The 115,343-nt window shown below is 61.8% G+C and carries 100 protein-coding genes, 3 tRNA genes, 1 pseudogene and 1 riboswitch (2 of these 105 running past the window's edge); of the genes and pseudogenes, 64 read left to right on the forward strand and 40 right to left on the reverse strand.

The features are described from left to right. On the reverse strand, positions 1 to 469 hold the 5' portion of the coding sequence (locus D3250_RS09825) for an alpha/beta fold hydrolase (protein WP_158583122.1). The gene continues 434 nt to the left of window position 1, outside the view; 469 of the gene's 903 nt are visible here — the first part of the coding sequence; it begins with the start codon at positions 467 to 469; the stop codon falls past the left edge of the window. A 142-nt stretch (positions 470 to 611) separates the two neighbouring features. Here D3250_RS09825 and leuS point away from each other — a divergent pair, with 142 nt between their 5' ends. The 4 genes from leuS (at position 612) to D3250_RS09845 (ending at position 7,349) form a co-directional block, all read left to right on the forward strand. Next, entirely contained in the window at positions 612 to 3,104 is a 2,493-nt protein-coding gene (gene leuS, locus D3250_RS09830; protein ID WP_438830151.1) for a leucine--tRNA ligase, read from the forward strand. A 26-nt stretch (positions 3,105 to 3,130) separates the two neighbouring features. Then, positions 3,131 to 4,105, forward strand: a complete 975-nt coding sequence (locus tag D3250_RS09835; RefSeq protein ID WP_119903219.1) for a DegV family protein — start codon at positions 3,131 to 3,133, stop codon at positions 4,103 to 4,105. Positions 4,106 to 4,239: 134 nt separating this feature from the next. Continuing rightward, positions 4,240 to 4,977, forward strand: coding sequence for a helix-hairpin-helix domain-containing protein (locus D3250_RS09840; RefSeq protein WP_119903220.1), 738 nt, complete (start codon positions 4,240 to 4,242; stop codon positions 4,975 to 4,977). Between the two features lie 8 nt (positions 4,978 to 4,985). Continuing rightward, on the forward strand, positions 4,986 to 7,349 hold the full coding sequence (locus tag D3250_RS09845) for a ComEC/Rec2 family competence protein (protein WP_119903221.1): 2,364 nt from the start codon (positions 4,986 to 4,988) through the stop codon (positions 7,347 to 7,349). Positions 7,350 to 7,358: 9 nt separating this feature from the next. Here the strand turns inward: D3250_RS09845 and D3250_RS12150 are convergent, their stop codons facing one another. Beyond that, a complete protein-coding gene (locus D3250_RS12150) occupies positions 7,359 to 8,141 on the reverse strand; it encodes a transglycosylase family protein (protein WP_119903222.1) in 783 nt (260 codons plus the stop codon). A 246-nt stretch (positions 8,142 to 8,387) separates the two neighbouring features. Next, positions 8,388 to 9,641 (reverse strand): arginine deiminase, encoded by a 1,254-nt coding sequence (locus D3250_RS09855; protein WP_225973265.1) that lies wholly within the window; start codon positions 9,639 to 9,641, stop codon positions 8,388 to 8,390. A gap of 106 nt (positions 9,642 to 9,747) precedes the next feature. Here D3250_RS09855 and D3250_RS09860 point away from each other — a divergent pair, with 106 nt between their 5' ends. The 4 genes from D3250_RS09860 (at position 9,748) to D3250_RS09875 (ending at position 14,142) form a co-directional block, all read left to right on the forward strand. Next, positions 9,748 to 11,286 carry a deoxyguanosinetriphosphate triphosphohydrolase family protein gene (locus tag D3250_RS09860; protein WP_119903223.1) on the forward strand — a complete coding sequence of 513 codons (1,539 nt, stop codon included), beginning with the start codon at positions 9,748 to 9,750 and terminating at the stop codon, positions 11,284 to 11,286. 63 nt (positions 11,287 to 11,349) lie between these two features. Beyond that, complete coding sequence (locus tag D3250_RS09865; RefSeq protein WP_119903224.1) at positions 11,350 to 11,805, forward strand: NUDIX hydrolase; 456 nt, start codon at positions 11,350 to 11,352, stop codon at positions 11,803 to 11,805. A gap of 78 nt (positions 11,806 to 11,883) precedes the next feature. Continuing rightward, positions 11,884 to 12,966: an NADH:flavin oxidoreductase/NADH oxidase gene (locus D3250_RS09870; RefSeq protein WP_438830148.1), complete on the forward strand. Its 1,083-nt coding sequence runs from the start codon at positions 11,884 to 11,886 to the stop codon at positions 12,964 to 12,966. A gap of 243 nt (positions 12,967 to 13,209) precedes the next feature. After that, complete coding sequence (locus tag D3250_RS09875) at positions 13,210 to 14,142, forward strand: cation diffusion facilitator family transporter (protein WP_119903225.1); 933 nt, start codon at positions 13,210 to 13,212, stop codon at positions 14,140 to 14,142. 67 nt (positions 14,143 to 14,209) lie between these two features. On the opposite strand, the gene D3250_RS09880 is transcribed toward D3250_RS09875, so the two are convergent. Continuing rightward, positions 14,210 to 15,100 (reverse strand): DUF4190 domain-containing protein, encoded by an 891-nt coding sequence (locus tag D3250_RS09880; RefSeq protein WP_119903226.1) that lies wholly within the window; start codon positions 15,098 to 15,100, stop codon positions 14,210 to 14,212. A gap of 169 nt (positions 15,101 to 15,269) precedes the next feature. Then, positions 15,270 to 16,775 carry a succinyl-CoA:acetate CoA-transferase ScpC gene (gene scpC / locus D3250_RS09885; RefSeq protein ID WP_119903227.1) on the reverse strand — a complete coding sequence of 502 codons (1,506 nt, stop codon included), beginning with the start codon at positions 16,773 to 16,775 and terminating at the stop codon, positions 15,270 to 15,272. A gap of 187 nt (positions 16,776 to 16,962) precedes the next feature. Between scpC and D3250_RS09890 the strand changes: the two genes are divergently transcribed. Then, positions 16,963 to 19,683 (forward strand): HAD-IC family P-type ATPase, encoded by a 2,721-nt coding sequence (locus D3250_RS09890; protein WP_119903228.1) that lies wholly within the window; start codon positions 16,963 to 16,965, stop codon positions 19,681 to 19,683. A gap of 10 nt (positions 19,684 to 19,693) precedes the next feature. Here the strand turns inward: D3250_RS09890 and D3250_RS09895 are convergent, their stop codons facing one another. From D3250_RS09895 to orn, 8 genes are all read right to left on the reverse strand, one after another. Further along, positions 19,694 to 20,701 (reverse strand): universal stress protein, encoded by a 1,008-nt coding sequence (locus D3250_RS09895; protein WP_119903229.1) that lies wholly within the window; start codon positions 20,699 to 20,701, stop codon positions 19,694 to 19,696. 198 nt (positions 20,702 to 20,899) lie between these two features. Further along, positions 20,900 to 21,931, reverse strand: a complete 1,032-nt coding sequence (locus D3250_RS09900) for a 6-phosphofructokinase (protein WP_119903230.1) — start codon at positions 21,929 to 21,931, stop codon at positions 20,900 to 20,902. A gap of 89 nt (positions 21,932 to 22,020) precedes the next feature. Continuing rightward, entirely contained in the window at positions 22,021 to 23,025 is a 1,005-nt protein-coding gene (gene gap / locus D3250_RS09905) for a type I glyceraldehyde-3-phosphate dehydrogenase (protein WP_119903231.1), read from the reverse strand. A gap of 285 nt (positions 23,026 to 23,310) precedes the next feature. Next, positions 23,311 to 24,060, reverse strand: coding sequence for an Ltp family lipoprotein (locus tag D3250_RS09910; protein WP_225973266.1), 750 nt, complete (start codon positions 24,058 to 24,060; stop codon positions 23,311 to 23,313). A gap of 409 nt (positions 24,061 to 24,469) precedes the next feature. Continuing rightward, positions 24,470 to 24,604, reverse strand: a complete 135-nt coding sequence (locus D3250_RS12115) for a hypothetical protein (RefSeq protein WP_264080532.1) — start codon at positions 24,602 to 24,604, stop codon at positions 24,470 to 24,472. 724 nt (positions 24,605 to 25,328) lie between these two features. Then, positions 25,329 to 25,502, reverse strand: coding sequence for a hypothetical protein (locus D3250_RS11810; protein ID WP_158583123.1), 174 nt, complete (start codon positions 25,500 to 25,502; stop codon positions 25,329 to 25,331). Positions 25,503 to 25,591: 89 nt separating this feature from the next. After that, positions 25,592 to 25,667: transfer RNA gene (locus D3250_RS09920), tRNA-His, on the reverse strand. Positions 25,668 to 25,743: 76 nt separating this feature from the next. Further along, entirely contained in the window at positions 25,744 to 26,325 is a 582-nt protein-coding gene (orn, locus tag D3250_RS09925) for an oligoribonuclease (protein WP_318778949.1), read from the reverse strand. A 55-nt stretch (positions 26,326 to 26,380) separates the two neighbouring features. On the opposite strand from orn, the gene mptB (D3250_RS09930) reads away from it, so the two are divergent. The 10 genes from mptB (D3250_RS09930) (at position 26,381) to thiD (ending at position 39,434) form a co-directional block, all read left to right on the forward strand. Next, positions 26,381 to 27,880 carry a polyprenol phosphomannose-dependent alpha 1,6 mannosyltransferase MptB gene (gene mptB, locus D3250_RS09930; protein WP_147383524.1) on the forward strand — a complete coding sequence of 500 codons (1,500 nt, stop codon included), beginning with the start codon at positions 26,381 to 26,383 and terminating at the stop codon, positions 27,878 to 27,880. Continuing rightward, positions 27,861 to 29,513 (forward strand): polyprenol phosphomannose-dependent alpha 1,6 mannosyltransferase MptB, encoded by a 1,653-nt coding sequence (gene mptB, locus D3250_RS09935; RefSeq protein ID WP_119903234.1) that lies wholly within the window; start codon positions 27,861 to 27,863, stop codon positions 29,511 to 29,513. Before mptB (D3250_RS09930) ends, mptB (D3250_RS09935) begins: the two co-directional genes overlap by 20 nt. A 3-nt stretch (positions 29,514 to 29,516) precedes the next feature. Next, complete coding sequence (locus tag D3250_RS09940; protein WP_119903235.1) at positions 29,517 to 30,830, forward strand: glycosyltransferase family 87 protein; 1,314 nt, start codon at positions 29,517 to 29,519, stop codon at positions 30,828 to 30,830. Beyond that, positions 30,823 to 31,800 carry an AEC family transporter gene (locus D3250_RS09945; protein WP_119903236.1) on the forward strand — a complete coding sequence of 326 codons (978 nt, stop codon included), beginning with the start codon at positions 30,823 to 30,825 and terminating at the stop codon, positions 31,798 to 31,800. The genes D3250_RS09940 and D3250_RS09945 overlap by 8 nt, the downstream gene beginning before the upstream one ends. Positions 31,801 to 31,930: 130 nt before the next feature. Next, a complete protein-coding gene (locus tag D3250_RS09950; RefSeq protein WP_119903237.1) occupies positions 31,931 to 32,989 on the forward strand; it encodes an iron ABC transporter substrate-binding protein in 1,059 nt (352 codons plus the stop codon). Between the two features lie 96 nt (positions 32,990 to 33,085). Continuing rightward, the gene (locus D3250_RS09955; protein WP_225973267.1) at positions 33,086 to 34,660 is read left to right on the forward strand and encodes an ABC transporter permease; all 1,575 of its coding nucleotides are present in this window, start codon (positions 33,086 to 33,088) and stop codon (positions 34,658 to 34,660) included. Beyond that, positions 34,657 to 35,691: an ABC transporter ATP-binding protein gene (locus D3250_RS09960; RefSeq protein WP_119903239.1), complete on the forward strand. Its 1,035-nt coding sequence runs from the start codon at positions 34,657 to 34,659 to the stop codon at positions 35,689 to 35,691. Before D3250_RS09955 ends, D3250_RS09960 begins: the two co-directional genes overlap by 4 nt. A gap of 53 nt (positions 35,692 to 35,744) precedes the next feature. After that, a complete protein-coding gene (locus D3250_RS09965) occupies positions 35,745 to 36,815 on the forward strand; it encodes a DUF418 domain-containing protein (protein WP_119903240.1) in 1,071 nt (356 codons plus the stop codon). After that, positions 36,815 to 38,527: a gamma-glutamyltransferase family protein gene (locus D3250_RS09970; RefSeq protein WP_119903241.1), complete on the forward strand. Its 1,713-nt coding sequence runs from the start codon at positions 36,815 to 36,817 to the stop codon at positions 38,525 to 38,527. The genes D3250_RS09965 and D3250_RS09970 overlap by 1 nt, the downstream gene beginning before the upstream one ends. 8 nt (positions 38,528 to 38,535) lie before the next feature. Further along, positions 38,536 to 38,627, forward strand: a riboswitch (TPP riboswitch). Then, positions 38,616 to 39,434 (forward strand): bifunctional hydroxymethylpyrimidine kinase/phosphomethylpyrimidine kinase, encoded by an 819-nt coding sequence (thiD, locus tag D3250_RS09975; protein ID WP_119903561.1) that lies wholly within the window; start codon positions 38,616 to 38,618, stop codon positions 39,432 to 39,434. Its footprint overlaps the riboswitch before it by 12 nt. A gap of 11 nt (positions 39,435 to 39,445) precedes the next feature. On the opposite strand, the gene D3250_RS09980 is transcribed toward thiD, so the two are convergent. Then, positions 39,446 to 40,354, reverse strand: coding sequence for a GTP pyrophosphokinase (locus D3250_RS09980; protein ID WP_119903242.1), 909 nt, complete (start codon positions 40,352 to 40,354; stop codon positions 39,446 to 39,448). A 128-nt stretch (positions 40,355 to 40,482) separates the two neighbouring features. Here D3250_RS09980 and D3250_RS09985 point away from each other — a divergent pair, with 128 nt between their 5' ends. The 7 genes from D3250_RS09985 to D3250_RS10015 all read left to right on the forward strand — a co-directional run bounded on the left by D3250_RS09985 (position 40,483) and on the right by D3250_RS10015 (position 48,872). Further along, on the forward strand, positions 40,483 to 42,279 hold the full coding sequence (locus D3250_RS09985; protein WP_119903243.1) for a glycerol-3-phosphate dehydrogenase/oxidase: 1,797 nt from the start codon (positions 40,483 to 40,485) through the stop codon (positions 42,277 to 42,279). After that, positions 42,276 to 43,805 (forward strand): glycerol kinase GlpK, encoded by a 1,530-nt coding sequence (gene glpK / locus D3250_RS09990; protein WP_119903244.1) that lies wholly within the window; start codon positions 42,276 to 42,278, stop codon positions 43,803 to 43,805. The genes D3250_RS09985 and glpK overlap by 4 nt, the downstream gene beginning before the upstream one ends. Before the next feature lie 317 nt (positions 43,806 to 44,122). Continuing rightward, complete coding sequence (gene nrdH, locus D3250_RS09995; protein WP_119903245.1) at positions 44,123 to 44,377, forward strand: glutaredoxin-like protein NrdH; 255 nt, start codon at positions 44,123 to 44,125, stop codon at positions 44,375 to 44,377. A gap of 28 nt (positions 44,378 to 44,405) precedes the next feature. Then, the gene (nrdI, locus tag D3250_RS10000) at positions 44,406 to 44,843 is read left to right on the forward strand and encodes a class Ib ribonucleoside-diphosphate reductase assembly flavoprotein NrdI (RefSeq protein ID WP_119903246.1); all 438 of its coding nucleotides are present in this window, start codon (positions 44,406 to 44,408) and stop codon (positions 44,841 to 44,843) included. Then, entirely contained in the window at positions 44,726 to 46,987 is a 2,262-nt protein-coding gene (gene nrdE, locus D3250_RS10005) for a class 1b ribonucleoside-diphosphate reductase subunit alpha (protein WP_119903247.1), read from the forward strand. The genes nrdI and nrdE overlap by 118 nt, the downstream gene beginning before the upstream one ends. An 80-nt stretch (positions 46,988 to 47,067) precedes the next feature. Beyond that, entirely contained in the window at positions 47,068 to 48,048 is a 981-nt protein-coding gene (nrdF, locus tag D3250_RS10010; RefSeq protein WP_225973309.1) for a class 1b ribonucleoside-diphosphate reductase subunit beta, read from the forward strand. Between the two features lie 8 nt (positions 48,049 to 48,056). After that, a complete protein-coding gene (locus tag D3250_RS10015; RefSeq protein ID WP_318778950.1) occupies positions 48,057 to 48,872 on the forward strand; it encodes a lipoate--protein ligase family protein in 816 nt (271 codons plus the stop codon). A gap of 22 nt (positions 48,873 to 48,894) precedes the next feature. On the opposite strand, the gene D3250_RS10020 is transcribed toward D3250_RS10015, so the two are convergent. Beyond that, positions 48,895 to 49,569, reverse strand: coding sequence for a vitamin K epoxide reductase family protein (locus D3250_RS10020; RefSeq protein ID WP_119903249.1), 675 nt, complete (start codon positions 49,567 to 49,569; stop codon positions 48,895 to 48,897). Between the two features lie 472 nt (positions 49,570 to 50,041). Here D3250_RS10020 and D3250_RS10025 point away from each other — a divergent pair, with 472 nt between their 5' ends. The 11 genes from D3250_RS10025 (at position 50,042) to D3250_RS10070 (ending at position 60,122) form a co-directional block, all read left to right on the forward strand. Further along, a complete protein-coding gene (locus tag D3250_RS10025; protein WP_119903250.1) occupies positions 50,042 to 52,711 on the forward strand; it encodes an Rne/Rng family ribonuclease in 2,670 nt (889 codons plus the stop codon). A gap of 71 nt (positions 52,712 to 52,782) precedes the next feature. Continuing rightward, positions 52,783 to 53,091: a 50S ribosomal protein L21 gene (gene rplU / locus D3250_RS10030; protein WP_119903251.1), complete on the forward strand. Its 309-nt coding sequence runs from the start codon at positions 52,783 to 52,785 to the stop codon at positions 53,089 to 53,091. Between the two features lie 50 nt (positions 53,092 to 53,141). After that, positions 53,142 to 53,399: a 50S ribosomal protein L27 gene (rpmA, locus tag D3250_RS10035; RefSeq protein ID WP_119903252.1), complete on the forward strand. Its 258-nt coding sequence runs from the start codon at positions 53,142 to 53,144 to the stop codon at positions 53,397 to 53,399. 165 nt (positions 53,400 to 53,564) lie between these two features. Further along, the gene (obgE, locus tag D3250_RS10040) at positions 53,565 to 55,088 is read left to right on the forward strand and encodes a GTPase ObgE (protein WP_119903253.1); all 1,524 of its coding nucleotides are present in this window, start codon (positions 53,565 to 53,567) and stop codon (positions 55,086 to 55,088) included. After that, positions 55,085 to 56,203: a glutamate 5-kinase gene (gene proB / locus D3250_RS10045; RefSeq protein ID WP_119903254.1), complete on the forward strand. Its 1,119-nt coding sequence runs from the start codon at positions 55,085 to 55,087 to the stop codon at positions 56,201 to 56,203. Before obgE ends, proB begins: the two co-directional genes overlap by 4 nt. Then, positions 56,200 to 57,477: a glutamate-5-semialdehyde dehydrogenase gene (locus D3250_RS10050; RefSeq protein WP_119903255.1), complete on the forward strand. Its 1,278-nt coding sequence runs from the start codon at positions 56,200 to 56,202 to the stop codon at positions 57,475 to 57,477. Before proB ends, D3250_RS10050 begins: the two co-directional genes overlap by 4 nt. 77 nt (positions 57,478 to 57,554) lie before the next feature. Then, complete coding sequence (locus tag D3250_RS11815) at positions 57,555 to 57,731, forward strand: hypothetical protein (protein WP_158583124.1); 177 nt, start codon at positions 57,555 to 57,557, stop codon at positions 57,729 to 57,731. A 1-nt stretch (position 57,732) separates the two neighbouring features. Next, complete coding sequence (gene nadD, locus D3250_RS10055; protein WP_225973268.1) at positions 57,733 to 58,443, forward strand: nicotinate-nucleotide adenylyltransferase; 711 nt, start codon at positions 57,733 to 57,735, stop codon at positions 58,441 to 58,443. Continuing rightward, the gene (locus D3250_RS10060; RefSeq protein WP_119903256.1) at positions 58,440 to 59,603 is read left to right on the forward strand and encodes a prolipoprotein diacylglyceryl transferase; all 1,164 of its coding nucleotides are present in this window, start codon (positions 58,440 to 58,442) and stop codon (positions 59,601 to 59,603) included. Before nadD ends, D3250_RS10060 begins: the two co-directional genes overlap by 4 nt. Before the next feature lie 5 nt (positions 59,604 to 59,608). Beyond that, the gene (gene rsfS, locus D3250_RS10065) at positions 59,609 to 59,998 is read left to right on the forward strand and encodes a ribosome silencing factor (RefSeq protein ID WP_318778951.1); all 390 of its coding nucleotides are present in this window, start codon (positions 59,609 to 59,611) and stop codon (positions 59,996 to 59,998) included. A gap of 51 nt (positions 59,999 to 60,049) precedes the next feature. Then, a tRNA-Ala gene (locus D3250_RS10070) sits at positions 60,050 to 60,122 on the forward strand. A 142-nt stretch (positions 60,123 to 60,264) separates the two neighbouring features. On the opposite strand, the pseudogene D3250_RS10075 reads toward D3250_RS10070, so the two are convergent. After that, a pseudogene (locus D3250_RS10075) lies at positions 60,265 to 61,557 on the reverse strand (DEAD/DEAH box helicase); the annotation flags it as partial. Positions 61,558 to 61,927: 370 nt separating this feature from the next. Between D3250_RS10075 and D3250_RS10080 the strand changes: the two are divergent. Further along, on the forward strand, positions 61,928 to 63,418 hold the full coding sequence (locus D3250_RS10080; protein WP_119903564.1) for an FAD-dependent oxidoreductase: 1,491 nt from the start codon (positions 61,928 to 61,930) through the stop codon (positions 63,416 to 63,418). Positions 63,419 to 63,509: 91 nt separating this feature from the next. On the opposite strand, the gene D3250_RS10085 is transcribed toward D3250_RS10080, so the two are convergent. Beyond that, on the reverse strand, positions 63,510 to 63,776 hold the full coding sequence (locus D3250_RS10085) for a GlsB/YeaQ/YmgE family stress response membrane protein (RefSeq protein ID WP_119903259.1): 267 nt from the start codon (positions 63,774 to 63,776) through the stop codon (positions 63,510 to 63,512). A 258-nt stretch (positions 63,777 to 64,034) separates the two neighbouring features. Here D3250_RS10085 and D3250_RS12235 point away from each other — a divergent pair, with 258 nt between their 5' ends. Then, complete coding sequence (locus D3250_RS12235; RefSeq protein ID WP_119903260.1) at positions 64,035 to 64,238, forward strand: metallothionein; 204 nt, start codon at positions 64,035 to 64,037, stop codon at positions 64,236 to 64,238. Positions 64,239 to 64,246: 8 nt separating this feature from the next. On the opposite strand, the gene D3250_RS10095 is transcribed toward D3250_RS12235, so the two are convergent. From D3250_RS10095 to map, 4 genes are all read right to left on the reverse strand, one after another. Next, a complete protein-coding gene (locus D3250_RS10095; protein WP_119903261.1) occupies positions 64,247 to 64,978 on the reverse strand; it encodes a GAF and ANTAR domain-containing protein in 732 nt (243 codons plus the stop codon). 241 nt (positions 64,979 to 65,219) lie between these two features. Beyond that, positions 65,220 to 65,296 (reverse strand) — tRNA-Val (locus D3250_RS10100). A gap of 435 nt (positions 65,297 to 65,731) precedes the next feature. Next, complete coding sequence (gene ppgK / locus D3250_RS10105; RefSeq protein WP_119903565.1) at positions 65,732 to 66,562, reverse strand: polyphosphate--glucose phosphotransferase; 831 nt, start codon at positions 66,560 to 66,562, stop codon at positions 65,732 to 65,734. 136 nt (positions 66,563 to 66,698) lie between these two features. Beyond that, positions 66,699 to 67,583 carry a type I methionyl aminopeptidase gene (gene map, locus D3250_RS10110; protein WP_119903262.1) on the reverse strand — a complete coding sequence of 295 codons (885 nt, stop codon included), beginning with the start codon at positions 67,581 to 67,583 and terminating at the stop codon, positions 66,699 to 66,701. A gap of 47 nt (positions 67,584 to 67,630) precedes the next feature. Here map and D3250_RS10115 point away from each other — a divergent pair, with 47 nt between their 5' ends. Next, positions 67,631 to 67,798 (forward strand): SPOR domain-containing protein, encoded by a 168-nt coding sequence (locus D3250_RS10115; RefSeq protein ID WP_119903263.1) that lies wholly within the window; start codon positions 67,631 to 67,633, stop codon positions 67,796 to 67,798. Positions 67,799 to 67,823: 25 nt separating this feature from the next. On the opposite strand, the gene panB is transcribed toward D3250_RS10115, so the two are convergent. Then, the gene (panB, locus tag D3250_RS10120; protein WP_119903264.1) at positions 67,824 to 68,681 is read right to left on the reverse strand and encodes a 3-methyl-2-oxobutanoate hydroxymethyltransferase; all 858 of its coding nucleotides are present in this window, start codon (positions 68,679 to 68,681) and stop codon (positions 67,824 to 67,826) included. An 88-nt stretch (positions 68,682 to 68,769) separates the two neighbouring features. On the opposite strand from panB, the gene glnA (D3250_RS10125) reads away from it, so the two are divergent. Further along, on the forward strand, positions 68,770 to 70,110 hold the full coding sequence (glnA, locus tag D3250_RS10125) for a type I glutamate--ammonia ligase (protein ID WP_119903265.1): 1,341 nt from the start codon (positions 68,770 to 68,772) through the stop codon (positions 70,108 to 70,110). A gap of 26 nt (positions 70,111 to 70,136) precedes the next feature. Beyond that, positions 70,137 to 73,199, forward strand: a complete 3,063-nt coding sequence (locus D3250_RS10130; RefSeq protein WP_119903266.1) for a bifunctional [glutamine synthetase] adenylyltransferase/[glutamine synthetase]-adenylyl-L-tyrosine phosphorylase — start codon at positions 70,137 to 70,139, stop codon at positions 73,197 to 73,199. On the opposite strand, the gene D3250_RS10135 is transcribed toward D3250_RS10130, so the two are convergent. The 3 genes from D3250_RS10135 to D3250_RS10145 form a co-directional block, all read right to left on the reverse strand. Beyond that, positions 73,196 to 73,645, reverse strand: a complete 450-nt coding sequence (locus D3250_RS10135) for an acyl-CoA thioesterase (RefSeq protein ID WP_119903267.1) — start codon at positions 73,643 to 73,645, stop codon at positions 73,196 to 73,198. The genes D3250_RS10130 and D3250_RS10135 overlap by 4 nt on opposite strands. 20 nt (positions 73,646 to 73,665) lie before the next feature. Further along, positions 73,666 to 74,670 (reverse strand): LLM class flavin-dependent oxidoreductase, encoded by a 1,005-nt coding sequence (locus D3250_RS10140; protein WP_119903268.1) that lies wholly within the window; start codon positions 74,668 to 74,670, stop codon positions 73,666 to 73,668. 163 nt (positions 74,671 to 74,833) lie between these two features. After that, the gene (locus tag D3250_RS10145; protein WP_158583125.1) at positions 74,834 to 75,463 is read right to left on the reverse strand and encodes a metallophosphoesterase; all 630 of its coding nucleotides are present in this window, start codon (positions 75,461 to 75,463) and stop codon (positions 74,834 to 74,836) included. A 260-nt stretch (positions 75,464 to 75,723) separates the two neighbouring features. On the opposite strand from D3250_RS10145, the gene D3250_RS10150 reads away from it, so the two are divergent. The 3 genes from D3250_RS10150 to D3250_RS10160 all read left to right on the forward strand — a co-directional run bounded on the left by D3250_RS10150 (position 75,724) and on the right by D3250_RS10160 (position 79,519). Then, positions 75,724 to 77,625 carry a heavy metal translocating P-type ATPase gene (locus D3250_RS10150; protein WP_225973269.1) on the forward strand — a complete coding sequence of 634 codons (1,902 nt, stop codon included), beginning with the start codon at positions 75,724 to 75,726 and terminating at the stop codon, positions 77,623 to 77,625. A 184-nt stretch (positions 77,626 to 77,809) separates the two neighbouring features. Beyond that, complete coding sequence (locus D3250_RS10155) at positions 77,810 to 79,021, forward strand: AI-2E family transporter (RefSeq protein ID WP_225973270.1); 1,212 nt, start codon at positions 77,810 to 77,812, stop codon at positions 79,019 to 79,021. 75 nt (positions 79,022 to 79,096) lie between these two features. Continuing rightward, a complete protein-coding gene (locus tag D3250_RS10160; RefSeq protein ID WP_119903271.1) occupies positions 79,097 to 79,519 on the forward strand; it encodes a hypothetical protein in 423 nt (140 codons plus the stop codon). Between the two features lie 149 nt (positions 79,520 to 79,668). On the opposite strand, the gene glnA (D3250_RS10165) is transcribed toward D3250_RS10160, so the two are convergent. Beyond that, entirely contained in the window at positions 79,669 to 81,093 is a 1,425-nt protein-coding gene (glnA, locus tag D3250_RS10165) for a type I glutamate--ammonia ligase (RefSeq protein ID WP_119903272.1), read from the reverse strand. Positions 81,094 to 81,235: 142 nt separating this feature from the next. Between glnA (D3250_RS10165) and D3250_RS10170 the strand changes: the two genes are divergently transcribed. Together D3250_RS10170 and D3250_RS10175 are read left to right on the forward strand one after the other, a co-directional pair. Then, complete coding sequence (locus tag D3250_RS10170; RefSeq protein ID WP_225973271.1) at positions 81,236 to 81,664, forward strand: RDD family protein; 429 nt, start codon at positions 81,236 to 81,238, stop codon at positions 81,662 to 81,664. A gap of 50 nt (positions 81,665 to 81,714) precedes the next feature. Continuing rightward, a complete protein-coding gene (locus tag D3250_RS10175) occupies positions 81,715 to 82,932 on the forward strand; it encodes a YncE family protein (RefSeq protein WP_158583126.1) in 1,218 nt (405 codons plus the stop codon). Between the two features lie 48 nt (positions 82,933 to 82,980). Here the strand turns inward: D3250_RS10175 and D3250_RS10180 are convergent, their stop codons facing one another. The 3 genes from D3250_RS10180 to D3250_RS10190 are packed head-to-tail and all read right to left on the reverse strand — an operon-like array spanning position 82,981 to position 85,666. Further along, positions 82,981 to 83,949: a COX15/CtaA family protein gene (locus D3250_RS10180; protein WP_119903275.1), complete on the reverse strand. Its 969-nt coding sequence runs from the start codon at positions 83,947 to 83,949 to the stop codon at positions 82,981 to 82,983. Then, on the reverse strand, positions 83,940 to 84,704 hold the full coding sequence (locus D3250_RS10185; protein ID WP_119903276.1) for an ABC transporter permease: 765 nt from the start codon (positions 84,702 to 84,704) through the stop codon (positions 83,940 to 83,942). The genes D3250_RS10180 and D3250_RS10185 overlap by 10 nt, the downstream gene beginning before the upstream one ends. Then, the gene (locus tag D3250_RS10190; RefSeq protein ID WP_225973272.1) at positions 84,701 to 85,666 is read right to left on the reverse strand and encodes an ABC transporter ATP-binding protein; all 966 of its coding nucleotides are present in this window, start codon (positions 85,664 to 85,666) and stop codon (positions 84,701 to 84,703) included. Before D3250_RS10190 ends, D3250_RS10185 begins: the two co-directional genes overlap by 4 nt. Before the next feature lie 161 nt (positions 85,667 to 85,827). Here D3250_RS10190 and D3250_RS10195 point away from each other — a divergent pair, with 161 nt between their 5' ends. The 9 genes from D3250_RS10195 (at position 85,828) to D3250_RS10235 (ending at position 94,971) form a co-directional block, all read left to right on the forward strand. Beyond that, positions 85,828 to 86,445 (forward strand): dihydrofolate reductase family protein, encoded by a 618-nt coding sequence (locus tag D3250_RS10195; protein ID WP_158583127.1) that lies wholly within the window; start codon positions 85,828 to 85,830, stop codon positions 86,443 to 86,445. 32 nt (positions 86,446 to 86,477) lie between these two features. Beyond that, positions 86,478 to 87,308 (forward strand): helix-turn-helix transcriptional regulator, encoded by an 831-nt coding sequence (locus D3250_RS10200; RefSeq protein ID WP_119903278.1) that lies wholly within the window; start codon positions 86,478 to 86,480, stop codon positions 87,306 to 87,308. Beyond that, the gene (gene sufB / locus D3250_RS10205) at positions 87,305 to 88,783 is read left to right on the forward strand and encodes a Fe-S cluster assembly protein SufB (protein ID WP_119903279.1); all 1,479 of its coding nucleotides are present in this window, start codon (positions 87,305 to 87,307) and stop codon (positions 88,781 to 88,783) included. Before D3250_RS10200 ends, sufB begins: the two co-directional genes overlap by 4 nt. Before the next feature lie 77 nt (positions 88,784 to 88,860). Beyond that, positions 88,861 to 90,156, forward strand: coding sequence for a Fe-S cluster assembly protein SufD (sufD, locus tag D3250_RS10210; RefSeq protein WP_119903280.1), 1,296 nt, complete (start codon positions 88,861 to 88,863; stop codon positions 90,154 to 90,156). A 53-nt stretch (positions 90,157 to 90,209) separates the two neighbouring features. After that, complete coding sequence (gene sufC / locus D3250_RS10215; RefSeq protein WP_119903281.1) at positions 90,210 to 90,977, forward strand: Fe-S cluster assembly ATPase SufC; 768 nt, start codon at positions 90,210 to 90,212, stop codon at positions 90,975 to 90,977. A 13-nt stretch (positions 90,978 to 90,990) separates the two neighbouring features. Next, a complete protein-coding gene (locus tag D3250_RS10220) occupies positions 90,991 to 92,247 on the forward strand; it encodes a SufS family cysteine desulfurase (protein ID WP_225973273.1) in 1,257 nt (418 codons plus the stop codon). After that, the gene (gene sufU / locus D3250_RS10225) at positions 92,240 to 92,740 is read left to right on the forward strand and encodes a Fe-S cluster assembly sulfur transfer protein SufU (RefSeq protein ID WP_318778952.1); all 501 of its coding nucleotides are present in this window, start codon (positions 92,240 to 92,242) and stop codon (positions 92,738 to 92,740) included. Before D3250_RS10220 ends, sufU begins: the two co-directional genes overlap by 8 nt. A gap of 51 nt (positions 92,741 to 92,791) precedes the next feature. Further along, positions 92,792 to 93,121 (forward strand): metal-sulfur cluster assembly factor, encoded by a 330-nt coding sequence (locus D3250_RS10230; RefSeq protein ID WP_119903284.1) that lies wholly within the window; start codon positions 92,792 to 92,794, stop codon positions 93,119 to 93,121. A gap of 251 nt (positions 93,122 to 93,372) precedes the next feature. After that, positions 93,373 to 94,971: an ABC-F family ATP-binding cassette domain-containing protein gene (locus tag D3250_RS10235; protein ID WP_119903285.1), complete on the forward strand. Its 1,599-nt coding sequence runs from the start codon at positions 93,373 to 93,375 to the stop codon at positions 94,969 to 94,971. Here D3250_RS10235 and D3250_RS10240 read toward each other — a convergent pair. The 3 genes from D3250_RS10240 to D3250_RS10250 are packed head-to-tail and all read right to left on the reverse strand — an operon-like array spanning position 94,958 to position 96,551. After that, on the reverse strand, positions 94,958 to 95,872 hold the full coding sequence (locus D3250_RS10240; RefSeq protein WP_225973274.1) for an SURF1 family cytochrome oxidase biogenesis protein: 915 nt from the start codon (positions 95,870 to 95,872) through the stop codon (positions 94,958 to 94,960). The two genes, D3250_RS10235 and D3250_RS10240, sit on opposite strands and share 14 nt — an antisense overlap. Further along, a complete protein-coding gene (locus D3250_RS10245; protein WP_119903286.1) occupies positions 95,869 to 96,126 on the reverse strand; it encodes an acetone carboxylase in 258 nt (85 codons plus the stop codon). Before D3250_RS10245 ends, D3250_RS10240 begins: the two co-directional genes overlap by 4 nt. Continuing rightward, entirely contained in the window at positions 96,126 to 96,551 is a 426-nt protein-coding gene (locus D3250_RS10250; protein WP_119903287.1) for a DUF3099 domain-containing protein, read from the reverse strand. Before D3250_RS10250 ends, D3250_RS10245 begins: the two co-directional genes overlap by 1 nt. Positions 96,552 to 96,684: 133 nt before the next feature. On the opposite strand from D3250_RS10250, the gene fabG reads away from it, so the two are divergent. Both fabG and D3250_RS10260 read left to right on the forward strand, forming a co-directional pair. Next, the gene (gene fabG, locus D3250_RS10255) at positions 96,685 to 97,392 is read left to right on the forward strand and encodes a 3-oxoacyl-ACP reductase FabG (RefSeq protein WP_119903288.1); all 708 of its coding nucleotides are present in this window, start codon (positions 96,685 to 96,687) and stop codon (positions 97,390 to 97,392) included. A gap of 38 nt (positions 97,393 to 97,430) precedes the next feature. Further along, entirely contained in the window at positions 97,431 to 98,192 is a 762-nt protein-coding gene (locus D3250_RS10260; protein ID WP_119903289.1) for an SDR family oxidoreductase, read from the forward strand. 11 nt (positions 98,193 to 98,203) lie between these two features. Here D3250_RS10260 and D3250_RS10265 read toward each other — a convergent pair whose 3' ends face one another. The 3 genes from D3250_RS10265 to D3250_RS10275 all read right to left on the reverse strand — a co-directional run bounded on the left by D3250_RS10265 (position 98,204) and on the right by D3250_RS10275 (position 102,195). Next, a complete protein-coding gene (locus tag D3250_RS10265) occupies positions 98,204 to 99,181 on the reverse strand; it encodes a M56 family metallopeptidase (RefSeq protein WP_225973275.1) in 978 nt (325 codons plus the stop codon). A 36-nt stretch (positions 99,182 to 99,217) separates the two neighbouring features. After that, the gene (locus D3250_RS10270) at positions 99,218 to 99,556 is read right to left on the reverse strand and encodes a BlaI/MecI/CopY family transcriptional regulator (protein ID WP_119903291.1); all 339 of its coding nucleotides are present in this window, start codon (positions 99,554 to 99,556) and stop codon (positions 99,218 to 99,220) included. A gap of 98 nt (positions 99,557 to 99,654) precedes the next feature. Continuing rightward, entirely contained in the window at positions 99,655 to 102,195 is a 2,541-nt protein-coding gene (locus D3250_RS10275; RefSeq protein WP_119903292.1) for a DNA gyrase/topoisomerase IV subunit A, read from the reverse strand. A gap of 60 nt (positions 102,196 to 102,255) precedes the next feature. On the opposite strand from D3250_RS10275, the gene D3250_RS10280 reads away from it, so the two are divergent. After that, positions 102,256 to 104,958 carry a bifunctional acetate--CoA ligase family protein/GNAT family N-acetyltransferase gene (locus D3250_RS10280; protein ID WP_119903293.1) on the forward strand — a complete coding sequence of 901 codons (2,703 nt, stop codon included), beginning with the start codon at positions 102,256 to 102,258 and terminating at the stop codon, positions 104,956 to 104,958. 10 nt (positions 104,959 to 104,968) lie between these two features. Here the strand turns inward: D3250_RS10280 and D3250_RS10285 are convergent, their stop codons facing one another. From D3250_RS10285 to D3250_RS10295, 3 genes are all read right to left on the reverse strand, one after another. Beyond that, the gene (locus tag D3250_RS10285; RefSeq protein ID WP_119903569.1) at positions 104,969 to 106,006 is read right to left on the reverse strand and encodes an NAD-dependent epimerase/dehydratase family protein; all 1,038 of its coding nucleotides are present in this window, start codon (positions 106,004 to 106,006) and stop codon (positions 104,969 to 104,971) included. After that, positions 106,003 to 108,627, reverse strand: a complete 2,625-nt coding sequence (locus D3250_RS10290; RefSeq protein ID WP_225973276.1) for an alpha/beta fold hydrolase — start codon at positions 108,625 to 108,627, stop codon at positions 106,003 to 106,005. The genes D3250_RS10285 and D3250_RS10290 overlap by 4 nt, the downstream gene beginning before the upstream one ends. Before the next feature lie 98 nt (positions 108,628 to 108,725). Then, the gene (locus D3250_RS10295; RefSeq protein ID WP_119903295.1) at positions 108,726 to 109,775 is read right to left on the reverse strand and encodes a 3-oxoacyl-ACP synthase III; all 1,050 of its coding nucleotides are present in this window, start codon (positions 109,773 to 109,775) and stop codon (positions 108,726 to 108,728) included. A gap of 92 nt (positions 109,776 to 109,867) precedes the next feature. On the opposite strand from D3250_RS10295, the gene D3250_RS10300 reads away from it, so the two are divergent. Then, the gene (locus D3250_RS10300) at positions 109,868 to 110,482 is read left to right on the forward strand and encodes a DUF5998 family protein (protein ID WP_119903296.1); all 615 of its coding nucleotides are present in this window, start codon (positions 109,868 to 109,870) and stop codon (positions 110,480 to 110,482) included. 2 nt (positions 110,483 to 110,484) lie between these two features. Beyond that, positions 110,485 to 111,696: an alkaline phosphatase family protein gene (locus D3250_RS10305; RefSeq protein WP_119903297.1), complete on the forward strand. Its 1,212-nt coding sequence runs from the start codon at positions 110,485 to 110,487 to the stop codon at positions 111,694 to 111,696. A gap of 17 nt (positions 111,697 to 111,713) precedes the next feature. On the opposite strand, the gene sepH is transcribed toward D3250_RS10305, so the two are convergent. Further along, the gene (sepH, locus tag D3250_RS10310; protein ID WP_158583128.1) at positions 111,714 to 112,952 is read right to left on the reverse strand and encodes a septation protein SepH; all 1,239 of its coding nucleotides are present in this window, start codon (positions 112,950 to 112,952) and stop codon (positions 111,714 to 111,716) included. 175 nt (positions 112,953 to 113,127) lie between these two features. On the opposite strand from sepH, the gene D3250_RS10315 reads away from it, so the two are divergent. After that, a complete protein-coding gene (locus D3250_RS10315; RefSeq protein ID WP_119903299.1) occupies positions 113,128 to 113,424 on the forward strand; it encodes a DUF4193 domain-containing protein in 297 nt (98 codons plus the stop codon). A 39-nt stretch (positions 113,425 to 113,463) separates the two neighbouring features. On the opposite strand, the gene D3250_RS10320 is transcribed toward D3250_RS10315, so the two are convergent. Further along, a complete protein-coding gene (locus D3250_RS10320; RefSeq protein WP_119903300.1) occupies positions 113,464 to 113,946 on the reverse strand; it encodes a DUF3093 domain-containing protein in 483 nt (160 codons plus the stop codon). 128 nt (positions 113,947 to 114,074) lie between these two features. On the opposite strand from D3250_RS10320, the gene dut reads away from it, so the two are divergent. Both dut and D3250_RS10330 read left to right on the forward strand, forming a co-directional pair. After that, entirely contained in the window at positions 114,075 to 114,548 is a 474-nt protein-coding gene (gene dut, locus D3250_RS10325; protein ID WP_119903301.1) for a dUTP diphosphatase, read from the forward strand. 8 nt (positions 114,549 to 114,556) lie between these two features. After that, positions 114,557 to 115,343, forward strand: the 5' portion of a protein-coding gene (locus D3250_RS10330) for a DUF3710 domain-containing protein (RefSeq protein WP_119903302.1). It continues 65 nt past the right edge of the window; only the first 787 of its 852 coding nucleotides appear in the window; the start codon lies at positions 114,557 to 114,559; its stop codon lies off the right edge, out of view.

The following is a 115,343-nucleotide window of genomic DNA, read 5'->3' on the forward strand; positions in this document are numbered from 1 at the left end:
ACAGCTCTACCACGGTGGCCCCTGGCAGAAGTCTTCCGCGAAAAATGTTGTCACTGATGGGGGCACTCAGCACCACACTGGACCAGTCCCGGTGGTGCTGGGCGCAGTGGGCCGCGCACACGACGGTCCCGAATGAATGGCCGATCAGACAATCTCCGGAACCGAGGTGAAGGGCCTGAGACAAACCCTCGACGGCCGCAGCATAGAGATTGACTGTGTGCTCATGCGTGACTCCGTCTGCTGTGCACAGCGGTGGCGACTGGCCGTAACCGGGCAGGTCCGGCACCAAGACCTCGAACTCTGGGAGTCCGTCGACGATCAGCTGCATGCCGTGATGATCACCACGGAAGCCATGGATCAGCAGAAGCCGCTGGGACCGGGTGGATTCTGGTTGCGGGGAGTACTTCCACACAGCGACCTCGCCCGCGATCTGCTGCCCGCGGACCTCACAGCGGATTGGGATTGTCACCTTCGCCGGCACCCGCCGCGGGTATTCGACCCAGGGCGCGGGAAGGAAACGAGGCTGCGTCGTCGACCGTATTTTTCCCACGAGGGACAGCGTAGCGACTCTCATAACCATCTAGACTGTTCGGAGTCGAACTTTCCGTGAACTGTTGAGGTGCGCACCTGTGAGCGAAACCGCTGAAAAGCAGTCCTACGACTTCCGAACGATCGAGGCCAAATGGCTGCCGTTCTGGGAGCAGGACGGGACATTTGTCGCCAAATCGGCCGACGACCGGCCCAAGAAGTATGTCTGCGACATGTTCCCCTACCCATCGGGCGATCTGCATATGGGGCACGCCGAGGCGTTCGCCATCGGCGACGTCCCGGCGCGCTATTGGCGCCTGCGCGGCTACAACGTTCTGCATCCGGTGGGGTGGGACTCTTTCGGGCTGCCCGCGGAGAATGCCGCCATCAAGAACAACGCCCACCCGGCTGAGTGGACATACCGGAACATTGACACCCAGGCCACCAGCTTCAAACGCTACGCCATCAGCACTGACTGGACCCGTCGACTGCACACCTCAGATGAGATGTACTACCGGTGGACTCAGTGGTTGTTCCTCAAACTGTTCGAGCAGGGACTGGCTTACCGGAAAGACTCACCAGTCAACTGGTGTCCCTCCTGCCAGACTGTGCTGGCCAATGAGCAGGTCGTCTCCGGTGCCTGCGAACGGTGCGGCACCCCGGTGACGAAGAAGGCCTTGAACCAGTGGTACTTCAGAATCACTGACTACGCTGATCGGCTGCTGGACGACATGGAGCAGTTGGAAGGTTCATGGCCCGAGCGCGTGCTGGCGATGCAGCGTAATTGGATCGGCCGGTCTGAGGGCGCCCACGTAGACTTCGAGCTCGACGGTGACCATACCGTGACCGTATTCACCACCCGCCCAGACACCATCTTCGGCGCCACTTTCTTTGTTGTGGCCGCTGACGCGCAGCTGGCCACCGAACTGGTCACCGATGAGCAGCGGGAGGAATTGGCGGCGTACCGGGAGCAGCTGAAATCGGTGTCAGACATTGAGCGCCAAGCTACCGACCGTAAGAAGACCGGGGTATTTCTCGGTGTCCACGCCACCAACCCGGCCACCGGCGCTCAGATGCCGGTCTACGCCACGGACTATGTGCTGGCGGACTATGGGACAGGCGCCGTGATGGGCGTCCCGGGTCAGGACCAGCGTGACTGGGAATTCGCGAAAACCTTCGATCTGCCGATCGTGCGCACCGTGCAGCCCCCGGAGGATTTCGACGGTGAGGCCTACACCGGCGCCGGGGAGGCGATCAATTCCTCCCACGGAGATGTCTCCCTGGACGGATTGGAGGTCGAGCAGGCCAAGGCGACCATCATCGAGTGGCTCGAGAGCCAGGGGGCCGGCCGCAGAACCATCAACTTCCGGCTGCGCGACTGGCTGGTCTCCCGCCAGCGCTTCTGGGGAGCGCCGATTCCCATCATTCACTGTGCCGCGTGCGGCGAGGTCCCCGTCCCGGAGGAGCAGCTGCCGGTGGCGCTGCCTACCAATATGCGTGGAGAGCAGCTGGCCCCCAAAGGACAGTCACCTCTGGCCTCCAACGCCGAGTGGGTCAGCGTGTCGTGCCCCCGGTGCGGAGAGAAGGCGAGTCGGGATACCGACACCATGGACACCTTTGTGGACTCCTCGTGGTACTACCTGCGGTATATCGACCCCGCCTCGACTGAAGCCATATTCCCCACCGAAGAGGCGAACAACTGGTTGCCGGTGGATCAGTATGTCGGCGGTGTGGAGCACGCGATTCTGCACCTCCTCTACTCTCGATTCATCACCAAGGCGCTCCACGACATGGGGCTGATCAACTTCGTCGAACCGTTCCGCGCCCTGTTGAATCAGGGACAGGTGCTCAATGGGGGCCGAGCGATGTCCAAGTCGCTGGGCAATGGTGTCGACCTGGGTGAGCAGCTCGATGAGTTCGGGGTTGACGCCGTCCGCCTCACCATGGTCTTCGCCTCACCTCCCGAGGACGACGTGGACTGGGCCGATGTCAGTCCCGCCGCGAGCCAAAAGTTCCTTGCTCGTGCGTGGCGTCTGGCTCAGGATGTCACCAGCGCACCCGGGGTGGACCCCAGCGCGGGGGCTCAGCGGCTGCGGGTGGTCACTCACCGGGCAATCGCGGACGCGCAGACGTTGTTGGACGATCAGAAGTACAACGTGGTCATTGCCCGGGTCATGGAACTGGTCAATGCTGCACGTAAGGAGCTCGACTCTGGGGCGGGGCCAGCTGACCCCGCGGTTCGGGAGGCCGCGGAATTCACCGCTCAGGCCCTCTCGCTGGTCGCTCCATACACTGCTGAGGATATGTGGGCCCAACTGGGCCATGAGCCCTCCGTGGCGAACTCCGCCTGGCCCTCCTATGAGGAGGCCCTTCTGGTCCAGGACACGATCACCGCCGTGGTCCAGGTTCGGGGGAAGCTGCGTGACAAACTCGAGGTGCCGGTGGACATCACCGAACAGGAGTTGGAGCAGCAGGCGCTGTCGCTGCCGAAGATCCAGAAGTACATCGCTGACGACGGCGGGGTTCGCAAAGTGATTGTCCGTGCCCCCAAACTCGTGAATGTTGTGACCGGGTAGGAACCCCTACCAACGCAGAGGCGGCGATGGACACGGTCACCTGGGTTGAGTCCCTGGAGCAAGAGCTGCACACCAGGCGTTCGGCAATGCCGGGACGCAAACCTGTCCTCCGGCGGGTCCGCGGGCGCATCGCGCTGGTGACAGACGCTGCCTGTGGCCTGCCCGTCGACACCTCCACCGGTCACTTGGACTTGGGGGTGCTGGGTGACCATATCCGAGTGGTGCCCATTCCGGTGATGATTGACACCAGCCTGCAGAAGGGCCAGATCTATCCGGAGTCCTCTCCCGAGCTTGCTCGGGATCTTCCCCTGGCTCTGGCGCAGGGGCTACCGGTTCGAACCTCGCGCCCTTCTCCTGGGCGCATCGCGGAAACCTACTACCAGCTGCATCAGGCCGGTTTTGCCGGGGCGGTCTCGATCCACCTTTCGGCAAAACTCTCAGGGACGGTGGATGCGGCGAAGCTGGCAGCCAGCGACGCGCCCTTTCCGGTGACCGTTGTCGACTCTGAGCAGGCTGGTCTCGGACTCGGCCATGCGGTGATCGCGGCCGCGATGACCGCCCGCTTGGGAGGGACGCAGTCCGAGGTGGCTCAGACCGCGCAGACGGTGGCGGCCAGTTCACGGTCTTTTTTCGCAGTGCCCAGCCTGGAGCAGCTGCGGCGGGGAGGTCGGATCCACCGACTGGCCTCTCTGCTGGGGTCAATGATGCGGGTCAAACCCCTGCTTGCCCTTCGTGAGGGGGAGGTGGTTCTGCTGGAGCGTACCCATTCCATGCCACGGGCCCTGCAGCGCATGTCAGAGGCCGCAGTCGAGCACGCGAAAACACTGCAGAGTGCGCGGCTGGGCGTGCAGTGCTGTGGAAATCCGGTGGAGGCAGCTGAACTCGCCGATGAGCTTCAGCCGAATTCGACAAAGCCTGTGCCGGTGATCGAGCTGCCCCCGGGGCTGGCCGCGCACCTGGGGCTGGGGGCCTTGGGAATCAGCGTCACCGCCGGCGGCTGAACGCCGCAGCGGCACGATCTACGGCAAGGCCAGCCTTCTCCCCAACGCCGGAGAGTCCTCGGCGACATACGGCACCTTCCACACGGAAGACCCCTGGGGCGGCGCAGGACCCGCTGAAGTCTAACTTGAGACCTATGGAGTTGCACGATGCGGGTGCGGAAGCTGATGCGCTGCTGACACGCCGAGAACGGCTCAGAGCTGAGCGTCAACATGCCCATTCGGCACCAATGCGATTCGGCCTGCGACTGCCTGCGGTGCTGGTGCTCGTGGCCGGGTTGGTGACCTGGGTCGCGGTCTCCTGGATCACCGCAGGGCCCTCCGATCAGTCGCTGCCGGAACCGCCATCGATCGAGGACACCGCTGAGCCTCGCCCCAAGGAGCAGCCTCAGCAGGGTAGAGACAGCACGGACGTTGAGACACCAGAGGCGCCAGCGCTGGTGCACGTAACCGGGGCCGTGCATGAGCCGCAGGTAGTCCAGCTGGAGGCCGGCGACCGGGTTGCTGACGCAGTGGAAGCCGCCGGTGGTCTCCTGACGGATGCCGCACCTGAGGGCGCGAACCTCGCAGCTCCGGTGGTGGACGGATCCATGATCTACGTGCCGACGGTCGAGGAACTGAAATCCGGCCGGACGCCGCCTGCCGCCGCCGGAGCAGACGGCCAAGGGGAAGGGAACTCGAGGGGGCCGGTCAATCTGAACTCCGCAGGATCGGAGGAGCTGGAGCAACTGCCAGGAATCGGGCCGGCGTTGGCCGAGCGGATCATAGAGCACCGCGAAGAGCACGGGAGGTTCAGTTCCTTGGAGCAACTGGCCGCAGTCAGTGGGGTCGGGCCAGCCATTATCGAGAACATTGTGGACGACGTCACCTGGTGAGTGCGCCCATGAACCGCCAGGCCCTCGATTTGCGACTTCTTCCCTCGGCTCTGGCGGGGTGGGTCGCAGCCCTGGTGGCAGTGAACATCACGGTATCGGTCTCGCTGCGGGTAGGGAGCGGTCTGCTGGCCGGGGCACTGATCCTCACGGCAGCGGCGCTGGTGCTCAGACGCCCGCAGTCTTCGGAGTCTGCGGGGGAGAGGGCCAGTTTCTACAGGCCGCGTCGCCTGGCAGCGGTGATGCTCCACCTCGCTCTCAGCGCCGGAGTCGCGACGGGGGCCACGCTCTCTGCCGCCCAGACCCAGTACACGCAGGCGGAGTCCGGTTGGTCCGATGCTGTGGAGTCACCAGTGCCACTCAGTGTCACGTTCCGTGTCACCCGGGACGCGCTCCCTGTTCAACAGCGAAGCGGGGACGGGTACCGCAGCCAAGCGATCGTCCTGAGCTTCGGTGAGGAGGAGCAGACGGTGCGCGCACGGGCGGTGGTCTTCACCGACGCTGAGCTCCAGGCCGGGCACCGGTACACCTCACAGGTGAGACTTTCCTCCACCAGCTCCGCGCATCGTTCGACTGCAATCATGCGGCCTTTCGGAGAAGATAAGCCCATTCTCCACGAGCCGGACCGTTGGACGCACATCACGGAGACGTTCAACCGGTTGCGGGCTGCGACCGTGGAGCAGTCCTCGTCGGCGGTCGGTGAGGCCCCAGCACTGCTCCCCGGAGTGATCTTGGGGGACCGCTCGGCGCAGAGTCCGGAACTGACCGAGGCGATGCGCGTCTCCGGACTGACCCACATGACGGTGGTCTCCGGTACGCATTGTGCACTGGTGGTCGGGGCGCTCCTGGGGATGGCCAGAATGCTGCGCATGCCGCGCTGGACCACGCTGCCGCTGCTCGTCACTGGGCTGGTGCTGTTCGTCATGCTTGTTCAACCGGCCCCTAGCGTGATTCGTGCCGCGGTCATGGGCTCAATCGGGGCGTTAGCGGTCTTCACTGGACGCGGTCGTACCTCTTCTGCGCTGCTGTGCCTGTGCGTGATTCTCCTGCTGGTCTACGATCCATGGTTCGCGGTGGAGCCGGCTTTCCAACTCTCGGTGGCCGCGACTGCGGGTATTGTGCTGGTGGGTGCCAGGCTTAAGGATCTCTTCGCTCATCGACTGCCGGGTATTGTGGCAGCTCCTTTGGCGCTGGCAGTCTCGGCTCAACTGTTTGTGACCCCGGTGCTGCTGCCCATCGCCCAGGGAGTTACGCTCTACAGCGTCCCAGCGAACATCGTTGCCGGCCCCCTGCTCCCTTTGGTGACAGTACCGGGCACCTTGGCGGCGGTGATGTCAACCACATTGCCCTGGCTCTCGACTCCGCTCCTGTGGACCGCAGGTCTGCCCAGCGCGGGAATCGCCGCCATCGGGTACGCAACGGCCTCACTGCCTCAGGCATTGGCCCCGTGGCCCGAGGGCGGGGCTGGTTGGGCCTTGGCGGCCGTCTACACTGTGGCGGCAATCGCGCTGTGTCGTATCCTCATCGATTCTCGCCGACGCCCACGTGCATGGGAGAGGTTGCTGCTGGGGGGAGCCGGTGGGGTACTGGCTGCGGTGGTGATACCCGTTGGTTCCCTACCGGCCCTGATCTTGGGGCCTTCAGTTCCTGAGCAATGGAGATTTGCGCTCTGCGATGTGGGACAGGGAGACATGCTGGTGGTGCGGACCGGGGAGCGTGCCGGAATTGTGGTCGATGCGGGGGAGGAGCCCGAATTGGCTGAAAACTGCTTACACAAGCTTGGCGTCAACCATGTGGAGATTCTGATGATCACTCACGACCATCTGGATCACTACGGAGGCACGCCCGGGGTCGCGGCGGCGGCGAACATCGGCGAGATCATCTTCTCAGGGGCCGCCGGGTGGAGTGTCAAAGAGGCAGTAGAGAGCCAGGAAGGCACGGTCCTGGAGGTTCCGGAGTCCCGGGGCGAATTGGGTCAGAATCTGACTCACCAGGGGGCGTACCCGGTCACCTGGCAGGTTTGGGCGGCGGCCGATTACCACCCCAACACCAATGACAATTCCCTCGTGACACTCGGTGATCTGGAAAAGGAGGTCGCGGGGCTGTTGCTTGCCCGCGACGCGCTGCCGAGTGTTGTTGATGTGTTGAAGGTCTCCCACCACGGGGCGTCAAACGGTGGGACCGCCGTCTTGGAGCACACGGACCCGGCCGTTGCTCTCATCGGAGTGGGAGAGGGGAATGAGTACGGTCACCCATCCGGTGCGGTAGTGGCTGCCTTGGAAGATCTAGGCGCCGCCACCTACCGCACCGATGAGCATGGAACTGTAGCTTTCGTCCTCGTGAACGAGTCGCTGAAACCAGTCCCGTTAGAGTGACCCGTCAGCTTAGCCGCTGACCACGGGGAGCTGGAGCTGATCGCCGACGAAGATCAGGTTAGGGTCGTCGATCTGGTCAGCATTCGCACCCCAGATGTCGGTCCAGTCCAGACCGACTGCATCTGCGATGGAGCCCAGGGTGTCGCCAGCCTGGATGGTGTAGACCTCACCGGAGACCTGGACGTCAGTGTTTGCCTGACCGGAAGCCTCTGCGGCCGGTGCGGGAGCCTGCTCCTGGGGTGCCTGCTCAGCCTGCTGCGGCGCCTCAGGCTCTGGCTGCGGCTCTGGTGCCTGCTCCTGAGGAGCCTCTTCCTGCTGAGGTGCCTGCTCCTGAGGTGCCTCTTCCTGCTGAGGTGCCTGCTCCTGAGGTGCCTCTTCCTGCTGCTGCGGAGCTTCAGGCTCTGGCTCCGGGGCAGGTGTACTGCCGCCGCCGCTTGGGCTGCCGGAGAGTCCCAGGCTAGCTGAGCATGCTGGCCACTGGCCCCAGCCGTAGCGGGCCTGCAGCTCCGTGGCAACAGCAATCTGCTGACCGCGAGAAGCCTGGTGTGGGTACTCGGCGTACTGCTGGCCGCCCATGGAGTCCCAGGTGGCCTTCATGAACTGAAGGCCGCCGTAGAAACCGTTGCCGGTGTTGATTGACCAGTTGCCGCCTGACTCGCACTGAGCCAGTCGATCCCAGTCGCCCTGGGCGTTTGCCACAGGAGCCTGCGCCACGACGGCGCCGCCAGCCAGGGCAGCAGCGGCAACTGAGCCGCCAACGAACTTCTTCCAAGTGGGGGTGGTGGTCTTCATAGGATGTTGTTTCCTCACGGAGGTTGATGGTCTGTTCAGCGATGCGCGTGTCGGAGTGGGAATGTCACGCAAACATCACTTTCAATGTCCGCAGTCCAGTAAAGAGTCTCAGATTGGTCACGTCAACCGGGTGATAAGCGGGTCCACGAAGGCAAAAAGCCCGAGAATTCAGTCAAGAAGCGACGTTATCATCCTGTGATCTTGGTTCCTGTGAGTTTTATGTGAATCACGGTCAATTGGTCGCCGCTAGACGGTATCTCGGAGAGTTGGGCAGCTCATGCACCGAGGTCCGCCCCTGCCGCGCCCCAGCTCGCCACCCGGAACTTCGATCACTTCGATGCCGGATTCGCGCAGAAAGGCGTTCGACGTCGGGGTACGGTCGTAGGTGATGACCGCACCTGGCGCCACCGCCAAAGCATTGCATCCATCGTCCCACTGCTCGCGGGCGGCCGAATGGAGGTCCTGTTCAGCGGTGAGGATACGCAACCCGTGCAAGCCTAGTGCGTCGGCGATCGCCCGGTGGGCGTGGCCGGGGGCATGGTCGGCGATGTTCAGCTCAACATCTAGCGGGGAACCTCCCGTACCGCCGCGCGGGGTGATCGTATAGGAAGGCAGTTCCCCCAGTCCGGCGTATTCAATGAAGGACCGCTCATCGACCATCGTCATCACCGTGTCAAGATGCATGAAGGACCGCGCCTTGGGCAGGTTGAGGACGACGACGCGGTCGGCCGACCCGGCGGCGAAGAGCCGTTTGGCCATCCTCTCCACCCCCTGCGGAGTAGTGCGTTCACTCATTCCGATCAACACGGCGCCATTGCCGATGACTAGCACGTCGCCACCTTCGACTGTCGCTTGAGCGTCATCGAGCCCATTGGACCATCGCTGGAACGCGGAAGCCGCGAAACGAGGGTGCCAACGGTAGGTGGCCTCGTAGGTGAGAGCCTCCCGCATCCGGGCTGGTTTCTGCATCGAGTTCACGGCCACCCCGTCGTAAACCCAGCAGGACGTATCGCGGGCGAAGAGGTGATTGGGCAGGGGCGCGACCACCAAATCGTCCGGTGCCATGGAGTGGAGCACAATTGAACGGGGTTCGTCGATCAGTTCCAGCAACTCTCGTTTGGTCAAGCCTCCGATGACCAGCTCGGCCAGGGCGCCGTTGTCGAGCTCGCTGGCCATCTGCCGCAGCAGAGGGGCTGCGGCAGGACCGTGCAGGCGTTCGTCGAACGTACGGTCCAGGATGAACTCTTTGGCCTCAGCCACGGCCAGAGTTTCGCGCAGCAGTGCATCCAGGTGGAGAACCTCGGTTCCGGCGGCCTCCAAGGCGGCGGAGAATTGGTCATGTTCTTCTTGGGCGCGTCGAACCCAGAGGAGGTCGTCGAAGAGCAGGTCTTCCTTAGTGTCTGGGGTCAGTCGCAGCAGCTCGGTACCGGGGCGGTGGACAATGACCTGCCGCAGACGGCCCACTTCAGAGCCCACAAAGAGATCATGCATGCTGGTCATGTTTCCACATTGTCGGAAGTCTCGGAGTCACTGCAGGCCTAGACTCGGACAATGACCCCAGGCCCCGGGTTCGGCAGGACACGAAACGACAGGATGCGATCGACGGATGACTGACCACGCTGATCCCCGCCTCTTCAGAGATGCCCCAGAAACGTTGGATGAGTACCAACGTCTGGAGCGTTGGCCGGAGTTTCGCGCTGATCTCGAACGAATCCGATTCTCCCCATACTTTTCGCGTTTGTCAGCAGTCACTCAGGTAATCTCGCAGACCGGAGCCGGGATGGCCATCCACAACCGCTTGACGCATTCGCTGAAGGTTGCGGCCGTGGCCCGGGCCATCGCAGTGTCAATCTCCTCCGCTCCTGGCCCCGGATCAGCGACTCTGAGCGACCTAGGTGGCTGCCATCCAGTGGTAGTGCAAGCCGCGGCGTGCGCTCACGACGTCGGCCACCCACCCTTCGGCCACCTGGGGGAGCAGGCTCTGGATCGGTTGGCGCGGGACCATTTCGGGCTCAGCGAAGGGTTCGAAGGTAACGCCCAGAGCTTCCGCATTCTCACACGCCTGGACCAGTATGATCGCGACGACGCCGGACTGAACCTCACTGCGGCGGTGCGGTCTGGGGTGCTGAAGTACCCGTGGACCAGGGCCGAGGGTGCGGGGCTGCGGGAAGGACCGGAACTGGAACGCGGATTGGCGCCGACAACGCAGGGCGCGGGAGCCAAGAAATTCGCCGTGTACACCCTAGATCTGCATAGCATGCGCAGCGCACGGCAGGCGTACCCGAAAATTCGGCCACGCCAGCAGACGGTGGAGTGCTCCGTGATGGATGTCGCCGATGACATCGCATACTCGTTGCATGATCTGGATGACTTTTACAGGGCAGGTCTGCTCAACCAAGCGGCCATCGCCGCAGAGTTCAAAGCATGGCGAACAGACCGTGCGCGTCTGAGCAGGCTCTCTACCGAGGACCTCAGTGGGTCGCTCCGCATGCCTGGGCGCTCCCTGGAGATGCTCTGGCGGAGACTGCAAACGAAAGATCAATGGATAGCAGATCAGGAAGCTTTCGCTCAGGCGGTGGACCGAGTCAGTCAGGACGTCGTCGACGGTTTGCTGGTTGCTCCCTTCGACGGCTCACGCTCGGCGGAGCGGTCCTTAGCGACTTTCACCGCCAGCTGGATCAGTCATTTGCAGAAGTCCGTTGAGGTACATGCTGACCCTGATGTGCGCTCCGGGCATGTCAACCTCAATACCGCGGCCTGGCATGAAGTGGCGGTGCTGAAGTTTCTCCATGAACGGTTCATTCTGGACCGCCCGGACCTCACGGTTTACCAGCGCGGCCAGGCCCGGCTGCTCAAACGACTCGTTCTTGGATTTGATGCCTGGCTGGCCGACGCTCAGGATGCCCGTCGAGCACCACGTCGCTTGGTGGATCTGGTGGAACTGGCCACCGAAGACATGTTCCGGTTGCGGCAGAATGACCCCGAACTGCTGGACGCCGATGATGAGCCCAGGATGCTGCGGCACGCCCAGGGTCGCGGCATCATCGACTACGTGGCCTCTTTGACCGACGCCCAGGCCACCTCGTTGGATGCCCTGCTCACCGGGACCTCCGAGCGGCTCTGGGACGCAGGGCAGGGTCTGTGAGCAGAGCGGAGAGTACGGCACAGTGGGCTCCACGCTGAACGAGTGTTCTATAGGCTTGGTGGGGTGAGAGAGACCAATATCATTCGAGTAGCTGCAGTGATCATTCTCGATCGGCGCGGCCGGGTGCTCACCGTGCGAAAAGCGGGCACCCACCGGTTCATGCAGCCCGGCGGCAAACCCGAGCCGCACGAGAGCCCCCAGGAGACGGCCGTGCGAGAGGTAGCCGAGGAAATTGGTCTGCACCTGGACCCAGCGCATCTGCTGGACATGGGCACATTCAGTGCCGCGGCCGCCAATGAGGAGAACACAGCCGTGGTATGCCGCAACTTCCTCGTGAGATTTGACGACTCCGCCCCGGACCTGCTGCACGCTCTGCAGCCTGCCGCTGAGATCGCCGAACTGTTGTGGGTGCCGCTCGACTCGTTGTCGCCGGCAGCCCACCTCGCGCCGCTGCTGACGGATCAGGTGGCACCTGCGGTACGCGAAGTGCTGAAGCCAGCTGATTCCGCTACGCGCTAAGAGTGGAACAGACCGGGAATGGTCTCTGCTCACCCGGGCTTGGATATGGAGGACCCTAACCCGGAAGGAACGCCGTAGATGAAACGTGTGCCGCCGAAGCTCTTTGAACCGATCACCCTGCGCGGCCTCACCGTGCGGAACCGTATCTGGATTCCGCCGATGTGCCAGTATTCCGCATTCGCGCAGGACGGCCTGGCCACGGATTGGCATATGGCGCACCTGGGCTCCTTCGCGCGGGGAGGAGCCGGCGTGGTGATCGCTGAGGCTACGAGCGTCACCGCTGAAGGGCGGATTTCGCCGGAGGATCTGGGGCTGTGGAACGACCAGCAGGAGGAAGCGCTGGGGCGCATAGTGAGTTTCGTGCACTCACAGGGTGCCGCGGCGGGAATCCAATTGGCCCATGCGGGTCGGAAAGCCTCCACTTTCGGGCCATTCACCGAGCAGTCGGGATCCGTCCCCCACCAGCAGGGTGGATGGTCAGCAATCGGAGCCACCGCAGAACCGTATCCGGGCCTCAATGCCCCGCAGGCCCTGGATACGGCGGGCATCAAGCGCATAGTCACTGCCTTTGCTGATTCTGCTGACCGGGCACGGCGAGCCGGGTTCGACCTGCTGGAGATCCACGCCGCGCACGGGTACCTACTCCACGAATTTCTCTCCCCGTTGAGCAATACTCGCAGCGATGCTTACGGCGGCGCGCTCGACCGCCGGGCGCGACTGCTGCTGGAGGTTGTCGACGCCGTCCGCGCGCGCGTGGGGGAGGATGTGCCGCTGCTCGTCCGGGTTTCGGCGACCGACTGGATTGAGGAGGGGCTGACTCTTGAGCACACCGTCCAGCTGGTCCAATGGCTGAAGGATCGCGGCGTCGACATGATCGATGTCTCCAGCGGAGGAACTGTTCCAGTGCGCTTCCCAATTGGACCCGGCTATCAGGTACCAATGGCAGCGGCCATTGGGGAACAGACTGGGCTTCCGGTGGCCGCGGTGGGAATGATCACGGATCCAGTGCAGGCCGAGCACATCCTGTTCACCGGACAGGCGGACGTAGTGCTGATTGGCCGCGAAGCTCTGCGCGACCCGCATTTTCCGCTGCGAGCCGCTCACCACTTCGACCATTCATTGGACTACGTCCCCACGCAGTATCGAGCCGGATTTCGTTAGAGAGTCTCAGTGTCACTCGCTGTGATGCTGCTGACAGTCCGGAAGAAGGCGTGGCGTGTAAACGTTCGCAGAGACGTGGAAGTCGAGCCTATGGGCAATCGAGGCCCTACGACCCCAACTGGCACCGCCGGCTAGACGAGTTTTTCCTGTGGTCTAGGGCTTGAAGAAGAACTTAGAGAAACATGATGAGGATCGAGCGTCTGACCGCAGCGGGTCAGCTCATGTGCAGAGAAAGTAGTTGAGGTGCGCACAGAACAGCAGGTGCTGAAACTGTCCTTGGTCGGAGTCCTCGCGATCACCGCCCTGGGCATCAGCTTCGGTCTTTTTTCGGGGTCTTTTGCGATCCTTTTCGACGGGGTATTTTCACTTGTTGATGCGGTGATGTCGATAATTTCCATCACCCTGGCGGGCCTTATTGCAAAGTCTGCAAATAACTCTTTGACGAGACGGACCAGAGATCGTTTCACAATGGGTTTCTGGCACTTTGAACCCATTGTGTTGGCGATCAATGCCTTATTGATGATGTCAGTAGCCACCTACGCACTGTTCCAGGCGGTCTCTGCACTCTTGTCCGGTGGCAGAGAGGTCGATTTTGGGCCAGCGGTGATCTATGCGGGCGTCGTCGTGGTGCTCACGGTCATTATCGGGTTCATCGAAGGCCGAGCAAACAGAAAGATCCAGTCCGATCTGGTGAGCATCGACGTTCAAGGGTGGCTCATGGCCGGGGGAGTCACCTCCGCGTTGCTGATCGCTTTCGTCATCGGCGCGCTCATCGACGGTACTGAAGCCGCTTGGCTGATGCCCTACATTGACCCGGCAGTGTTGGCGGTGGTGGCTCTGGTTCTAATTCCTGTGCCGTTCTCCACTCTGCGTAAGTCCGTGGCGGAGATTTCCCTGGTGACTCCTCCGAAGCTGAAGTCCGAGGCCGAAGCGGTCGCCACGAGCCTCATTGAGACGCAGGGCTTCTCCGATGCTCGCGTGTACGTCTCGCAGCAGGGACGCGCGCGGACGGTCGATATCGTCTTCTATGTTCCGCGCGGACACCCGCCCAAGGCGTTGGAGGAGTGGGACGCCCTCCGGGACTCGGTCCTCACGCAGCTCAATGGCGAGGATCCGCACAGTTGGATCACCATTTCATTCACTACGAAGACGCCGCCTGCGCTGCCGAGTCGGTGACGGGACGCCCTCGCGCTCCAGGTGAGACCGGGGATGTCTGCCCAGCTCGTGCGTGAGCAGGTGTCGCTTACTCGGAGGCTTCGAAGAAAAAGTCTTGGGTGTCGAGGAAACCCAACCGGACGCGGAGCGTGCCGTCGTCGCCGGGCGGCACGGCTAGAGCCACGTTCCCCGTCTCGGTGCCGCCGGTGTACAACTCAGCAAAGTCGTCAAAGGAATCAGGGGTGACTACCGTGTGGTCGTAGCTGCCCGTAGTCTCACCCGTGCTGCTTACGTAGGCGAGCTCCACCGCCATCATCGGTGAATCTGAACCTTCACCGAGGTAGGTGGCGCTCATGTTCACCAAAACGTACGTCAGCCCGTCGGGAGCCGGATCGTTGAACTGGTTCTCCTCAGCAATCTGATCGTCGACGTCCTCGGCGACACTATGGAGAGTGACTTCCCATTCGTCGTCTGAGACTGTCTGGCCCAGCGGCAGTGGATTTTCTCGGGTGCCCTCGTCCGCATCAGGAGCCGAGTCCTCATCAACACCGTCGTCCTCGGGTTCCTCGCGCTCCTCGGCAATCTCCTCCTGCTGCTCCTGCACCTCCTCCTCCAGCTCGGCCACTTCTTCATCGTGGTCAGGGTCAACGCTGCCGGCTTCGTCCTCGAGACGGTCCACCTCATCATCCATGGAGCTTAGGAAAGCTCCGGCGATGAGCAGGCCGGCGATCGCAAATATAGTTCCGATGGCGCCAGTGATGACACCTGCAATGCCCTGTCCTTCTCCGCGATGCTTCACGATCGCGACTATCCCCAAGATCACCGCCAAGGGGCCAAGTAGGAAGCTCACCAATCCGAGTACAGGGATAAAGGCGAGAACTACGGAGATGATGCCCAGTACCATCGCCGCGATGCCAATCCCCTTGGGGGCAGGAGGGGCCGCCTGCTCGGGATAGTACGGATAGTACGACTCAGCCATAGGTGACCTCTTTAGGGGAACAGCTCGGCGACGAGACGAAGGGTATAACGCACCGTCGGGAAACACCTTGAACTTTACGTGATGTGGGGGCTGCAGGTCACCTGTCCGGCGCGGGGACACCGAATTCTCGCCCCTGTGGGTCGCATAGTCTTCGAGACGGCCCCTCCGTTCACATCTGGCCGTGCTCTTGGAAGTGTTCGTGCCAGGAGAGCGCCTCGCGCAGCAGGTGCGGTGTGTGCTGGCCGTGGGGGTGGGCAGCCACTGCGCGGTCGAAGTAATCCTGCAGACGGTCTCGATAGGCCGGGTGGGCGCAGCGATGGATGACCTTGCGAGCTCGTGCTGTGGGGGAGAGGCCGCGCAGGTCGGCGACTCCCTGCTCGGTCACCAGGACATGTGTGTCATGTTCTGTGTGATCGACGTGGCTGGCGAAGGGCACGATCGCTGAGATGACCCCGTGCTTCGCGGTCGAGGGCGAGACGAAGAAGTTGAGGAACGCGTTCCGGGCAAAGTCTCCCGAACCACCGATGCCGTTGATGATGGTACTTCCCATCACATGGGTGGAATTGACGTTGCCGTAGATGTCAGCCTCGACCATGCCATTGATGGCGATGATGCCTAGCCGTCGGATGATCTCCGGGTGATTGGAGATCTCCTGAGCGCGAAGCAGGATGCGCCCTTTGTAACTTTCGATGTGCTGGTTGAAATGCGCCGCGCGCTCAGCGGAGAGCGAGAAGCTGGTGGCAGAGACAGCGCTGAGCTTCCCTGCATCGATAAGGTCCAGCATGCCGTCTTGGATAACTTCTGTGTAGGCCGTGAGGCCTTCGAATTCGCTGTGCGTGAGATTCTTCATCACCGCGTTGGCAACGTTCCCCACACCAGACTGCAGCGGCAGCAGGTTCTCCGGCAGACGGTTGTGGCTGACTTCGTGACGGAGGAAGTCCACGACGTGATCAGCCATCGCGCGGGAGCCGTCGTCCGAGTCCTTAAACGGAAGGTTGCGGTCCGGCGCGTTGGTCTCCACCACGGCGACCACCTTGTGCGGATCTACTCGAAGGTACGGGTCACCGATCCGCTGCAGCGGGTCCAGCAGTTGGAGCGGTCGGCGCCCGGGAGGCAGTCTGGTGCCATAGTAGACATCATGGAATCCCTCGTAGGCTCGAGGGTGCCACTTGTTGACCTCCAGAATGACAATGTCGGCCAGGTCCAGCCAGGTCTTGGAATTGCCCACGGAGCTGCTGGGCACCAAGAGCCCGTTGGGCAGGATGGCGGAGACCTCGACGACGGCGACGTTCAACGGACCATAGAACCCGAACCAAGCTTGCTGGGCAGAGTGGCTCAGGTGTGTATCGACGTACTCGGTCAGCCCGGAATTGATCGCCCTGCGCAACGCGGGGTCGGACTGAAAGGGCAGGCGCCTACGAAGTACGCCTGCCTCCGCCAACACGCCGTCCAGTTCGGGCGCTGTGGATGCGCCGGTCCAGAGGTCGATGCCGAAATCCTCGTTTCGACCATGAGCTTCCTTGGCCCGTTCGGCCAGAGCGCCTGGGACCTTCTTCGGATACCCAGCGCCGGTGAAGCCACTCATGCCTACGCGGTCACCGGACTGGATATGGGTCACGGCCTGCTGCGCAGTAACTACCTTGGTGCTCAGTATGGGACACCTAATTCTCGACATGGAAGTGGAGACTCCTCCTGACGCGGTGAGGACACAGATCTTGTCAGCATATCGATCAGCACCCAGCGAGCGCTCATCGTGGCGAGAGAGGCGTTTCTACGACTTGTAGAAGCACCCTGCGCCTTCAATATAGAGTCGAAGAGCAACCCAGCTTCCATCGAAACGCCACTTCTACAGCAGGAGCAACGTGCAGCTTGAGCACCGTAGAGACCCCTATGCACTCCCTTTGAGGGACGTCCTGCGCGAGCATCTAAGTGATCCTGACGCAGGGTTAGGCAAGGCCGAGGTTCAGCAGCGTCGTGACCATTTTGGCGCGAACGAATTGCCAGCTGCTGAGAAGTCCAGCGTGCTCACTCGCTTCTTGCGGCATCTGAACGATGTGCTGATATATGTCCTACTCGGTGCGGCAGTGCTCACCGCCGTGCTGCAGCACTGGGTCGACACCATCGTCATTATCCTCGTGGTGGCAGTCAACGCCACTGTAGGGTTCCTTCAGGAAGGGCGCGCCGAACGCGCCCTAGAGGGTATCCGCGAGATGCTCTCGCCATCGGCGACGGCGTTGCGTGATGGTACGTGGCAGCAGATCGCGGCGACGGGATTGGTGCCTGGGGACATCGTTCGATTACGCGCGGGGGACAAGGTGCCGGCCGATCTTCGACTCCTCGAAACTCAGGAGCTCGCAGCGGAGGAGTCAGCCCTTACTGGCGAATCGGTTCCGGCGTCCAAGGGCACTGGTGCAGTCGGTGCGGATGCCCCGCTGGGGGACCGCACGTGTGTGGCCTTCTCGGGGACTCTGATTACCGCAGGTGCAGGCACAGGTGTAGTGGTCGGGACGGGCGCGCAGACCGAAATCGGCCGCATTAACACCATGATGAGCGAGGTCGAGTCACTGCAGACTCCACTGACTCGACAGATTGCGGTCTTCGGCCGCTGGCTGACCCTCGGAGTGATCGTGATGACTGTGGTCCTGGTGCTTGTCGGGGCCCTGGTTCACGGCGACGATTTAGGCACACTGCTGCAGGCTGCGGCGAGCTTCGCCGTCGCAGCTATTCCTGAGGGCCTGCCAGCTTTGATCACCATCACCCTGGCACTTGGTGTCCAGACCATGGCTCGGCGCAACGCCATCACCCGGCGGCTGCCAGCAGTCCAGACATTGGGCAGTGTGACGACCATCTGCTCGGATAAGACCGGCACACTGACCAAGAATGAGATGACCGTGGAGCGGGTCGTTCTCGCCGGCATCACAGGGGCCGGCGGGCACGAACTTTCAGTCACTGGTACCGGCTATGCTCCGGAGGGTGAAGTCCTCGACGCCGATGGAACTCCGGTGGGGCTTGAGCACGTCCCGCTTCGCAAGCTGGTGGAAGCACTCAGCACCGCCAACGACACCCAGCTGATGCAGAAACACGGACGATGGGGAATCAACGGAGAGCCCACCGAAGGTGCGCTGCAGTCCCTTGCCGGAAAGCTGAACTTCGAACCCAGCTTTGCCCAGCGCGTGCAGACTCTGCCGTTCAGCTCTGAGAACAAACTGATGGCGACCGTGGCTCAACGTGACCAGAGTGTGTGTGTGCACGCCAAGGGCGCTCCCGACCGACTGCTGGACCTGTCCACGTCCCAACTGAGCGCAGACGGCACTCGTGCGCCGCTGGACCGGGCTTTCTGGGAGGAACGAATTGAGCGACTGTCCGCCTTGGGCCTGCGAGTGCTTGCTGCCGCTGAGCGTCCTGGCTCTCGGACCGACGCGGCCACGCTGACGCTGCAGACCCTCGGTGGAGAGCTGACCTTCCTCGGCGTCGTCGGCATCGTGGACCCCCCGAGGGAGGCCGCGATCACTGCCATCGAGGTCTGCCACGCTGCAGGCATTGAAGTGAAGATGATCACTGGGGATCATGCGGGTACGGCCACAGCTATTGCCCGACAGATGGGCTTGTCACATGAAGCTGGGGCTGTGTCCGGACCTCAGCTGGAGGCGGCTGACGACGACGAGATGCGTCGACTGGCCGCTACACACAATGTCTTTGCTCGTACGAGCCCTGAACATAAGCTGCGCCTGGTCCGGGCACTGCAGGCCGAAGGTGAGGTGGTGGCCATGACCGGGGACGGCGTCAACGACGCCCCTGCGCTGCGCCGGGCAGACATCGGTGTGGCCATGGGGGTGAAGGGAACCGAGGTCACCAAGGAGTCTGCCGACATTGTGCTGGCTGATGACGACTTCACCACCATAGAGGTCGCCGTCGAAGAGGGTCGGAGGATTTATGACAATCTGCGCAAGGCGATCATCTTCTTGCTCCCCACTAACGGAGCGCAGTCTGCAGTGGTGCTGTTCGCGGTGGCTTTGGGCTGGACGCTGCCGCTGACCCCATTGCAGATTCTCTGGGTAAACATGATCTCCGCTGTGACCCTAGCCTTCGCTTTCGCGTTTGAGCCCGCAGAACCGGGGCTGATGCAGCGCAAGCCTCGAGATCCCACCAAAGGCATTGTTGAAGCGCGGCACATCGTCTACATCTGCCTCGTCTCGCTACTCATCGCTGCAGCCACCGTGGGCGTTTTCAGCTGGAGGTTCACTGTCGGAGACGATCTGGATACAGCCAGAACCGTTGCGACGAGTGTCCTGGTGGTATGTCAGGCCTTCTACCTCTTCAACGTCAAAGCTTTGGAAACGAGCAGTCTGAAAGTATCCGCGCTGTTCAACAACCGCTTTGCATGGCTGTGTGTGCTCAGCCTGACCATACTGCAGCTGTTGTTCATCTATGCGCCACCCCTGCAGCAACTCTTTGACTCGGGCCCGCTGAATGCTGAGCACCTACTGGTGATCAGCGTCGCCGGTGCTGTGGTGTTCTGCATCATAGAAGTCGTGAAGTGGGCGCTGTATCGGAAGTCTCGATTCGCCGCAGCCAAATTGTGAATCGAGCCTCTCAAGGGGTGACGTCTGGCTGATTCTCCAAACGCTGGTCGGCCACTGCGGGAACTATCATGACCGGTCCGCGTGCGTGGAGGAGTGCGCCCTTGGAGACTGAACCAAGCAGAGTGCTTGTCACTCCACCCCGGCCACGGGTGCCGAGCACGGTCAACTGCGCTTGGCCACTGGCGCGCTCCAGCATTGCGATGGGGTCGCCGGCTTCGACTGAAACGGTGACGTCCAGCTCTGGAAAGTGACTTTTCAGCCAACGGGCGTCAGTCTCCAGTGACAATTCCAACTCGCTCTTCCGCCGCTCCGTGGCCTGCTCCTCGCCCGTATTGAGCTCCGGGTACCACACCAACCACCCCTCGAGGGATGGCAGTGCCATCATCATCTGAAGCGAGGTCCCGCGGCCCTGTGCAGCCTGGGCTGCCTGCAAAGCAGCACCGCGACTGTGGCTTGAGCCATCGATGCCTACCACCACCGGAGTGTCTTCTGTCTGCGGCTCGAATCGTTGGCGGCCTTGGGCGTCCCCTGTGCGGTAGCTTCGGGGCACAACAACTGTGGGACACTGAGCGTGGGCCGGGAGCGCTGACGCGACGGAACCAAGCAACCGGCTGAGGAAGCCCCCACGCCCGCGCGCTCCGACGACGATCAGCTGCGCCGAGGCGGAGGCTTCGACCAGCACGCCTGCGGCGTCGCCCCGCTCAGTGCGATACGAGACGTCGCCGGGATACTCGCGCAGATAGTCTCGGGCACCTTGGAGTGTATTTTCGGCGGCCTTCTGTCTGAGCTCGTCCTCACGGGCGTCAGGAAGTGCCGCGTAGGTCGTGTAGATCATCGCGGGGACTTTGAACGCAGTGACAACAGTGAGTAATGCGTCCCGGCGCTGTGCCTCCCGCGCGGCAAAGTGCAAGGCCAGCACGCTTTCTCCGGAGCCGTCGAAACCGACAGCGACGCCCAGCTCACGCTCGGCCGAGTCAAACGGAATCTGCAGCGGCAGGGGATCAATGCGGTTATTCATGATGGCCTTTTCCCCGGGGGTCTTTCCTCCAGCAACGATAATGGCGACCCCCCGATTGTTGTGAGAGCCATCCTCGTCACCACTGAGTCTACAACTGTCCTTCTAGGCCTGCCCAGTGCGCCGTTTAGGCGACTTCAGGCATCCTTGGCGTGCGTAATGTTCCTGCGCCACGGCCGTTGGCTACTCAAAAGGTGGTGCTCAGCGGCCGAAAAGGACCTGAGCCTCCTCGTAGCGTTGCATCGGCACTGTCTTGAGGCCTGTAAGTGCTGCGGTGAGATCGACCTTCACAATCTCTGTGCCGCTGAGCGAGGCCATGAATCCCCAGGCTTCCTCATGAACCAGATCCAGTGCCTTGATGCCGAACCGCGTCGCCAACACACGGTCGAAGCCCGTGGGGTTGCCTCCGCGCTGAATGTGGCCGAGTGTAGTATTTCGAGTCTCTATGCCGGTGTGCTCCTCCACCCGCGCTGCGACCCATTCACCGATCCCTCCTAGTCGGGGTCTGCCGGAAGACTCTGTTCCCTTGCCGGCCAGTGCTTCCTCAGCCCCTTCGGGGATAAAGCCCTCGGCTACAACTACCAGGGGAGACCGGCCGCGGGAGTGGACTTGCTCCACCCACTCGCAGACCCGGTCCATGGTGACTCTCTTTTCTGGGATCAGGATGGCGTGAGCTCCGGCGGCCATTCCCGAATGAAGGGCAATCCAACCCGCATGGCGACCCATGACCTCAGCGACCATGCAGCGGTGATGGGACTCACCTGTTGTCCGCAGCCTGTCCATGGCGTCAGTCGCAATGGAAATTGCGGTGTCGAATCCGAACGTGTAGTCGGTGGCGTCCAGATCATTATCGATGGTCTTCGGCACCCCCACCACCGGAAGGCCTTCGTCGGCGAGCCGCTTGGCTCCGGCCAGGGTGCCCTCCCCGCCGAGCGCGATCACGGCATCGACTCCGTGCCGCTCAAGCTGACGAATCATGTTCTCTGGCCCGCCGCCCGGGTGATTGTAGGGGTGTGTGCGGCTGGTCCCGAGAATCGTGCCGCCGACGCGAGATAGGCCGCGCACGTCATGCCGGGAGAGTTCCAGATAATCGGCTTCTATGAGTCCACGCCAACCGTCCTTGAATCCTACGAATTCGTCGCCATAGCTCTTGATGCCGTGCAGGACGGCGGAACGTATGACCGCGTTGAGTCCCGGGCAGTCACCCCCGGATGTCAGGAGGCCAATTCGCATAATTCAACGTTGTCCCTTCATGTGCTGTGATCGCTCCTAAGTATGCAGGGCAGCTGTCGCATCGAATGTGCCGACCGTCTGGGGTGAGCTCAGAGCCGCTCACCGATGTGCACTGCGGTGTCCGCCATGCGGGAAGAATAACCGTATTCGTTGTCATACCATCCGAAGACTTTCACGGTCTGGCCGATGACCTTCGTCAGGGGCGCATCGAAGATTGACGCATGTGGGTCCGCGATCAGGTCGGAGGAGACCAAAGGATCCTCGTTGTAGGCAAGCGCCCCGCTCAAGGGTCCTTCAGCAGCTTCCTTGAAGGCAGCATTAACTTCATCGGCGCTCACTCCCTGTTTCTCGATTGTCACAGTCAAGTCGGTGCCTGAGACGGTGGGGACTGGCACACGCACAGCGAAGCCATCCAGCTTGCCGTCCACCTCGGGGATGACCAGCCCGATGCTCTTGGCCGCGCCTGTCGATGTAGGCACCATGTTGACCGCCGCGGCGCGGGCTCGTCGCGGATCCTTATGCGGAGCATCGTGGAGACGCTGGTCTGCGGTATAGGCATGAATGGTAGTCATTAGCCCTTCAACCAGGCCGAAATTATCGTTGATGACCTTGACGAGCGGGGCCAAACAATTGGTGGTGCAGGATGCGTTGGAAATCACCGTATGGCTGGTCGGGTCGTAGGTGGACTCGTTGATGCCCAGCACCAGCGTCGCGTCTGCTCCTTTGGTCGGTGCTGAGACTATGACTTTCTTCGCGCCGGCATCGACGTGCTGGGATGCGGTCTCGTGTGTTCTGAAAAGCCCGGTGCACTCCAAGACAATGTCGATCTCGAGCTCATTCCAAGGGAGGTTGGCAGGCTCGCTCTCTGAGAGGAGTTTGATCCGGTGCCGGCCAGCCACTAGCTCATCGCCCTCACGGGTCACCGATCCTGGGAAGCGGCCCAGGATGGAATCGTACTTGGTGAGGTTGACCATGGAGTCGGGGTCGGTGAGATCGTTGATCGCGACCACCTCCAAGGGCTGGCCCTGCTCCTCAATTGCTCTGAGCAAGCTTCGCCCGATCCGCCCGAACCCATTGATAGCAATGCGTGTCATTCTCGCCATTCCATTCCTCTCATCGTCCCATTCGCGCGATGCCCGGTGAGTCCGGCTTCGCGTCGAAGCGCGTCGCTTCTAGAGGTTCCCACAATGTAGGGCAATCGTTGCACAGTATCTGTGGAGTGCCCAGGGGTAGTAGCTGGCTCGAGGTGTCGATTAAGTCCTTCACGGGAGAAGCTGCGTAGTCTAAGTACGATGTCGCTGACTCTCTCGGGAGGTCACAGACGATTGGCAGGCTGTCTGCGCCCAGCATGTGCAAGACAGCGCTATGTTCCATAGGGTTCAGTACGCCTCGTTTGCCCCATGCTGGGCCTGTTCAGGTGTGAAGCCTTCAAATACCAGCTGATCGATCAGTCCCTGAAGCGAGAACGAACTGTAGTCGAGGTAAGACTCTGCTGAGAGGACAGCTTGTTCGTACCAATCCACCTCAACAGTATCTGCGGCGTACTCAGCGTCCTCTCTGCTGAAGCCTTCAAACTCGAGCTGACCTATGAGACCTTCGCGCGAGAACGCCGTGTAGTTCAAGTAAGACTCGGCTGACTGCCTAGCATTTCTCTGGCCCGATGTTTCATCGGGCTCGGGCTGCTCTTCTGCTTCGGCTTCTTCTTCGGCCTGGCGTTCTTCTTCGGCTTCACGCTCGGCCTCTTCCTCAGCCAGCCTTTCTGCTTCGGCTTCTTCTTCGGCCTGGCGTTCTTCTTCGGCTTCACGCTCGGCCTCTTCCTCAGCCAGCCTTTCAGCTTCCGCTTCCTCTTCGGCTTGGTGTTCGGCCTCAGCTTCTTCTTCCGCTTCTTGCTCTTGTTGGTCTACGCGGTCCTGTTCAGCCTGAGAAGCGCGTTCTTCGGCTCCATCCGGATCCACAACCTGGACAATGAGGCCGACCATGAGAAGAAGGGCGAATAGCGCAATTAGTCCACCACATCCGATAGCACCCATACGAGCCACCAGCGGCCAACGCTTGAACTTTTCCCACAGCGAAAGCTTCGGGGGCTCATAGGGTGGCGCGGCAGAGCTTGAATGGTTGCCTTCGGTCATGGTTCCCCCTCAGAGCGCGAGTGCCGTCACGCCACCATCGTGTGACATCGGTCACGGCTTGTCTATTCATCGTAGATGCGCACAGCCTTAGAGAGAACCCCCAGGTCAGCGGAGAACACGCCAACAGTCTCATGAGCTTGGATGATCTGCATCCACCCAGAGCTGCAAAGGCGAAAGCATCCCACTTAAGGTGTGGGTAACAGGCTGCGTGCGCGTGGTAAACGTGCCCCATTTTCATGGCAGAGCATGTGAACCCGTGTGAGGGTCCAGCTTTGGTCGGAGCCGGATTGGGCGCGCCGTAACGAGCGTCGTACAGGTTGGTGGGGCTAGTATCGCGGTGGACGTCTCCGTCCCGATCCGATCATTCGAATGGGCGCGTAGGGCGGGGCCAACTTCGCGTCTCCGGGGCCTAGTCTTCGCCGTTGTCGGCGCGTTCAAGGAATATACGAGCCAGCCCCTTCAGGCCGGTGGCGCCGGAACCCTTGATGAGGAGCAGGTCCCCCTCCTCGACTGAACCAGGAAACGCCTCAATAAGCTGCTCCACATCCGATTCCGGGCGTCATACTGTACTTTCGCACCATCCGCTAAGGCTCGCAGCGCGTGGGCCAGCATCGCAGTCGTGGACGTCTTACCCGCGGAGCCGGTCACCGCGATCACCCTACGACCTCGGACCATTCGCCGCTGCGACTCAACCATCCGTGAGACGAACTCAATCGTGTTGTCAACGAAGAACACATTGCGGTCAGCCAACGCGGGCAGATCCCTGTAAGAGGGAGGGCAAATGATCCGTGCTCCAGAGCTTTCTGGATATCCTGCTCAGGCGTAGTCTCAGACCCAACGTAGGGATCGGCCCCACCGCGCTCCCAGGAGCTGTCTCGCATCACCCAGAAGCGTCTGCGCACTTCGCGTCGCCGTAACGTCGTAGCCACGCCACGAAACGGGCGCGCGCTGTTGCCCTGAAACTCGAACTGCACAGTGCTACCGAGTGCTTCGATGATGTGGGTTACTGTCATCCCGGCCAGCCGCGAAAGCTTGCGCACCTTGGATGGCGCTGGGCTCACAGGAGTCTTTGTCATCTGTAGACTTTTCGTGGATGAGCTCTGATCACCCTACAGGCCCCCAAACGACCCGCCGAGAACCTCACCTGTGTGCCAGCACTCGATACGACCAAGACTAGTGGCTCTCGCCGTCTCCCCTTGAAGCACGGTTTTCGCTCTGCGCACCTTTCCTGAGCAAGAAGAAACGAGAGCTTCGCCGTCGGTCGTGATTCAATCCAGTTGGCGCGCCAGAATCTGGCCGAGGAATCCGCAGAGATTGTGAATAGTCTTGAGCGCATGACCCCTGGCGTCCAGCGTGGGCACCGCCCTCGGCACGCCAAATCCGCGCAAATGGACACTGAAGTCCTCTGTCACTCCTTGATACGTGCCATGAGGGCCGGCCATCGTCCCAGAGTAATAGGTTCGGTCTTCTTCACAACACCCTGAACCTGCTATCCCGTGGATCCCACTTCATTCTCATTCCGTGGATCTACTGGGGTGAGTGACGGGGCTTGAACCCGCGACCCTCGCGACCACAACGCGATGCTCTACCAGCTGAGCTACACCCACCATGTCCTTAACCGGGGCTCTCACCCCGAGAAAAGCAACCTATACAGCATACACCGGAAACTGTTCCGGAGCGAGTTCAGCGTAGCATCTGTTCCCGGTAGTGCCGCAGCTCCGCGATTGAATCCAGGATGTCGCCCATTGCGCGGTGGTTTCCCGTCTTCTTTGGGGCACTCGCCTTCACTTCGGGATACCAGCGGGAAGCCAGTTCCTTCAGCGTGGAAACATCCACAATCCGGTAGTGGAGGTGCTCAGTAAGCGTGGGCATTCCTATGCGTAGGAAGGCCCTGTCTGCATGGACAGAATTTCCCGCTAGCGGAGCCACACCGGCCTCTGGAATCCAGGCCTGCACGTACTCCAGGACCTTCTTCTCTGCAGTCTCCACCGCAATACCGTCTTCGAGTTCGGCCAGCAGACCGGAGGCCGTGTGCATATCGCGCACGATCTTCTCCATCCCAGCCAGCGCCTCCAGGTCTGGGCGGATCACCACCTCCACACCCTCGCCGAGCACATTTAGCTCCGAGTCGGTAACCAGCGCCGCAACCTCGATGAGCACGTCCTTCTCCGGGCTAAGTCCGGTCATTTCACAGTCGATCCAGACCATACGTCCCGACCAGTCGCCTGTTCCGGAGGGAGCCTTCTCAGCAGTTGATTCATTCACGGAAAGACACTCTACCCACCCTGGGTTGCGCTCCGCGCCACGTAGACTCTCTGCGGTGAAACCTCAGGCGCGTGCAGTGATCGGTTACGGCCTCGCGGGCTCGCTGCTGATTCTGATCGGGTCCCTCGGTGTCGGATGGTTGGTTGCTGATTCTCCACTGACTCGGTGGGGACTGGTCATATGGCTGAGAAGCGAACTCGCCGGGGTCGCTCTTGCCGTTATCACGCTCACCGCCGGCTGCTGGATCCTGTTCCACGCCTGGCTTCTGCTCAGGTATCTGACGAGAAGCGCCGACGCAGCCGCGCTGCCTGTGGTGACCCGTGCGGCAATCATTTGGTCTGCGCCGCAGCTACTTGCGGTGCCGATCTTTTCCCGGGACCTCTTCGCCTACCTGAACCAAGGCAGACTCGTGCTCGCGGGGGAGGACCCGTACACCACCGGGGTCTCGACGCTGGCCAACTGGTTCCAGCGGGGAACCGATATCGGCTGGGCAGAGGACGCGACCCCCTACGGGCCATTGTTTCTCTGGCTAGCCGCGGGGGTGATGCGGGTCGCCGGGGACTCCGCGGAAGTGGCTGTCCTGCTCTTCCGGCTGCTCTGCGTCATGGGCGTAGTCCTTGTTCTGATCTTCGTCCCCAAGTTGGCTGAACAGATGGGCACCGACCCAGCCAGCGCGCAATGGGTCACCGGTGCCAACCCGTTGCTGATCATCAGCTTCATCTCCAGTGCGCATAATGATGCCCTGATGGTCGGCTTAGCCCTGGCCGGCACGTGGTGCGCCGTTCGCGCAGGCCGGAGCTCCGGTGGAGTGCACTGGCTTCTGGGGGTGGCGGCACTGGGGCTGGTGGTCGCCTCAATAGGCACCAAGCTCATCACCCTCGTCATGTTGCCTTTCATTGGGCTGCTCTGGGCTGGCTCCCGAGCTAGCTGGCCGCGCCGGTTCACCTACTGGACTCTCACCGCAGGCCTGGCGGGTGGGGCCCTGGTCGGCATCGGAGCGATCGGCGGTTACGGTCTCGGCTGGGTGAGCGTGCTGGTGGGTGCAGGCTCCGGCGCCACCTTCTGGGCTCCACTGGCCATTCTTGTCGCCCCGCTGGCGGGATTGTGGCTGCTACTGGGTCAGTCTCCAGACATCGTCTTCGACACTGTTGGGACCCTGGGTCGGATTGGTTCGATCATCGTGGTGCTTTGGCTGATGTTCAGAGGAAGACAAGACCGCGTCTTCCACCGGATGACGTGGGCTTTTGCGGCTGTGGTGTTGCTCTCACCGCTAATTCAACCCTGGTATCTGCTGTGGATCTTGCCACTGTTCGCTGCCACCGGTTTCCTTACCGAGACCAACAGACAATGGCCTCTGGTACTGATTACCGGGGTCACCGGTTTCTTCCTGGCTTTCGGCGCGGCGGATCAGCTTTCCGTTCATCAGTTCCTGGAGGCCGACCTGACGATGATGCTGCTCTCGCTGGCAGTCTCAGTGGTGGGGGTCACGCTCATACTGTTCTCTGACGCCCGAGCTCGCTCGGTAGTGTTGAGTGGTGATCCCGCTGCCTCTTAACCGCGCCTCACGCGCCGCAGAATCTGCTCGCGAGGCCTTGGGCAGCTTCCGTGGCACCTCATGGCTCATCGGCGGGCCAGAAGGTGAGATTTCACATACGCTTCGCCAGGGGTTGCTGGCGTCGGTGATGATCATGGTCGGGTCGTGGGGCGTGGGATGGCTGCTGATGGTGCCCGGTTCGTGGATGCCCCTGCACAATGTGCTCTTGCCGTTACGCACCACCACAGCTGGAGTCATCACTTGTGCGGTACTGCTGGTGGTCGGAGCCTTGCTTCTGCTGCGCTCATGGCTCCGACTCTCACAACGGATCACCGCCTGGGACGATCCAGTGGCGCTTCCGACGATGCGCAAGGCCGTGCTCCTCTGGGGCGCCCCAATGATCGCCTGCTTCCCGATCTTCTCCCGCGATGTGTTCTCCTACCTTGCCCAGGGCGGGCTGCTCGCAGCGGGCCAGAATCCCTATGAGGCTGGAGTCTCCGAGCTTCCCGGCTGGTTCGGTGTGGGTGCAGACGACCTGTGGGCGGAATCGCCCTCTCCCTATGGTCCACTCTTTCTCCTCCTGGCTCAGGGGATCTGGGTGCTCACTGGGGGAGTCCCAGAGGTCTCAGTGTTGCTGTTCCGGATGTTGGCGGTGTTCGGCGTCATACTGATGCTGCTGATGATTCCCAGGCTCGCGGCAGCGTTCGGCTCTCAACCGGCCTGGGCGATCTGGTTGTGCGTGCTCAACCCACTGAGCCTGCTGGTGTTCATCCCGGCAGCGCACAACGATGCCCTCATGATCGGGTTCATGCTCGCGGGTATCTGGTACGCCTTGCGGGGTCGGCGACTTGCTGCAGTCCTGCTGCTGATCGGTGCGGTGGCGATCAAGCCCATTGCCCTAGTTGTGCTGCCCTTCGCAGTGCTGCTGACCTTGGACCGGACGGCCAGCTATCTTAACCGCGTCCGTGAATGGGCCTTTGCTGGGGTGCTGGCTGTGCTGCTGCTCTTCGGCGGCGGGTGGCTGCTCGGGGTCGGCACCGGTTGGTTCACCACCGCGCTCGGAGCTGGCGGTGCCGTGTTGCAGGGAGCGCCGGTGGGACTTCTCGGTATGGGGGTGGGCTGGGCAGCGGAGCTGCTCGGTGGGCCGGACCACGACGTCGTCGCCGGCTGGATCTACGCTGCGGCCCGGGTGGTCTCCGCTGCTGTTCTCGCGATCATGCTGCTCCAGCCGCGACTGGGAAACCCGGTGTTATGGGCAGGTTACGGCCTTGCCGCCGTGGTGCTGGCCTCCTCAGTCATCCAGCCTTGGTATGTGCTGTGGCTGCTTCCGTTGTTCGCAACGGTGCACGTCTACCGCGGAAGAATTCTGATGCTGGTCACTCTGCTCATCACAGTCATGACCCTGCTGTCGATGGTGGGGCAACTGTCGGTGGTGCAGTGGGTGGATTCTCTGCTGGTCCAGGCAATCGCCTTGGCAGTGGCTGCTGGATACCTGCTCTACATCATCTTCATCGACCCGAACACCACCAGTCTGTTCCGACTCAATCGACCCTCGGCGCGATGGAATGCCGCCCAGGGTTGGAAGGGCCTGCGCGGCCTCTCTGCCCCCGCGGAGTCCTGGTCCGCCACCGACGTCTACCGAAAGGCCCGGTGAGGCATGCCCGCCGCACGACTTTCTGCACGAGCCGTCACCGTTCTGTGCGCCGCCACTGTCATCGGTGCGCTGCTGTCGGTGCTGGCGGTTCAATGGTGCCGGGTCAACGGTTGGACCGATCCCGGGCAGCACCTCGCCCTGTGCTACTCGGACTTCCCGCTGCTTTTCGTGGAGCGCGGCCTGGCTGGGGGGGCGTTCCCTTTCATCGATGAGGTCCCTGCTTCGGCCGTGATGGAGTATCCGGTGCTCATTGGGTTGGTGGCCGGGGTGCTCGCCGCAGTGATTCCCGGACAAGGCGTCACAGATGAGCGCATCCTGGCCTTCCATGATCTCAACCACCTGGCCGTGATCCTGTGCTGGATCGGCCTGGTGCTGGTCACCGCCTACTCACTGAACCCAGCACGACGCCGCCACGCACTTCTTGTTGCCCTGGCTCCAGGCATCATTCTCACTGTCTCCATCAACTGGGATATGTGGGCGGTGTTCTTAGGAGCGGCTGGGCTGCTGGCATGGGGGCGCAGCCGACCCGTGCTCGCGGGGGTGCTGATCGGATTGGGTGCAGCGATGAAGCTCTACCCGTTGCTGTTTCTGGGCGCGATTATGGTGCTGTGTATGCGGACCGCGCAATGGCGAACCTTGGCGAAAACGCTCTCCTCCGCAGCTGTGACGTGGTTTGCGGTGAACCTGCCGTTCATGCTGATGCAGCCAGCGCAGTGGGCCACCTTCTACCGCTTCTCCTCGGAGCGCGAGCCCGGATTCTCGTCCATGTGGTTGGCCCTGGTCCCGACCGGTTGGTCTGGAGAGACGTTCTCGCTGCTCTCCAATGGGTTGTTTCTGCTCTGCTGCGTAGCAATTGCCTGGCTCGGCCTCGCGGCGCAGCATCGTCCTACCACTGCGCAACTGTGCCTGCTCATCGTGGGGTGCTTCGTCCTGCTGGGGAAGGTGTACTCGCCGCAATTTGTCATATGGCTGATCCCTCTGGTGGTGTTGGCTCTGCCACGGCCCAAGGTCTTCCTTATCTGGCAGGGCGCCGAAGTCTTCCATTGGCTGAGTGTGTGGCGGATCAGCGCCAAGATCACCTCCGAAGGAGCAGTGGGAGGCGGCCACTTCTTCTTCGAGGTGCTCTACGGGCTCGGCATTGCTGCGCATATGGGAACCCTCACCTGGATCCTGCTTCTGGTGGTGCGCGACATCCTGAGCAGACCCAGAGCTGATCCGCTGGCCGGACCGGTGGCGCAGTGCGAAGACGCCTTTCGGCTCCCCGGACTGCCGGGGTCTGAGGCGCGAACTCTGAGGGGAGCTGCGGCCAATGGTTGAGATGTTGGGGGTCATCGCCCCACTCTTCGTCCTGATACTGGTGGGTTTCGGTGCCGGCTTCGCCCCCAGATTTCGTCAGGGTACTCCGTACCTGAACGCTTTCGTCTTCTACTTCGCACTGCCGTGTTTCATCTACACATCCATCGTCTCTGCTCCTGAGGTGGGCAGTTTTCCCCTCGCAGTGCCGCTGATTGTGCTCACCGTGACGCCGCTGGTTGCCGTGGGCCTCTACTACCTGTGCCGCGGGCTCGGGGGTCTTTCCAGAGACCTCGCCGCCCCGGTCTCATTGGCCGGAAGTTTCGGCAATGTTGGCTACTTCGGGATCCCCATCTCGGTCGGGATCCTCGGGCCCGAGGCAGGACTGACTGCAGGGATCGTGCACATGGTGCACAACATCTTCTTCCTGAACGGTTATCCGCTGGTCCGCACAGCGGTGCTGACCCGGCAGCGCGAAGGCTCAGCGGGTTCGTTCAGCGAACTATGGCGCATGCAGCTCTGGCCCATTCTGCGCCGGGGACTGCTGCTGAACCCCGTGTTCTGGTTCATGGCACTGTCGCTACTGGTGGTCCTGACCCCTTTCAGCATGCCTGAACTGTTCGATGAGCCCGTCGCGATGCTCGGTGCCACTGCAGTGCCGCTGGCGCTCTTCTGTGTGGGGCTAGCGCTGCATCCGGCCCTGCAGGGAGTGCGCAGCGGAGCGGTGCCGCTGCTGCCGGTGGGGATCGGGACGGTGGCGAAACTGCTTCTGCTGCCGGCGTTGACCTGGTTGGCCGTACTGCCGTTCTACGACTCCCTAGGACCGATATGGGCAGGCACCCTCATCATCCTGGCTGCCACGCCCTCCTCCACCACCGCCTTCATCTTCTCCGAACAGTATGACCGTGATGGGCGCATGGCAGCCGCTGTGCTGGTGGGGACCACTGGGGTCTCCTTGTTCACTCTGCCGCTGATCGCTGCCGTCCTGCTTTAGGGTGACCTCAATTACGTAACATAATTAGCCAATGGGTTTGTGACGTATAGTTGTTATCTGGGGTTTCCATTGGGGAGGCCCGCGCTCGCACCCAAGGGAACCGACGGTCACTGGGAAAGGACCCTGAAGAATGATTCGTATTACCCGATCGGCAGCCGCTGTCGCCGCTGCTTCTGCGTTGGTGCTCACTGCCTGCGGAGCTGATGAGGACACCAGCAACGGAAACAACGGCAACGGAGCCGAGGGGGCCGAAGCCGAGAGCCTGGTGCTCTACTCCGGTCGCAATGAAGAGCTGATCCAGCCCCTGGTTGACCAGTTCGAAGATGAGTCCGGCATCGACGTTGAGGTGCGCTTCGGTGACACTGCAGAACTCGCAGCCCAACTGCTGGAGGAGGGTGAGGCAACTCCAGCCGATATGTTCCTGGCCCAGGACGCGGGGGCGCTGGGAGCCGTGGCGCAGGAGGGTCTGTTCACTGAACTCGACCAGGACCTCCTCGACCGAGTGCCTGAACTGTACCGAGACGATGCAGACGCCTGGGTGGGCCTCTCAGGACGCTTACGGACCCTGATCTACAACACAGAGCTGGTCGACGAGTCCGAACTCCCAGAAACGGTGGAAGAGCTCACCGGCCCCGAGTTCGAGGGTCGGGTGGGCATCGCACCCACCAATGCCTCTTTCCAGTCCTTCGTCACGGCCCTGCGCGTAGCTGAAGGTGAGGACGCCGCAGAGGACTGGCTCGAGCAGATGGCGGACAATGACCCGCAGTACCGCGAGAAAAATGGGCCGATCGTCTCCGATGTCATCGACGGGGCTCTCGAGATGGGGTTAGTCAATCACTACTACCTCTACGCTCAAGCCGAGGAACTCGGCATGGAACCTGCAGAGCTGCCAGCCGCCAACCACCTCTTCGGTGATGGGGACGTCGGGGCGCTGATGAATGTGGCCGGCGCCGGGATCATCAACGCAGACAACGACGCCGCCGCTGAACTCTTGGAGTACTTCCTCTCCGAGGAGGGCCAACAGTACTTCGTCGACGAGACCGCAGAGTACGCCATGATCGAAGGTTTCGATGCGCCAGAGGGCATGCCGGCCCTGGAAGAACTCGATGTGCCGGACATTGACCTGAACCAGCTGGACGACCTGGAATCGACCATTCAGATGATTACCGAATCGGGAATGGCGGGATAGCCCATCTCGACTCTCACGGAAGCTGCTGAGCAGCGGGTCGCCTGGCCGAACCAGCCGGGCGGCCCGAGCGTGCCTCCACGTCCTACAAAAAGGGGCGTGAGTCGTTCCGGCGGCCGCTTCCGACGGGGCAGCGGCCCGGGAGCGCCCTGGTGGTTGGGAGTGCTGGCTTGTCTTACCACGGGTGTCGCTCTGCTGCCCCTGTTCTACCTTGTTGTCCGAGCCACCGAGTATCCTGCGGCGGACTTCCTTGACGCCGTTTTCAGCGCGCGCAGCTCACGCCTCGCCACTACCTCATTGGCCCTCACCGCCACGGTAACCAGTCTGTGCCTGGTCATCGGCGTCGGAATGGCAGTGATCGTCACGCGCACCTCCATTCCGCTGCGTCGGTCACTGGCCGTGGCCGCAGCCTTGCCGCTGGCGGTGCCCAGCTACGTGGCCGCCTTCGGGTGGCAATCCATGAACCAACTGGTCAACCCGGGCACCACATTCGAGGGCTTCCTCGCCGCCACTGTTGTGATCACCACGGTGACCTACCCCTATGTTTTCCTCCCGGCTGCAGCGGCCCTCATGAGGGTAGGTCCGGCGCAGGAAGAGGCAGCCCGGGCCCTAGGGCGGGGCCCGGTCAACACTTTCTTCACCGTGACTGTGAGGCAGGCGGCGCCGGCCATTACGTCCGGGGGCCTGCTCTGCGCCATCTATGTCATCGCCGACTTCGGAGCTGTGTCCATCCTGCGCCTGGACACCTTCACCCGTGCAGTTTTCACAAGCTTCTCCATGGGATTTGATCGACTTGGCGGTATCGCTCTCTCCTCCGTCCTGCTGGTTCTGACCATGGTGGTTCTCCTCGTAGAAGGACGCTTCCGACGCACCTCCACCCGCTACGCCGCCATCGGTACTGATGGAGGCTCATCTCCGATGCGACTGAGCATGGGCCGCTGGGGGGTGCCCGCTGTGGTTCTGGCCTGGAGCGTCGTGTTCATCAGCCTGGCGGTTCCCGGCACGGCTCTCACCTACTGGGCTTACCGCGGAGTGTCCACGCCGGGCTCTCTTGCCGAGGTGGCTGGCGCTTTCGGAAACTCACTTTGGGTCGCCGCGCTCGGAGCCGCCGCCACAACTCTTCTGGCGGTGCCGCTCTCTCTCTTCATCGCCCGCCGCGGCTCCCTCCTCGCCCGGGGACTGGAGCGCTTGGCCTACCTGGCGCACTCCCTGCCAGGTGTCGTCATCGGCCTCTCAGTGGTCATGCTGGGGATTTCAGTCGTGCCAGCCCTATACCAGACCACCTGGCTGCTCGTACTGGCCTACTGCACACTGATGCTTCCGCTGGCATTGGGGCCTGCGGCTGCCGCTGCACTGAGTGCGCCCGCTGAGCTCGAAGAGGCTGCGCGCGCCCTGGGGAAGTCCTCCCTGACTGCTTACCTGCGTGTCACACTGCCTCTGATGGCCCCCGGGATCGGGTCCGGGTTCCTGCTGGTGATGCTCACGGTCATAAAAGAGCTGCCAGCAACGCTGATGCTGCGCCCCACCGGATTCGATACTTTGGCCACCAGACTCTGGACGTACACCGGCAATGAATCACTCGCAGCAGCGGCTCCGTTCGCCGTCCTGCTCGTTCTTCTCGCCGCCATTCCCGCGTGGCTGATGATTTCCCAGATGCTCAAGGAGGAGAAGTGAGTACTAGTTCCACTGCCGGCTCGTTGCACCTGGAGCGCATCAGCCACAGCTACGGCAGCCATCAGGTGCTCCACGACGTCACACTGACCTGCCCGGCAGGCACCTCCACCGCGATTGTCGGCCCCTCAGGGTCGGGCAAGACTTCGTTGCTGCGTATTGTGGCCGGGTTTCTTCGCCCTGATGCCGGCACCGTCCAGCTCGATGGCGTCGATATCACGGCCACGCCGGCTCACCGCCGTTCCATCGGCCTCGTCGCTCAAGACGGAGGACTCTTCCCCCACCTGAGCGTCGGCGGCAACGTCTCCTTCGGCCTACCTCGCTCACAGCGAACTCGGGAGCGGGTCGCTGAGCTCCTCGAACTGGTCAGCCTCCCACCTGAGTACGCGAGCCGTCGGCCCGATCAGCTCTCCGGAGGACAGCAGCAGCGGGTTGCACTAGCCCGCGCACTCGGCCGCAGTCCACAGATCATCTTGCTGGACGAACCGTTCTCAGCCTTGGATGCCGGACTGCGCGAACGCACTCGCAAGGCGGTCCAACGCGTGCTGCGTTCGACCGGCACCACAGCTCTCCTGGTGACCCACGACCAGGACGAGGCACTCTCCTTTGCCGACACCGTGGCCGTGCTCCAAGAGGGCACGCTCCGCCAAGCAGGTGCGCCGGAAGATATCTACGGCCTGCCTGCAGATATCGGTACGGCGCAGTTCCTCGGTGAAGCCGTGGTGCTTGACTCCTATGTCTCCAAAGGTTCAGCCGAGTGCTCGCTGGGGACCGTTCCGCTTCGCAATATGGCGCCTACCGGCTTCGCCAATCTTCTGCTGCGCCCTGAACAAATCGCGGTAAAGGCACCGGGGCACGGAGTTTTGGGACTGGTGCTCGATGCCGACTACTTCGGCCACGACACCACGGCTTTGGTCCGCATTCACGGGCGCGAAGAGGAAGTGCGAGTCCGGCAGCTCAACGCCGAGCCACTTGAGGTGGGTGAGACCGTCGGGCTGCAGGTGACCGGCACCGGGGTTGCCTACCCGCCGTAGGTGCCGAGCTGCTGACCAGCTGAACGGTAGGTCAAAGGGCTATATTGTCCCCGATGACTCAACTCGAGGACCGTTCCACACGCGGACAGTCCATGACTCGCCTGACCGCCTTGGACGTCACCCGCGCCTTGGCGATTTTCGGCATGATCATCGTCAATGTGGGATCCGCGGACTCCGGTGGAGTCCCAGCACTGATAGTGACCGTGTTGCACGGCAGGGCGGCCATTCTCTTCATTGTCCTCGCCGGAGTGGGCGTCACGATCCTGGCGTCAAGCTTGAGGAAGAGATCAGCCCCGCTGTGGCCGAGCCTATGCTGGCGGGCTGCTGTGCTACTGGTGCTGGGCCTGGCGCTGCAGCAACTCCCTACTGGGGTCAATGTGATCCTGATGGTGTACGCGGCTCTGTTCGTCACCGCACTGGCTGCACTCTGGTTGCCCACCAGCTGGCTGTTCGCAGTGGCTGCTGCCATGACTGTGCTGGGGCCGACCACCTATATCTTGTTGCACAGTGTCGCCGACCTGCAGGGAGACGCCGCATCCATAGAGCGTCACCCGCTGGACTCGGTCACATCCATTGTCCTCACCGGGCCCTACCCCCTGATCGTCTGGATCGCTCCGTTCCTGTTCGGCATGTGGCTGGGCAGACTGGACCTTCGGAACCCTGCGGTGCACCGTATGCTCGTTCTTGCTGGAGCACTCACCGCCGGTGTGTGCTCCTTGGCATCATGGGCGCTGATCCGCCTCACAGGGGAACCCGACCCCGAAGCGATTGCCGCAGACCACCTGCTACTGGCGTCCGGACATTCCCAGATGCCCTTGTGGGTCCTCTCTGCCGCAGGAACCGCGGCGATGGTGATTGGGCTGATGCTGATACTCACCCCCCGCATTGGCCGAGCGGCGTACCCCCTCATCGTGACCGGTCAATTGGCACTGACCGCTTACTGCCTCCACCTGGTAGCGATTGCCTTGCTGGTCCGGCCCGACTCTGACAGTCCCCACCGCGGGCTGCTCGTCAGCGCGGTCATCATCGGGCTGATCATCGCACTGTGCGTAGCATGGCGAGCATTCGCAGCACGTGGTCCCTTTGAAGTTCTGCTCCGACTCCCCAACTTTCTCACGAGGTGATGACACTGACACCCAAGACAACTTCTGTGCTCGCTCCACTGACTGCCGTGTGCCTCAGCGTGGCATCGTGCGGGATCGCTGAGGAGGAGCCGGCCCCGCCAGCGACGACCGAGCAGGCTCCTCCACAGGAGTCCTCGCCGGAGGAGCCCACGCAGGAGACGACAGATGACGCGTCCGCTGAGACGGACGAACCGGAATCGCCGGCGGCCTCAGCCTCGGCCCTCGACGGACACGGCGTCAGCGCCGGGCATGAGCAGGCAGTCGACGCCGCGGAGCGGATACTCGATGAGGGGGGAAACTCAGTGGACGCTACCATCGCCGCTGCCTTCGCCGTCGGGGTGCTGGAGCCGGTGGCCTCCGGTATTGGGGGAGGAGGCTCAGTCATCATCGCTGGCCCTGAGGACGAACCGGTCTTCTATGACTATCGTGAGGTGGTCAACACCAGCGGAGACATCCCCGCATCCGGCACCGGGGTTCCCGGCTTCGTCGCCGGAATGGGAGAGCTTCATCAGGACTACGGCGAGCTGGATTGGGGCGACGTCATCGCACCAGCAATCGAACTGGCGGGGGACGGGTTCACCGTCTCCGCGTACCTCAGTGACCGCATCGACTCCGGAGCCGGACCCGAGCACCTAGCCGACCTGGAGGCGTTCTACCCGGATGGGGAACCACTTACTGTCTCTGACACGCTCGTCCAGCCCGAACTGGAACAGACGCTGCAGCGGCTCGCTGAGGCAGGCTGGGAGGACTTCTACACCGGTCAGCTCGCCGAGTCCCTCGCCGAACAGGCAGAAGGGATCGATCCTGAGTCTCTGGCCGACTACGAGATCGCCACCGCCGATCCGGTGGCGGGTGATTTCGGCGACTACCAGGTCGTCTCCGCACCACCGCCTCTGCCAGGTGCCGCTCTGATCCAAATGCTGCAGATCGCCGAATCGGAGGGGGTTGGAGGCATGGCCCCGGAGTCCGCGGAGTACATCGACGCTCAATCCAGATCGTGGAGCGTGGCGGAAGAGACCATTTTCAATGATCTCGGAGACCCGTCTGCTGTCGAGGTCCCGGTGGACCAGCTCACCGACCCCAACGCCAACGCACAGATCGAACCTGAGGGCCCAGAAGAGCTGCCACAGGCGGCACCCAGTGGCCCTGAGGCCTCTGCACACGCCAACACAACTCATATATCGGCGGTGGACGAGACCGGGCTCACTGTCTCGATGACCAACACAGTGACCGATTTCTGGGGGTCCGGTCAGGAGGTGGACGGTTACTTCCTCAACAACGCGCTGAAACGGTTCTCGGACATCGACTCCTCGGCGAATCAGCCTGAACCAGGTCGTCGGACCGTGACCTGGTCCAACCCCACCATGGTCCTGGACGAGGACGCCCTGCCGGTGATGGCCATCGGTACACCCGGTGGGATGCAGATCCTCCCGGCGCTGGGCACGGTGCTGTCTCAGTGGGCGCTGCAGGACCGTGGCCTGCAGGAGGCCGTGGAGTCCCCCCGATTCCGTGGAGAGGACAGTCAGTTGTTTCTGGAACAGGGCCAGTCCGCGGGTCTGCGCACAGCGCTGGAGGAATTAGGGTGGTCCGTCGAAGAGTGGCCGCAGTCAAGCTTCGGGTCGGTGCAGGCACTGGTGATCGATCACGAATCAGGGTCCATCATTGGGGCTGACGATCCTCGCCGCGACGGCACCCACCGCATTATCGACTGATACCGTATGTCCTCAGCACGGGGTGCGCCGAGGCGCTGAGAACACACCCGTAGAACCTGTCACGTTAGTACGTACGAAGGGACTGCTCGTGGGAATACCTAATATTCTCTCTATCGCCGGGACCGACCCCACAGGGGGTGCCGGCATTCAAGCAGACTTGAAGTCATTTGCGGCGCACGGTGGCTACGGAATGTGCGTTGTCACTGCCCTGGTGGCTCAGAACACCCTGGGGGTACGGGCTATCCATGCGCCACCGGTGGATTTCCTGCGAGCTCAGCTGGACGCAGTCAGTGACGATGTCACCATCCACGCTGTGAAGACCGGGATGCTCGGCACAGTGGAGATCATCGAGACGGTCTCCCAGTGGTGGGATGCCGCATTCGAGCACTCACCTGCGCCCACGCTGGTGGTCGACCCCGTGATGGTCGCGACTAGCGGAGACCGGCTGCTGAACGAAGACGCCGAATCCTCGCTCATCGAGTTCCTCAACCGCGCTGATCTGGTCACCCCGAATGTTCCAGAGCTGGCCATCCTGTCAGGCGCGGAGCCGACGTCGTCGTCCTCTGAACTGATCTGGCAGGCCGAGCGCGTCGCCGACGCACACCAGATCGTCGTACTCGCGAAGGGCGGCCACATGTCGGGATCACGCGTGGCCGACAGCTTGGTCTTCCCAACCAGCGGCGGTCAGCGCCCGGAGACCTACACTGTGGCCACACCACGGATTGAGACCACCAGCACCCATGGCACCGGGTGCTCAGTCTCAGCTGCTTTCGCCACGCTCCGCGCCCGCGGGCTGAGTTGGCATGGAGGCCTCGATTCGGTGAAGGACTGGATGCAGAGGGCGTTGGAGGGCGCAGATCAGCTGGACGTGGGCCGTGGAAACGGGCCCATCAATCATTTTCCCTGAACCGCTGAGGGTTAGTTGCTGCGTTTCCGCGAGTCCTGCCAGGTGAACGTCGGGGAGTCCTGGCTCACCGGGCCGGTGGCATCGTCACTTCCGCGGAACCAATGCGCCGGATCAGGACGGTCAGCCGGGGTGGGCCCCGTGGCTCCCTGGCCGGCGGCCGGTGCCTGCTCGCGAAGTGCGGTGACTTTGTCCCGGATTTCAGCCATCTGCGTGTCCAGGGCCGCGGCCTGCACTGCGGCGTCGCGCAGCTCGTCGAGGATGTCGGAGGGGACCTCGCCGTCATAGGTGTAGTAGATCTTGTGCTCCAATGAGGCCCAGAAGTCCATCGCGACAGTCCTAATCTGCACCTCCACATACACGAACTCGGTGCGGTTCGACAGGTACACCGGCACCTGAAGAATCACATGCAGACTCTGGTAGCCATTGGGTTTGGGTCGGCGGATGTAGTCTTTGACCTCCACCACTCGCAGATCAGGTTGGCTGCACAGCATCTCTGCGACCCAGAAAGCGTCGGAAACAAAACTGGTGGTGATTCGGATCCCAGCGATGTCACGGATGGAGTGGCGAATACCTTCAAGGGTGGGCTCGCAGCCGTAGCGGCCCACCTTGTCCAGAATGCGTTCCAGCGACTTCAGGCGATAGTTGACGTGCTCAATGGGGGAGTAGTCGCGAGTGTGCTCGAACTCCTCACGAAGCACGTTGATCTTAGTGAGTACCTCGTCCATTCCGAACTTGTAGTGCAGCTGGAACTCCGTGAGCTGCCGACGAACTTCTGCCATCCGTTCCACGGCGCTGGGTTCACCGTGCTGCTCAGCATTGGAGTTCAGCTGATCGAGCAGCTGCCGGTAGACGGCCCCGTCGGCCTGTCTCACCAGCTCGGCGGCGGGGATCTCCTCAGTTGGCGTCACGCCAGAGGACATAGCTCACTCCTCAGTATGCAAGGTCGTTGCAGGTTATTCTCTTCTGATTCTCGAGCCTAGGCGTGGTATCTGGGAAGAGCCTTGGAGGTCACGATTGAGTGAACCGTTCCGCCTTGTACCCTTGAACTGTGAAGCCTAAGTCGCTCAATACCGCAACCCGCAATCAAGCACTCGACCGTCTGCGTGCCACCTCCGCGCCTGGCGCAGAACCTTTGGACATCCTCGTGATCGGTGGGGGGGTGGTGGGTGCCTCAGCAGCATTTGATGCCGCCGGTCGGGGGCTCTCTACCGGCCTCGTGGAGGCCAGGGATTTCGGGGAAGGGACGTCCTCCCGATCATCCCAACTGATTCACGGCGGACTGCGCTACCTGCAGATGCTGGACTTCAAACTGGTGGCTGAGGCCCTGCGCGAACGCGATCTGTTGCTGCGCAGACTAGCGCCGCATCTGGTGCGCCCGCTGCCATTCGTCTTCCCCTTCACCACGCCCGTGATGGACCGGGCATTCATCGGTTCCGGCGTCACGCTCTACGACACGCTGGCTTCCGGTTCATCAAGGCTGCGTGGTTATAAGGGCCGCGCCGTACCGTTCCACCGGCACCTGAGGCGGAGCCGCCTGCGGGAGCGTTTCCCCGGCTTGGACCCGGCGAAGTATCACGGTGCCCTCGAGTACTACGACGCCCAGGTGGACGACGCCCGACTGGTGCTCACCCTGGCACGCTCGGCGCACAGTCAGGGAGCGGCGGTGGCATCGCGTACGCAGGTGACTGGATATCTCCGGGAGGAGGACGGCAGCAGGCCGGAGGCCGAACGGCGCGTCACCGGAGTCCAGGTCCGGGATAGAGTCACCGGTGAGGAGTTCGAGGTCCACGCCAAGGAGGTCATTCTGGCGGCCGGGGTCTGGACCGGTGAGGCGCAGCAGTCGGCGCAGGCCACTTCGGGTTTGCGCGTGCTGGCCTCTAAGGGCATCCACATTACCGTTCCTCGTGATCGCATTGCTGCCCAGGGCACTGTCGGGGTGATCACCCAGACTGAGAAGTCGGTCCTGTTCCTGATACCGTTGCGCGATGTGTGGTCCATTGGGACTACAGACACGGCTTGGCACGAGGCCGTTGACTCCCCAGCTGCCACGGCTTCGGATATCGACTATGTCTTGGAGCATGCCAATGAGGTGCTTGGGGAGAGCCTCACCCGGGATGATGTGCTTGCGACTTGGGCGGGCTTGCGCCCGCTGGTGCAGCCGGTCAAGACCGACGAATCGGCGTCGGCCAAGGTCTCTCGCGAACACACCGTGATGCAGCTTGCTCCGGGCCTGACGGGTGTTGCCGGCGGCAAACTCACCACCTACCGGGTGATGGCGGAGGATGTGGTCAACTTCGCCGTCGCAAGCACATTCCGAGACCGTGCATCTATCACCGGGGTCCTGCCGCTGCTGGGCGGACAGGGTTACGGCGAATGGACGGAGCAGGCGGAAGACTTGGCCACCCGCTACGGTTGGGACGCGCAGCGCGTTGACCGACTGCTGAACCGGTATGGGTCTCTGCTCGGTGAGTTGGTAGCCCTCATTGACGATGATCCGGAGTTGGGCCAGCCGCTGCGTCATGCGCCCTCATATCTGCGAGCGGAGATCGCATATGCTGTCTCCGCTGAGGGTGCCCTCCATCTCGACGACATCATGGCACGGCGTACACGCATGAACTACGAGTTTCGAGACCGGGGTCTCCGCGCAGTCGAAGAGATTGTCACTATCGCAGCTCCTCTGTTGGGGTGGAGCGAGGAGCGCGCGGCAGCAGAGCAGGCCGCCTACAAGGCCCACGTGGAGGCCGTTCATCAAGCTGAGCGCGTGACCGACGATGCAGTGGCAGCCCGCCTCATAGCAGAGCACCCACCCGTACCCAGCCAGGAATCAGAGGTGCCGAAATTATGAGCAGCCCAGCACAGACATACGTACTTTCCATTGACCAGGGCACTACCTCAACTCGGGCTGTGGTCTTTGACCATGCCGGGCAGACTGTTGCCTCCGCGCAGAAGGAACATACTCAGCACTTCCCGCGGGCCGGCTGGGTGGAGCACGATGTCGTCGAGATCTGGGCCAATACGCGTGAGGTCATTACCGAAGCCCTGTGTCGGGGGGAACTTAACAGCAGTCAAATCACCTCCCTGGGCATCACTAATCAGCGGGAGACGACCGTAATTTGGGATGGCGCGACAGGCGAACCGATCCACCGGGCCATTGTCTGGCAGGATACGCGCACCCAAAGTCTTTGCGATGAGCTGGCCACCGGTAATGGAGCCGATGAGCCGGACACAGAGCGGTTCAAGGAGCGAACGGGACTTCCGCTGGCGACGTACTTCTCAGGTCCGAAGATACGGTGGATACTCGACCACGTAGACGGGGCGCACCAGAGGGCGGCGGCGGGAGAGCTGCTGTTCGGAACAATTGACACCTGGTTGGTGTGGAACCTGACCGGGGGGGTGTCCGGTGGAGTCCACGTCACCGATGTCACCAATGCTTCCCGGACCCTCCTGATGAACATAGACACGCTGGACTGGAACAAAGATGTCTGCGACGCCATGGGTGTACCCGTCGAGGTGCTGCCCAGAATCGCCAGCTCCTCCGAGGTCTACGCCGAATGTTCTCAGGAAAGTGGCCTCCCTGGTGTGCCGATCGCGGGAATTCTCGGCGACCAGCATGCAGCCACGGTCGGTCAGGCCTGCTTCGGGCCCGGGCAGGGAAAGAACACCTACGGCACCGGGAACTTTATGCTGATCAACACCGGGCACGAACCGGTGCGCAATGACAAAGGTCTCCTCACCACGCTCGCTTATCAGTTCGGTGACCAGAAGCCGGTCTATGCTCTGGAAGGCTCGATTGCTGTCACCGGCTCCCTGATTCAGTGGCTGCGGGACAACCTCGGGATCATTAGCGAGGCTGCCGAGTCAGAGACCCGCGCAGCCAGAGTGCAGGACCATGGTGGAGCGTATGTGGTACCCGCATTCTCCGGTCTCTTTGCTCCCCACTGGCGCTCGGAGGCTCGCGGGGTCTTCGTAGGTCTGACGAGCTTCGTTAACGCTGATCACATCTGCCGGGCTTCCCTGGAGTCGGTCGCTTTCCAGTCCGCCGAAGTGGTGGAAGCCATGAATGCTTCAGCACCCGAGGATCTCACGGAGCTGAAAGTGGACGGCGGCATGGTTGTCAATGACTTACTGATGCAGTTTCAGGCGGACATTCTCGGCGTGGACGTAGTGCGTCCCGAGGTGATTGAAACCACCGCCCTGGGTGCGGCTTACGCTGCTGGGCTGGCCACCGGGTACTGGAAGTCCACGGCTGAACTTGTCGAGAACTGGACCGAAGGGCAGCGCTGGAGCCCCAGGATGGACAAGAGCGAACGCGCCCAGCGGCTGAGTGAGTGGAAGAAGGCCGTCACACGAGCCTTCGACTGGGTGGAGTAGTCACCACCGTTCGCTGATCGACGCTGCCGCTCCCCGCGACACGCCGTGGCCTGCATAGATTTTTCAGCGCATACCTGTGGGGTGACCTGTGGAGAGTCCCTGCGCTGCCGTCACGCATCCCCGTCTTGGTGCCGGACGCACCCCACAAGGAGTTGTGCACAACCAGTGGATAACTACAACGTTGTGAGTACAGCATCTAGTGCCTAATGACTTCCGCGGACACAAGATGTAGTATTGAGGAGTAGCCAGGGCCTTTCGCAGGACCTCGCGGCACAGACTTTTGAGAAGCGGAACAACACCTGAAGGGACCTTCCTCCATGAGCGTCACCATCTACACCAAGCCCGCCTGCGTTCAGTGCAACGCCACCTACCGCGCTCTGGACAAGAACGGTGTCACGTACAAGTCGGTGGACATCTCCCAGGACTCTGAGGCCCTGGAGCGGGTTCGGGCCCTCGGTTACATGCAGGCCCCTGTTGTCATTACAGACTCCGATCACTGGTCAGGGTTCCGCCCGGACAAGATCTCGGAGCTCGCCAGCCAGGCCACCGCCCCCCAGGCAGCGGTCGCCTGATAAACCCTCGATGTGAAGAGGGAAACGGATGCTCACCTCCGCACAGCTGATCTACTTCTCCTCGGTGTCGAACAACACGCACCGTTTCGTGGAGAAGTTGGGCCTTGCTGAGGAAGAGACCGCTCGGCTTCCGCTCCATACGCACAATGAGACGCTGCACGCCACGGAACCATTCGTGCTCATGCTTCCGACCTACGGTGCTGGTGGCGGGAGCGGCTCGGTGCCCAAGCAGGTCATCAAGTTTCTCAACGTAGAGTCCAATCGGGCGCTGCTGAGAGGGGTCATCGGTGCCGGCAACACGAATTTTCACGACAGCTATTGCATAGCTGGCGACATCGTCGCTCAAAAATGCAAGGTTCCGCACCTGTACAGGTTCGAGCTGATGGGCACCCAAGAGGACGTGTCCAAAGTCCACAAGGGATTGGAAGAGTTTTGGAAACAGCAATCAAGCCTCGCAGCCGCGTAGTCGATTCCACTCTGGCCAAGGATGTACCACCGGAGTGGGCAGAGCTGGGATATCAGGACCTCAACGCCATGCTCAACCTCTATGGACCTGACGGTGAGATCCAGTTCGAGGCGGACCAGCTTGCTGCTCGTAAATACTTCCTGGACAACGTCAACGTCAATACGGTGTTCTTCCACGACCTCGACGAGAAACTGAAGTACCTGGTAGAGAACAACTACTACGAGCAGGAGACGCTGGATCTCTATTCCAGCGAGTTCATCCACCAGCTCTGGGACACTGCCTACGCTAGGAAGTTTCGGTTCCCCACCTTCTTGGGTGCTTTCAAGTTCTACACTTCCTATGCGCTGAAGACGTTTGACGGCAAGCGCTACCTGGAGCGTTTTGAGGACCGAGTGTGTATGGTCGCTCTCTACCTCGCCCGTGGCAATGAGGAACACGCCGTGCAGCTGATGGAGGAGATTGTCGCAGGACGGTTCCAGCCTGCGACCCCCACGTTCCTCAATGCGGGTAAGAAGCAGCGCGGGGAACTGGTCAGCTGCTTCCTGTTGCGTATCGAGGACAACATGGAGTCCATCGCTCGCGGCATCAACTCCGCTCTCCAGCTGTCTAAGCGGGGAGGCGGCGTCGCGCTCTCGCTGACCAACATCCGTGAGCATGGGGCGCCCATCAAGCAGATTGAGAACCAGTCCTCAGGTGTCATCCCAGTGATGAAGCTGCTGGAAGACTCCTTCAGCTATGCCAACCAGCTCGGCGCGCGCCAAGGAGCCGGTGCGGTCTACCTCAACGCCCACCACCCGGACATCTTCCGGTTCTTGGACACTAAGCGGGAGAACGCCGATGAGAAGGTCCGCATCAAGACGCTCTCCCTCGGCGTGGTCGTTCCGGACATCACTTTCGAGTTGGCCAAGAGGAACGAGGACATGTACCTCTTCAGTCCTTATGACGTGGAACGCGTCTATGGTGTCCCCTTCTCCGAAATTTCGGTCACTGAGAAGTACTACGAGATGCTCGACGACGCCCGCATCCGGAAGACAAAGATCAACGCCCGCGAGTTCTTCCAGACTTTGGCAGAAATCCAATTCGAGTCCGGTTACCCCTACATCATGTTCGAAGACACGGTGAACCGAGCCAATCCGATCGCTGGACGGATCACCATGTCCAACCTCTGCTCGGAGATTCTCCAAGTCTCCGAACCCAGCAAGTACGCTGCGGACCTTGGCTACGAATCCATTGGCAAGGACATCTCCTGCAATCTGGGTTCGCTGAACATCGCGAGAACCATGGACTCCCCGGACTTCGGCCAGACCATCGAGACAGCGATCAGGTCATTGACTGCGGTCTCTGACATGTCCTACATCGAATCGGTGCCATCAATTGCTGAGGGCAACAAACGCAGCCACGCCATCGGCCTCGGCCAGATGAACCTGCATGGCTACCTGGCCCGCGAACGAGTGCACTACGGCTCTGCCGAAGGCCTGGACTTCACCAATATCTACTTCTACACAGTTCTGTTCCACTGCCTGCGAGCGTCTAACGCCATCGCCAAAGAGACCGGTGAGACCTTCGACGGCTTCGAAGACTCCCAGTACGCCACCGGTGAGTTCTTCGACAAATACACTGACCAGGTGTGGGAACCGAAAACCTCCACTGTCCGAGAGCTCTTCTCACACGTGCACATCCCCACCCAGGAGGACTGGCGCCGACTTAAGGCTGAGGTGCAGACTCACGGGATATACAACCAGAACCTTCAGGCGGTCCCGCCCACTGGCTCAATCAGCTACATCAACAACTCCACCAGCTCCATACACCCGGTGGCCTCTAAGATCGAGATCCGCAAAGAGGGCAAGATCGGCCGCGTCTACTACCCGGCGCCGTACCTGACCAATGACAATCTGGAGTATTACCAGGATGCCTATGAGATCGGTTACGAGAAGATCATTGACACTTACGCTGCAGCCACCCAGCATGTGGACCAAGGGCTGAGCCTGACTCTGTTCTTCAAAGATACCGCCACGACCCGGGACATCAATAAGGCCCAAATCTACGCGTGGAAGAAGGGAATCAAGACCCTCTACTACATTCGACTGCGCCAACTGGCCCTGGAAGGCACGGAAGTCGAAGGCTGCGTCTCCTGCATGCTGTAGGGCACTCAGCGTGGAGCTTCCACACCTCACCGCACATGCACCACTCAACAGAAGGACCGGATGCCGACGTGACAACTTCAGTGACGAACGCGACTCAATCGACGCTGCTCACCCACGTCGAGGCGATCAACTGGAACCGCCTGCCAGATGATAAGGACGGTGAAGTGTGGAACCGTCTGGTCAACAACTTCTGGCTCCCGGAGAAGATCCCGGTATCCAACGACGTACAGTCATGGGCCACGCTCACCGAAGATGAGAAGACACTCACGATGCGTGTCTTCACTGGACTGACCCTGTTGGACACGATCCAAGGCACCGTGGGAGCAGTCGCGCTGATCCCTCACTCCCTGACCCAGCATGAGGAGGCGGTGCTGACCAACATCGCGTTCATGGAGAGCGTGCACGCCAAGTCATATTCGCAGATTTTCTCCACCCTCTGTTCCACCAAAGATATTGATGATGCCTTCCGTTGGTCCAAGGAGAATCCCAACCTGCAGCGCAAGGCACAGATCGTCATGGACTACTACCACGGCAATGACGGCATGAAGAAGCGGATCGCCTCCACCATCCTGGAGTCATTCCTCTTCTACTCCGGCTTCTACCTCCCCATGCACTGGTCCTCCCGAGCGAAGCTGACCAACACCGCAGACATCATCCGCCTGATCATTCGCGATGAGGCCGTCCATGGTTACTACGTCGGGTACAAGTATCAGCGGGCGTTGGAGCTGGAGACGGAGCAGCGACGCCAAGAGCTGAAGGACTACACCTTTGACCTGCTCTTCGAACTCTATGAGAACGAGGTCCAGTACACCCACGACCTCTACGACGGGGTCGGGCTCAGTGAGGACGTCAAGAAGTTCCTGCACTACAACGCCAACAAGGCACTGATGAACCTCGGGTATGAAGCGATGTTCCCCTCAGACGTCACCAACGTCAACCCAGCAATTCTCTCTGCCTTGAGCCCCAACGCCGACGAGAACCACGATTTCTTCTCCGGCTCAGGAAGCTCGTATGTCATCGGCAAGGCCGTAGAGACCGAAGACGAAGACTGGGACTTCTGAGTGCACCGGTGACGCCCTCCACTGAGCGTCCGTTCCGCACCAAGTCTCGCCCAAGCTCCCAGCGCGGCGAAAAACCACGGCAGCAGCTGCACGTTCACCGCCAGACGCAATCTCTCGGGGCCGCCGAAGACCTTCAGCTGGGTCTGAGGCTGCTGAATGGGACACGCGGGCGCCATGACGACCCCTCTATTCGACAGATCGAGGAACCCCTGCTGAGGATTTATCGACCCCAACCGACGGTCGCTTTCGGGCAGCGTGACAGCCGCCTTGAAGGATTCTCCGCCGCGCAGCGGGCCGCACAGCGCCATGGGTTCGAGCCAGTAGTGCGCCGTGCCGGAGGACGGGCCGCAGCCTACAATCAAGGGTCGCTCATCATCGATCACATTGAACCGGCCGCCGACCCCGTCCGAGAGTCACAGGCCCGATTCTCCGCGTTCGCTGAGCTCTACGCCCGTGCGCTTAGGATCGCCGGCATCGACTCTCGCATCGGACCGTTACCCGACGAATACTGTTATGGGGAACACTCGGTGCATGGAGTCTGTGCTGAAACGCCCGATGTGCGGGTCAAAATCATCGGCACAGCCCAGCGGCAGATCGCCACTGGCTGGCTGTTCTCTTCGTCAATCATCGTCGAGAACGGGCCCACTATCAGGCGCGTCCTCACCGAGACCTACAGTGCTATGGGGCTGCAGTGGGACCCGCTGACAGCGGGCGCTGCCAACGACGTCGCCCCGAAGGTCACAGTGGAGCAGGTGGAGTCAGCCATCCTGGAGGTCTATGCCCAGAACTGGGAGCTCACACAGTGGAGCCCTCTGCTCAGCTGAACCGAGCAGCAGAACGCCCCCATCAGAAGGCGTAGGTCACAGCCTCGGTGAAGTTCAGCAGAATCGAGCCGATCACCATGAGGAAAAGCACGACCACGGCAACCCACCACCAGTCTCGGGCCACTCGCCTCACAGCCTCGGAAGCCGGAAGCACACCATGTATGAGGTTGCGGGTAGTGGTCACTACGAACAAGGGGATCACTGCCGCCCAAGCGATCATGCAGTAAGGACACAGCACACCGATGCTGAATACGGCCGAGTACCAGAGCCAGATGCTGAATCCGAAGGCGAATGTCGCTCCGCCCTGCAGCCCCAGGTAGTACCAGGCGGGGAGCGGTCCTTTGGCTGCCCAGAGTGTGACGGCGACGCCGATCAGCAGCGGAAAACCAACGACCCCAAGAAAAATATTCGGGAACCCAAAGGTGGCTGCCTGCCAGGACTGCATCACCTCTCCGCAGGAGACCCACGGATTGACGTCGCAAGAAGTGACATGCCCCGGGTCATTCCACAGCCGAACACGCTCATAGAGAAGTAGGAAACTGGCCAGGGCACCGACAATCCCAGTGACGAAGAGCCACATCCCGAAGCCGTAAGGGCGCGCAAAAACAGGGGGGACACGCCCGGGAGCCGGAGCTGAGGAAGACATGCGAGCGGGGTCCTCAGGCTGCGAATCCTGGGCATCAAGCGTGAGGGACATTCCTCTATGGTACGCGCGGAACTCCCAGCCGTATTGCCGGGCCCGTGGGACTTCGCACAAGGCGATTAATCTCACTTATGCAGTGAATCAGCGGCTGTCTCGCGATCCGAGAGCCGTCCCCAGCCCCCTGTGAGCTTCCCGATACTGTGCGATACTGAAGTTATCGGAGGTTCAGACCACACCTGAACCTTTGAGAAGGCTTTCACACGCGAAGAACGGCAAGGGTCGGCACCCGTCGTGGGCATGAGAGATACGAGTCCGCACGGCAGAACGACGAACAACAAGATGCCGCCGCCATTCAACCTCGCGCGTGACCGGGACGTGGCTTCCGTTGAGCAGAGCGCGCCGTCCTCGCAGTTGGGGGGACAGGCAGCGCCCGGCGTGAGCACCGGACCGGTGACCCGACCACCGACAAGAGTCGTGGGCTCGCCGAGTGTGGCAGCGCAGACCACGGCGGGAGCTGACTCTCTTAATGACCACCACCCCCAACGAACCCGACGAAGTATTCAATCCTTTCTCCGCCCCTGAACCGGGGCACCCTGGAGCAGAGGTCAACGCTGAGAAAGCGGTGGACTCGGCACCGGCTGAAGCAGACCCCATGGATGTCATGTTTCAGGCACCCGATCTCTCCAAAATCCCCGCCAAACCGAAGAAGACCCAGGAGCCTGGGGAATCTGCGCAGCGCGAGGGTGCAAGCCAACGCAGCGACTTCGGTGACCGAAGCCAGGAGTCTCAGCCGGAGGACTCTTCCAAGCGCAGCCGCCGCGAGACAGGCGCGCAGAACGGAACTTCCGGCGACAGCAGCGACTCCGGGGAGCACGGCGATTCGGGGTCCAACCGAAAAAACCGCCGTAAGCGCCGTCGGGGCGGACGCAGCCGCAACCGGTCAGCGGACAACCAAGAGGACACCGCTTCGGAGCATGAGGGTTCCAGCTCTGAGCGCAGCGAAGACTCCGGTGAAGACAAGGCAACTCACACTGGTACTGATGCCGATCCGCAGCAGGCACCCGCTTCCGCCTCAGACGGAGATGATTCCCAGGTCATTCGTAAGAAGCGGCGTCGGCGGCGCGGGACCTCGGATATGGAGATCGAGGAAGACTCTGCGGACGGACACACCGTCACCAGAATTCGATCCGGCAGGGAGACCGCATCTGAAGCCTCTGACCAGGTCACGAGTGTCAAGGGATCCACTCGCCTCGAGGCTAAACGGCAGCGCCGTCGGGCCTCCCGTGACGGAGGTCGGCGCCGGGGAATCGTGACGGAGGCTGAGTTCCTGGCCCGCCGTGAGTCTGTGGACCGCAAAATGATTGTTCGCCAGCGCGGGGAGCGGATCCAGATCGGTGTGCTGGAAGATGGCATCCTCGCTGAGCACTACGTCAGCCACACCACCCAAGACTCCCTGATCGGCAATGTCTACCTGGGCAAGGTCCAGAATGTCCTGCCATCCATGGAAGCCGCGTTCGTCGACATCGGCCGCGGACGCAACGCTGTCCTCTACGCCGGGGAAGTGGACTGGGAGGGCGCCAATATCGGCAACGCTCCCCGCAAGATCGAGAATGCCCTCAAATCGGGTGATTCGGTTCTGGTGCAGGTCACCAAAGATCCAGTTGGTCATAAGGGCGCCCGACTCACCAGCCAAGTATCCCTGCCCGGCCGGTACCTCGTGTTCGTCCCCGGCGGCTCCATGACTGGGATCTCGCGGAAGCTCCCGGACACCGAACGTGCCCGGCTGAAGAAAATCCTTAAGGAGCAGCTTCCCTCAAACGCCGGTGTGATCGTGCGCACCGCTGCGGAAGGCGCATCCGAAGAGGAGCTCACCAATGACATCAATCGCCTCAGGTCGCTGTGGGAGAGCATCCAAAGCCAGGCTGAGGACAAGAAGGTGCTGGCACCAGAGCTTCTCTACGCTGAGCCGGATCTCACGATCAAGGTGGTGCGGGACGTCTTCAATGAGGACTTCTCAGCCATGCAGGTCCAGGGTGACGAGACTTGGGACAACATCGAGGCTTACGTCACGTATGTAGCCCCCCACCTGTTGGATCGGTGCAGCAAATGGGAGCCCCAGGAGCACGAGGCGGATGACATCTTCGCCCACCACCGGATCGATGAGCAGCTGAACAAGGCGTTGGATCGGAACGTGAAGCTGCCCTCCGGAGGGTCACTGGTCTTCGACCGGACTGAGGCAATGACAGTGGTGGACGTCAACACCGGCAAGTTCACCGGCTCTGGCGGCAATCTCGAAGAGACGGTCACCAAGAACAATCTGGAGGCCGCCGAGGAGATGGTTCGCCAGCTCAGGCTGCGGGACATCGGCGGGATCATTGTCATCGACTTCATCGATATGGTGCTCGAATCGAACCGCGACCTCGTTCTGCGCAGGCTCGTGGAATGTCTGGGCCGCGACCGGACCAAACATCAGGTGGCGGAAGTGACCAGCCTCGGATTGGTCCAGATGACACGCAAACGCATGGGCACCGGGCTGCTGGAAGTCTTCTCCAGCGAATGCGAACACTGCGCGGGTCGCGGGATCATCACTCATCCTGAGCCCGTAGAGCACCGCCCCTCCTACACTTCCGGCGGCGATCAGGCCTCTGGCAAGAACACTAAGAAGCGCAAGAAGCGCGGTAAGAAGAACGACGACGCCGGCCACCAGCCTGATCCAAGGGAGATGGAGAAGCTGGAGAAGGCATCGCAGGGTATGGCCAAAGTCGCTGCCGCTACCAGCGGCGCGGCGAAGTCTGAGAATGGGGACCACACCGAGCCTTCAGCCCCGCAGCACCTCGACTCTGAGAAGTCACAGACGACTGAGGATTCGCCGACCTTGAACATCGGCGGTGAACCCGTCGAGCTTCCCCGGGGAAGCGCCTCCTCGGCGGAGCAGCGGCAAGCACCGGCCTCACTGGGCGACCTTGAGTCAGCTTTGGAAACGCGCAGCCGTCGCCGAGTTCGCCGAGCAGCAGGGTCGGCTCAAGGCAGCTCTGGGGAAGTCACGAAGGTGAAGACCGCAGTCCAAGGATCCGAAGCAACCTTCGCCACCTCAGCTGCGGCGGTGCCGAAGACGGAGAAGCCGGCGACTGAACCGGTCATGCTGGGTGTCGGGGTAAGCGCCGAAGAACTTGCTCAGCCCAAGAAGTCTGAGTAGACTGTATCGCTGGCACTATTCTGTGCCCAGATACTTTTTCATGCACGTTCAACGAGAGAAGTGAGTCCCAAGTGGTGTACGCGATTGTCCGCGCAGGCGGCCGCCAGGAGAAGGTTTCCGTCGGAGACCACGTAACCCTCGACCGCGTCGAGGCCGAGGCAGGCAGCACCATCGAGCTGCCAGCGGTGATGCTGGTGGACGGGGATGAGGTCACCACCTCCGCCGACGAGCTGTCCAAGGTCACCGTCACAGCGGAGGTTCAGGAGAACCTCCGCGGCAAGAAGATCGTTATTCACAAGTTCAAGAACAAGACCGGTTACCACAAGCGCCAGGGTCACCGTTCTGAGCTGACGCGCGTGAAGGTGACCTCTATCGCCTGAAACGAGCGGTAGACTGGTCCTGAATTCCCATTCCTGAGAGGTAAAGTCCCATGGCACATAAGAAAGGTGCGAGCTCAACTCGCAACGGTCGCGATTCCAATGCCCAGCGCCTCGGCGTGAAGCGCTTCGGTGGCCAGGCAGTCTCCGCTGGTGAGATCCTCATCCGCCAGCGCGGCACCAAGTTCCACCCCGGTACCAATGTGGGCCGCGGCGGGGACGACACCCTGTTTGCTCTGGCTGATGGTGCTGTTGAATTTGGCAGCAAGCGCGGCCGCAAAGTCGTCAACATCGTTCCAGCGGTCGGCTGAGCCGGCCCCCATATGAGTTTCGGCGACGGGTGCAGCCCAGTCGCCTGGTAAGTTACCGAACAGGTGACTACCTCCTCCAAAAAGGCCCGGCCGAGCATCGCTCGCCGGGTCTTTTTGCATTCTGAGAACACGACATTTGAAAGACTTCTAAAAGGGGATTCAGCTATGGCACATTTCGTCGACCGGGTGGTGCTGCATGCCGGCGGCGGAGATGGCGGCAGCGGCTGCGTCTCCGTGCACCGGGAAAAGTTCAAGCCGCTCGGCGGGCCAGACGGCGGGAACGGTGGTGACGGCGGGCATGTGGAGTTGGTCGTTGATCCCAACACCACGACCTTGCTGGACTATCACCACCGGCCCCATCGGCGCGCTGAGAACGGCGGTGTGGGGCGGGGGAGTCTGCGCCACGGTCATAAGGGCAACACCCTCGAACTGACAGTCCCAGACGGCACCGTGGTCAAGGACCGTGACGGAAATGTCCTGGTCGACTTAGTCGGTGCCGGAGCCCGGGCCCGGATCGCAGACGGTGGCATCGGCGGTCTGGGGAATGCGGCTTTGGCTTCCCGCAAACGCAAAGCTCCTGGCTTCGCTCTGCTCGGAACACCCGGGCAGCAGATCGACGTGGTTCTGGAACTCAAGTCTGTAGCTGATGTGGCTCTGGTTGGCTTCCCCTCAGCAGGTAAGTCCAGCCTCATCGCTGCCTTGTCAGCAGCCCGGCCGAAGATCGCCGAGTACCCCTTCACCACGCTGGTACCGAACCTCGGCGTGGTGGAAGCAGGCGAGACCCGGTTCACGGTGGCCGATGTACCTGGCCTGATCCCGGGTGCCGCCGAGGGCAAGGGGCTAGGTCACGAGTTCCTCCGTCATGTTGAACGGTGCGCCGCACTCGTGCACGTGCTGGACTGCGGAACCCTAGAGACGGACCGGGACCCAATTGCGGACCTCGATGCCATCGAACAGGAGTTGGCTGCCTACGCAGCTGACGGTCTGCCGCTGACGGAAAGGCCGCGATTAGTGGCCCTGAATAAGACAGATCTCCCGGACGGCGAGGAGATGGCCGCCATGGTTCGCAGCACCCTTGAAGGGCGTGGGTTCCGGGTTTTCGACATCTCAGCGGTGTCGCGGAAGGGCCTGCGCGAACTCAGCTTCGCTATGGCAGGGCTGGTTCAGCAGGCTCGGGCTGACCGGGAGGTCGAGGCCGCCCCGGTGCCGGTCACCGTTAGGCCCAAGGCTGTCAATGACAAGGGCTTCACCATCAGCCGTGAGGAGAAGGGCGGCGAACCACTGTGGCGCGTGCGTGGCGCTAAGCCAGAACGCTGGATACTGCAGACCGACTTCAATAATGACGAGGCCGTCGGTTACCTCGCTGACCGGCTGCAGGCTATCGGAATTGAGGACGAGCTCTTTCGCCTAGGAGCCGTGCCCGGTGAATCGGTGGTCATCGGCGCTGAGGACGACGGTGTCGTCTTCGACTGGGAGCCGACGATGGCCGCCGGGGCTGAACACCTCGGCGCCCGCGGCACCGACCTTCGATTCGAAGACCAGCATCGGCCCACGCGTGCGGAGAAGAAGCAGGAGCAGGCGGACCGTCGCGCCAACAAGCGCCAAGTCCGCGAGGAGATGAACGAGGCGTACGCAGCTGATGCCACTCAAGATGTGGGCGCGGGCGCGGAGCATCAGGAGGAACGGTGAGCTTCACCATCACGGAGGCCAAACGACTTGTCATCAAGGTCGGTTCATCCAGCCTCACCACCGTAGACGGCGGCATCAGTGTCCAGGCGCTCAACCGGCTTGTGGATGCGTGCCAGAAGCTGCGCAGCCGCGGCACCGAGATAGTCCTGGTCTCATCTGGGGCGATCGCCGCCGGCCTTGCGCCGTTGCGGTTAGACCGGCGCCCGCAGGACCTCGCCGCCCAGCAAGCTGCGGCGGCCGTCGGGCAGGGGCAGCTCCTGGCCCATTACTCACGCGCCTTCGGCCACCATGGTGCCGAAGTTGGTCAGGTCTTGCTCACCGTGGAGGACCTCATCCGCCGCGCCACCTACGTCAATGCGCTGCGGGCCCTGGAGAAGCTGCTCGCGCTGGGAGTGGTGCCGCTCATTAATGAGAATGACGCTGTCGCCACCGCAGAGATACGGTTCGGCGACAACGATCGGTTGGCGGCACTGACTGCCAACCTCATCCACGCTGACGGGCTCATTCTCCTTTCCGATGTAGATGCGCTCTACGATGGTCCGCCCTCGGCAGGGGGAAGCCCCATTGCCCAGGTCGCACGGACCGAGGACCTCAACGGGGTGACACTTGGTCCACGTGGACGGGCCGGTATTGGGACCGGCGGTATGGTCACAAAAGTGGAGGCCGCTCAGATCGTCACAGCGCACGGCATCCCGGCTCGCTTGACTTCAGCTGCCAACGCCGAGCGGCTTTTCGCCGGAGAGGAGGTTGGCACCCTGTTCTTGCCCCGCGGCAAACGGCGAGGAGCCCGATCGGCCTGGTTAGCTCATCTGGCCCACACCAAAGGTCGCATCACTATCGATCACGGCGCTGTCAGCGCGGTCGCCGAACGTCGTCGCTCACTGCTTGCTGCCGGCATCACGGAGGTCACAGGAAGCTTTGAGGCCGGTGATGTTGTTGAGATCAGTAGCCCGGACGGTGAGGTGCGAGCCCGAGGAGTCTCGTCCTTCTCCGCTGCGGAAGTCCAGATAATGCGGGGAAAGAAAACTGCCGAGTTGGCACAGGAGCTGGGTGAGGACTACCAGCGCCCGGTGATCCATACTGATGACATGGTTCGAGTGGAGGTAGCAGCATGACTGCAGATATCGCACGAGAAGACTCTGAGATCCTCAAGATCAGCCGCCGAGCACGCGAGGCCTCCCGACCTCTGGGCCGGTTGGACCGGCGCCACAAGGACCGTGCGCTGGCAGCAATCGCTGCAGGACTCAGGGACTCAAAAGTCTCCCTAATCAAAGCCAACAAACAGGACATCACCCGTGGCCGCGACAGCGGACTCTCCGCAGCTCTGCAAGACCGCCTGCGGCTGACTGAGGACCGGATCGAGAGTCTCGCTCGCGCGGTCGAAGAAATCATCGGATTGGATGACCCGGTAGGCCGGGTAATCCAGGGACGAACCCTGCCCAACGGACTGAGGCTAAGCCAAGTCGCAGTGCCCCTTGGAGTCATCGGCGTCATCTACGAGGCCCGGCCGAATGTGACGGTCGATATTGCAGCCCTGGCTCTGAAGTCAGGCAACGCCGTCATACTGCGCGGTGGCTCCGCAGCTCTGACCACCAATGAGATGCTCCTGAGCATCATCCGTGAGGCCTTGCGATCGGTTGGAGTGCCAGTGAACGCAGTCCAGACTATTGACCCGTTCGGGCGGGAGGGCGCCACTGAGCTGATGACGACCCGCGGCAGCGTGGACGTGCTCATCCCTCGCGGGGGCCGGGAGCTGATCCAACACGTGGTCAACAACTCCAAAGTCCCTGTCATCGAGACCGGTGAAGGCAATGTTCACGTCTTCGTGGACGCCACGGCGGACCCGCAGATGGCCAAGGATATTGTCGTCAACGCCAAGACTCACCGGCCCAGCGTCTGCAACGCCGCAGAAACACTACTCCTGCACGTTCAGGCGGAGCGGGCTGGCCGGGAGACGCTAGCTGCTTTGGTGCGCGGCGGCGTCGTCCTGCATCTGGACCCCAGGGCCGCAGAGTGGATGCCAGAAGGGTCTGCGGCGACTGAGGTGGTCACCGACGAGCACCACCGCACCGAGTTCCTGGATCTGCAGATGTCGGTGGCCGTAGTCGACACCATTGACGAGGCCATCAGTCACATTCGCAGATACAGCACCGGACACACCGAAGCAATAGTGACCGACTCCGCCTCAGCAGCCGAGCAGTTCATCGCTGAGGTCGACGCCGCCGCGGTGATCGTCAACGCATCCACGCGCTTCACCGACGGCGGTGAATTCGGTCTGGGTGCGGAGGTGGGGATCTCCACCCAAAAGACCCATGCCCGTGGACCCATGGGGATGGGTGAGCTGACTACCACCAAGTGGATCGTGCGAGGAGACGGACAGGTACGTTAAGCCTCCGCGTGCGGGAAATCGGCGGTTTTCCTAGTAGACTCTTGTCAGATCCTGACACTCCGTCCTAAGGGAGAGGTATGAACCTGCCCGTTCTTGCACTGCTTGCCGAAGCGTACAACGGTTATGAATTGCCGATGCCCGCCTACTGGTACGGCATCATTATGTTCGTGATTCTCATGCTGAGTCTCCTGGTCACCCTTGGTTTCTCCGGCAAGGGCAAAGAACTCCCGGCCGACCCCCAGGGCCACCACTGATTTGACACCGCCTGTCAGCACCCCCGCTCGGGCCGGCTCCGATGACCGCAGACGCCGTCTCGGAATTATGGGCGGAACATTCGATCCCATCCATCACGGTCACTTGGTGGCGGCCTCAGAGGTGGCCGCGGAGTACAGCCTGGATGAGGTGATCTTCGTCCCCACCGGCGAGCCATGGCAGAAGGCCGGGAGACGGGTCACCTCAGCTGAGCATCGGTACCTGCTGACGGTGATCGCCACGGCCTCCAACCCACGGTTCACCGTCTCCAGGGTTGACATAGATCGAGGTGGAACCACCTACACCATCGACACCCTGCGCGACTTCCGAGCCATGTACGGCGACGCCGAGCTGTTCTTCATCACCGGCGCTGACGCTATGGCGCAGATCATGTCCTGGAAGAACGTGGAGGAGCTGTGGGAACTTGCGCACTTCGTGTCGGTCACCCGCCCCGGGTACCAGAGCGAGGACTTCGGACGCAGCGAGAACATCTCGTTGATGGAGATTCCGGCCATGGCCATCAGCTCCACCGATCTGCGGGCGCGGGGCCAGGCCGGTGATCCGGTCTGGTACTTGGTCCCCGACGGTGTGGTTCAGTACATCCATAAGCACAGGCTCTACCAGGACGATTCGGGCACACGCCCGGCTGATGCGTCGGCGCTCAGTTCACGAAGGCATACCATGAAGCAATACCACCGGAAGGGTTCCTCATGAGCGCAGACACTACCGAGCAGAACGCAGCAAACGGAGAGCACCTCCGGGAGCGGTACCTGCCGGTTTCGCGCAAAGAGCTACGACGCCGCCGGGAAGCTGAGCTAGCGGCTCAGCGCCAACTCGAGGCAGGCACCGGTGGCACATCGGAGACTTCGGAATCCTCCGACGTCAGCCCTGCCGAGGAGACAGCCACCTCAGCGCTCAGTCCGGAGCAGGAGCCGGAGGTGCAGAATGAGGCAGAGGACGAACTGTCCCGTGCGATCCAAGCCACTTTCGCCTCCGAAAGTGACGAACTTCCGCAGGAGCCGGAGACCGGTGAGGACCCGGATGTCGAAGCGACCTCTTCCGACGACGATGAATCGACCACTGAGGACGAAGTCTCAGCGCCCCCGCAGCCCGAAGTCGGGTCAGCAGAGTCTGCGGTGCTTCCCGAGCCAGAGGAAGCGCCTGCACGTCCTGAGGAGGAGATCGCTGACGCTGAGGTTGAAGCAGAGTTCGTCCTAGATGAGGAAGACACCACGCAGGACATCAGCCGTGTGGCTGCGCCTCCCGAGGTTCAAACCACTGATGAGTCCCAGGAAGCTGCGCAGGTTCCTGACGAGGAGGAGGACCTGCCAAGCAGTGAACCTGTCGGGACCGAGTCAGTCCCCGCCAGCACGGCGGAATCCCGCCGGGTCCGTCGGATGCTGCGGGAAACTCAGTCCATACCGCCTCTGAGCCCTGAGCTTCTGGCCGAACTCGATGCTACCAATGCTGAGATCGCCAAGGCTGAAGATGCTACGGCAGTGGACCCTGAGCTGCTGAAGCGGCAGCAGTCGTTGGCAGCCAAGGCAATGCAGGCCAATCAGGAGCGCATGCGCAAGGAGCACGCCAAGGCGGAGAAGGAACGCCGTCGGCGCAGTCGCGAACGGCCTGAGTCTCAGGTCTTGACCGAGAAGATGGTCCGCGACTCTCTGGAGCAGGATCCCGAGGACATGCGGTACGCCACCGGCCAGATCGAGCCGGTACATGCGCAGGGCGCCCACGGTCTCGATCTCAACAAGATGATTGATGCCACGTCTCGGCAAGCAGATCGACAGAAGGTCCTAATGTGGACGGCGATCGTGCTGGGGCTTCTGCTGTTTGTCGCCATCGCCACCGTTGCCTTTGTTCTCGTCTAAACTGAATGACACCTATGACTGTCCCTGACACCGTACTTGCTGAACTGCGCACCGCTGCCTCCGCGGCCAGTGAAAAACTGGCCACCAATATCAACGGCTACGACGTTGGTGAGCGCTTGGGCATCACTGACGCATTCCTGATCTGCTCCGCGCCCTCCGAACGGCAGATCGGTGCCATTTGCGAGGAGATCGAGAGGCAGCTTAAGACGGTGCACGACTCTGCGCCGCTGCGACGTGAGGGCAAAGACTCCGGTACGTGGGTGTTGCTGGACTACGGGCACATGGTGGTGCATGTGCAGCACGAACAGGAGCGCGCCGTGTATGGTCTGGACCGGCTATACGCGGATGTGCCGAAGCTGGAGCTGCATTTGCCCGAGCCTCCTCCCACGGTGTAACGTGTAGGGGTTGCCAACGTGGAGGACACGGCGGGAATCGCAGTTGAATATGGGGCATTGGCGCAGCTGGTAGCGCGTCTGCATGGCATGCAGAAGGTCATCGGTTCGAGTCCGATATGCTCCACAAATCCCTGATATGGGTCCTGATCTCTGGGCACATCAGGTGCCACAAACAAAGACACGAAAAAGACCCGCCCCAGTGGCGGGTCTTTTTCGTGGGCTCTTGGGGGACCGCTACCGTCCGTTCGAGGGCAGCTCGCTCAGCCTCTGGTGCTGTTTGACTGCTTCGACCGGCGTCCCCCGTGGTTTCGACGTGAGCCTTGCGCGCCGCGCGGGCCCCGGCCGCCGCCACGAGGCGATGACCTGTGCTGCTGCGGAGCGGGCTGTACGGGCGGTTTCACGTAGTCAGCGACGTCGCCGACCAGCTCGGCCACAGCAGGGGAGTCGCTGGTGACAGTGAGCGGCTGAGCCTTGATGGCAGCTTTGCGCAGCAAGGACTGAGTGTCGTGGCGCTGCTCAGGCAGCATCACTGTCACGACATCGCCACTGCTTCCGGCACGCGCAGTCCGGCCGGAGCGGTGAAGATACGCTTTGTGCTCCGCCGGTGGATCCACATGAACAACGAGTTCCACAGAGTCCACGTGGACTCCTCTGGCGGCAACATCAGTGGCTACCAACACCCGCACGTCCCCACCGCCGAAGGCAGCGAGGTTTCGGTCGCGCTGATTCTGTGAGAGGTTTCCGTGAAGGTCGACTGCCGGCGTGCCGTCGGCGGTCAGCTGCTTGGCGAGCTTTTTCGCCTGGTGCTTGGTCCGGGTGAACAGGATCCGCTTGCCGGTTCCCGAGGCCAGCGCCTTCACCAGCGGTTTCTTCTCTTCCGAGGGAACCTCGAACACATGGTGAGTCATTGCAGAGACATGGGAGTTGACTTCATCGACTGAATGAATCAACTCATCATGGAGGAAGCGCTTGACCAGCTTATCCACACCGTTGTCCAGGGTCGCTGAGAAAAACATCCGTTGACCCTGCTGCGGAGTCTTTGCCAGGATCCGCGTCACCCCGGGGAGGAACCCGAGGTCAGCCATGTGGTCGGCTTCGTCGAGAACGGTGACCTGCACTGCATCCAGTGTCAGCTGGCGCTGTTCAAGCAGATCTTCCAGTCGACCGGGGCAAGCGACGAGAACATCGACGCCGCTGCGCAGAGCGTCCACTTGACGTTTCTGGCTGACACCCCCGAACACGGTCGTCGTGCGCAACCCGTAGGCGGCTGCGAGTGGTTCCAGTACAGCGTTGATCTGGGTGGCGAGTTCCCTGGTGGGCGCCAGCACAAGACCGCGCGGACGACGGGGCGCGCGTTGATTATTCTCAGCCAGCTGGGCGACCAGCGGTATGGAGAATGCCAGGGTCTTCCCTGAGCCGGTCTTGCCGCGGCCCAGTACGTCGCGGCCGTTGAGCGTGTCCGGCAGGGTCTGCTGCTGAATCGGAAAAGCCTGGAACTTGCCGTCGGCGGCCAAGGCGCGCACCAGCGGAGCAGGTACGTTGAGGTCGACAAATGTCATAGGGGTATCAGAGATGGCGGATGCCTTTCAGATGGGCCAGGCAAGAAGGCGAAGCACATATCAGCGCAACCCAGAGACTGGCAGTGGCGAACGCACCGGACGGTACACTCAGGTCGCCGCGAGAAGACTACTGCCATGAAGCTCGATATCGGTGATGATCACCGACTCGGCTGAAGAACGTTCCTACGACGCACGGGCCATAACGACCCGACCGCCCAACTGTACCCGAGGAGCGCTGCAGGCTGAAATCCAACTGCGCCGAGCTACCAGCCTCTCCGGCAATACCAGCCTCCTCAAGGGAAACGTCACGGCATTGTCCAGCGAAAATTCTGAGGATAGAGATTCGTTGCCCCCGTTGGAAGGCTCGTCCATGAGTTCACTGTGGCTTGATACCCAATCCGTCAGAAATCCCGCTCGGGGGCCCTTGCCGCCTGGTTCACACTGGGATTCAGTCGTAGTGGGGGCGGGTTTGACCGGCCTCACCACTGCTGTCCTCCTTGCTCGGTCAGGCCAGCAGGTGGCTGTCGTCGAAGCTCGTCGCGTCGGGGCGGTGGCTACGGGCAACACCACAGGCAAAGTCTCCTTGCTTCAGGGTGGCAATCTATCTGCAATCCGTTCGGCACGGTCGGCCGAAGTTCTCCAGGCGTATGTCGACGGCAATAGGGAGGCTCAGTCGTGGTTGCTGCGTTACCTCCACGAGCGAGGGGTGGAGTACCAACGCCGTCCTGCCTATGTCTACGCGGACTCATCAGCTGGCCTCGGGACATTGGAGGATGAGCTGGAGGCCTGTCGCGAGGTTGGTCTGGACGTCCATTGGGCGGATGCAGCTGAACTGCCGTATCCGGTCGCCGGTGCAGTCGAGTTGGCGGACCAGGCGCAGATCCATCCGACCGCGGTGCTGCAGAGCCTTACTGACGAGCTGTTGGAACGCGGAGGTCTGATCTTTGAAGGTATCCGAGTGGTGGGAGCCGGCTCAGGACAACCGGTGGCCGTCAAGACCTCCGCCGGAGACGTGACCGCTGACCACTTAGTTCTTGCAACAGGCGCCCCGGTGCTCGATCGGGGCGGACACTTCGCCAGAATGAAAGGGCTCCGGTCGTACGCCCAGGCGTACAGACTGCCCAGGAACATGAGCGTGCCGCAAGGTATGTATCTCGGGTTGGACACGCCGGGCCGGAGCCTGCGTTCGGCCCCCGCCTACGGTGAGGAGTTCCTTGTGGTCGGCGGCAACGGGCACGAAGTTGGAAGAGCCGGATCGCATGCGGAGGCCCAGCGCGACTTAGAACGTTGGACCCTAGAGCATTTTCCTGGAGCGGAGCGCACGCACGCCTGGTCAGCACAGGACTACCGCCCGGCTGACTCCGTTCCCTACTTCGGTCTGCTCCCGCACTGTGGCGGTTCCATTTATGTAGCCACCGGCTTCAACAAATGGGGCATGACTAATGGAGTTGCTGCTGCACTGGCCATCACAGCCCAGATCTTGGGCGGTCATATGCCGTGGGCTGAGACCCTTTCAGGTCGGTCACCGTCTGTTCGAGGCCTCTTGACAGGAGTCAAGGACAATACATCTGTAGGAGCGCGAATGACCCGGGACTGGGTCCAAGCTGAGCTGAAGCCCCTGTCCGAAGAGTCTCCCGCAGAAGGGGAGGGTGTCGTGGGACGGGTGCGTGGCCGGCCTGTGGGTGTCTCCACGGTGAACGGTGTCACGCGCCGCATCTCGGCGGTGTGTCCACACATGGGAGGGGTGGTGACATGGAACGATGCCGAGTGTTCTTGGGACTGTCCACTGCACGCCTCACGATTCGCAGCGGATGGCGAGGTCCTCGAGGGGCCCGCGGTGGAGAACTTGGAACCGAAGTGAGCCTTCCGGACTGTGAGGTGCCAAGAGAGGCTCGGACGCTCCAATAAGGGGCAGCTCGACTCCCGCCCCCTGTCGTGCTCCAACGCGCTGGTCAGTCACCTATCCTGCGAGCGACTACGCCCCAGACGAACGTGACGATAAGACCACCCAGAATCGCGAAGCCCCAGGTTGCAGGATCGAAGAACGCATCGTTGACATCGATACCGAATGCTGCGGAGGCGATCCAACCACCGAGCAGGGCACCCAAGATACCGGTGAGGAGTGTGACGAGTATGCCGCCGGGCTGCTTGCCCGGCAGTATGGCGCGCGCGATGGCACCTGCGATGAGTCCGAGTAATATCCAGCCGATGATGCTCATGGTTTGTCTCCAACCTGTTTGTACGACTTTTGGCTAGGGTCAACGTACCTCGGGACCGCTGGAGGGCCCAAAAGTGCTTGACACGACCGTGTCGGAAGCCGTTGGGATCCACCCTGGCGGAGTTCCTAGCGGAGGTTCATGAACCCTTGACGTACCGGCTTGCGCAGGGGCAAGTTTGACTTCTGGGCTCGACTGCTCCGAACTGCACTAAGGGACAAGACCCTCCGGAGTCGGGCTTGAGTCACAAGGAGGAGCACCATGGCGGCATGCGACACCTGCGGCAATGACTACGAAAACCCTATGACCATCACTCAACAAGGCATGACTCACGTTTTCGACAGTTTCGAATGCGCGATGCATATGATGGCGCCCTCATGTGCCCACTGCGGCGTGCGGATCATAGGTCATGGCACCAGAACTGGAGGGTCGATCTACTGTTGCGATCACTGTGCCCCGGACTGAGAACCTTATTACGAGTCAAAGTTGGTCGCTGGGGCCTGTCCGCTAGCAGAGGTGATGACTTCCTCGGCAAGATCCCGAAGTTTCACGTTGCGGTGATTGGATGCACTCTTCAGAATTCTTACTGCCTCGTCCTGGCTGCATCGGTTTTGGCCCATGATGATGCCCATCGCGAGGTCGATGGCCGTTCGTGATTCCATGGCCAGCCGGCGGTTCTCAGCGTTCTCAGCGTGGGCTGCGATCCGCAGTGCGATCTCCAGCACATTGGAGGCTGCATCAACGTATTGGTGCGCAGTGACGGCGTCCTCTTCATAAAAGGCGCCGGGTTCGGGGGTGTAGAAGTTCATTGCTGCGGCGGCGGAAGTGTTTACGACCAGGGGGACTGCCAGGATGCTGCGCAGACCTTGGCTGCGTACCACTGACATGTACTGGGGCCACCGTTTCTCGTAGCGAACGTCGGGGACTCGGATCACGGTGTTGGAGCGTTGCGCTGCCAGGCAAGGGCCCTCATCAAATCCAGCTTGGACCTCGTCCATCCGTTGGGCCTCCGGTGAGCTGCTTGCCACCACTGTGTTCTTTCGGCTGCGGGTGAGAACAATGCCGCATAGCACGCGCCGATTCACGGAGAGGTGCTCCACGGCCAATTGAACAATGGAGTCCAGGACTCCGGAGATGTCATGGTCTTCCAGCAACACTTTATTGAGCGCTGCAGGGAGGTCATATGTGCTCGTCTGGACGTCCATGGTGGACTCTGTTCTACTGGAGTGCCCAACCCAGATGGTTGTCGGCAGTGGTTAAACCCTACCGGAATCGTGTCATTCTCAACAGCAGGTGTTCGTGCTGGTTCACCAAGAAACTTGTCCCGTTGGCTGCCGAGGGAGGGCTCCAGCAGGCGAGAACCATTCCCGTGATTGGCGCAACGTGAGCGCGCTTCTATACCGTCCTATGACTGTGGGCCTGCATCCCAGCACAACCAGGATCTTGTGGTGCGCCGAGAGAGACTCGAACTCCCGACACCTGCGGTGTAAACGCAGTGCTCTAACCAACTGAGCTATCGGCGCATGTGCCATGAACGGCACAATCAGCAATAGTAGCAAAAGAGTGCCGAGTCGGTGTCCTCTAAGGACCCGGCTCAGCGCTCGGTGCGGCCCGGTCTTCAGCGATTGACACCGGCTTGGAATCCCATGTTGGGCTGCCCCGAGGCTAGGTTCATCACCGCAGGATTCTCCGTACGGTCGGCAGCTTGGAGTATATTGAGGATACGGTTGCTGCTCCTAGAGATTGTGGACATCCTCTTACTGATCCTGCCCATGGCGACACTTCCTTCACGAATTCGGTGGGCGCATGGCTGCGCCCGGCATAGTCATTTCTCGCAGGGATTGACCCTGTGCGCTGCTGGATCCTCCGCAGACGCTCTCGTGCAGCCAGAACTGAGAAACTACCGGGAGCATTCCTGCATAACCGGGTTTATGCCAGCAAAGTGAGCAAAGTCTCGTCTAAGTCTCGTGCACCTTAGGGGTCTTGAGCGTTGCGCGTTCCGCGGCGTACAGGGCGGCACCGACGATTCCCGCGTTGTTTGTCAACTGGGCGGGCACCACCTCGGCACGCAGGCCACTGACGAATGGGAGGAAATCTTCACTGCGCTTTGAAATGCCCCCTCCGATGATGAATTTGCTCACCGGTTGTATGCGCTCAACGTGGGCCAGAAAACGGCGCAGCGTTTCACCATACTCGTCCCACGGCATATCCAGGCGCTCCCGAGCCGATGCCGAGACTTTGCGCTCAGCGGGTTTCTCACCTTCGAATTCCAGGTGTCCCAGCTCAGAATTGGGCACCAGAACGCCGTCGTGCACCAGCGCGCTGCCGACACCTGTGCCCAGGGTCACCGTCAGGATGGTGCCGGGCTTATTGGCCCCTGCGCCGTAGCGGGCCTCCGCCAAGCCTGCAGCATCGGCGTCGTTGAGCGTGGATATGTGACCGGGGAGGTTATTCAGCAGCTGCGTGGTGTCACAGTCCAACCACGATTCGTCGATATTCGCAGCAGAAAGCACCACATTGTCAATGACAATCCCGGGCACTGTCACGCCTACAGTGAGATCCTCAGCAGCAGGAGCCTTTTCCCGGGAAAGCAGCTCATCGAGTATTTCACCGATCACACCAGCGACTGCTTGAGGTGTTGCCGGTCTGGGGGTTGGGATCCGGAAGCGCTTTCCAGTCAGACTTCCCTTTTGCAGATTGACGATCCCACCCTTGATTCCGGTGCCACCCACGTCGATTCCGATGGCCCTTCGGGGCAGTTGCGGCAAAGCGGGGCTGATCGGACCCATGGTTTGGGCTGCGGGCGCGAGGGTATCTGGTTTGGTCATGACTCTCCAGGATCAGGCAAATGAGAACCGGCGCCACGCTGCACCGCTGTGATTCATCGAACAGGATAGCGCGCCGAAGTCATTCGGCGCGGGAGCGTCACGCAGATGGTCTCGTGAGTATCTCCGCGCCTTCTTGTGTGGCCACGATTGTGTGTTCGAACTGTGCGGTCCGCTTCCGGTCCCTAGTCACCGCGGTCCAGCCGTCCTCCCACATGTCCCAGTGCCGTGTTCCGAGTGTGAGCATCGGCTCAATGGTGAAGACCATTCCTGGTTCGATCAGTTGTCCATAGTCGGGGGCGGCGTCGTAGTGCGGAATGACCAGACCCGTGTGGAATGCCGGGCCCACCCCGTGGCCGATGAACTCGCGGACCACCCCATAGTTGAAACGCCGGGCGTAGGATTCGATGGCACGACCGATGACGTTGATCGGCCGTCCGGGCTTCACAGCTTTGATCCCGCGCATCATCGCCTCATGAGTACGTTCCACCAAGAGACGGGACTGCTCATCGACCTCACCGACCAGAAAAGTGACGTTGTGATCGCCGTGTGCTCCGTTCAGGAATGCGGTGATGTCCAAATTCACAATGTCCCCGTCGCGCAGCACAGTAGAGTCGGGGATACCGTGGCAGATCACCTCGTTGACGGAGGTGCAGATGGACTTTGGGAAGCCCCTATACCGCAGACATGAGGGATAGGCGCCGCGCTGAACCAAGTACTCGTGCGCGAACGCGTCCAATTCGTCTGTGGTCACCCCGGGTCGGATGAGCTCCCCTGTCGCCACCATGCAGTCCGCTGCAAGCTGTCCCGCGCGGCGAATTCTCTCCACTGTCGCATTGTCGAACACATCAGGTCCCGTGTACTTCGGTGGTTCGGCCAGGCCGACGTAGTCGGGCGGATCAATGTGGTCCGGGACGGTTCGTTCCGGAGAGAGGGTGCCGGGAACGAGGCTCCCGGCTGGAGCGTGGGAGGGTGCAGAAGCCATAAGGCAAATCCTATCGGCCACACCATGGTAGGGCGTAGTCTGGGAATGTGAATGACTACTGGTACAACTTGACCACTGGGCAGGTGGAACATGGGGCCAAGTCGTCCTGGAAGCACCTGCTGGGCCCGTACAAGTCCCACGATGAGGCCGCCCGAGCGCTGGAGAGGGTGGAGCAGCGCAACGAGGAGTGGGACGCTGATCATGACGACGCCTGAGGCGCCATAGGTGCTTCTGCTCCGTTCAGAAGGTGTGCTCTTCGGCGGGGAACGTGCCCTCAAGGACGTCGCGGCGGAAACTCTGTGCGGCTTCGGTAATGGTGCTGCGCAGATCGGCATACTGCTTCACGAACCGGGGCAGCCGCCCATCGTTCAGTCCAAGCATGTCCTGCCACACCAGCACCTGACCTGTCGCGGCGCCGCCGGCACCTATGCCGATGGTAGGGATGCTGAGGGCTGACTCGAGCTCTACGGTGAGCTCGGCCGGAATCATCTCGACCAGGAGACAGAAGGCGCCGGCTGCCTGAAGTGCGCGCGCGTCCGCAATCACCTTCTGCGACTCCTCACCGCGGCCCTGAACGCGAAACCCGCCCAGCTGATGCTCCGCCTGCGGCGTGAATCCGCTGTGCGCCATGACTGGGATACCCGCATCCACCACCGCCTTCACATGAGGCACCGTAGCCGCGTGAGCTTCCATCTTCACCGCATGGACCCCTGCTTCTTTCATGAATCGTACTGCTGTTCGAACTGCCTGCTCCGGTGAGACCTGATAGCTCCCGAACGGCAGGTCAGCCACGACTAGTGCGCGAGTGACCCCCTTGACGACCGACTTCGCGTAAACAAGCAGCTCATCGACGGTGATGCCCAGCGTCGATGAGCTGCCCTGCATGACGTTGGCGGCCGAGTCTCCCACCAGCAGGACCTCAATCCCCGCCTCGTCGAACACGTTGGCCATCATCGCGTCATAAGCGGTGAGCATGGTGAACTTGTGCCCCTCCTGCTTGAAACGTTGCAGATGATGAGTGCGTATCCGCTTGGGAGTTCTCGTGGCGGTCTGCTGCTGAGGCCCTCCATAGGGTGCTGTGTGTTCGTCACTAGACATGGCCTCAAGACTACTCCGGTGCTTCTGGCACGTTGGGTAGAGTGGACATGGCTGGAGCACGACTTATTTCAGGAGGCGGAATATCAGCATGGATCGGCAGCAGGAATTTGTACTGCGCACCATTGAGGAGCGCGATGTCCGCTTTGTCCGTCTGTGGTTTTCCGATGTGGTCGGAGCCCTGAAGTCGGTCGCGCTTGCCCCCGCGGAGGTGGAGGGTGCCTTCGCCGAAGGGTTGGGCTTTGACGGCTCCTCCATCGAGGGGCTTTCCAGGGTGTTCGAGTCAGACATGCTGCTGAAGCCGGATCCCTCGAGTTTCCAGATTCTTCCCTGGCGCAGCGAGGATGAACCCACCGCGCGAATGTTCTGCGACATCCTGACCCCGGACCAGGAAGCCGCGGTGGGCGACCCGCGGTACGTGCTGCGCCGCCAACTCGATGCGGCTGCGCAGATGGGTTTCACCTGCTACACCCACCCGGAGATCGAGTTCTATCTTCTGGAGTCGGATGAAATGGACAGCAGCGGGCGGCCCGTCCCTGCGGATCGCTCGGGGTACTTCGACCACATCACCGGCTCGGTCGCCCAGGATCTGCGCAGGCATACCGTGAATATGTTGGAAGCAGTAGGGATTTCTGTGGAGTTCAGCCACAATGAGGTCGGTCCCGGCCAGAATGAGATTGATCTGCGGTATGCCGATGCGCTGACGACCGCCGACAACATCCTGACCTTCCGCACCATTGCCAAAGAGGTCGCGCTGGCCCACGGCAAGTACGCCACCTTTATGCCCAAACCGTTCAGCGAACACCCGGGCTCAGCCATGCATACGCACTTCAGCCTTTTCGAAGGCGATACCAATGCCTTCTTCAGTCCCAATGCAGAGTTTAATCTGTCGAATACGGCACGGCAGTTCATCGCCGGGATTCTGACTCATGCGCCCGAGTTCACCGCGGTGACCAACCAGTTTGTGAACTCATATAAGAGGCTGTGGGGTGGGGGAGAAGCACCTAGTCACGTTTCATGGGGACACAACAACCGTTCCGCACTCATTCGGGTACCGCTCTATAAGCCCACAAAGGGTGGTTCCGCCCGTGTGGAGTTCCGCGGGATCGACTCGGCCGCGAACCCCTACCTCGCCTACGCAATGGTGATTGGTGCTGGCCTCAAGGGTATTCAGGAAGGTTATGAGCTGCCGGAACACGTGACTGAGGATGTTTGGTCGCTTACCACCGCCGAGCGCAAGGTGCTGGGGTTGAAGCCGCTCCCGGGCACCCTCCATGACGCCATCCGTCAGATGGAGGACTCAGAGCTGGTCGCCAGCGTCCTCGGTGAGCAGGTGTTTGAGAATCTGCTGCGCAATAAGCGTCAGGAGTGGGATGAGTACCGGGTCAACGTTTCTCCGTTCGAGGTCAACACCTATCTGGGAATGGTCTGAGCGGTGCTGCCCTCCGGTGATGCCGCGTGAGCACCTCCTCTGAGACTTCTTCAGCGCGGGAATTGATTGCTGCGGGCTTTCAGGATCTGGAGCGAGCCCAGAGCTTCTTGACGGACCCGCAACTGGAGGGAGTCGAGACCGGAGCGCTGACCCGGACGCTGCACGAGGCACCTGATGCAGACCAAGCGCTGCTGCTCTTGATCCGGTTGGTGGAACGCGCCCCTCGGGTGCGTGAACTCTTCAGTGAACAAGGGCCCTCCGGGTACCCGCAGGCTGTGCCATTGGTCAGATTGCTCGGGGCATCGCGGGCACTTGCCGAATTCCTAATTCGCCACCCTGGGCACACCGATGTCCTCTTTGAGGATCTGCAGCCAGCAGACGACGCCACCCCCAGTGACTCTTCGGCAACTGCGCTTCGACGTACTCTCATGGATGCGGTGCGGGCTGACCCTGACGCTGAAGATCCAGCTTCTGAGCTCGACGAGGACTTTGCTGGTAAGAACGCCGGGTCTGCGTTGCGGATCGCGTATCGCCGTGAGTTGACCCGAATCGCCCTGCGAGACCTCACCGTGGCTGAGCCCCAGAACTACCTCCCTCTGGTGGCAAGGCAACTGGCGGATCTCGCTGCGGGGGCGATCGACGCGGCCCTAGCAGTCAGCCGGGCGCAGCTAAGTGCGCGCCGGCCCCAGATCGCAGACTTGAAACTCGCAGTCATCGGCATGGGCAAGTGCGGAGCAGGGGAGTTGAACTACATCTCGGATGTAGACGTGGTCTTCGCCCACAGTGCCACTTTCGATGCCGCCGAAGCCGGCGAACTCGCGGCCGTATTGGCCAGCGGCATGACCAAAATCATCATGGCTTCCGACGGAGAGCCGGGCCTCTGGGAGGTCGATGCCAATCTCCGCCCCGAGGGACGCGACGGTCCACTGTCCCGGACTGTGGATTCGCACCGTGAGTACTACCGCAGGTGGGCAGCGGGATGGGAATTACAGGCACTGCTCAAAGCCCGACCCATCGCAGGCAACCCCAGTCTGGGTGAAGAGTACATGGAGTCGATGGGGCCGCTGGTCTGGCAGGCTGCTGCCCAGGAAGGATTTGTCCAAAACGTTCAAGCGATGCGCCGCCGAGTATTTGACAACATCCCGCACCGCACGGCGGATCGGGAGATCAAATTGGGTCGCGGGGGACTGCGGGATATCGAATTCACTGTCCAGCTGCTGCAGTTGGTACATGGTCGGGTCGATGACAACCTCCGGATGCGCGACACACTCTCAGCAATCGAGGCACTAGGGGCTGGAGAGTACGTCTCGAGCAAGGACCAGAAGGCGATGAGCCGCTGCTACCGGCAGCTTAGGCTCTACGAGCATCGGATACAGATGTCCGATATGCGCAGAACGCATCTGATGCCTGTTCAAGACGCGGCTCTGCGTGCGCTGTCTCATGCCATCCGGGGGCCAGGGCAGTCCCGCCGGTCCGGGCCCAAGGACATTGGCGCGGAGTGGCAGCGCGTCGCGCGGGAGGTTTCCACTTTCCACGAGACCATCTTCTACCGCCCGCTGCTTTCCACCACCGCGGTGCTCTCAGAGGACGATGTCCGGCTTTCCGCCTCAGCAGTAGCCGATAGGCTCTCCGCCTTGGGGTTCAGCGACGCCGAGGGTGCTCTGCGCCATATCGAGGCACTCACCGCAGGTGTCTCCCGGAAAGCGACTCTGCAGAAGCGGATTCTGCCGATGATGTTGGGCTGGTTCGCTGAAGGTGTCGACCCTGATCACGGGCTCCTGGCGTTCCGCCGACTCAGTGAATCGTTGGGCACCAGCCCGTGGTACCTCACCATGCTGCGTGACTCCTCTGTGGCTGCCGAGAGACTCTGTCAGCTGCTGACCAGTTCACGTTTCATCTCGGACGTCTTGGAGCACCTTCCGGAGTCGGCCAAATGGCTCGGTGACGACGACGCTCTGGCTCCGCGGAGTTTCGAGACGCTCTGGACCGAGATGCAGAACGCGCTGCAGAGGCACGAAGGTGCCTCGCACGCGGCCGTCCGACTCGCCCGTCTGATCCGGCAGCGCGAGCAGCTTCGCATCGCCATCTCCGACGCCTGCGGCGTGCGCGACCAGCCGAGTATAGGGGCCGCCCTGGCTGATGTTGATCGAGTGACCACTCTGGGCGCGCTCCGCGTGGCGGAAGAGGAAGTCTTCGCCTCCGAGGGCAGACTCGTCGACTTCCTCGTGATCGCCATGGGCCGGCAGGGCGGTCGGGAAATCAGTTACGGCTCTGACATGGACGCGCTGTTCGTCCACCGACCAGTTGACGATGTGGATAAGTCTGCTGCAGACAAACAGGCCCAGAAGCTGGCCCAACGGCTGACGCAACTGTTGTCCAAGCCGGTGAAACCCGCAATCCGCGGGGAGTTTGCGCTGCAGCTGGATGCGGATCTGCGGCCGGAAGGCAAGCGTGGCCCGTTGTCGCGGTCCCTAGACTCCTATGAGGAGTACTACCGCCGTTGGATGGATGCCTGGGAGCGGCAAGCGCTGCTCCGTGCCCGCCCCGTTGCCGGCTCGGATTGGTTGGCGGTGGACTTCATGGAATTGGTCGATGAGGTCCGTTACGGGGCCCCGCCCACGAGCCAGCAGCTGCGGGAGATCCGTCGGATCAAGGCCAGAATCGAATCGGAGCGGCTGCCTCGTGGGGCGGACCCTTCCCGGCACGTCAAACTTGGCAGGGGCGGACTCTCAGACGTGGAGTGGTTGGTCCAGCTGTATCAGCTGCAGTTCGGACATGAGCACGGGATGCTGCGCGGGACAAGTACCCTTCAGGTGCTCAACGGCTTGGTCGACGCTGAGCTCATGAGCCCCCATGACGCCAACACCCTGGCTGGCGCCTGGAAGCTGTGCACCAAGGTCCGGTCCGGGATTATGATCTGGTCGGCGAGAGCCGCTGATGTGCTACCAAGCTCACGCCGTGACCTTGAGGCGGTCTCCCGCTGGTGCGGATTCGAGCCGGGCTGTGCCGCCGAGTTCGAAGACCACTATCTGCGCACCACGCGGCGGGCCCGGCAGGTGTTCGAACAGCACTTCTATGCCTCAGACTAAGCCGACAGGTCGGGGGCGTACTCGCGCAGGCGCCGCCGCACCTCGGGTGAGAGCCGCTGTGGCGCACCGGAGTCCCGATCGACCATGACAAGTGTCGACTGCGCACTGACTCGCGGAGAGCTTTCCGCTGCACTGAGGGTCACCGCATAGTCGATAACGAAGCTCGCCCCACCGACGCGAGGGATCGACATCTCAACGTTTACCGGCTCCCGCTGATAGGGAAGCTGCTGTCGATACCGGAGCTGAAAGTCCGCGACAAGGGCCCAAACCTGCTGACTGGGCTCCAACGCCGGGAAAACACCCGTGCCCCCAGGTCGCCCCGGCGGGCTCCAGAACGCACGAGCCCGGGCTTCCTCCAAGATTCGCAGCACCGCCACATTATTGATGTGGCCATAGGAATCTTGGTCGCCCCATCTGAGTTCGATAGGCACAACAAGTGAAGTCATAACCTGACCCTATCCGAGCATCAGTTGCTGGGTTCGGGCGCGAGGAGTTCCAGTGTGCGGTGCTGAACCTCCTCATCCGGGGCCAGGTTCACCAACATCAGCTCATCAGCTGCCACTTGATCAGCGAACTCGTTCAACCAGTGGATGACCTCGGTTTGGGTGCCAGCAACTGTCTTGGAGAGCATGCCGAGCACCTGCTGGCCCGCTGGATGATCTCTCAACTGCGTGACGTCTTCCGACGAAAGTGCCTTATTGCGGCCCAGCATGGTGCGGATCCATCCGTCCTCAGCCTTACGGCGCTGCTGAGTGGCGGTGGCGTCGTCGTCGTGTGCAATGACATTGGCTGCGGCGATGAAGTGGGGGTGGGCATCGGAGCCCTGGAGGGACCCTTCAGCGGCGAAGTTCTCCCGGTAGGTGTAGGCTGCCTGCTCCAGCAGCTGAGGGGCGAAGTGGCTGGCGAACGCATACGGTACACCGAGACGGGCGGCCAGCTGGGCCCCGTAGAGGGAGGAGCCGAGGACGTACAGCGGCACCCGGGTAGACCGACCGGGGTAGGCGTTGACGCCTGGAATCCGGCTGTGTCCGGTGAGGTATCCGGACAACTCCATAATGTCCTCAGGGAACCTGTCCGCCTCGGTCCCATCCCTGCGCAGGGCGCGTACGGTGGCCCCGTCAGTTCCCGGTGCCCGTCCCAAACCCAGATCAATTCGACCGGGGAACAAGGTCTCCAGGGTCCCGAACTGTTCGGCGATGACCAGCGGGGAGTGGTTAGGCAGCATAATGCCGCCAGCACCCACGCGCACATTCCGCGTACCTGCCGCGATGTGTTGGATCAGCAGCGCGGTGGCGGAGCTGGCCACATACGGCATGTTGTGATGCTCAGCGAACCAGATACGAGTGTAGCCCAGCGAATCGGCAGTCCGGGCCAACCGCATTGAGCGCCTGATCCCGTCCGCAATCGGCTCATGTTCACGCACACGGGCCAGGTCCAGCAGAGAAAGTGGTCGCGAAGCAATTGAGGTCATAGTCGGTACAACCAGGCAGGTGCCGAAGGTTCATCCAGATGCCCCTCAGCTGACAGCGGAATCTTTCCCAGCCTATGAACTCTAAGGATGCGTCCCTAATGGTGCATGAACGCTCGGTGGTGGTCGTCTGGTTTCAGTCACTGACCAACCAAGTCGATCTGGCCTAGCCTTCAGACCTGTCTGCGAGGGTGGAACGAATCGTCCTGTGCAGCTCTGCTGCACTGATAGGTCTGAAGTCCCACTGATCCACCCCTACGTTCACCTGCACGGTCCCCCGAGCCGAAAGCTGGGTCTTCCACTCAGTGTGGACGTGGCCGCAAATGAGCGGATGGCCAAGGTCCCGGTATCGGAATCGTTCGTAGCGATCCGGTTTGAAGTGCGACTCGCCACTGTAGGGGTAGTGCGAAAGCAGAACGCGCAGTTCCTCGCCACCTGCTTCTAACGCGGGAAGATATGTCTCGGCCTGAGTAACCGCGACAGTGAAGCCGGCCTCCAGGTAGGCGGGCACATGGAGATGCCCCTCCCGCTGCGATGGTGAGCAGCGGTCATGGTTGCCGATGACAAGGTACTTCGTACCGTTCAACCGCGGAAGGAGACTCAGCCCGCGCTCGTAGTCGATCATGGCGTAGTCGCCTAGGACCCACACCTCGTCCTCTGTCCCGACGGTCCCATTCCACCGCTCGATGAGCACCTCATCCATCTCATCGAGATCTTTGAAAGGCCTGTCGCAGTATCGGATGATGTTGGCGTGACCGATGTGCTGGTCGCTGGTGAAGTAGGTCGTCAACGGCATCGTCTCTCTATGTGCGGTCCGCGCAGATTGCTGAACCATCCGGTCTGTGTGCTGGGAAGTTCTGAGGTAGCTGGTCAGCACTGTACCGGATTGTTACCCACTCTTTCGGTGGAAGAAGCCCGACCATCCAGCGTCGATGACGTCCCGCGAGAGGGGTAGAGACGGGAGCCTCAGGACGCAGCAGGGCGGTCGAACACAGCTCCAGTCGATCCCTTTGCAGACCATTCCGAACCGCCAGCGGCAAAGGCTACAGTTTGGGTATGTTTCGCGCACCCCACCCCCTCGCGCACCCCATGGTGCTGCTGGCGGCCGGGGCGCTGCTTGCCACCGGCACGCTCATGATCCTTGGCCAGGGTCAAGCAGCAGACATTCTCGCCTCCGTGGTGATCGCGTTCGTAGTGCTGGTCACCGCCAAGGACATGGTTCAGCACATGATGCGGGGCCACTGGGGCTTAGACATCCTTGCCGTGGTGGCGATGGTGGCCACCGTACTGGTCGGAGAATACTTGGCCGGGCTGATCATCGTGCTGATGCTCACCGGGGGTGAGGCGCTGGAGAAAATGGCGGAGAACAAAGCCAGCAGGGAACTGGATACGTTGATCAGCAGGGCGCCTGCCTTTGCTCACCGAAACAACCGGAATGACGGGCAGATTGTGCGCATACCGGTCGATGAGGTCCAGGTGGGAGACGTTTTGTTGGTCCGGGGTTCCGAAGTGTTGCCGGTTGACGGGGTGGTGCTCTCAGAACGGGCGACGGTGGATGAATCTTCAGTGACAGGTGAGCCAGTCCCGGTGACCCGTGCCAAAGGTGATGAGGTGCTCTCAGGTTCAGTCAACGGGACTGAATCCTTCTCTATGCGCGCCACCGCCACGGCCGCTGATTCCCACTACGCCTCTATCGTTCAACTGGTCCAGGAGGCGGTAGCATCCCAGGCGCCTATGGTTCGGCTGGCGGACCGTTATGCGGTGCCCTTCACTGCCGTCTCTCTGCTGATAGCCGGTATCGCATGGTACCTCTCCGGTGATCCGGTGCGCTTTGCCGAAGTCTTGGTGGTCGCCACGCCATGCCCGTTGCTCATCGCTGCTCCGGTGGCCTTCATGGGAGGGATGAGCTCGGCTGCTCGAGTCAACGTCATCGTCAAAGAGGGCGGCACCCTGGAGAAGCTGGCCCGTGTCCGAGCTGCTGGACTGGATAAGACCGGGACGCTGACTCAGGGACATCCCACGGTCACGGATATTCGCGGATTCAGCTGCTCGACGGCTGAGACGTTGGCGCACGCCGCAGCAGCCGAGCAGTATTCAGTGCATGTCTTTGCCGAACCGATAGTCAAAGTGGCCCGGGAGCGGGGCCTGAATCTGCCGCCGGTCCGATCGGCGGAGGAGTTCGCCACCAACGGGGTGGTTGCTGTGCTGGCTGACGGATCTGAGGTACGAGTCGGCAAAGCACGATTCGTGCGGGAGGTCACCGGTCATATCCCCGAATTGAACTTGGAACCCGGGGTCGCGGCGGTCTATGTTGCCGTCGCAGGCGAGCTGGCAGGAGTTCTGCTGCTTTCGGACCCTGTGAGGGAGGACGCCTCGGAGACGTTGAAGCTTCTGCGGGAGCAAGGCGTCACCGACATCTTCATGGTCACCGGTGATGTCGAATCGACGGCAAGGTCTGTCGGAGACGCGGTCGGCATTGAACGGATCTACGCGGAGATGACTCCGCAGCAGAAGGTGAAGGTTGTTCAGGCGAACACTTCTCGACCGGCACTGATGGTTGGTGACGGGATAAACGATGCTCCTGTGTTGGCGGCATCCGACGTCGGAGTAGCCATGGGGGCCCGGGGGGCGACAGCGGCCAGTGAGTCGGCTTCGGCTGTGATCACCTCCGAGAGCCTGGCCCGGTTGGTGGACGTCATTAACATCTCAAAACGGACGGTCCGCATCGCCCTGCAGAGCATCTGGTTAGGAATCATCATCTCGGTGGGCCTGATGCTGGTGGCCGCTTTTGGCCATCTTCCGGCGGTCGCGGGTGCCCTGTTACAGGAGGTCGTAGATCTGGTCGCCATCCTCAGCGCTCTGCGCGCCCTGTCCGCGCATAACAAGGTGCCCAGCATGCGGCGGGGCGTTTCCTCGCCGGAGCGGCAGGCTGCACAGAGGGGGGTCACGGGGTACTAATTCTCTGTCCCACCGAGTATGCCTCTACTGTTGGGCAGGAATCTCACCGGAGGGCCGTCCCGGCGCGGAGGTCGGATAAGCGACTCGAAGGAGTGGTGCTGGGCGTCCGAGCCGTGGCTTCCACACCTCTGAGCAGGAGTATCGTGGGTTTCATTCGTCAACAACAGACCTGCGGGAGGCAAGTGTGACGCACACACCTAGCGATGTGGCAGCCGGTAGCAGAGAGCGTCCGACCTTCACGGTGACGGGTATGTGGACCGACACGATGGGCCGGCTGGGAATTCGGGCAGTGCAGCTGCTGCTGGTCAGCACCGTGGCGGGCCTGTTGGTCTTCGCGCTGCTGGGTCTGACGGTGGTTGTGATCCCCACCTTGATCGCGATCATCCTTGCCTGCGCACTGTGGCCCTTGGTGAGGCTCACACGCCGAGTCATGTCCAACATGCTCGCCGCAGCGACGGTGTTCCTCGGTTCTCTGCTTGTGCTGGGCGGGGTGGGCACCGGCCTGGTCTTCTCCGTGATCAATGAGTGGTCGAACCTTGTGGACCAAGCGGTCGAAGGGTTTAACCAGCTGCGTCAAGTGGTCGACGACAGCATCGGCGCCCTGGGGTTCACCATCGATCAGGAACAGATTGATGATGCCATCGACACAGTCACGGGCTTTCTGACCAGCGCTGAGTTCGGCACCGGCGCGGTCATGACTATCGGTGCCGCAGGCACATTCTTCACCGGATTGGTCCTGCTGCTGGTCTTCCTGTTCTTCTTCCTCAAAGACGGCGACCGCATCTGGGCATTCGTCATCTCATGGACACCGCTCCACTTCCGCGATAAATGGATCGCGTCAGGGGACAGGGTTCAGCAAACCTTCGGCGGCTACATTCGTGGCACCGCCATTGTCGCGGCTGCCGATGCAGTTGGCATAACCCTCGCTCTACTGATCCTGCAGGTTCCGCTGGCCCTGCCGCTGGGTGTGGTCGTCTTCCTCGGCGGTTTTGTCCCCATCGTCGGTGCCACCGTCGCAGGTGTCCTGGCGACCTTGGTGGCCCTGGTAGCCAACGGGCCGCTCGTCGCCTTGATTGTGCTGGCCGTGGTTATCCTTGTGCAGCAGCTGGAAAGCAATTTCCTGCAGCCAGTAGTCATGGCTCAGACCCTACAACTGCATGCGCTCGTGATTCTGATGGCGCTTACCGGGGGCACGGTGCTCAGCGGTATAGTCGGCGCCGTCCTGGCGGTCCCACTGACCGCCGCCGCTTGGGGCGTCATTAAGGTGTGGTCCGGTCGCGATGAGGAAAGCAAGGGTACCCCCGTGCAGGACGCGCAGGAAGAAATTGCCGAGGTCCATGACCAACAAGCCGAGGTCGCACAAGATGAGGAAGAAGACGCCGAGGCTGAGAACTGACCGATGTGCAGGGCACCGTCACAGACCGCTTAAGTGCCGATCACTTGTGTATGCCCTGGGGACTAGGGTGTACACATGAACCACCGCGCGTTCTACGTCGGAGCGCTTTTCGTTTTTCTGTTGATTAATTCGGCTTGTCATGGCGACGATTCAGACTCATTGGGTGAACCCGTTGATTCAGTTATAAAGGGGGTTCCCGTACCAGTCGAAGCAAATAAACACGGCCGATCTGGGGACACAGCAGCCTGGAGCGTCCGCGGGGCCGATTATGAGGAAATCGTTGCGTGGTTCGAAGACGAACTTCCTATTGACGACGACCACGACGATCTCAAGTTCTGCGAGACCCGGGAAAGTGACGTTTTTGTTCACTGGAACTGGTGGGAGGAGGCTCCCGAAGGCCACAACGGCACGCCGTGGCTCTCTGTGGTCGTTTTTCAGGATGAGCGCGTGAATGTAGTGATCAGCTATGAGGAGGATGACCTCAGTCAGTGCCGGTGATCACCTACCGCGAAAGTCTGGCCAGACGCGCATGAGGCCCTGCGGGCGGCAGTCCGGAGACTGTTTGCCGCCCGCAGGGCCTCATGCGAAGTAGGCCACCGGATCCCGTCCTGGAGACGGACTAGCCGGCCTACTCAACCTTGAGCTAGCTAGACCGAGAAGTAGAGCTCGAACTCGTAGGGATTCGGGCGCAGGTTCAGGGGCTCAATCTCCTCTTCCCGCTTGTATTCGACCCAAGCCTCAATGAGTTCTGCGGTGAATACGCCGCCTTCCAGCAGGAAGTCGTGATCCGCCTCGAGGGCCAGCAGCGCCTCATCCAACGTGGCGGGAGCCTGTGGAATGTCCTTGAGTTCCTCAGGAGGCAGCTCGTAGAGGTCTTTGTCCACCGGTTCGTGCGGCTCAATGCGGTTCTTGATTCCGTCGAGCCCAGCCATCAGCATCGCGGAGAAGGCCAGGTACGGGTTGCCGGAGCCGTCAGGGGCGCGGAACTCCAGCCGCTTCGCTTTGGGGTTCGAACCGGTGATGGGGATACGGATGGCAGCTGAGCGGTTACCCTGCGAGTACACCAGGGAGACCGGGGCCTCGTAGCCCTTCACCAGGCGCTTATAAGAGTTAACTGTTGGGTTAGTGAAAGCCAGCAGTGCGTGAGCGTGTTTCAGGAGGCCACCGATGTACCACCGGGCGGTGTCGGAAAGGTTTGCGTAGCCGGTCTCTGAGAAGAACAGCGGTTCACCTTCAGACCACAGCGACTGGTGAACGTGCATGCCGGAGCCGTTCTCGCCGAAGATGGGCTTAGGCATGAACGTCGCGGCCATGCCGAAGCTCGCGGCGGTGTTCTTCACCACGTACTTGAACTTCTGAACGTCGTCAGCGGAGAGCGTCAAAGTGTTGAACTTGTAGTTGATCTCCTGCTGCCCGGGTCCACCGACCTCATGATGTGAGCGCTCTACGGACAGGCCAGCGCGCTCCAGGGCGAGGACGATCTCATCGCGCACATCGGCGGACTGATCCTGGGGCGAAACCGGGAAGTAACCGCCCTTCGTGGCCATCTTGTGGCCGCCGGGTCCTTCAGCGAACTCATCGGCGGAGCCCCAAATAGCTTCCTTGGAGTCCAAGGAGTAGAAGGAGTGCTCTGGCGAAGACTTGAAAGCGACTTTGTCGAACAGGAAGAACTCCGCCTCCGGGCCGAAGAATGCGGTGTCTGCGATTCCGGAGGAAGCGAGATACTCCTCAGCCTTCTGGGCCACGCCGCGCGGATCTCGAGCGTAGGGCTCTCCGGTGCGGGGGCTCACGATGGAGAAGGTCATAATGAGGGTCTTGGCCTCGCGGTACTCATCCACATAGGCGCTGGAGGGGTCCGGTATCAGCTGCATATCTGAGTCCTGGATGCCTTGGAAGCCCCGAATGGAGGACCCGTCGAACAGCTGGCCGTTTTCGAAGAAGTCGAGATCTACTGTGTGTGCGGGCACATTGAAGTGATGCTGCAGGCCGGGGAGATCAGTGAAGCGGACGTCAACGAATTTGATGTCCTCCTTCTCGATGAAATCCAGCACTTCCTGAGGACTTGAGAACATGAGCGTTGAGCTCCTTCGGCGAGTTCGCGTACGGGGTTACCGGTACTCACCCTACAGAGGTATGAGTTTCCCGTCCGTCACGCAATTGTTTCGAGCATGTTACAAAGTCTTCACGCAGGGCCCGGACGTAGACTGTTCAGTTGTGAGTATCAAGGGACCCCAAGACGACGGCACCTCCTCAGGATATCCGGGCGACAGGTTGGGGCTTCCCCCAACTGGCCCCGGGGCGCTTGCTCCCTGGGGCCGGCGTATCCTGGCACTCTTCATCGACTGGGGCATCGCCTCGGTCGTCTCGATGATCTGGTTCGACTACAACGTTTGGGTCACCCTCGCCGTCTTTCTAGTCCTTCATGTCGCACTGGTGGGTTTCTTTGGCGTTTCCGTGGGAAAACGCCTGATGCGGCTCCAGGTGGTTCGTCTGCATCCGGATCGGCCAGCTGCGGTTCCCGGACCACATTGGGCTCTGTTGCGAGCCCTTCTCCTGCTGCTTGTCATCCCCACGGTGGTGATTTCCCCGGATGGACGAGGAGCTCATGACAGAATCGCGGGAACGGTGCAGGTCACTATGTGAGGAATCATATGAGACGAACGGTGTGTGCGGCGGGGCTCATGGGGCTTCTGATGACAACTTCCTGCGCCGGGGACTCCGGCCCCGCGGAGCCCGAGGAGGATCAGACGACGATTCCCGGACCCAATGTGGAAGGGGATGAGCCTGAAGCGGGAGAGGATCGCAGCGACGACGCCGATGCCGATCAGGATTCAGATGCCGAAGACCGCAGTGACAGCGCGGACAGCCCGGCCGATGCTGAGCCGCCGGAGCTGCCCGAGGCCAGCAGCACCACCTTGGAGCCGGCCCAAACCATCAGTGAGCCGGTCATCACGCCGAAGTCTGTAGTGGCCAATGGACACGGCCTGGCCATTGCGAACAACATGATGTACCAGAACTCAGTGACGGTGTATGACACGGAGACCGGGGAGTTGGTCCAGGAACTGCCCGACAGCATCAGCCCCGGAAGCCTGGGTGTTGAGGGTTACCCTGAGACTGTCCAGGGAGCCCCGGTGGAAGCAGCTTGGACCGAGGATGGTCAGCACGCATATGTCTCCCAATATCGTCTTGCGGATATTGGCGCTGCCGCCTATGACGACTGTCGCAACGGCGACGATGTGGCACCCTCCGCGGTTTTCCGCTACAGCGTCCAGGACGAGGACTGGGACCAGTTCATCGAGGTAGGCCGGGTGCCTAAGTATCAGGCCCTGACCCCCGATGAGTCACGCCTGCTGGTGACCAACTGGTGTGACTTCGACCTCTCGGTGATCGACACGGACACCGGTTTGGAGGAAATGCGCGTTCCACTGAGCTCTCAGCCTCGCGGGATAGCGGTCATGCCGGACAACCGGACAGCGTACGTCGCGGCAATGTACTCCAATGAGCTGTGGAAGGTGGATCTGGAAACCGGTGACGCCGAGGTGATCTACAGTGAGGCAGAGTTTCCGCGTCACCTGATCCTGTCGCCGGACTCGGATGTGCTCTATGCCACATTCAGCCGGTCGGACCTACTGGTGGCGTTCGACACCGAGACTGACGAAGTCGTCACCACCGCCAATACCGGCCGGGAACCGCGGACGATGGATATCTCCGCTGACGGCAGCGCGCTCTATGTGGTGAATTACTACGAGGACAGCGTCTCCAAGTTCGAAGCCCCCTCGTTGGAGGAAATCGACCGGCGCAGCACCGGGCATCTCCCGATCGGGGTGACCTACGACGCGATGACCGGAAGCGTATGGGTGGCCAACTATTCTGGAAGTATCACAGTCTTCGACGATACGGTCTCTCGATAGCCGCTGCAGTGGCGCTGCTCCGGGGACTTGGGCGAGTCGGGTAGCTCCTCAGGCAGGAGCCGAAACGGGGGCAGGCATTTTTGTCAGTCCACGGGTCAGGTAGCGAGCGCGGTAGCGGTCAAACACCTGCGTCGCGGCGACCATCGTCAGCGCGGAGCCCAGCATGTGGAGCCAAACCAGACTGACGGGCAGCCCCGCGAAGTACTGCCAGTATCCGAGCACGCCCTGGGCCACAATGACGGCGAGCAGGAAACGCGCGGCTCGGTGCTGATGGGCGGACGTGTTGAGCCGCATCTGCGCCACCACAAGAACGGCCGCAGCAGCACAGAGCATGTAGACCGGAACCACATGCAGCTGAGTCACCAGGTGCAGATCGAACCCGTGACGCGGCGAGTGAGGGTCCCCAGCGTGCGGACCCGTTCCGGTAACGATTGTCCCCAGCACCAGTGATGCCCAGGCTGTGATCAAGACTACTCCGGCCATTGCTCGGGTCAGCGTGCTCGTCTGCCCATCCACAATCGGGCGTCCGGTCTCTCCGCTGTGGGCCAATTCGGCATTGACGCGCGTCAGCAGCTGCACGGCGATCAGCACTAGTCCAGCTGAGGCCAGGAAGTGCAGAGCCACCACCCAAGGATTCAGATTAGTCCACACAGTGATCCCGCCGATGATTCCCTGGAGCGGGATGCCGAGGCCGATGATGATGGTGCGGACTACCAGTGCCCGGTGAGTGGACCACAGGCGTACCACAGCCAGGAACATGGCGACGCTGATAATGATCAGCACATAAGTCAGCAGCCGGTTGCCGAACTCAATTGCACCGTGCATTCCCATCTCGGGGGTTGAGACCCAGGAATCGGCCGTGCAGCGCGGCCACTCAGGACAGCCCAGACCGGAGTCCGTCAGTCGGACAGCACCACCGGTCAGGATGATGCCGATGTTTGAGACCAGCGTGGCCCAGGCAAGGACTTTCGTGAGACGGGAGATGCGCCGCGGGAGGCGGAGACGAACTATTTCCATGTGAACCACTTCCGTGCGGCAAGTATCGCCGCCAGCGCCCAGGCGGCGAGAATCAGGATGGGTACAACAGCTAAACGACCTTCCATGGTCGCACCGCGAACGGCCTCGCCCAAGGCTGCGGAAGGAAGAGCCAGTAGCAGGGCGCCAGCGCCATCGTGTTCCAGCGGCAGTACGGCGCCCCCAGCGGCACCCATGAGCACCCACGCCACATTGGCCAGCGCAAGAGTTGCTTCGGCGCGGACCGTCCCGGCCAGGAGCAAACCCAGCGCGGTGAACGTCGCGGCCCCCATGATGACGACGCCGAACATCCAGATGATGCCCAGCGGCTCCGGTGACCAGCCCAGGAAGAAGCCGGCGGAACCCAGGACCAGCACCTGGACAGCAATGACGCACAATACCGCCAAGGACTTCCCTAGGATGAGACCCGTCGCCCCGAGGGGGGTGGTGGCGAGGTAGGCCAGCACCCCGTATTGCCTTTCGAAGCCCGTGGCGATGGCCGCACCTGCAAAGGCTGAGGCCATCACGGCCAGGCTCAGGACCCCCGGAGCGATCGTGTCAATGCCCGGAACAATGTCGGTGACGGCGTGGGCCCGGTGCAGACCAATCAGCACCAGAAGCGGCAGAATCAGTGAGACAAGGAGTTGCTCGCCGTTTCGCAGCGTGAGACGCGCTTCGTAAAGGCCATGGGCCAGCACCCGCCGGTGCGCTGCGGCCGGTCGCGAACGAGGCAGTGTTGGGGCTTCTGGTTGGTTCATGGCGAAGACACCTCCCAGAAGACGTCTTCCAGAGTACGGGCTTCGAAGCTTATCTCCGCTGGGAAGAGGCCGCTGCGCTCCCACCATCGGGCCAGAGCGGTGAGATCTGCCGGAGAGGCGATCGCCGGCACCCCCCAGCGGGCTCCTGCCCGGTTGGCGTCGCTGTCCAACTCCAGGGGATAGGGTGCATCTTCAAGCTCCGTGCGAGTGAGTGCTCTAGGTGAAGCAAAGCATAGTCGGCGCGCAGCAGTGTGAGAGTGCGGTTCCTCTCCGATGCCGGTGAGTTCGGACACGGTGCCGTGGCGAACGACCACGCCGTCCTTGAGTATGTAGACGGCATCCGCCAAGTGCTGCGCTTCTTCCAGCAGGTGGGTGGTGAGCACGATCCCGATTCCGCTGCTCCTGAGGTGGTCAATGAGGTCAAAGACCAGCTGTCGCGACTGTGGGTCCAACCCGGCAGAAGGTTCGTCGAGGAACACGAGCTCGGGGGAGCCGATGAGGGCAGCAGCGAGGGCCACCCGCTGTTTCTGTCCGCCTGAGAGTCGACGGATGGCTGTACCTAGGAACGCGGAGAGGTCTAGGCGATCAACCAGATCCTCCAGCGGCCACGGATCCCGGTGCAGTTTGGCCACGTGCGTCAGAAGGGTCCGCGGTTTGACAGACTGGGGAAGCCCTCCATCCTGGAGCATCACGCCGACGCGGGCCCGCAGGTCAGCACCGGCGCGGTAAGGATCCTGCCCCAACAGCTGCACTGATCCTGCAGAGGGCCGAAGCAGGCCTTGTGCACAGGAGAGAGTGGTGGTTTTCCCGGCACCGTTGGGCCCGATGATGACGGTGACTTCACCGCGTCGGGCAGTGAGGTCTACGCCCGAGAGAATCTCCGTAACCCCCCGGGCCGATGATGCAGTGCCCACGGCATAGCGCACATTGGCCAGACGCAGGCAGGCGACGGAAAAGGACACTGCCATAGTCTAACGTTTTCTACGCGCCGTAGAACACGAATTCGTCCTTGGTGAGCTGACCTGCCATGGTAGATCCCACAGATAACCACTTGCAAAATGCATCCGGTGATGGTGCGATGGTACGACTAGCAGTTCGAAGACGGAGGACTCGGAGACGGCCCATGGAAAACCCCACCCCGAACTCCGAAGACCGCGCCGGAACGGTGTTTGCTTTCCTCTTCTGTTCCGTCGACGGGTACTTCGAAGACGCGGAGGCCAAACTGGACTGGGGCGTCAATGACGATGAGTTCTTCGCATGGAACGTGCGCCAGCTCAGTCAGATTGGCGCTTTGCTGCTTGGGCGCCGAACCTATGAGCATTTTGCCGCATTCTGGACGTCGGCTGAGGCCGCCTCGCGCATGCCGGAGGTGGCCACCTTTATGGCATCAGTACCGAAGCTGGTCATCACCAGCCAGGCTCCCTCGGATCAGGTGTGGTCCGGCACCCGAACCTCTGACGGCTACGATCTGGCCGCCGACATCAGGGATCTCATCAATGAAGTCAGTGGTGATGTTGCAATATTCGGCAGCTCTGAGCTGACAGCCTCGCTGCTGGATCAGGGCCTCATTGATGAACTACGCATCTTGGTCCATCCTGTGCTGCTGGGCCGGGGACGCAGTCTCCTCAGCGGCCTCACGGAGCGAATCAGGCTTGACCCCGGTCCTGTGACAGTCTTCACGTCAGGCAACGTTCTCCTGGGGTATCGCCCCCGTGCCCACTCTTTAGGGTGGCCTTCCTAGACCGCTTCTTCTGAATAGGTCACAATAGAGTCATGAAATTCGACGGCGACACTGTTTCAGCTGCGCCCGAAGTGGATGCGCGGGAACTGGACGGCACCACTCGGCAACGCGTGCTGCAGCTAGTCGTGGAAAAAGGTCCCATCAGTGCTGCCCAGCTGGGCCGCGAGCTGAGTCTTACGGCCGCAGCGGTTCGTCGGCATCTCGATGCCATGACCGAGCAGGGGGTGGTGGAGATCAAGACTGTCTCGAGCCGCCGAAAAGGTGCTGGGCGACCCTCCCGCCGTTACGTGCTCTCATCCCGGGGCCAGCAGGAACTCGGAGATGACTACCTCAACCTTGTGCGCACCGCTCTCGCAGTGATGGACGAACGTGATGAGGGCAGGGCCGCGCAGTCCCTGGCAAAGTCATACTTTGCTGAGTTTGAGCAGCGGTACGCCCCGGAGCTCGAACACGTGGCAGATCTCGACGAGCGGACCGAGAGGCTCTCAGCTCTCTTCAGCGCCGACGGGTTCGCCGGATTCACACGCCTAGTAGGCCGGGACAATCCCCTCCTGGCCATGCAGTCAACACAATTGTGCCAAGGCCACTGCCCGGTGCGGGAAATAGCCGCCGCGCATCCGGTGTTCTGTGAGGAAGAGACCGCGATGATCGCTCGACTGTTGGACGTCGACGTCCGCAGGCTCTCCACCCAAGCCGCTGGGGCCCACGTGTGCACAACACACGTGCCAGTGGGCCGAGAACGACTCGCCGCGGAGCGTGCAGCGCGCGCCCGGGAGGGCACATCAGAGACTTCACAGGCCGGACGTACCGCCGGCCGTAAGAGAATCGTGATTTCCCCGCGTCAACAAGAGAGGTTGTCATGACCGAGCAGATTGCAAAAGCAGAGGAAGTTCTGCGTAACACCGACGATCCAGGCGTCATCCAGAAGGTTCTGGACGATAACCCTGAGCTGAAGGGCCTGGGCACCTACGAGTACGGTTGGTCCGACTCGGACACTGCCGGCGCGACGGCCAAGCGTGGGATCGACACGAGTGTTGTGGAAGATATCTCGAGCAAGAAATCAGAACCCGAATGGATGCTGAAGCTGCGCAAGAAAGGCTTGAAGTACTTCGAGCGTAAGCCTCAGCCAACCTGGGGTGCTGATCTTTCTGATATCGACTTCGACAACATCAAGTACTTCGTCCGCTCCACGGAGAAGCAGGCCCAGACTTGGGAGGACCTGCCCGAGGACATTCGCAACACCTACGAGAAGCTTGGGATCCCTGAGGCTGAGCGCGAGCGGCTAGTTTCCGGCGTGGCAGCCCAGTACGAGTCTGAGGTGGTCTACCACCAGATTCGTGAAGACCTTGAGGAGCAGGGTGTCATTTTCATGGACACTGACACTGCCTTGAAGGAGCACCCCGAGTTCTTCGAGGAATACTTCGGTTCGGTGATTCCAGTGGGGGACAACAAGTTCGCCGCCCTCAACACTGCAGTCTGGTCCGGTGGCAGCTTCGTCTACGTGCCTAAGGGAGTCCATGTAGAGATCCCGCTGCAGGCCTACTTCCGCATCAATACCGAGAACATGGGTCAGTTCGAGCGCACGCTGATCATCGCCGACGAAGACTCCTACGTCCATTACATCGAAGGCTGCACCGCCCCCATCTACAACACGGATTCCCTGCACTCCGCTGTGGTGGAGATCATTGTGAAGAAGAACGCCCGCGTTCGGTACACAACTATTCAGAACTGGTCCACCAACGTCTACAACCTCGTCACCAAGCGAGCAGTAGTGGACGAGGGCGGCACCATGGAGTGGATCGACGGCAACATCGGGTCCAAGGTCACCATGAAGTACCCAGCCGTGTATCTCACCGGTGAACATGCCAAGGGCGAGACCCTTTCGGTCGCGTTCGCAGGTGCAGGTCAGCATCAGGACACCGGCTCCAAGATGGTGCACATGGCGCCCAACACCTCTAGCTCCATCGTGTCCAAGTCCGTTGCTCGCTCCGGCGGACGCGCATCCTACCGAGGGTTGGTGCAGATCAACCCTGAAGCTAAAGGGTCCGCTAACTCGGTGGTTTGCGATGCTCTTCTAGTCGACACCATCTCTAAGACGGACACCTATCCCTACATTGATATTCGGGAGGATGACGTAACCCTCGGGCACGAAGCCACCGTCTCCAAGGTCTCCGAAGACCAGCTGTTCTACCTGATGTCGCGTGGCCTGGCCGAGGACGAGGCGATGGCCATGATCGTGCGCGGGTTCATCGAGCCGATCGCGCGGGAGCTGCCCATGGAGTACGCACTGGAGCTTAACCGCCTCATCGAGCTGCAGATGGAAGGCTCCGTCGGCTAGTACCCCGCAGCGTGCCCCCTGCCGATATTGCGGCATACAGTCTTGCCCAAAGAGAGAACAAAGGGATCAGAGAACACATGACAGAAACCCCTGAGAAGATAGCCGGAGTTGAGGTCGGCGAACGCCGCATCACCATTCCGGGATTCACCGAGGAAGGCGAGAACCTCGCCGCTGAGACAAATATCGCTGCTGACCACACTCACGGCGGTCTTGGCGAGTCAAAGGAGATCACGTCCGGCGCGGGGTCCCGTGCCAACCGGCACACCGGATTCAACCTGGCGGAGTTTCCCGACCCCACCGGGCGTGAGGAGGAGTGGCGCTTCACGCCGCTGAAGAAACTTGCTGGTGTGCTCAGCGACACTCCCACTGAGGGTGCGGGGACTGATCGGGAGCCAGTGGACTACCAGGTCAGCGGAACCGTCGAAGGCGTCGTGGTCTCCACCCTCCGCCATGGTGAGTCACCCCGCGGAGACGTGCTGCAACCAGCCGACCGCGCGGCCGTGGTGGGTTACAAGAATGTTGACGAAGCTCTGCACATCAAAGTCACCCAAAATACCGAGGTCGCGGAACCGATCCGCGTGGACATCACTGGCAAGGCAGCTGGTGCCCGCGCCAACGGGCACATCGTCATTGAATCTGAGCCCAACTCCAAGGCCGTCGTCGTTCTCGAGCACCGTGGCAGTGCCGACTTCAACGGCAACGTTGAGGTCAAGGCGGCGGATGGCGCTTCGGTAAGCGTCATCTCCCTCCAGCGGTGGGAAAATGACGCAGTCCACGTGGGCCAGCACGACGCTGAGGTCGGCAGGGATGCTACCTATAAGCACGTAGCTGTCACGCTGGGCGGGCACACAGTGCGCCTCAACACCAACTTTCGCTACGCCGCCGAAGGCGCCAGGGCTGAGATGTACGGACTGTACTTCGCAGATGCGGGCCAGCACATTGAACACCGCACTTTCGTGGATCACAATACTCCCCGGAACAGTTCAGACGTACTGTACAAAGGCGCGCTGCAGGGCGAGACTGCCCGCAGTGTGTGGGTCGGCGATGTACTCATCCGCAAGGAAGCCGAAGGCACTGACTCCTATGAGAAGAACCAGAACCTGGTGCTCACGGACGGAGCGCGCGCCGATTCAGTCCCCAACCTGGAGATTGAAACTGGCCTCATCGAGGGCGCCGGTCACGCCTCTTCCACTGGTCGGTTCGACGACAACCACTTGTTCTACCTCATGTCCCGCGGAATTCCCGAGGACATCGCCCGCCAATTGGTGGTCCGCGGCTTCATGAACGAGATCGTTCAGAAGATCGAGGTGCCCTCCATCAGGGAGTCCCTCGCCGACGACCTGGAACGTGAATTGCGCATCTCAGGCCACTGACCCGCCCCGCCGTCTTTATCGAAGAACTTTCAAGCAAAGGACCCGAACACACCATGTCTACTCTCGAGATCAAGGACCTGCACGTCTCCATTGAGACCGACCAAGGCACCAAACACATCCTCAAGGGCGTATCGCTGACCATCAGCTCCGGTGAGATCCACGCCATCATGGGCCCCAACGGTTCCGGTAAGTCCACCCTGGCTTCCACCATCGCCGGGCATCCCCGTTACGAGGTCACCAAAGGTGAGATCCTCCTGGACGGGGAGGACGTCCTGGAGATGGGACCCGATGAGCGCGCACAAGCAGGACTCTTCCTGGCCATGCAGTACCCAGTCGAGGTTCCCGGCGTCACCATGACCAACTTCCTGCGCACAGCTAAGACCGCGATCGACGGTGAAGCCCCGAAACTGCGGACCTGGACCAAAGAGGTCAAACAGGCCATGGAGAAGCTGCGCATCGACGCCGACTTCGCTAACCGAAATGTCAACGAAGGCTTTTCCGGTGGTGAGAAGAAGCGCGTCGAAATCCTCCAGCTGGAGCTTTTCAAGCCGAAGTTCGCTATCCTGGACGAGACCGACTCAGGCCTCGACATCGACGCGCTCCGGGTGGTCTCCGAGGGCGTGAACCGGGCGCACGAGGACAATGATATGGGCACCCTGCTGATCACGCACTACACGCGCATTCTGAACTACATCAAGCCCAGCTTCGTGCATGTCTTCGTTGACGGCCGCGTGGCCGAGCAGGGCGGTCCGGAACTGGCCGATGAGCTCGAAGCCAACGGCTACGATCGCTTCCTGGCCACGGCCGCCGCGGGAGTCTGAGGTTCAGCCCGTTTTGACTGATCTCTTAGATCTCGCCAGTGACTTCCCGATCCTGAGCCGCAAGGTTCGGGACGGGAAGCCCCTGGTGTACTTGGACACCGGGGCCACCAGCCAGAAACCGAGGCAAGTCCTGGACGCCGAGCGCGAGTTCAATGAACTGCATAACGCGGCGGTGCACCGTGGTGCGCATCAGATCGCAGAAGAGGCCACTGAAGCATTTGAGGCCGCGCGGTCTGCGGTGGCTCGGTTTGTAGGTGCAGACGTCGGTGAGATCGTGTGGACGAAGAACGCCACCGAAGCCCTCAACCTGATAGCCAACGGGTTCTTGAACGCGAGCCTGGGCCGCGGCGGTTCCTCCGCCTCGCGCTATAAGCTGGGACCCGAAGACGAGATCGTCGTCACCGAGCTTGAGCATCACGCAAACCTGGTTCCCTGGCAGGAACTGGCAGCCAAGACAGGAGCGCGGCTTCGGTGGATACCCGTCACGGGCGAAGGTCGTCTGGATCTCCAGCAGCTCGAGGTGATCAATGAGCGCACCCGGGTGGTGGCGTTCACCCACGCTTCAAACGTCACCGGGGCTATTACCGACGTTGCCACGATCCTGGACCGCGCGCAGTCAGTCGGGGCGTACACGGTATTGGACGCTTGCCAATCCGCTGCCCACCTGCCGGTGGACTTCCACCAGCTGGGCATAGACTTCGCGGTCTTCTCTGGGCATAAGATGCTGGGGCCTACCGGCGTGGGCGCCCTCTACGGCCGCAGGGAGCTCCTCGAGGCGCTTCCGCCGTTTCTCACCGGCGGCTCCATGGTGGAAGTGGTCACCATGGAAGAAACCACATTTATGCCTCCACCTCAACGTTTCGAGGCGGGGACTCAGATGGTGGCTCAAACTGTTGGGATGCGCGCAGCGGTGGACTATCTCGGCGCCGTGGGAATGGGCCGAGTCGCAGCGCATGAGGATCACTTGGCCGGGATTCTGTTGGAGGGCCTCACTCAGGTCCCCGGAGTCCGCCTGCTCGGCCCCACCAGCAGCGAACAAAGACTCGCCGTCTTCGCCTTCGACGTCCCCGGGGTCCACCCGCATGATGTTGGGCAGGTCCTTGATGACCAAGGCATCGCGGTACGAGTCGGTCACCACTGCGCTCAGCCGGTACACCGGAGCTTCGGCGTTCATGCCTCCACACGCGCCTCCGCAGGTGTGTACACCACCACCGCAGATGTCGAGGCATTCATCGACGGACTCCACAAGGTGGTGAAGTTCTTTGCCTAACCCGGCGCGCGCAAGCGCCATGGAACAGCTCTACCAGCAGGTCATCCTCGATCATTCCAAGACACGATCTGGTGAAGGTCAGCTTCCCGCACCCAACGGACAATCATTTCAGGTCAATCCGACCTGCGGTGATGAGTGCACCGTTCAGGTCAGCCTTGACGGCACCCGACTCTCGGGTCTCGCGTGGAGCGGCAGAGGCTGCTCCATCTCCCAAGCTTCCCTTTCACTGATGCACGAAATGGTGGAGGGTGAAGAGCTTGCTGAGGCCGAGCAGCTGGGGGAGACCTTCCGTGAGCTTATTCACAACCGCGGACAGGATCTGGTTCCGGAGAAGATGGAACTGCTCGAGGACCTCACCGCATTCACGGGCGTCGGTCGGTATTCCGCCCGGGTCAAGTGTGCGCTGCTCGGCTGGATGGCCCTGCGCGAGGCGCTCGCTCAGGCGCGGCTCAGTACCGGCGGCTCTGGCCAGGCACCACATACTCAGGCATAGTGGAGACCACCACAACGTTATGCCCGTAGACACAACGGGAAGGAAGAACCGATGAGCGAATCCACCACCACCCAAACCCCTCTTGAGGACGTTGAAGAGGCGCTGAAGGAGGTGATTGATCCCGAGTTGGGCATCAACATCGTCGACCTCGGGCTGCTCTACGGTCTGCGCTATGAGGACGACGGCGCACTGGTCATTGATATGACGCTGACCACCGCAGCCTGTCCCCTCACCGATGTTCTAGAAGAGCAGGTGGGCCAGCACGTCGGCACAATGGTCGATGAATGGCGCCTGAACTGGGTATGGATGCCGCCATGGGGTCCGGAGAAAATTACCGATGACGGCAAGGAGCAGATGCGAGCCCTCGGGTTCAATATCTAATCAAGCCGCTTAACGTTAGGCTGGGCTGCGCGCGGCGTCGGGCCAGCTGAGCTCTAAGCTTGCTGGCCGACGTTGAACCCCGCAGTGGTGCTGTATCACCCACAACTCCAGGCTGGTAAAGGCGACGAGGTCTCCTTTGCGGTGTCGTCTTGTCCGGCGGTCAGCTCCAGCCGAGTGTGGTCAGTTCTGGCTGCCCTTTGACCCTGTCCATTCAGTCATACATCCAATTTCGTCACAGAGGAATCTCACCGTTGATCAGCGTATCCAACCTCGAGCTGCGTGCCGGCGCGCGTCTATTGATGGACGGTGTCAGTTTCCGCATCGATCCCGGGGACAAGATCGGCCTGGTGGGTCGCAACGGAGCTGGAAAGACCACCATGACCAAAGTCATGGCTGGTGACGCCCAGCCAGCCGCAGGGCACATCGATCGCCGGGGATCTATCGGTTACCTGCCGCAGGACCCCCGGGTTGAGAACATGGAGCAGACCGCGCGGGACAGAATCCTCGCCGCTCGTGAACTCGATGTGGTCTCGGCCAAGCTTCTCCAGGCCGAAGAGGATATGACCTCCGAGGATGACACCGTTCAGCAGAAGGCCATGCGCCGATATGACCATCTCCAGGCACGGTTCCAGGCAGCCGGCGGGTACACTGCGGAGTCCGAGGCGGCCATCATCTGCAAGAACCTCGACCTCCCTGAGCGTATCCTCTTGCAGCCGCTGCATACGCTCTCTGGCGGTCAGCGCCGCCGGGTGGAGCTGGCCAGGATACTGTTCTCTGACGCTGACACCCTGCTGCTGGATGAGCCCACCAACCACCTGGATGCAGACTCCATAGTCTGGTTGCGGGACTACCTGCAGCGGTTCCACGGGGGTGTCCTTGTCATCTCCCACGATGTGGACCTCATCGAGTCCACCGTGAACAAGGTCCTCTACCTAGACGCGATGCGTATGACGGTGGACGAATACAACATGAGTTGGAAGAAGTACCTCGTTCAGCGGGAACAGGATGAGGCACGGCGGAAGCGTGAGTTCGCCAACGCGGAGAAGAAGGCCACCGCGCTGCGCGCCCAGGCAGAGAAGATGCGCGCGAAGGCCACCAAAGCGACAGCAGCTCAGTCCATGTTCAAGCGCGCGGACCGCATGATGGCCGGCCTCGAGGGTGAGCGGCAAGCTGACCGGATCGCCAATATCCGATTCCCGAAACCTCAGTCCTGTGGGAAGACGCCACTGATGGCCGAAGGACTATCCAAGTCCTACGGGTCCCTGGAGATTTTCACAGGGCTGGATCTCGCCATTGACCGGGGCTCGCGTGTGGTGGTCCTTGGCTACAACGGTGCAGGAAAGACCACATTGCTGCGCATGCTCGCTGAGGTGTCGGAACCTGACTCCGGGCGCATCATCCCCGGACACGGCCTGAAACTAGGCTACTTTGCCCAGGAGCATGACACCCTGGACACCAGCCGGTCCGTGTTGGAGAACATGAAGACAGCGGCTCCGTTCCTCAGCGACACCGAGCAGCGCAAGATCCTGGGCTCGTTCCTCTTCTCCGGCGACGACGTCGCGAAACCAGCCGGAGTGCTCTCTGGTGGGGAGAAGACCCGGCTGGCATTGGCCACCCTTGTTGGCTCCAGCGCCAACGTGCTGGTTCTGGACGAACCCACCAATAACTTGGACCCGGCCTCCCGCGAAGAGATTCTCGCCGCGCTGCGCACCTACGAGGGTGCCGTGGTGTTGGTGTCTCATGATCCGGGGGCAGTCGAAGCTCTAGACCCCGAACGAGTTGTCCTGCTTCCAGACGGGGTGGAAGACCTCTACACGAAAGAGTATGAGGACCTCGTCACCTTGGCATGAGCCGACTGTCGACCCACTCGTCCTCAGCATCCTCATCGGAGTACCGACCTTTCTGGCGGCGTCGCACCTCCTTGGCCCGCCGGGCACGCTGCAGCTTCTCCAGCCGAGGGTCCGCTGACCTCCAGTCTTCGCTGGTTCCCTCCGCGTCGTGGTGCTCCTCAAGGTCCAGGTTGCGTCGGTGGACGCGGGCGGCATAGCCCCAGCCCACGAAGCTGAGCAGGCCGAATGCCACCCACTGCATGGAGTAACTCAGGTGCGGTCCCTCGTCCAAGCTCGGTCGGGCCAATTGGTGAGGGGCCTCAGCAGGTGCGGGGGACTCCTCAGCCATGCGCGCATAGGCACCTTGGACCACGGTGTAACTCACCTGCCCCTGGTACTCAGCGAGATCGATCGACGCCAACTGGCCTTGAGGTGCGCCACGGTCGATCTCCGGTTCTCCCGGTTTCAGTCGCGCGGTGACTTCGACGTCGCCCTCTGGCGGTTCAGGATTGAACGCGGGGACCGAACCATCCGCGCTGGAGGTGGGCAGCCAGCCGCGGGAGACGATCACGACGTCACCGGTTGTCGCATCCCGGAAGGGCACGAGCTGCTCGTAACCCACCTGGCCGCCATGACCCCGGTTTCGGGCCAGCAAAGAATCATCTGCGAGGTATTCGCCGCGGAGCTCCACGACTGTCCATTCGTCACTGGAGTCACCTTCAGCGAAGAGATTTCTGGCCTCGACATAGGCGACTGGATCTTCGTCATAGTTGGAGACCACCCGATTGATCTCCTCCAATGCAGCTTCGCGACGGTCCAACTGCCACTGGCCCAGCATGTAGCATGCGATGCAGAACAGCACACAGACGGCGAGCCAGCCCAGCCATACAGGAGAGAGCAGAAAAGCGTAGCGGTGCCTCACAGGTGCGCCTCAGCCTCACCCGGAGCGCTCCCAAGGGGGTCGGTGCTGCGCCAGAACAGCCGCGCCTGCAGAAATGTCTCCAGCCATTGGCGATGCTCGTCACAGGCAAGCCAGACCTTGCGACGCTCGGGGCTGTGAATCTTAGGATTGTTCCACTTCACCTGCCAACCGGCGTGTGCGGCGCAGCCTTTACGTGAGCACTGCGGCACGTCTGGGCCCTGCTGATCAGAGCTCAGTGCACCCAAAAGGTCCATCAGCGCGGCTCCTCCTGCTCGCTGTCCAAATTGTCGAGCTGTCCTGGGATCACTTCGGGCTCCCCGCTGGACGGCAGCGGTGCGGAATCATCATCTTCGTCCTCCCACCACTGCAAGGGTTCCTCGTCGGGCTCCTCACTGCCGGTCGAGAGGATATTTTGGCGTTCCAACCCGGCAGCCTCACGCTGGGCCATGTAGCGGTCACCACCGGCATTGGCATCCACCACAGCGATGTACGGCAGCACCACTGCAGCTACAACGAACGCGATGGACCACCAACTCTGCCAGGCCACGCCCACTACCGCCGCAAGGATAAAGCATACGATGCGGATCGACATGGCTACCGTGTAGCGGACCATCCGGGCTCGTTGCTCCACACTGTGCTTGAGCGGCGCGTCAGTGATGGAGTGGACCGGGTTGGTCATCACCCCATTCTACGCGCTGTAGAACGGGGTGTCAGGGTGGGAGCACGAACGCCGGTCTGCGGCGTACCGGCGGGTAGGTCCAGGACTCACGTAGGGTGGAGGGCGAGCAATTCTGCACTGAGCGAGGAGTCCTATGAGTGAACGATCAGTTCTTATAACAGGCGGCAACCGTGGGATCGGTCGCGCAATCGCTGAGGCGTTTCTCGCCAATGGCGACAAGGTAGCCGTCACTACTCGCAATGGCGAGGCGCCGGAAGGCGCACTGGGCGTCGCAGCTGATGTGACAGACTCTGCCAGCATCGACTCCGCCTTCAAGACGGTCGAAGAAGCCCATGGCCCCGTGGAGGTACTGGTCGCGAATGCCGGGATCACCCGGGATGGGCTGCTGCTGCGAATGAGCGAAGACGATTTCTCAGATGTCCTCGACACAAACCTCACCGGCGCCTTCCGGGTCCTCAAACGTGCCTCAAAGGGCATGCTGCGGATGCGCAGAGGGCGCGTCATTCTCATTGGCTCCGTGGTTGGACTGTACGGTTCTCCGGGGCAGATCAACTACTCGGCGTCGAAGGCAGCCCTCGTGGGCATGGCCCGCTCACTGACCCGTGAACTGGGCGGCAGAGGCATCACGGCCAACGTGGTCGCTCCCGGGTTCGTACGATCAGATATGACCGACGCTCTGGATGAGGAGACCCAGCAGAAGTACCTGGGCAGCATTCCCGCCGGCCGCTTCGCCGAAGTCGATGAAGTGGCCCGTGTAGTTCGGTGGCTCGCTGGCGAAGATGCCGGCTACATATCCGGTGCTGTCATTCCAGTCGATGGTGGTCTGGGCATGGGCCACTGACCGCAGTGATGTCACATTAAGACCTTAGAGAGGACGTTATGGGAAGCAGAGACCTTGCAGGGAAAGGCGCCATCATTACCGGCTCATCCCGAGGAATTGGTGCCGCTACAGCCCAGCTGATCGGCGCGCGGGGTGCCGGAGTCGTCGTAAATTACCGGGCCAAAGCCCCGCGTGCCAATAAGGTGGTCAAGGGAATCGAGGAAGCCGGTGGCAGGGCCGTGGCCGTCCAAGCCGATCTGACAGAATCCGAAGGTGCCCGTGCGCTGACCGATGCTGCAGTGGAGAATTTCGGCTCACTGGATCTGCTGGTGCTCAATGCCTCGGGTGGGATGGAAGCTGACCGAGGCGAAGACTATGCGCTGAGCCTGAATCGTGACGCTCAGGTGAACATGGTCAAGACTGCTATGCCGGTGATGCCCCGCGGCGCACAGATTGTCTTTGTCACCAGTCATCAGGCGCATTTCATCCACGAGGTCTCCACGATGGACGCCTATGAGCCGGTGGCCCGGTCTAAGCGCGCTGGGGAGGATGCTCTGCGGGAGATGGTCCCCGCACTGGATGAGCGCGGCATCACGCTGACTGTTGTCTCCGGAGACATGATTGAGGGAACGATCACCGCCACGCTGCTCAACCGTGCTGAGCCGGGGGCAATCGAGGCTCGTCGGGAGGCTGCTGGCAAGCTCTACTCGGTGGAGGAGTTCGCCGCTGAGATTGCGGCGATGGTCGGCAAAGAGGGCCTCAAGCAGGCTCACACTGAACTGGTCGGTGGCGCTGGGGACTTCTTAGCTCGCTCACGCTGAGACACGGTCCGCTAGCTCAGCAGGAGCAGCACAGTAGGGACCCCCAGCAGAGCCGCCGACGCGACTAGGATGCTCACTGTGGCCAGTGCTCCAAGTGGTTCAGTGGGCACCAGCAGTCGCTGGAGCCGAGCTCCGGTGATCAGCGTCTCGGGAGTAGGAGACGCATCACCGCTGGCGCTTCCTGCATTGAGGGGCGCCTCTCGAGGCGACGCAGTCTCAGCTGAGCTCAGAGCCAGGGACCGCAGCAGGGTCTCGGGGGAGTAGTAACGCAGAGCGCCGTCGTCGGCGAGCATCTCAGTCAGCTCCAGCACTGCCTCTCGGCCGTACCGATTCGTCGGCAGCCAGGGCAGCGCTCGGTACCAAGCTTCGAACGTCATCGTCAGCAGATGGTGACGCTGCCTCAGATGCGTCTGCTCATGCGCCACCACCGCGCCCAACTCTGGTTTGCTCAGGGTGTTCAGCAGCCCGCGTGAGAGCACCGTGACGGAACTGGCGTTGGTGCGACCGGGCAAGCAGTACGCCAGTGGGGTCTCATGTTCGATCACCTGAGTGTCAGCCTCGTCCAGCGCTTTCGACAGGGGAGTGGACAGCAGGTCCACCAACTGCCGATGGCGCCGGCGGGCCCCCAGCACGCGAAAGTAGGTGCGAGCCAGGGTCAGCAGAAGATGGCTGCCGAGCAGCAGCCCCGCACACAGCGCGAAGATGTGCCAGGGGCGAAGATCCGCCTCTGCGAGGACTGCAGAGTCCTCGGCCAGCGTGAGGTTCACCACCGCGCAGAGGGCGTCCGGAAGGCTCTCACCGAGGGGAGCAAGACCGTAGACGATGGGTGCTCCCACCATCGACAGACCTCCGGCCAGGGCGATGGCCTGCCACAAGACCATGGCTACCCATGGCGAACGCCCGCGAAAGGAGGCAGTGTGGAGAACTTTCGGCACTGGCACCGCCAATACGACCGCAAGGGCCGCAAGACTCCACGCTAAGGCTTCCACTCCACTAGTCTATTTGGCAGGGAGACCCGGCACACTTCAGCCGAGGATTCTGCGCAGTGCAGCAGCCTCAGAATCGGAGACACTGCCGATGAAGCGTGCGAGAACCGCTTCCCGATCGGGGACGGTCCCTAAGACTTCATTGAGCATCTCTACAGTGTGCTCCTCACGCGAAGCTACTGAGGCGTACCGATGGGGTCGGGAGGCGCGCTCACGCTGCACCATGCCCTTCTTCTCCAGGCGGGCGAGCACGGTCAACACAGTGGTGACGGCGAGATCTTCATCCAGCAACTCGCACACCTCATTGGCGCTCAAGGGCTGCGCTGAATCCCACAGCAGAGTCATGACGGAACGCTCAAGTTCACCGAGTGAAGCCATGCTGTTTTGCTCCTTTTGGGCAGAGTGGTTATTTCACTAGGATACTCGGATCCGGAGCAACTTTCTACACGCCGTAGAAGTGTGGCGTTGGGCCATTCTTATGCCTCGGACAGTCTCAGTGCTGCCTGGCACAGTGCCTCCGGGCTGGACGCCACGGCATCAATTGACTGTTCCACTAGAATCCCCGAACCGTCACGTCGGACCAGCTCAGCGGGCAGCGTCCGTGCAGCACCACGGCGGTCAGCTGCCAAAGCTGGGGCGAGCACAGCGGAGCCTAGTGTGAGGTGATCCTCACCGCGGAGGAAGCGGTGGGCTCGGACCCCACCTGTGGCACGGCCCTTGGGCGGGAACTCAGCAAGATCAGTGACCTTCACACTCGCCTGGCCCAAACCCTCAAGTGTCTCTGCGCCCGACGAACTTGTGACCACCACAGCAGCCGCAGGTGCCTCGGCGGCCGCAGCTGGGACCACGGTGAATCCGATGACGGCATCACCGGTACCGAGCTTCATTCCTGCTACCCCTGAACCTGTGCGCCCCTGGGGACGGACATTGGATGCCTGAAAGCGCAGTAGCTGGGCCGCCCGAGAGATGAACACCAGCTGATCCTCTTCTTCGGCTGCGACCGATACGCCGACCACCTGATCCTTGTCTCTCAGTGTGATGATCTCCCATTGGTCACGGTTGAGGGGATAGTCCGGGTTGACGCGCTTGACTCGACCGGTTTCGGTAGCCAGTGCGACCACCCGGTCCAACGGCACAAGACCGATCAGCCGCTCCTTCTTGCCCAACTGAAGCGTGCCGGTCATGAAGTCCTTGACCTTGCCTCCCTGATTAAGGTTCACTGTCCCGCCAGCGACCTCCACGGTCGGCATCTCAATGACGGGAACTCGGATCATTCGACCGGTGGTGGTCACCGCGCCGATGCTCCCCCGGGAAGTACTGGCCACCAGGGACCGCAACACATCATGCCGGCGGCGCCTGGTGGGATGGAGGAGTGAAGACCGATCAGTGGTCCGTGCCAGCATGCCGGACTCCGAAAGCATCACCCAGCAGGGTGCATCGGGGATCTCCAGCGAGGCTGCGACAGCAGTGCCCTTCCCGGACGCAACAGCGGTTGCGGCAGCAGGCGCCGGGGGCTCCGCCTCCGCGTCGGTCAGCTCCGTGCGACGGTCATCGCCGTGCCTGTCAGCCGCTTCCGAGAGTTCATCAGCGACTGTCCTGCGCAGCAGAGTGTCTGAGTTGAGGATGGCGCCCAGCTGCGCTATCTCATCCTGAAGTTTCTGCTTCTCTTGCTCAAGCTCGAGAGTTGAGTACCGAGTCAGCTGGCGCAGACGCAGTTCCAAGATGTGTTCGGCCTGAAGTTCTGTGAGATCGAAGATGGTCATGAGCTGTGTTCGTGCCCCGGCCGAATTGTCGGCAGCTCGGATGACCTGTATGACTTCGTCGATATCAAGAATGGCGATCAGCAGACCTTCAACGAGGTGAAGACGATGCTGCCGCTTTCCGAGTCGGTGACTCGTGCGGCGCCGCACCACGTTGATTCGGTGGTCGACGTATACATGGAGAAGCTCCAGCAACCCCAGCGTGCGGGGCTGATCATTGACCAGGGCCACGTTGTTGATGCCGAAGTTGGTCTCCAGCGGTGTGTGCTTGTACAGCTGCGCCAGCAATGCGCGCGGATCAAAGCCGGCTTTGAGCTCGATCACCATCCGTGTGCCGTGCTTGCGGTCCGTCAGGTCCAGTACATCGGAAATGCCGACCAGCTTCTTGGACTGCACGGCTTCCTTGATCTTGGCGATGATGCTCTCTGGGCCGATCATGTAGGGCAGTTCAGTGATGACGATGCCGTTGCGGCGGGCCGTCACCTGTTCGATACTCGCCTTGGCGCGGATCTTAAAACTGCCACGACCTGTCCGATACGCCTCGTACACGCCCTCCAAGCCCGATATTCGGCCCCCTGAGGGCATATCAGGACCAGGTATGTGGGTCATGATGTCTTCGAGAGTAGCTTCTGGATTAAGAATCAGGTGCCGGGCGCCGCTGACCACTTCACGCAGATTGTGGGGGGCCATATTTGTGGCCATCCCCACCGCGATCCCCGAAGCTCCGTTGACGAGCAGGTTCGGAAAAGCCGCGGGCAGCACTTTCGGCTGCATGAACTGATTGTCATAGTTGGGTTCGAAGTCCACCACGTCTTCATCAAGGTCCGCTGTCATGGCGAGGGCCGCCTGAGCCATACGGGCCTCGGTGTACCGAGGCGCCGCCGGGCCGTCATCCAGGGAGCCGAAGTTGCCGTGCCCGTCCACCAGCGGCAGCCGCAGCGCCCAAGACTGCGCCATCCGCACTAAGGCGTCGTAGATGGCCGAGTCGCCGTGCGGATGCAGCTTTCCCATGACCTCGCCCACCACGCGAGCGGACTTTACATGTCCCTTATCTGGGCGAAGACCCATCTGCGCCATCATGTAAAGGATCCGGCGCTGGACCGGCTTCAACCCATCCCGCGCATCAGGCAGCGCGCGGGAGTAGATCACGGAGTAGGCGTACTCCAGAAACGAGGTCTCCATCTCCGAGGAGACGTCGATGTCAGTGATGTTTTCCGGGGGCGTCACGGGCGCAGCAGCAGCGGGGCGGCGAGCCATAAGAGGTTGAAGCTGTCCTTCGTCTCGTATGCGGGCAGTTATCTGGTTAGTCTTGATCCTATGGGTGAGAAGCCGAAAGTCAGCGGATATCCGGCCCACTGGGAAGCAGATGTTGTGCTTCGCGATGGCGCGGCGGCACATCTGAGGCCGGTAGGACCAGAGGATGCGGAGCGCCTGCAACGCATGCACGCTGCTCAGTCTGAATCCTCCATTTACCTGCGGTACTTCACCTATAAGTCAAGCCTGACAGAAAAAGAACTCCAACGGTTCACCAATGTGGACCATGTCAGCCGAGTCTCGATGGTGGTCCTGCTCGACGATGAAATCATCGGCGTCGGCGGGTTCGACACCATAGATGACACCACGGAGGCTGAGGTCTCGTTCAACATCTCAGACCGGCATCAAGGTCGGGGATTGGGCTCGGTCCTCTTGGAACACCTGGCAGCTGCCGGGCGGGAACAGGGGATCGAGCGGTTCTCCGCCGAAGTGTTGCCGGAGAACCGCAAGATGCTCACCGTCTTCTCCGAGGCTGGCTATGAGGTCCAGCGCAAGTACGAGGATGGCGTGGTGCTGCTGGAGTTTCCGATCGATCCCACCGATCGTTCCCGGGCGGTGATGGAAGCCCGCGAGCATCGCGCGGAGGCCCGGAGCGTGGGGGAGTTGTTGGCGCCGGATCATGTGGCGGTGGTCGGGGCGTCGCGAGAGTACGGTTCCGTGGGGTACCACCTGGTGCAGAACATCGTCGAAGGGCGGTTCACCGGAGGAGTCCATTCGGTCAATCCAGACGCCTTTGAGGTCGCCGGAGCGCCGGCCTTTTCTTCTCTGGCGCATATTAAGCAGGATATCGACCTGGCAGTCGTCGCTGTCCCACCCGAACGGCTTCTTGAGGTAGTCGCTGACTGCGGACGCCACGGCGTCAAAGGCATGCTCATCGTCACTAGCACTGACACCGACCAGCAGCGGGAAGTGGTGCGGTTGGCTCGGCGTTGGGGGATGCGGGTCATCGGGCCAGCCTCGGCGGGTCTGATCAACACGTCTCCGGGCGTCTCCCTCAACGCCTCCCTCTCTCCGGTGATGCCGGTGCCGGGCGGGGTGGGCCTGTTCAGCCAATCGGCATCAATGGGCATCTCACTCTACGCTCAGGCTCACCGCAGAGAGTTGGGACTCTCAGCGGTGATTTCAGCGGGCAATCGCGCAGACCTTTCCGGCAACGACGCCATGCAATACTTCGAGGACGACGACGCCACCCGAGCCGTGGGAATATACCTGGAATCCTTCGGAAACCCTCGAAAGTTCTCGCGCATCGCCCGCAGACTCTCCCTGACCAAACCCGTCGTCGTCGCCACCACAGACCTGATGGGCCACCGACTGCCTCCCGGACACGAAGTGCGTCTTTCCCGAGCGCCACTGAGTGCTGTGGACGCGATGCTGACGAATTCGGGGGTCATCCAAACCGGCAACCACGATTCGCTGATGGACGTGCTTGAAGTGTTGGGCACCCAACCGCTGCCGGTCGGCCATACCTTGGGCATCCTGGCCAATTCCCCTTCCGTGGCACGGCTGCTGGCCGACGCGGCCGAGGCCAATGGTCTGAAGCCCACCGCTGTCATTGGCGACCTCGACCTGGATCAGACACGCTTGCGAGCAGAGAGCAGTCTGACATCCGCCCTGGAGAGACTCTTTGAGGACCACGACGTCGACTCTGTGGCTGTGTGCCTGCAGCCGACAATTACGGGTGATCACCACGACCACTCCCGGGCGATTTCCATGACCGCTCGGCAGTACGCTAAGCCGATGGTCATGTCCCTGATCGGGACGCTCGATGCTGATGTACCCCTGAACTACATCGGCAACGCTGGACCAGTCATCGAAACCTCAGCGCTGCAGCAGGGCGTGCCTATCTTCTCCTCGCCCGCCCGCTCCATCTCCGCGCTGTCCAAGATTGTCCGGTACCAGACATGGAGGGCGCAGGGGGTGGGGGAGGCCCTGATACCGGAAGGGCTGGAGGGCACCAAGGTGGCGCGTGCAGCGGATGCGCTCCTGTCGGAGTGGCTCAAGACGGTCGAGGGAGCGGCCTTGCGCCGGCTCACCCAGGAGGAGACGCAGCAGTTATTGGCCCATTATGGCCTGGAGGTCCTGCCGTCACTCTCGTCAGACTCTCCCGATGCGGCAGCAGCCGCGGCTGAAGAGTTGGGGTACCCGGTGGCGGTGAAGTCCACTAACGTCTACCTCCGTCATCGGCTGGATCTGGGTGGAGTGCAGCTGAACATCGATTCTGAAGCCATGCTTCGTCGGGTCGTCTCTGATATGCGTCGCCAGCTTGCCAAGTATGGAAGCCCCGGGCTGGAGGTGCAGTCGATGGCCCCTACGGGTCAGGGGTGCATCGTGCGTGCAATTGAGGATCCGATGATCGGACCGGTGCTGTCCTTCGGAATGTCCGGGGATGCTGTGGACCTCTTGGACGACTGGGCCCACGCCGTTCCTCCGCTCACAGACCAGGACATCTCTCGACTGCTGGGGACCCCAAAGGCGGCCAAGAAGCTCTTCGGACATCAGGGAGTGCCCGGGGTGGATTTCGACGCATTGGCCGATACTGTGCAGCGGGTGGCGATGCTGAAGGACAACCACGCCCAGGTCGCCAACATCCAGCTCTCTCCTCTTTTGGCGTCCCCAGAAGGGGTCAGCATCCTCCACGCCAGCGTAGACATCGCCAATCCGGAGCAGAGGACTGATTCTGCCCGCCGTGCGATGTCGCGTTACTGAGCTGCGGTCCTCAGAGGACTCTTCCGGTCCGTCGAATGTGGCGTGCGAGTTCTTCGAGCCCCTGGTCGATGCTCACTCGCGGGGTCCAGTCAAGAACGGCTCGAGTATGCCGCTGATCGAACCAGTGAGCTGTCGACAGCTGCTCGGCCAAGAACCTGGTCATGGGCGGCTCATCCTCGTGGGGGCCGGTGACCTCCCACACCTTTTCCACGACTGACCCCACAGCCTTAGCGACAGCCGGGGGAAGCCGCAGCGAAGGTCTCCGTGCACCCCCTGCCTCAGCGATGCCCATCATCAACTCGCCGATCGGACGTGGTTCACCGTTAGTCACCACCAAGCGCCGGTCAGCCATGGGCAGCCCAGCGATGCGCGGCAGCCCACGCAGCCCCGAGACGAACGCGTCAACAGCGTTGTCGATGTAGAGCGTGTCTACTAGGGGGGCTCCACTGCCCAGCAGCGGCAGTCGGCCTGACTTGGCCCGGTCAATGATCCGTCTCGTCAGCTGGCCGTCACCGGGTCCCCAGACCAGATGGGGCCGAAGGATGAGCACGTTGATGCCAACTGAGCCTCGGGCTTCAGCAATCAGCTCAGCCTCAGCCTTGGTCCGCGCGTAGTGGCCGACCGCATGCTCTGGGTCAGCAGCACCGGCCGGAGCGCCCACCAGCGATTTGCCGGCGTGAGCGACTGACGGCGAGGAGACATGCAGCACATTGTCCACACCGGCAGCCCATGCTGCGTTGAAGAGCTGTTCAGTGCCGAGAATGTTGACCTGTTCGAAGTCTTCCCGGCGCCCTGAGACGGAAACCTTGGCGGCCATGTGAACGATTGCGTCCTGGCCTTCGACGGCTTCCTCGACGGCCCGAGCATCGCTGAGCGAACCACGGACGTCACGGACCTCAGGCAGAGCGGAGGGGCTGCGCTGGAAGGTGGTCACCCGGTAACCCAGTGCAGCCAATCGGGCTGCGACGCTGCGTCCGAGTAGGCCCGAAGCTCCGGTGACAAGCACCCGCGAAGGCGGCAAGATCTCGTGACGGCGCTGAGGTGTCATGGTGCGCACACCCGGTCTCCAGAGAGGACTCTGTCAGACCATTCTGCTAAGGCAGTACGGTCAATTTTCGAGTTGTGTCTAATGTCGGTGGGAAGGTTGTCCACCACAAGTACAGCGGCGACTGGGACGTCAACGGAGGCCTCGCGCACTCGCCTACTGAGTTCAGGCAGAGCCAGTGGCGAAGAGCCCACTGATAACCGGTGCCCCGGGCAGGGCTCAATGATCACGACCACGGCTTGGGTCCCACGGGGTCCCACACCGACGGCGGCTGAACGCAAGATCTCTGGGAGGGTGTCGACACGAGTTTCGACGGCGCCGGGGCCGATGGGGCCGGCCGGCGTTGTCATCACGTGCTGCAGTCGGCCTTGAATCCAGAGCCGTCCGGCGGTGTCGAAGTGGCCGATATCCCCGGTCCGGTGCCACAGTAGGCCGCGATGCCGGTCACGTCGAGATTTGCGGTCGGTCAACCACAATCGGTCGTACCCCGCTTTCAGGTGCGCTGCCGAGACGACGATTTCGCTGAGAACACCAGGGTCAGCATCCGGCTCACTGAGGCTTTCCGACGGCTCTCCCAGTTCATCGAGGGGCGCGACAGCAAACTCGACACCCTCCACTGCCCTGCCCACGCAGACACCGAGCTGCTCAGTTTCCATAGCTGTGTGAATCTGCTGCCGGGTGATGTCAGTCTGCAGCAGTCCCTCGGTCATCCCGTAGGGGGTGTGCAAGTCAGCCTCTGGGAAGAGCTGCTGCACCCGGTCCAGCAGGTCCGGATGCACTGGTGCCCCCGCGGAGAGCACGAGACGAATCCGGTGCAGTGCGGCGGTCTGGTCAGCTGAGAGTCCTTCAGAGGTGGCGACCACATTGGCGAGGGCCGCGGGTGATCCGAAAAACATAGTGGCCTCGCCGGCAGCGGCCGCAGAGGCCACGGCGCTGGCGGTCAGGGTGGCCGGTTTTGTCACCGTCATATCCGGGGTGACGGAGGTCGCGCCGATAGCCGGACCCAGCAGGGCAAATGGCGCAAAGCCGGCGATCAGAGAAGCCCCGGGGTTAACAGCGAAGGTGTGTCTGAGGAGCGCCACCAGGGCACCCAGCCGGCGGTGTGTGTAGACCACACCCTTGGCCGGTCCGGTGGAACCGGAAGTGAACAGAATAGCGGCGTGAGCCTCAGGGTCTGGAACCGGAACTGCTTCGAGTGTGGTTGAACTGCCGCGGCGCAGCAGCCGCTCCACAGAAGCTTCTGCGGAGACGATTCTCGCTGTCCTGGGCGTGAGTGCATCAACGCTGATCCGTCTGCCGGGCCAGCCCAGTGCGCTGGCGACGAGAAGGCCGGGCCTCTCCCCGATGACCCAGTCGGGCCACGCGCTGCGCACCGCCCGCGTCATGCCCTTCAGACCGAGTCCTGCGTCAGCCACGACGGCCACCGCCCCGAGCCGCAGACAGGCGTAGAGGATTGCGGTGAGCTGGTTTCCGGGTTGCACCAGCAGACTCACCCGGTCACCGCTGCGCATACCCTGCTCATAGAATCCAGTGGCGAGGGAGTCAACCTGTGACTTCAGCTCTGCCCAACTGACCTGAGCGGTGTGCTCGTCGGTGAGCTGCACCGCCGCCGGGGCATCTCGCCGCCAGGACGCCGCCATCTGGTCCAGCTGGTGATGTAAGGCTGTCACCTCTTCGGCTGCTGGGGGAGAGACTGAGGTGACAGTCTCCCCTTCTCGGAAAGTATCGCCGAGCCAGGTGAAGAGCACCTTCGCTATGTCTCGGTCCTCTGCGAGGAGGTGTCCGGCGCCTTCGAAGCGGTGAAGGTCCGCCTTCGGAAGGCGAGCAAGCAGATCGTGGAGGTACCGGTCGCGGAAGACCGGGTCTTTGGGACCCCACATGAGCAAAGCGGGTTTCTTCCACTCGCGCAGACCTGCTGAGTGCTCTTCCAGCACATTGCGGGAAACGTGCTGCGTTGTTGCGGGTATGTCGGCGACGAATCCCCCAATGCCGCCGCGGCTCCAGCGTGAAACGTAGGGTGCACGGTAGGCGCCTGCCACCTCGCTGGGGAGGCCCCCGTCCGCCAGGCTCAGTGTGACACGAAGGAAGGCGTCGGTCAGCACCGTAGCGCTGGGCAGCACTCCGGGAGCCATGGCTGCACGCAGAGCAGGGGGCACCGCCTCTGCAGTGGGATGATCCACGGCAGTGTTCAGCGAGACCACGGCGTCGACAGTTTCGCTGTTGCGCACGGCCCAGGCCAGCGAGATGGCTCCTCCCCAATCGTGACCGAGGGTCACTACAGGTTTGTCGAGGTCAAGGTCCAGAGCAGCAGCGAGCCCATCGAGGTCAGCCAACCGCTGGCTGAGCCTACGGTAGCTCGTGGCTGCCGGTGCGGGCGGTTCGGTGTGGGCCAACCGATCGGAGAATCCCATGTCCAGTTGGTCCGGTGCGATCACCCGCCATGCGGAAAGCGGCCCGGCGTGTTGCACTGAGGCCTCGAGCACAGCGCGCCACATATATGACCAGGTCGGGTTGCCGTGCAGAGCAAGAATCGTTCCGGTGGGCCTGAGACCCCGATCCTCCAGAAGCGGGCCGGTGTCCAAGACATGAAAGGTGTGAGGACCGTCGGAGGACTCGGCGGTCACTAAGCGAGACCATCGCGGGTCCATACCGGGCAGTGGCGTCTTCCTCAGCGCTTCCGCAGGCAGGCGCGCACCCCGTGCCGGAAGGGAGCGCCACCACCTCACCATTGGATCTCAACCATGGCCGTGTTCAGCCCCGACCCGACCCCCATGCACAACACTCGGGCTCCTGCGAACAGGCTCCCGGCATTGGCTTCGCGGGCCAAAGTGATGGGAAGTGAAGCTGGACCCACGTTGCCCAGCTCGGGATAGGTCACCGGCACGCGTTTCTTGTCGAGTTTGGCGGCCTTGATGATCGACGAGGTGTGCAGCTGCGACACTTGGTGGGTGACGTAGGAGTCCATTTGCTGCCAGTCAAAGTGCGTCTTGGCATCCTTCCATGCGTCCATTACCAGCTCTAGGCCGCCGTCCAGGAGGCCCCGGGCGTCGGTGAACATACCACGGTGGTCTCCGACGCAGAGCCCGTGGTGCTGGGTGGCCGCTCGCGTGACACCGCCGATGATCCGGTGACCCTCTGGATGTGCGTCAGCTGGACCGACGACAGCTGCCGCAGCACCGCATCCGAGTGTGAGGGAGGCGAACTCACTCATGAAATCCTCCCTGGAGAGCCCATCTTCCAGTGAATTGATGCGGTCGATGGTTGCGTCCTGCACTTTGCGCGCGTCTTCACCATTAACGATCAGCACGTACTTGACTTGGCCGGCGTCGATGAGCGAGCTGGCCAGTGTGATGGCGTTAACAAAACCCAGACAAGCATTGGTGATGTCGAAGTTCATAGCCGAGCTCGGCAGTCCCAGTTCGTGGTGCAGGGCCACTGCGACAGACGGCTCCAGCTGCTCTCTGCTCACGGAGGTGTTGATCATCATCGAGACCTCTGAGGGATCAATTCCAGCAGCGTCCAAAGCTTTCCGACCGGCGAGCACCGTTCCAGCCCGAACGTCACCGTCAGCCCGCCAATTTCGCCGGGCGCGCACACCTGCGACTCGCTGCAGCAGCCCGGTGGGAAGTCTCAGCCTTTTCAGAGCATCGGCAAGCCGTTGATCCAGGTGCTTAGAAGTGAGCACCTCCGGCGCCTCTACCTCTGTCACTGACAGAAGCGCGGCATTGCGGTGGTGGAATGTCGCGTTTCCGTCGCTCTGGTTTTCAAGCACCGGTCCATTATCCAGAATCCAGCTGTCCGCAGCGAATCGAAACCGTGACGTTTCGAGAATGCACTAGGCCGCCGGCGATACTATGGAGGGCTATGGGCACATCCACTGTCTCTCTGAAAGAGGCCATCGACCGCGGCGGGTTCTACCCGTCCCTGGTGCATCACACCGTAACGGAGGCCCTCGACGGCCGCGAACCTGAACAGCAGATCGTTCACGTTGATACTCATTTCGACTTCGAAGAGGTCCACCGACACATCACCGTCCTGGTGCTGGCCGAAGACGTGATGGTGGTGGCGCACCTGGACGATCATGACGCTGAAGAAGACCGTCCGTTCCAGCACGAGGACTCAGGCCCCTCCGGCTCCTCGGAGGTGGTGGCGCGAATCTCCACCGAGGTGGTCCCCGTCGTACGGCTCCGCTCGCTGATCCTCTCCGAGGTCCACCGCAGACCTGATGAGTTCCGACCGGACCGCGGTTTGGCCGAGGTCTCACTCAACATCAATTGGACCGGCAGCGCGCGGTTCGACTCTATGCCGGCAGACTGCGGCAACCCCGACTGCGTGGCCGATCACGGTGACACCGGCACGGTGGTTCCTGAAGACGTGACCCTGCGCATCGCCGCTACGGCTGAGGGCGACACCGCAGTGGATGAGGCGCGCAGCTTCGTCCGCGCTCTGCGCCGAGCGACCGTCAAATACTCGCGCTGAGCATGTCGACGAATACCATGCCCGAGGCGCCGGACAATGCCGGGCGGCACCTTCGTCATGTCCTGACCTCGACAGCAGCTGCGCTTGGGGTGCGGGGGTTCACCAATCAGCTCGGCATCCCTCCCGCGAGTATCGGTGTCGTAGTACTGGCCGACGGGTTGGGGGATCAGCTTCTGGCTGCGCACTCTGGGCACGCACGCTTCCTAGCGGGGGCCTGGCGGTGCCGCTCCTCCGCCCGAATACTGGATACTGGGGCGCCGACAACCACAGCGTCGTCGCTGGCCAGTCTGGGCACAGGGTTATCACCGGGACAGCATGGTCTGGTCGGATATGACGTGTTTGCACCCGACGTGGGCAGGGTGGTCAATATGCTGGGCCAGTGGGACGATGACGTTGATCCCCTCACCTGGCAGCCCTACCCCACGGTGTTCGAGCAGACCGCCGCCTCTGGCGCGAAGGTGCTGACATCCTCCCGACCCCAGTTCCGGGATTCCGCGCTGACCCGCGCCGCGCTCCGCGGCGGTGAGTTTGCGGGCGCGGAGACCCTGGAGCAGCGATTCAACCTGGCCGCTGAGTGGATACGCAGCAAGAGGCCCATCCCAGGGAGCCTGCAGCGCGGGCGTCCCGATCCGCTCATGGTGTACCTCTACGTCGACGAGCTCGACAAGACTGGCCATCGGGCGGGTGCTGGCTCCGAGCCGTGGATCCGAATGCTTGAGGCGCTCGACGCCGCAATTTCACGGTTCAGCCGACAGCTTTCACATGATTTCGGCGAGCAGGCAACAGTTCTGCTCACCGCTGATCACGGCATGGTCAATATTTCCGAGGACTGTCGGATAGACATCACAGGGCGAGCAGACCTACTGGAGGGTGTTTCCCACACCGGCGGTGAACCCCGGTTCCTGCACCTCTATGCTGAGAACGCGCGGTATACGGAGCATGTCGCTGCGCAGTGGCGAGCAGTCTTCGGCGACCAGGCCTGGGTGATGACCCGTCAACAGGCGATGGAAGAGGGCTGGTTCGGCAAGGTTGACCAACGCGTACTGCCACGTATTGGCGACGTTCTGGTCGCGGTCCATGGAGAGCTGGCTCTCTTCCACACTGAGCGGACGGGCGACGCGCCGTTGAAGATGGTTGGGCAGCACGGGTCGCTCACCGAGGCTGAGCGGCGTGTCCCACTGCTGGAGCTCACCGCTCGGAGTCTCGGCGGGTGAGTGATGGTGGCTGCGCGTCAGTCCTTGTTGCCGAAAAGGATGTCATCCCACCGAGGCATCGTCGGACGCCTTGATGGGCCGCGCTTCTTCGGTCGCGGTGGTGAAACCTCTCCCTCATCCTCCTGTTCGGAGGCGCTCTCCTCTGCGGCAGATTGAGGCTCACCGGAATTCTCTTCGTAGCTGAATCCCCAGGCATCAGTAGTGTCGGTCACCGCCTCTTCAGCGTGGGGCGCAGACTCCTCTGGCTCCTCCGGCTCCTCAGCCATTCCGGGAAGTGTGTCCGTGCGCTGTTCCTCAGCGGGCGGGCTAACGGCCTTTTCATCGCGGGTCAGCAGAGTGGCGAGCTTATCGTCACCTGACTCGTCGGTTCCTAGACGCTGGCCGCGGCGTGCGCGGAGAAGGTCGAGCAGGCCCTCGTGATCAGCACCATCGCCGGTGGATGGCACGGGCTGGACTGGCGGTTCCGGAGTGCGGGGAGTGTGCGGCTCGGTCTCGTCGTCGACGTTGAACGGTCTGTCGACCGCAGTCAAGCGCCGAGGACTGCTTGGTGTGCGAGTCACCGGGGGAAGCGAACTCAGCGACTCGGCCCATTTGTTCTCCGGCCGCACGGTTCGTACCGCGGGGTCGAATGTCCATTCCGCCGGCGGCTTCTGTCCGATCCCCGCAGCATGGGTGTCTGAGGAGGCCGCATCGAAGTCACAGGTGACCGCCCATCGACCGTCGTCGCGGCGCCAGGCGTCCCAGGTCATTGACTCCAGGGCTACTCCCATGGAGCGCAGCCGTACCGTCACCATCGCCTCTAAGGTCGCCGGTCCGTCTCCGAAAGCCAACCTGTGCTGCTCTGCTGTGGAGGCCTGGGCCACCACAGTGTCCTTCGCACGGGCGGCACGGTACGCTCGCTCATCCGCTACCGGCCCGGCGTAGCGCAGGACGTGCTCACGGGTCAGCCCAGAATCTTCCACGACCTCCTCGAGAGTCGCACCAGCGCGCAGCCGAGCTTGAATGGCGCGCGGAGACAGGGCGGGTGGCTCAGTCTTCTTCTCAGCGGGGGAAGCCGCGCGTGCCAGAGCGGCACGCAGCGACTGGTCCACAGGGAGGCCATACTCGGCGTCGGACCCGTCAGAGAGCAGCAGCCGGGGTGCTTGGCGTTCCGTCCCTGGGTCGACCCCCACGATCCGCAGATCCTGCATCAGCAGTGTCCTCCGTGTGAAATCGGTGGTGTGGTCATGTGTTTGGGCAACTGTATCGCGGAGCACAACAGTTGACGGAGGAGCGGCTCAACCCCACCTGGAAGGATTGAGCTTGTAACCTGTTGACTCCGACTTGTCACAAGGCACGTGATACGACACAATCTGTGCGACCTCACTCGTTTGCCGGGCCTGCACCGACCTGGGCGAAAGACGCACGAACCACCATTGGAGCACCAAGAATATGGCGACCGATTACGATGCCCCGCGCAAGAACGAAGACGACGTTAGCGAAGACTCGATCGAGGAACTCAAGAACCGCTCCACCAACCGCCAGTCCGCGGTGGTGGACGAGGATGAGACTGAGGCTGCCGAAGGCTTCGAGCTGCCCGGGGCCGACCTCTCCGATGAGGAGCTCCAGGTACGCGTACTTCCCGCCCAGTCTGACGAGTTCACCTGTACCTCCTGCTTCCTGGTAAGGCACCGGTCGCAGGCTATCGAGGGTCCCAGCGGACTGGTCTGCAAAGACTGCGAGGACTGAAGTCCCACTTTCCCTCGGGCCGGCGGGCCTAGGATGTGCTCAGTCTTCGGTGACTGAGACGCCGCTGGTCTGCACCGGCTCGTGGGACCCCATTGCCGCCAAGAGCTTCTCGGGCTGCCGGGTGGAGAACAGCCAGTACGGTGTCGAATCCTGATCGTCGGTGATCTCAGCTGTGACGACCGGATCTATCCACCCCCTGATGCACTGATAGCTGCGTGCATCGAATCCAGGCCCCAACTGCTCGCGAGCGGCCCCGCCGCGGTGAGCGACTACATGTCCGATGTGCCGGCGCTCGATCTGGGCTCTTCCTACCTTGAGCGTGTGATCAGTCACCTCGATCCGGGGTGTGATGGCCAATAGCGCCGCGGCGCAGGCTGCGACACCTATGATCATTGCGATCATGCCGGGACCGATACCGATGGGGAAGAAGATAGTGGAGAACGAACCGCCGATGATGACCCCAGCGACCCAGATCCACCAAGCGGGCCACAACTTCTCGACGTAACGTACAGAATCACTCATAGGTTCTATCGTCGCATGGAAATGAGGGCCGCCACAGGCGCCGATTGCTGCATAACTCTCTACGCAGGGGCGGATTAGGCAACCACCAGCATCATTGTCGGATGAACTAGCCGGTAGAATCAGGAAACGTGAAAAGCATTCAGGTTCCCCTTCAACAGCTCGACCCTGAGTTGCCCCTGCCGCGTTATGCCCATGATGACGACGCCGGAGCTGATCTGGTCACCGCCGAGGACTTCACGCTGGCGCCGGGGGAGCGGCGCATGGTGCCCACTGGCATGGCTGTGGCGATTCCGACAGGTTGGGTCGGCCTGGTGCACCCGCGCAGCGGTCTGGCTGCTCGACACGGGGTGAGCATAGTTAACGCTCCGGGGACGGTCGATTCCGGTTACCGCGGTGAACTGAAGGTCCTCCTGATCAACACCGATCCCACTCAGCCGGTGAGCTTCACGCGCGGTGACCGAATCGCTCAGATGGTTTTCCAAGAAGTGGCACGGGCACATTTCGTTCCAGTCGACAGGCTGCCAGAGACCTCGCGCGGAGCCGGCGGTTTCGGATCAAGCGGCTTGAGCTCGACCCCCGACCACTACGCACAACAGCGATAAGGAGTTTCATGCTCTTCGGCAAGAAGAAGAAGGATCAGCCGCAGCGGCCGGCGACCATCAAGGAGGCCCTCGAGTCTGAGCCGGCCAACGATGAGCCTCAAGTGGAAATAACAGAGGCTGAGGTCTCTGGGGACAATGATGCGGTGGCTGGTGATCAGGACGCGGTGACCGAATCGGCGACAGAGGACGCCACTCAGGAGGCTCCGACCCCTCCCACGACATTCAAGCCTGGTCAGGGTCCGCATGATGCTAGAGATGTGGACACCACCAAGGGTTACATCGATTTTGGGGCCATTCTCGTACCCGCTGCCAAGGGGCAGAAGATCCGTCTGGACATTGATCAGAAGACCAAGCGCGTGGTGTCCCTGACCATCACCATTGGTCAGGCAAGCGTCCAACTTCAGGCATTCTCCGCACCGAAGTCCGGCGGGGTGTGGCAGGACGTGCGTGAGCAGATTCAGGAGTCCGTCACCAAGCAGAAGGGACGAGCCAGAATCCTGGAAGGTCGGTTCGGCAAGGAGTTGCACGCTCGCGTACCCACTGTTCTGAAGGATGGCCGCCAAGGCTGGCGGGCGGCACGCTTCATCGGCAGTGAAGGCAGCCGATGGTTCCTGCGCGGGGTGATCGGTGGGCGAGGGGCAATCGACCGGAAAGCATCCGCCGGAGTCGAAGAACTGTTCTCCCGGATCGTGGTTGTCCGCGGCGACGATCCGTTGCCGCCGCGAGAGCTGCTGAAGCTGAAGCCGCCGGAAGGAGCTAAGCGCATCGGGGCGCGCGGTCAGCAGAACCGCACCA

Source organism: Nesterenkonia natronophila (assembly GCF_003595215.1).
In the GTDB taxonomy this organism is placed as follows: Bacteria; Actinomycetota; Actinomycetes; order Actinomycetales; family Micrococcaceae; genus Nesterenkonia; species Nesterenkonia natronophila.

Coding starts and splice junctions, on each gene's coding strand:
- D3250_RS09835 (WP_119903219.1), top strand. CDS start 3,131: ATGGACACGGTCACCTGGGTTGAGTCCCTGGAGCAAGAGCTGCACACC.
- D3250_RS09840 (WP_119903220.1), top strand. CDS start 4,240: ATGGAGTTGCACGATGCGGGTGCGGAAGCTGATGCGCTGCTGACACGC.
- D3250_RS09845 (WP_119903221.1), top strand. CDS start 4,986: ATGAACCGCCAGGCCCTCGATTTGCGACTTCTTCCCTCGGCTCTGGCG.
- D3250_RS12150 (WP_119903222.1), bottom strand. CDS start 8,141: ATGAAGACCACCACCCCCACTTGGAAGAAGTTCGTTGGCGGCTCAGTT.
- D3250_RS09855 (WP_225973265.1), bottom strand. CDS start 9,641: ATGACCAGCATGCATGATCTCTTTGTGGGCTCTGAAGTGGGCCGTCTG.
- D3250_RS09860 (WP_119903223.1), top strand. CDS start 9,748: ATGACTGACCACGCTGATCCCCGCCTCTTCAGAGATGCCCCAGAAACG.
- D3250_RS09870 (WP_438830148.1), top strand. CDS start 11,884: ATGAAACGTGTGCCGCCGAAGCTCTTTGAACCGATCACCCTGCGCGGC.
- D3250_RS09880 (WP_119903226.1), bottom strand. CDS start 15,100: ATGGCTGAGTCGTACTATCCGTACTATCCCGAGCAGGCGGCCCCTCCT.
- scpC (WP_119903227.1), bottom strand. CDS start 16,775: ATGTCGAGAATTAGGTGTCCCATACTGAGCACCAAGGTAGTTACTGCG.
- D3250_RS09895 (WP_119903229.1), bottom strand. CDS start 20,701: ATGAATAACCGCATTGATCCCCTGCCGCTGCAGATTCCGTTTGACTCG.
- D3250_RS09900 (WP_119903230.1), bottom strand. CDS start 21,931: ATGCGAATTGGCCTCCTGACATCCGGGGGTGACTGCCCGGGACTCAAC.
- gap (WP_119903231.1), bottom strand. CDS start 23,025: ATGACACGCATTGCTATCAATGGGTTCGGGCGGATCGGGCGAAGCTTG.
- D3250_RS09910 (WP_225973266.1), bottom strand. CDS start 24,060: ATGACCGAAGGCAACCATTCAAGCTCTGCCGCGCCACCCTATGAGCCC.
- D3250_RS11810 (WP_158583123.1), bottom strand. CDS start 25,502: ATGGCCGGCCCTCATGGCACGTATCAAGGAGTGACAGAGGACTTCAGT.
- D3250_RS09940 (WP_119903235.1), top strand. CDS start 29,517: ATGCCCGCCGCACGACTTTCTGCACGAGCCGTCACCGTTCTGTGCGCC.
- D3250_RS09945 (WP_119903236.1), top strand. CDS start 30,823: ATGGTTGAGATGTTGGGGGTCATCGCCCCACTCTTCGTCCTGATACTG.
- D3250_RS09950 (WP_119903237.1), top strand. CDS start 31,931: ATGATTCGTATTACCCGATCGGCAGCCGCTGTCGCCGCTGCTTCTGCG.
- D3250_RS09965 (WP_119903240.1), top strand. CDS start 35,745: ATGACTCAACTCGAGGACCGTTCCACACGCGGACAGTCCATGACTCGC.
- D3250_RS09970 (WP_119903241.1), top strand. CDS start 36,815: ATGACACTGACACCCAAGACAACTTCTGTGCTCGCTCCACTGACTGCC.
- D3250_RS09980 (WP_119903242.1), bottom strand. CDS start 40,354: ATGTCCTCTGGCGTGACGCCAACTGAGGAGATCCCCGCCGCCGAGCTG.
- glpK (WP_119903244.1), top strand. CDS start 42,276: ATGAGCAGCCCAGCACAGACATACGTACTTTCCATTGACCAGGGCACT.
- nrdH (WP_119903245.1), top strand. CDS start 44,123: ATGAGCGTCACCATCTACACCAAGCCCGCCTGCGTTCAGTGCAACGCC.
- nrdI (WP_119903246.1), top strand. CDS start 44,406: ATGCTCACCTCCGCACAGCTGATCTACTTCTCCTCGGTGTCGAACAAC.
- nrdE (WP_119903247.1), top strand. CDS start 44,726: ATGCAAGGTTCCGCACCTGTACAGGTTCGAGCTGATGGGCACCCAAGA.
- D3250_RS10020 (WP_119903249.1), bottom strand. CDS start 49,569: ATGTCCCTCACGCTTGATGCCCAGGATTCGCAGCCTGAGGACCCCGCT.
- D3250_RS10025 (WP_119903250.1), top strand. CDS start 50,042: ATGACCACCACCCCCAACGAACCCGACGAAGTATTCAATCCTTTCTCC.
- rpmA (WP_119903252.1), top strand. CDS start 53,142: ATGGCACATAAGAAAGGTGCGAGCTCAACTCGCAACGGTCGCGATTCC.
- obgE (WP_119903253.1), top strand. CDS start 53,565: ATGGCACATTTCGTCGACCGGGTGGTGCTGCATGCCGGCGGCGGAGAT.
- D3250_RS10050 (WP_119903255.1), top strand. CDS start 56,200: ATGACTGCAGATATCGCACGAGAAGACTCTGAGATCCTCAAGATCAGC.
- D3250_RS11815 (WP_158583124.1), top strand. CDS start 57,555: ATGAACCTGCCCGTTCTTGCACTGCTTGCCGAAGCGTACAACGGTTAT.
- D3250_RS10060 (WP_119903256.1), top strand. CDS start 58,440: ATGAGCGCAGACACTACCGAGCAGAACGCAGCAAACGGAGAGCACCTC.
- rsfS (WP_318778951.1), top strand. CDS start 59,609: ATGACACCTATGACTGTCCCTGACACCGTACTTGCTGAACTGCGCACC.
- D3250_RS10080 (WP_119903564.1), top strand. CDS start 61,928: ATGAGTTCACTGTGGCTTGATACCCAATCCGTCAGAAATCCCGCTCGG.
- D3250_RS10085 (WP_119903259.1), bottom strand. CDS start 63,776: ATGAGCATCATCGGCTGGATATTACTCGGACTCATCGCAGGTGCCATC.
- D3250_RS12235 (WP_119903260.1), top strand. CDS start 64,035: ATGGCGGCATGCGACACCTGCGGCAATGACTACGAAAACCCTATGACC.
- D3250_RS10095 (WP_119903261.1), bottom strand. CDS start 64,978: ATGGACGTCCAGACGAGCACATATGACCTCCCTGCAGCGCTCAATAAA.
- ppgK (WP_119903565.1), bottom strand. CDS start 66,562: ATGGGTCCGATCAGCCCCGCTTTGCCGCAACTGCCCCGAAGGGCCATC.
- map (WP_119903262.1), bottom strand. CDS start 67,583: ATGGCTTCTGCACCCTCCCACGCTCCAGCCGGGAGCCTCGTTCCCGGC.
- panB (WP_119903264.1), bottom strand. CDS start 68,681: ATGTCTAGTGACGAACACACAGCACCCTATGGAGGGCCTCAGCAGCAG.
- glnA (WP_119903265.1), top strand. CDS start 68,770: ATGGATCGGCAGCAGGAATTTGTACTGCGCACCATTGAGGAGCGCGAT.
- D3250_RS10135 (WP_119903267.1), bottom strand. CDS start 73,645: ATGACTTCACTTGTTGTGCCTATCGAACTCAGATGGGGCGACCAAGAT.
- D3250_RS10140 (WP_119903268.1), bottom strand. CDS start 74,670: ATGACCTCAATTGCTTCGCGACCACTTTCTCTGCTGGACCTGGCCCGT.
- D3250_RS10145 (WP_158583125.1), bottom strand. CDS start 75,463: ATGCCGTTGACGACCTACTTCACCAGCGACCAGCACATCGGTCACGCC.
- D3250_RS10150 (WP_225973269.1), top strand. CDS start 75,724: ATGTTTCGCGCACCCCACCCCCTCGCGCACCCCATGGTGCTGCTGGCG.
- D3250_RS10160 (WP_119903271.1), top strand. CDS start 79,097: ATGAACCACCGCGCGTTCTACGTCGGAGCGCTTTTCGTTTTTCTGTTG.
- glnA (WP_119903272.1), bottom strand. CDS start 81,093: ATGTTCTCAAGTCCTCAGGAAGTGCTGGATTTCATCGAGAAGGAGGAC.
- D3250_RS10175 (WP_158583126.1), top strand. CDS start 81,715: ATGACAACTTCCTGCGCCGGGGACTCCGGCCCCGCGGAGCCCGAGGAG.
- D3250_RS10180 (WP_119903275.1), bottom strand. CDS start 83,949: ATGGAAATAGTTCGTCTCCGCCTCCCGCGGCGCATCTCCCGTCTCACG.
- D3250_RS10185 (WP_119903276.1), bottom strand. CDS start 84,704: ATGAACCAACCAGAAGCCCCAACACTGCCTCGTTCGCGACCGGCCGCA.
- D3250_RS10195 (WP_158583127.1), top strand. CDS start 85,828: ATGGAAAACCCCACCCCGAACTCCGAAGACCGCGCCGGAACGGTGTTT.
- D3250_RS10200 (WP_119903278.1), top strand. CDS start 86,478: ATGAAATTCGACGGCGACACTGTTTCAGCTGCGCCCGAAGTGGATGCG.
- sufB (WP_119903279.1), top strand. CDS start 87,305: ATGACCGAGCAGATTGCAAAAGCAGAGGAAGTTCTGCGTAACACCGAC.
- sufD (WP_119903280.1), top strand. CDS start 88,861: ATGACAGAAACCCCTGAGAAGATAGCCGGAGTTGAGGTCGGCGAACGC.
- sufC (WP_119903281.1), top strand. CDS start 90,210: ATGTCTACTCTCGAGATCAAGGACCTGCACGTCTCCATTGAGACCGAC.
- D3250_RS10230 (WP_119903284.1), top strand. CDS start 92,792: ATGAGCGAATCCACCACCACCCAAACCCCTCTTGAGGACGTTGAAGAG.
- D3250_RS10245 (WP_119903286.1), bottom strand. CDS start 96,126: ATGGACCTTTTGGGTGCACTGAGCTCTGATCAGCAGGGCCCAGACGTG.
- D3250_RS10250 (WP_119903287.1), bottom strand. CDS start 96,551: ATGACCAACCCGGTCCACTCCATCACTGACGCGCCGCTCAAGCACAGT.
- fabG (WP_119903288.1), top strand. CDS start 96,685: ATGAGTGAACGATCAGTTCTTATAACAGGCGGCAACCGTGGGATCGGT.
- D3250_RS10260 (WP_119903289.1), top strand. CDS start 97,431: ATGGGAAGCAGAGACCTTGCAGGGAAAGGCGCCATCATTACCGGCTCA.
- D3250_RS10270 (WP_119903291.1), bottom strand. CDS start 99,556: ATGGCTTCACTCGGTGAACTTGAGCGTTCCGTCATGACTCTGCTGTGG.
- D3250_RS10275 (WP_119903292.1), bottom strand. CDS start 102,195: ATGGCTCGCCGCCCCGCTGCTGCTGCGCCCGTGACGCCCCCGGAAAAC.
- D3250_RS10280 (WP_119903293.1), top strand. CDS start 102,256: ATGGGTGAGAAGCCGAAAGTCAGCGGATATCCGGCCCACTGGGAAGCA.
- D3250_RS10285 (WP_119903569.1), bottom strand. CDS start 106,006: ATGACACCTCAGCGCCGTCACGAGATCTTGCCGCCTTCGCGGGTGCTT.
- D3250_RS10300 (WP_119903296.1), top strand. CDS start 109,868: ATGGGCACATCCACTGTCTCTCTGAAAGAGGCCATCGACCGCGGCGGG.
- D3250_RS10305 (WP_119903297.1), top strand. CDS start 110,485: ATGTCGACGAATACCATGCCCGAGGCGCCGGACAATGCCGGGCGGCAC.
- D3250_RS10315 (WP_119903299.1), top strand. CDS start 113,128: ATGGCGACCGATTACGATGCCCCGCGCAAGAACGAAGACGACGTTAGC.
- D3250_RS10320 (WP_119903300.1), bottom strand. CDS start 113,946: ATGAGTGATTCTGTACGTTACGTCGAGAAGTTGTGGCCCGCTTGGTGG.